Source organism: Caballeronia sp. GAFFF2, assembly GCF_023631485.1.
In the GTDB taxonomy this organism is placed as follows: domain Bacteria; phylum Pseudomonadota; class Gammaproteobacteria; order Burkholderiales; family Burkholderiaceae; genus Caballeronia.
On record NZ_JALQDA010000007.1, the window covers coordinates 57,158 to 153,962 of the forward strand.

The following is a 96,805-nucleotide window of genomic DNA, read 5'->3' on the forward strand; positions in this document are numbered from 1 at the left end:
TCATGCCCATGCCCGGCGCGACGAGCACCGGATTGCGCGCGTAAAGGCCCATCGCGCAACTGCCGAGAAAACTGACGATGACGGTGGCCGTGAGCGCCGCCGGAAACGGCACGCCCGCCTGCGAGAGAATGCCCGGATTGACGACGATGATGTACATCGCCGTTAGAAACGTCGTGATGCCCGCGACGACTTCGGTCTTGACGAGCGAGCCCGCCGCGCGCACGCCGAAGAAGCGTTCGAGCGCGGTGGCGTCGCGTTGAGTTGTTGCCGTGCTTTCCATTTCTTACTGCTTCCAGTGCGTGTCCAGGCGCGCGATCATCGCGGCGCGTTCTTCATCGGTGACGAACGAGGCTTCGAGGCTGTTGCGCAAGAGCGTGTAGACCTCGTGATCCGAGAGCTTCAGGGCATCGACGATGGCGAAATAGTTCGCGTTGACGTAGCCGCCGAAGTAGGCGGGATCGTCCGAATTCACCATGACCGCGACGCCCTGATCGAGCAGGTCCTTGAGCGTGTGCTTGGCCATGTCGTCGAACACGCAAAGCTTGATGTTCGAGAGCGGGCAGACCGTGAGCGCAATGCGCGAGTCGGCGAGACGCGCGACGAGCGCCGCGTCTTCGATGCTGCGCACGCCGTGATCGACGCGATCCACCTTGAGCAGATCCAGCGCTTCGTAGACATACGACGGCGGGCCTTCCTCGCCCGCGTGCGCGACGAGCTTGAGGCCGCGTTCGCGCGCTCTCGCGAACACGCGCTCGAACTTCGACGGCGGATGGCCGCGCTCCGACGAATCCAGCCCGACACCGATCAGCCGATGCGCGTACTGGTCGAACAGCGGCAACGCGGCATCGAAGGTGGCGAGCGCGTCTTCCTCGGAAAGATGGCGCAGGAAGCACAGGATGATTTTCGACGTGAGACCACGCTTTTCGCCTTCGGCGAGCGCGCGCTCGATACCGGCCACCGCCGTGTCGATGGAAACGCCGCGTTCGGTGTGCGTTTGCGGATCGAAGAAGATTTCCGTATGCGTGACGTGGTCCGCGAGCGCGCGCTCGACGTAGGCCATCGTCATGTCGTAGAAGTCTTCCTCGTGCAGCAGCACGCTCGCGCCGGCGTAGTAGATGTCGAGGAACGACTGCAGATCGGTGAAGGCGTAGGCCGCGCGCAAGGCGTCGATGGAATCGTAGGCGAGCGTCACGCCATTGCGTTTCGCCAGCGCGAAAATCAGCTCGGGTTCGAGCGATCCTTCGATATGGATATGCAACTCCGCCTTGGGCGCGCGCGCAATCTTGTCGGCGAGTGTGGGATTCATGGGCTTGTCTTTGTTGGGGCTGGGACTTCCGCCTGCGGCTAGTCAGGCGGTCTGCTGCGACGACGCAGAAGTGCTGGCGTTGGCTTCGACCGCTTGCAGCAGTTGGGCTGCCGCTGCAACGGCGATCACTTCGGGCGCTTTGTCGACGATGCCGTCGATACCGATCGGACACACCATCCGGCCGATACGCGCGGGGTCGATCCCGCGCGCCGCGAGCCGGTGCTCGAACTGCTTGCGCTTGGTATGCGAGCCGATCATGCCGAAGAACGCGAAATCGCCACGCGCGAGAATTCGTGCGGCGAGTTCGAGATCCACCGTATGGTTGTGCGTCATCACGATGAAGTACGTACCGGGCCGCGCCTGGTCGATGGCTTCGTCCGGCGCGTCGTTCGGCTCGATGCTTACGTTATCCGGCACGAACTGCGCGGCGGGGAAGGCCGCGTCGCGTTCGTCGACCCAGGTGACGTGACACGGCAAGGTCGCGAGCACGCGCACGAGCGCGGCCCCGACATGGCCCGCGCCGAACAGCACGACCTGGAAGTCGCGCGGCGCGATGGTCTCGGTGAGCAGCGCGCCGCTTTCGTCGAAGCCCGCGCCGTCCCACAGCAGACAGTCGGTGTCTTCGGCGCCCGGTTCGGGGTCGGAGAGCATGACGGCATCGGGCATCGGCGCGAACGAAACGCTGCGCACGGTCGAAAGACCCTGCGCCGTGCGCTTCGCGAGCGACGTCACCCAGTTGAGATCGCCGACATCGAGCCGCTCGAACGACAGAACGACCGCACCGCCGCAGCACTGGCCGAGGCTCGGACCGAGCGCGAAACGCTCGAGCCGCCGCATGTGCGGACGGCGCTGGCCGTCCTTCAGCACTTGCCGGGCGGTTTCGATCGCCTTCCATTCGAGATGGCCGCCGCCGATGGTATAGCGGGCTTCTTCGCGCGTGACGATCATTTTCGTGCCCGGCTCGCGCGGCGCGGAGCCTTCGACACGCGCGACCGTCACGAGCACGACGGCATCGCCGTGCGCGAGCAGGTGTTGCAGGTCGGTCAGCCAAACTTGCATCGAGGGGCTCCAGAGTCTTTTGCGTTGTCGCAGGCGTTAGTTTACCGGGGCGGCGGCCGCGCTTTGTGTTACGGATGCATCGAGCGCGTCGAGGATCGCTTCGGGCGTCGCGGGCGCGCGCAACGGCGGTGCGTGAGCGGCATCGGCCGTATTGGCGGCGATGGCCGCGCGGATTGCCAGCAGCACCGAAAACGCCAGCAGCAAGGGCGGTTCGCCGACCGCTTTCGACCGGAAAATCGTCGGCTCGGCGTTGTCGTTGCGATAAAGCGTGGTGTTGAACACGGGCGGCGTGTCGCTGATCGCCGGGATCTTGTAAGTGGAAGGCGCGTGCGTCATCAGGCGTCCGTCGCGGTTCCACCAGAGCTCCTCGGTCGTGAGCCAGCCCATGCCCTGAATGAAGCCGCCTTCCACCTGACCGACGTCGATAGCCGGATTGATCGAGCGCCCGGCGTCGTGCAGCAGATCGGCGCGCAGAAGCTTCCATTCGCCGGTGAGCGTATCGATGACGACTTCGGACACCGCCGCGCCATACGCGAAGTAATAGAACGGATGGCCTTGCAGCGTCCGCGCGTCCCAATGGACTTTGGGCGTGGCATAGAAGCCGTCCGACCACAACTGCACCCGTGCGAGATACGCGGCCGACACGAGTTGCTCGAACGGCATCTGCCCGCCGTTGACCTGCACCACGCCGCCATGAAAGCGCACGTCCGCGGCCGCGCCGCCGAGCTGCTTCACCACGAGTTCCGCCAGACGCGCGCGGATGATGAGCGCCGCCGCTTCCGCCGCCTTGCCGTTCAGATCGCTTCCCGTCGATGCCGCCGTCGCCGATGTATTCGCGATCTTCGATGTATCCGTCGCTGTCACGCGCACGCGCTGCAAGCCGATGCCGAGCACGCTCGCCACCACCTGCGCGACCTTGGTGTTGAGCCCCTGGCCCATTTCCGTGCCGCCGTGATTCACGAGCACGGAGCCGTCCTTGTAGACGTGCACGAGCGCGCCCGCCTGGTTCAGAAACGGCACGTTGAACGAGATGCCGAACTTGACCGGCGTGAACGCGATACCGCGCTTGAGCACCGCGCTTTTGGCGTTGAACGCGGCGATTTGCGCGCGGCGCGATTCGTATTCGCTCGTTGCGATGAGTTCGTCCGTGAGCGGCGCAATCACGTTATCCGCGACCGGCTGACCATACGGCGTGACATTGCGCTCGTCGATGCCGTAGTAATTCGCGCGCCGCACGTCGAGCGGATCGCGCTTCAACGCATATGCGACTTCGTCGAGCATGACTTCCATGACGAGCGCGCCTTGCGGGCCGCCGAAGCCGCGAAACGCCGTGTTCGACTGCGTATTGGTCTTGCAGCAGAAGGCGCGGATATCGACATCGCCGAGAAAGTAGGCGTTGTCGAAATGACAGACGGCGCGCGTCGCGACCGCGCCCGACAGGTCCGCCGAATAACCCGCCCGCAGCGCGATTTCCACGCGCGCGCCGGTGATGCGGCCGTCGTCGTCGAAGCCGCACTCATATTCGTAGACCGCGTCGTGGCGCTTGCCGGTGATCATGAAGTCGTCGTCGCGATCGGCGCGCAACTTCACCGGACGCTTGAGCAGATGCGCCGCGAGCGAGGCGACGCACGCGAAGAGGGCCGACTGCGATTCCTTCCCGCCGAAGCCGCCGCCCATGCGCCGGCATTCGCACAACACGGCGTTGGTCGGCCAGGCGAGCATGTGCGCGACGACTTGCTGCATCTCGCTCGGATGCTGCGTCGAACTATGCACGAGCATGCCGTGCTGTTCTTTCGGGATGGCGTAAGCGACTTGTCCTTCGAGATAGAACTGTTCCTGTCCGCCGACTTCGAATTCGCCAGACAACCGATGTTTGGCCGCGGCGATGCGTCCGTCCGGGTCGCCGCGCCGCAGATGCAGCGGCGGCAGCACGAACTCCTTGCGCGCTTTCGCTTCGCGCGGCGTGAGCACGGCTTCGAGCGGCTCATAGCGCACGACGTCTTCGCTTTTCGCGAGCGCGGCGGCGCGGCGCGCGAGATCGTGCGTCTCGGCAATGACGGCGAAGACCGGTTGGCCGAGATACTGCACTTCGTCGACCGCGAGGATTGGGTCGTCGTGCAGAACGGGGCCGCAATTGTTCTCGCCGGGAATGTCGGCGGCGGTGAGTACGGCGACGACGCCGGGCGCGGCGCGCACCGCGTCGAGATCGAGCGAGACGATGCGCGCGTGCGCATGACGCGACAAGCCGAGCGCCGCGTGCAGCGTGCCGCGCAATTCGGCGATGTCGTCGGTGTAAATGGCTTCGCCGCTCACATGCAGCGCCGCCGACTCGTGCGGCAGCGAGGCGCCGGCGGCGTCGAGCGCGGTATCGAGCTGGATAGGTTCGCTGGCCTTGTTCATCGCGGGTCCTTTTGGACGCTGACGCGCAGTGGCGTGATCGCGGCGATCGGGATCGGGATCGGGAAGGGCCGCGTCATGACGCCTCGATCCCGTGTGCGCCGAACGCAAACGCGTTGAGTTCCGCGAGCGCGAGCGGCGCGTCGCGGCGCGTTTCCAGATAGAAGCGCCACAGCACGTTGCGCGCCACCTTCGCCCGATACGCGCTCGACGCGCGCATGTCGCTGAGCGGCTGGAAGTCGGTATCGAGCGCGGCCATCGCGGCGCGGACGCTGGCTTCGGACCATTCGCGGCCGGTCAGCGCGGCTTCGGCGGCGGCCGCGCGCCTGGGCGTCGCGGCCATCCCGCCGAACGCGATGCGCGCGCTTGCAACGCGGTTGTCGTCGGCCAAACGAATGGCGAACGCCGCGCACACGGCGCAGATGTCCTGGTCGTAACGCTTGCTGACCTTGTACGTGCGAAACCGCAAGTCGGCCGATGCCCGCGGCACGCGAATCGCCGCGACGAATTCGCCCGCTTCGAGCGCGGTCTTTTGATAGCCGAGGTAGAAGGTATCGAGCGGCATCGTGCGCGTACGCTCGCCTTTTTGCAGCACGATTTCGGTATTCAGCGCGATGAGCGCGGGCATGGAATCGCCGATCGGCGAGCCGTTCGCGACGTTGCCGCCGAGCGTGCCCGCATTGCGGATAGGCCGCGAGGCGAAGCGCGTCCACAGTTCCGCGAGTTCGGGGTAATCGGCGGTTAGCGCGGCGTAAGCCTCTTCGAGCGATACGGCCGCGCCGATGGTCAGCGTCTCGGCGTCACGCTCGATGTGCTTCAGTTCATCGACGTTGCCGATAAACAGCACGTCGCCGAGATCGCGAAATTGCTTCGTGACCCACAAGCCGACATCCGTGCTGCCCGCAAGCAGACGTGCATTCGGATTCGCTGCACGCAGGCGCGCGAATTCAGCGCGCGTGACGGGCGCGGTGAACGCGGGCGTGCCAAAAGCCGCGCCGCGTGCGTCCGGCGCGCGATATTCGAACGTAGCCGAACGGCGCAGCGACGCCAGCGCGTCTTTGAGCGCGGCACGATCGAAGGCGGGACGCGGATAGTCGAACATGCGTTCGGCGGCATCCACGATCGGCCGATACCCCGTGCAGCGGCACAGATTGCCCGAGAGCGCGGCGTTGATCTCATCGCGCGAAGGCGGCCCGGCTTCGGGCGGATGCGCGTGATACAGCGCCCACAGCGACATGGCGAAGCCCGGCGTGCAGAAGCCGCACTGCGAGCCGTGGCAATCGACGAGCGCCTGCTGCACGGGATGCAGCGCGCCGTCTTCGGCGCGCAGGTTTTCGACGGTGAAGAGCGCGCGCGAATCGAGCGTCGGCAGGAATTGAATGCAGGCGTTGACCGCCTTGAGCGCGAGTTCGCCGCTGGCGTCCAGCTCGCCCACGACGACCGTGCAGGCGCCGCAATCGCCCTCGGCACAGCCTTCCTTGGTGCCGGTGCAAAGGTCTCCCTCGCGCAGATGCTGAAGCACCGTGCGCGTGGCGGGCGCGTCGCCGATTTCACGAACGGCGCCGTGGTGAAGGAAGCGGATGGTTTGCGTTGTCATGAGCGACTCGGGGACATTGCGGACCGGGCGCGCGTTACGCGGTTTCCGCCTGCTTCATGGGTTGCCGTCGAATTCGACGCTGGCTGCCTTTGAACAAACGGACTGCGCGCACGTAGATCGCCATCCAGTCACGACCTTAACATCCCAATATCTCAAAAAGATTGTCGGGACCGTATCCAGATTATGCGGATGTGCTGATGCGAGGAAGAGGCAAGACGCGCGGGCCGTGTAAAAGCCCGCGCCGGGGAAGGGGGATGAAACGTGGGGGAATCAGCGCGCGGCGGCGCGCAGCTTGCGTTTCAGACGCAGACTGCCGCCGACGAGCAGGAAAATCACCCCGAAGGCGATCAGCGACCATTGCGGCAGCGAGATCCCGAGAATGGGCGGATAAGGCGTCTCGCACAGGCCTGCGACCTTGAACACTTGCGGCAGCCAGCGTGCGGGCGGCAGGTTGTCGACGATGGGCTGAAGCGCGTCGAAACCGCAACTGAAGCCGGGATGCGACTGCACGTAGACATGGCGCAGCGCCGTCGCGACGCCGCCGAGCGCGGAGATCACCACAAGCAATTCGAGCAGCGCGACGCCGCGCCAGCCGCGCATTCCCGCGCCGAGAAAGGCGAACACGGCGATTAGCACGAAGAAGTAGCGCTGAATGATGCAAAGCGGGCAAGGGTCTTCGCCCTGGAAGAACTGCAGATACAACGCTCCGCCAACGAGCGCGAGACTCACGAACCCGAGCAACACGAGCAAGCGCTTCTCGCGGCCGAGGGAGCGGTCGTCCTGATGCATCGTAAAGTGATTTAGATGGTTGTTCATTTGTTTCGCAACGATTCGAGAAAGAAGCACCTGAGTTGCGGGAGATCGCGGAGGAATTCTAGCGCGAACGTCCGGCGCGAAACATTAGCGCGTCGTATCGAGCACCGCTTCGACTGCCCGGCCGATGGAGAGCAGCGTGTCGTCCGCGTGCGGCGCGCCCGCGAGCATGAGCCCCACGGGCGCCTCGCCACGCCGATGACAGGGCAGCGACAGCCCGCAGGCATCCAAAAAATTGAAGGTCGTGGGATTGCGCAGAATGAGCGCATTCGTGCGCGTGAAGAGATCGTCGTCCTGTTCCAGCTCGGCGATACGCGGCGGCAGAACCGGCACCGTCGGGCAAAGAATTGCGTCGAAACGCTGCCACAGTGTCGTGCGCGCTTCGTCGATCATCGTGGCGCGCGCTTCGCACAGGTCGATGTAATCCGCCGCGCTCGCCGACTCGGCGCGCAGCAGACGAGCGAGCACGCGCGGATCGTACTCGGCGGCGTGATCGGCGAGCAGCTTGCGATGCCACGCATATGCTTCGATGGCGACGAGACTGAAGCGGCTGATGTCCGGCAGACGATCGAGCGGCCCGAAGCGCACGTCTTCCACGAGCGCGCCCGCCGCCGACAGATGATTGATGGCCGCATCGACGGCGCTGGTAACGCCGGGATCGAGGCCGTCCGTCACGTAATTGGTGAGTACACCGAGGCGCACGCCTTCGAGCGGACGCGTGGCGGGCACATCGGGTTCGCGGCCAGCGAGAATGCGATCGACTAGCGCGCAACACGCGACCGAGACGCCTATCGGCCCGAACGAATCGAGCGATTTGGACAGCGGCACGCCGCCTTGCCTCGGAATGCGGCTGGCGGTGGGTTTGAAGCCGGTGAGGCCGCACATCGTGGCGGGGATGCGGATGGAGCCGCCGGTGTCGGTGCCGAGCGCGATGGCCGCCATGCCGTCCGCCACCGATGCCGCCGCGCCTGACGACGAGCCGCCCGCGATGCGTTCGTCGCCCGGCACGTTTGCGCGATACGGCGAGTGCGGCGTGCCGAAGTGCGGATTCAGGCCAAGCCCGGAGAACGCGAACTCGCTCATGTTGGTGCGCCCGACGATCACGCCGCCTGCGCGGCGCAGGCGCGCGACGCTCACGGCATCGGCTTGGGCGGGTGCGGTGCTGGCGAGCGCGCGGGAGCCGGCGCGCGTGACTTGCCCTTCGATATCGAAGAGATCTTTCACGGAAACGGGGATGCCCGCGAGCGGCGAAAGCACGGTGCCGGCGCGGCGCAGCGCGTCGAGGGCATCGGCGGCGGCGCGGGCGTGGGCGGCATCGACATGCGTGAAAACGATGGAACCTTGACCGGCCGGATTGGCGATACGTTCGAGCGCGGATTCGACGAGTGCGCGACTGGTGGTGCGACCGCTTTTCAGATCGGCGGCGAGATGGGCTAGCGGGGCAAACTGCGGCGAAGTGGTTGGCATGGCGTCGGGCAGTGGCATTGCCGAATGCGAAACGCGCGTGACGTGCGATGCGCGCTTGAGGCACTCGGGCGGCGCGATGATGGGCTTCTTGTGCGGAGGTCCATCGGCGAGTGAATGGATGGGCGGTGGGGGCCCGGGGTGGGTGTCATTCTAAGCCAGGGTGGGGGGAAATACTTGGGGGATGGTTTGTTGAGGCGCGGGCAGGTGGTTTGATGGTAGGTGCTCGATAGATGGATGTGGGCGTGGAAGTTGGAGATTTTGTGGAGGGTGTTTGAAATTCGAGGTGTCTTTTGATTGGCGCTTTGCGAGAGTCCCTTTGCGAGCCAACTCGCGCACTCAATGATTTCCTTGTCATTGTCTTAAATCGGGAGCATGAGACACTTGAGCTTTGATTCCTCGCTTCAGTCGGCAGCTACGAACGACAAAAGCACCATGATTTGGATCATGGTGGCGACAGTCAGCTATAAAAATATAATGACGATGGCGAGAAGTGTTCGCTGGGCCTAGCATCAGCGTTGCATTGACCTCGCTGCGCCAACGCGGTTCTGGCCTCCCGGCGTTGGACGGGGCCACATGACTCGGTTGGGGGGTGCCCTCAATCCGATATAATCGCCCTAATTTCGCCGCCTGTTCTATGAGCCTACCGCTAGTACTTGAACTGCAATGTCTCGCCCTTAACGAGGGCACCTCAGTCCTTCAACTGGTCCGGACAGCGAAGTTGGTCGCGGCCAAGCTCAAACTCCCAGACGCGATGGACTGGATCAACGGCGAGTTAAACGGGTACACCGACCTGAAGACGCTTCCGAGCTATCGAATACTCCGAGGGGAATGTCGCGCGATAAACCCTTTTCGAGGGTGGATACCGGTGCAGTTCCCCGATGCTCAACTCGATGAAATTTGCACCGAGGCGAGGATTGGACAGTCCCTCGGATCGATCCAGCCGTTGCTTAACGATGACCGTGACCATGCCCTTCTGCACTACCCGTTTGAGATCGAGCAGACGCTGCAACGCATGTTTCAAGAGCAGACACGCTTTGCCATACGTCTGTCGAAAGGGCACCTCGCCGGAATTTTTGACTCCGTCCGAAACCTGACGCTTAACTGGAGCCTTGAACTGGAACAGGCGGGCGTGCGTGGCGAGAACATGACGTTCACGCTCACCGAACAAAAGGAAGCGCGACCTGTGACTCAACAGTTTTTCATCCAGAATGCGGGGGTAGTTGGTCACGTGTCGGATGAGGCAAACGTGACCAACAATCAAAGCGTACACGGCTCGTTGTCCGTTGAGCGCGTCCGCGACCTAGTTGAACAAGCGAAAACATCCCTGCCCGCTTTGCCTTTGCCTCTTGCGGCCGCGGCAGGTGGCGTGCTCGACGAGCTTACAGTTGAGTCCCGCAAAGCCGCACCCGACCTCGGGAAGCTGCGGGGCGCGTTGTGTTCTTTGAGAACGATATGCGAAGGCGCCGCAGGGAACATCGTGGCATCCGGTATCACAGGGGCAGTTACCGCCCTTCTGACGCACGGTGCATAACCACGGCGCGGCCGTGTAGGAAGCTGCGTCCTGCCGGCTAGCGCGCTTCCAATATAGTTTGCATTTTCTATGTGGCTCGCGAAGTGACCTTCGCAGGTGTAGTGATGCGTTTGGTTGAGTGAATAGCGAGCACGTTGCACACAAACCGCGTGCCGGCGTGTTGTGCAGCCAGCGCAGTCAGAAGAAACTGTCCGGCAAAAACCGCACAGGCGATCCAGGCGGCCTTTCCGCCTGCGCCGTTCCACCAGAGCAAAAGCGGTACGGCAATGACAAGGGGCAGCGAGAGTGCCGACGCGTCGCGCCACAGTAGAAACATCTTGTGCGCGTCCACCACAGCAGTCTCCAATTCGACGCGCCGGTAGAGCTTGTACCAGAACGCGTTTTGCTCGCCCGGTTCCTCCGGCAACGCCCCGACATTTTTTCTCAACGCCGCCATGTCAACCCGCGGGTCCGCCGGGCCATATTTCGAAAAGGCTTCGTGGCCAGGGAGCACGTTTCTGCGTTTCCAATAGACCAGCATCGCTTTGACGTTGGAAGGAATCAGCCACGACAGCAGCAGGACGACAACTGGCAAGACCGTCATCAACGCCGCTCGCGCGGCCACCAACTGCGTCGGCGCCGCGTCGAGCACCGCCGGAAACGCAAAGACCAGTGGCAGCCCGGTATCAAGCAACCCAAGCGCCACCAGCCAAGTCATGTTTCCGGCCTTCGACGATCGTTGCGCATTTCTCATCCCTGGAACTCGGTATCGATATAGAAGTTGTCGTCATCGACGGTGAACTGAATCCAGCCGTCCCGGCGGGTAGTCAAGACATGCCTATCTTTCATGGTCGTGCGCACCCGCACGCCCTGAGCGCGAACGACGGCGCGATAGTCGGGCACTGTCTCTTGCGTTGCGTGCATTTTTGCCTTGTCTGACACCAGTACGCAACTCGGCGTGAAATACGCGAAGATATCTTCACAAAAACCGTTTTCCCGCCCATGGTGCGATGCTACGAGCACGTCAGTGCCGGTCAATTCGGCGCGAAAGGCCGCTTGCTGCAACAACGCGCGCCAACCTGCCTTCTCAAGATCACCAGGAAACAGCATTTTGATGTTCCGGTATTTTATAAAGACCGCCAAACTCAGATTGTTCGTATCCGTGAACAACGGATAGGGATTCCAGAAGGCCGACGCGGTGATGCCACCCATGTTCTGGTCGAAGGGCTCGCCGACCACCCCATTGAATCCTTCGCAAATGTGCGCAAACCGCTCAGCGTCGCGAGTCAACGGCCCGCACTCCTCTTTGATTGCGCGAATCGCGCCGGCGGAGGTGGTGGGATTGCGATACACGACCGGCACAACAATGCGCGCGTCCCACAACCCCTGCAGGTCGCTCATATGGTCTTGGTCGGCGTTGGTGATGAACAGATAGTCAAGCCTGTTGCGGCCGAGCGTTCTGGAAATATAGTTGCTGGGGCGGAAGCCGGAGCCGTGTCCCGAGTCGATCATCGCCAACCGGCCGCCATATGCCCCCAATCCGATCTGCATGACGTGCTGGACCATGGCGCAAGCGCCGTGCTCAACGTTCCAAATCCGAACGCGCATTTCTCCAGGCATGGCCTACCCCAATATCTTTTCACCTGATATTTTGTCATAAGGCACGGCCCGACCGCGAAGACGAGATGCACGGAATCATCGGCCGATCAAAGCAAGTTGGAAACCTGCTGACGATGCGTCACTGAATGCGGCAAGCACATGGAAGGTCAGTGATGAAAGAATTAAGATCAACGTGATCGAATCTCGACGCATCCCCTGACCGGCGATCGAGAAATCGACATTCGCCACCCGGACTTCCAATGTCAGAAGTCCGCCAAACAGGGCTGAGAACCAAACAACATCCAAACTGCACAAAACGCCGTGTTTTGGGAGTAGTGATTTGAAGTAGAGGTAATGCAGTGAGTCTGCGGCAGGACGAAGCTTTGCGTCCGATTCAGTGACGGGCGGGTAGGTTGGCGTCGGCTCCGAAGCTGTAGCTGTTGTTCGAGCAACCTCAACGTTCGACGGGTCAGTGGCCGCATCTGGCCGTTTGCTAAATCATCCAGTCGATCCCGCATAGTCAAACCGGGATTCAAACATGCGAGGTTCGCAAGAACACGGCCGTTTTCCTGAATTGCTTGTTCTGGATTCTCGTTTTCGATTGCCGACAATGCCCACTCAAACCATCCGCGAAAACCGCTTCACACTCGCCTGCCCGAGATAAGCATCAAACACAGAAGCCACGTTCCGCACCAGCATGCGTCCCGCAGGCAACACCCGAATCCCGTCGCGTCCAATCTCAACAAGCTCATCATCGACCATAGCCTCAAGCCGCGCGAGTTCATCGGCGAAAGTGCTCTCAAACGCAATGCCATGCACCCGCTCGATCTCATCGAACCACAGCCCACCACCGCACATCAACCGCATGATGACATCGCGCCGCAGAAGATCATCGGCCGACAATCGCACCCCACGCGCAATGGCAAGCCGTCCATCGTCGATAGCAGCCGCGTACTCACCCACATCACGCGCATTCTGTGCGTAGACATCGCCGATCTTTCCAATCGCCGAAGCCCCGATCCCAATCAAATCACAATCCCCACGCGTGCTGTATCCCTGAAAATTCCGCTGAAGCGTCCCGTCCGCGAGCGCGAGAGAAAGTTCATCACCGGGTAAGGCAAAATGATCCATGCCGATATAAACATACCCCGCGTCGCTCATGCGCTCGATCACGCGCCCGAGAATCGCAAGCCGCACGGCAGGCGAGGGCAGCGCGGATTCATCCATCTGCCGCTGCATCTTGAACAGCGCCGGCATATGCGCATAACCAAACACCGAGACACGATCCGGCGCGAGCGCGATCATCGCATCGAGCGTGCGCGTAAAACTCTCGACGCTCTGATGAGGCAAGCCATAAATCAAATCGACGCTAATCGACTTGAAGCCATTTCGCCGCGCCGCCTGCATGACGCCTTCGGTCATCGCATAAGGCTGCACGCGGTTGATCGCTTGCTGCACGCGTTCATCGAAATCCTGCACGCCCAGACTCAACCGATTAAAGCCAAGCTTACGCAACACGCCGATCGTTTCCGCCGATGCCTCGCGCGGATCGACTTCGATCGAATACTCGGCGCGATCGTCGGATACGAGGTTGAAGTGCTCGGCGGTCGCGGCCATCAACTCCGTCATCTCGGCGTGCGAGAGAAACGTGGGCGTGCCGCCGCCCCAATGCAGTTGCGTCACGGGACGGCGGGTATCGACGAGCGCGGCGTGCATCGCAAGTTCGCGCTTCATGCGGTCGAGATACGGCCGCGCGTGCGCGCGATTCTTCGTCGCGACCTTGTTGCAGCCGCAATAGAAGCAGACGGTGTCGCAAAACGGAATGTGGAAGTAGAGCGATAAATCGGCGGCCGGATCGGCTTTCATTGCCGCCTCGCAGTAATGCTTCGGGTCGAAGGAATCGATGAACTGGACGGCGGTCGGATAGGACGTGTAGCGCGGACCGTGCGCGTCGTAACGTTCGAGGAGATCGGGGCGGAAGAAGGTATTCGAGGATGTCATAACGGACCTTGGGCTTGCGCACGAGTGTAAAAGCGCGAGGCGCGCGGCAATTGCGAGATAAGGTCGCAGTACGGCTTCCCGGGTTTGACGGAACGCAAACTTCAGGCGTGGGACAATGCGGTTTTACGCTTTTGAGCCTAAGTCATGTCGACTGCTTCGAGCGCGCCGCATGCGTGCCGCGAAGGGTGCGGTGCGTGCTGCATCGCGCCTTCCATCACGAGTCCGATTCCGGGGATGCCAAACGGCAAGCCGGCCGGCGAACGCTGCGTGCAACTCGGCGATGATCTGCGTTGCGCGATTTTCGGCGATCCGCGCAGACCGGCTTGTTGCGGCGGGTTGCAAGCTTCGGCGGAGATGTGTGGGGAGACGCGGGAGTATGCGCTCGCGTGGATCGCCAAACTTGAGGTCGCCACGCAACCGCATTGAAGTTCAGTGGTCCAATGACCGGTTTTTAGCCTCACCGCATTTCACAGTTCAGCCCCCGGAGACTCCCGCATGTCCAACCCCGTCGCGCTAACCCGGCGCCGGTTTCTGCTTGCCACGCTCATCGCCTTGCCGGCGCTTGGCGCGTCATCGGTGACGCAAGCAGCTTCGAATTCCATCTTCCCGTTCATTCCGGATCACTACACGTTCTCTCAGCAGCAAGTCCAGGAAGCCGTCGCGCGCAAGTTTCCCTTGCAACGCACGATCTCGCAGATCGTCGATGTCGTGTTGAGCAATCCCGTCATCGGCATGGCGCCTGATCGTAATCGCGTAACCGTGCATGTCGATGCGCGCTTCACCACGCCCTTCATGCCCAACCCCGTCAACGGCGCATTCACGCTCTCGACGCAACTCGGCTATGACGCGCAAAGCCGCTCGGTGATCCTCGTCTCGCCAAGCGTCGATGATTCGCAGTTCTCAGGGGACGCCGCGCAATACAACCAGCAGATCGCTGCCGCCGGTGCCATGCTCGCGGCGCAATTGCTCGAACGGTATCCCATCCACACCTTCAAGCCCGAAGAATTGCAGTTCGCCGGCGTTTCTTACGAACCCGGTACAATCACAGTCCTTACAAACGGCATACGTGTTCAGATCGTCGAAAAATAAGTCGAAATCTTGGCGCGGGGTGCTCCACACGAACGGCGATAACAGCGAAAAAGGGCTGACGGATGGACTGGATATTGATGGTGAAGGCGCTCGTTCTGGGCGTCGTGGAAGGGTTGACCGAATTTCTGCCGGTCTCGAGCACCGGACATCTGATCGTCGCAGGCAGTCTCCTGAATTTCACCGACGCGCAGGCTAAAACCTTCGATGTCGTCATTCAGTTCGGCGCGATTCTCGCCATCTGCTGGGAATATCGCAAAAAAATCGGCTCCGTAGTCACCGGTTTGCCGTCACGGCCGGACGCGCGGCGCTTCACGCTCAACGTGATCATCGCGACCATTCCGGCCATCGCCCTCGGTCTTTTGTTCGAGAAAAGCATCAAGGCGGTGTTGTTCTCGCCGGTGCCGGTTTCGGTGGCGCTGATTGTGGGCGGCATCGTCATATTGTGGGCGGAAGCGCGTCAGCGTGACCGCGCCGCCGCGCCGCGCGTGACTTCCATCGACGACCTCTCTTACTCCGACGCCCTCAAGGTCGGATTAGCGCAATGTTTCGCGCTGATTCCGGGCACGTCGCGCTCGGGAGCGACGATCATCGGCGGCATGCTGTTCGGACTCGAACGCCGCGTGGCCACGGAGTTCTCATTCTTTCTGGCGATTCCGATCATCTTCGGCGCAACGCTCTACGAAATGGCGAAGTACTGGCGCACGCTGACCGTGAACGATCTCGGGCTCTTTGCAATCGGGCTCGTGGCGGCGTTCGTGAGCGCGTTCATTTGTATTCGGTGGCTGCTGCGTTACGTCGCCTCGCACGATTTCTCGGCGTTCGCGTGGTATCGCATCGGTTTTGGCTTGTTGATTCTGATTGTCGGTTATAGCGGCGGTTTGAGTTGGGCTGACTGAAAGTCACGCACGCTTTCTGGCGGGAGTTAAACCCCACGTCTTTTCGAAGCGTGGGGTTTTGTTTTTTGGACGTGACTAAATGTCCGCGTCTCGATTCAAAGGCAGATTGATCGTCTTCAAACACGGCGGAACAGCAAGTCCCAAACGCCATGACCGAGATTTAATCCGCGTTTCTCGAACTTGGTCACCGGACGATAATCCGGGCGCGGAGCATAACCATCGGCGGTATTTTGAAGCGCGGGTTCGGCGGACAGCACTTCGAGCATTTGTTCGGCATAGTTTTGCCAGTCGGTCGCAAGATGCACATAACCGCCCGGTTTCAAGCGCGACACGAGCAAAGCCACGAATTTCGGTTGAATCAGCCGCCGCTTGTGATGCCGCGCCTTGTGCCACGGATCGGGGAAATAAATGTGTACGCCATCCAGACTAGCCGGCGCGATCATGTGTTCGAGCACTTCCACGGCGTCGTGCTGAAGAATTCGCAGGTTGCCGAGCCCTTGTTCGCCAATCAGCTTCAGCAAGGCGCCCACGCCCGGCTCGTGCACTTCCACGCCGATGAAGTCGTCGCCCGGACGCTTGGCCGCGATTTCCGCTGTTGTCCCGCCCATGCCGAAGCCGATTTCCAGCACGCGCGGCGCTTCGCGTCCGAACACGGCTGACCAGTCGGCGACTTGCGCGTCATACGGCACGATGTAACGTGGTCCGAGTTGATCGATGGCGCGCTGCTGGCCCGGCGACACGCGGCCCGCGCGCGTCACGAAGCTGCGGATACGGCGATGGCGCAGCGTGGAGGTTTCGTCGGCGGGAGCGCTGGACGACGTGGCGTCGTCCTGGGAATCGTGATTCATGGCGAGAGCAGAGTGCGTGACTAACGCGGCGCGGCTGGCGAATCCGCACGCGTGCAGAGCGTGGAAACTAAAAAGCCGCCCGGACAACGACAGGCGGCTTTCTCGGCGATGCTGGAGCGGGCGATGGGAATCGAACCCACGTCTGTAGCTTGGGAAGCTACGGTAATGGCCATTATACGACGCCCGCGTGAGCCCGCTATTTTAAGCGGCGGCGCGGCGCAGCGCAATTGCTGCCCCGGCGCCGGCCACCATGCGCGCTTCGTTCAGATGCCGAACAAGGTCATCGAAACGGCGAGACGCGTGACCACCATCAACAATACCTGCACGATGACGAACAGCAGGATTGGTGACAAATCGATGCCGCCCAAGCGCGGCAAAATGCGTCGCAGTGGATCGAGAAACGGCGCGGTGATCTGAAACAAAAGCGGCATGGCCGGCGATTGCGGATTGAGCCACGAAAGCAGCGCCATCAGAATCGTCATCCAGATGATGAGGTTCAGCGCCCACTTCACGACGGTGAGGAGGGCGACGAGAAGGATCATCGGCATCATAAGCGTCGGATCGACGTTGGCCAGCACGACCATCAACGTCACGTAGACGAGCGAGGCGATGAACGCGGCGAGAATGCTCGCCCAGTCGATCTTGCCGCCGGGCAGGATCTTGCGCAGCGGCAACACGATCCAGTTGGTTGCCTGCATCACGCCGTTCGAGACCGGGTTATAGGGCGGCATGCGCACGACCTGCATCCATGCGCGCAGCAAAAGCGCCGCGCCGAACAGAGTGAAGACGGTATTAAGCAGAAAACGGGCGATCTCGCCGAACATCTCGGTTCCTCGATGAAGCCGCACAGGGTTCGAACCTGCGCTGGATAGGGTGAGCGAAGCTAAGGGAAGGCGACGGCCGGGCCACTCGCCGCGAAAAGATGCGCAGGTGCGTAATCGATAAGTCTTGCGCCGCGCGATAACCCGCCAACAAGCGAAGCTTCGATGCCGACCTTGATCGTCGTTCGTTCTCGACTGACTCGTCCTGCGGACACGGCGGCTTTTCTGCGCCTTGCTTCCCCGCCCACCGGATAAGCTCGGTGGGGCGCCGGACGTCACCTTAACATGGCTTGACGGCGGCTTGGGCGCGTTGTCGCACAAGGCGCGGCCGTTTGAGGTTCCGCGGCTTGAAAGGCGCATGCAAGGAGCGTTCACGAACCGGTAGGAAAGAGATTCTCGCGACGGAAAACCCTAGTGTTGTCAATTCGAGACGATCGCAAAAGGCGCGTTTTACGTAAAACTGGCAGGATAGGGAACGAAAAGCGAAACGGGTTATATAGAAAAGTTGGGGATTTATCTGGCAACGAGGCGTAAAGGTGGTCGAAAAAGCACAAGTAGCCGAGGCCTTCGGAACCATTTCCCGCTTTTGTCTGAAAGCCCGCGAGTCTTAACGCCGAATGTGGTTCAACACACACCGATCGAAAGGCTTGGGTTCTATCCCGCACATTGATGCACGGACAGGGCGCGAATACTAAAGAAAAGACGGATCAACAGGGAAAACGGTGGCGCGAAAAAGCGCACGGTTTTCCGTGAGGTTTAATCGCTACGTTCGGAGGTCGCTGTGAGCATATTCTCTTATCGAAAACATTTGCGATTCTTGAGCCAGGCCCAGCGGCGTCGCTGGTGGGATCAGAAAAAGCGTCTAACGCCTCGGGTGGTCATCAGCGGGGCATACGTGCCGCCGAATGTTTCGCGCGAATTCGCTTATGTGAAGGTGGGTTGAAGCGTCGTCGCGTTTCGAACTTTGTGTTTGCAAAGCCCCGCCTGATCGATTGCCCGGCGGGGCTTTTCTTTGCATTTGTAAATGTCGTTACTTGCTGGGCGGCGGAAGTCCGGTCGCAGAACTTTTGCTGATCGAAAGGCACGCCGGACGGCCGACTCGCGTGGGCGCACGCGTTCTAGCCTTTCCAGAAGCGTAAGAAAACTTGCAATTTGCAACATATGGTTCCAGCGGCGTTTGGCCTTTTTCGATAGATTGAAGCCATACCGTCGTTTGTCGTGCCGTACGGATCGGCAGCAGGCGGCGAGGAGAACGAAGGTGAATAGGCTCGCTTATTGGATGGTTGCAGGGGCGCTGGGTGTCGGCATTGTTGGCGCTGCACAGGCGCATGTTTCGGTGGGCATCGGGATCGGGGTTCCCGCTTATCCGGTTTATCAGGCGCCGCCGCCGCCGGTTTATGTCGCGCCGCCCGCGCCGGTGTACGTAGCGCCGCAGCAGCCGGTGTATGTTGCGCCGCCGCCGCCCGTGGTCTATGCGCCGCCGCCTCCGGTCGTCGTCGGAAGTTATGGTTACGGCTACTACGGTCGCCCTTACTATCATCACGGCTACTACCGGGGCGGTCCCGGCTACTATCGGGGCGGTCCGGGCTACTGGCACCGCTAATCGACAATTCGGCTGTCGAATCTTCTGGCGATGCATGTCCCCAAGCGGACCTGCATCGCTTTTTTCGTTGCGGCATCGCTTTTCAGAAGCGCGTCATAACTGGGACAATGACGGCTCTCCTCACCCCTCGTCCTCGTCCCATGTCCTCACTTCCCGCACCTACCTTCGAAGACGTCGCCGATGCCGCTCGCCGCATCGAAGGCGTCGCGCATCGCACGCCGGTTCTCACGTCCACCACGGCCGACGCCATGTCGGGCGCGTCGCTCTTCTTCAAATGCGAAAACTTCCAGCGCATGGGCGCGTTCAAGTTTCGCGGCGCCTATAACGCGTTGTCCCATTTCGACGATGCCCAGCGCAAAGCCGGCGTTATCACGTACTCGTCGGGCAATCATGCGCAGGCCATCGCGTTGTCGGCGAAGCTCGCGGGCATCCGCGCGACCATCGTCATGCCCGAAGACGCGCCTGCCGCGAAGATGGCCGCGACGCGCGGCTATGGCGGCGAAGTGATCACCTACGATCGCTATACGCAGAACCGCGAGGAAATCGGCCGCGCGCTCGCAGAGGAACGCGGCATGACCCTGATCCCGCCATACGATCATCCACATGTGATCGCGGGGCAGGGCACGGCGGCAAAGGAATTGATCGAAGAAACCGGACCGCTGGATTACCTGTTCGTCTGCCTCGGCGGCGGCGGGCTGATCGGCGGATGCGCTCTCGCCGCTGCCGCGCTCAGCCCGTCGTGCAAGGTGATCGGCGTTGAGCCGGAAGCGGGCAACGACGCGCAGCAGTCACTCGCGCGCGGCGAGATCGTGCATATCGAAGTGCCGCGCACGATCGCCGATGGCGCCGCTTCCACGCACGTTGGCGAATACAACTTCCCGATCATCCAGCGTCATGTGGACAGCATCGTCACCGTGAGCGACGCCCAGTTGATCGACACGCTGCGCTTTTTCGCGCAACGCATGAAGATGGTCGTCGAGCCGACCGGCTGTCTGGCCGCCGCGGCGGTGCTGCAGAAAGTGGTGCCGGTGGAAGGCAAGCGCGTGGGTGTGATCGTGAGCGGCGGCAACGTCGATCTGGCGCGTCTGGCGGAGTTCGTCGCCTGACGTGGGCTCGCTCATCGCGCGAAAGGCACGCGCCGCTCAAACCGGCGCGTGCACGATCAGATCGCGGTAACCATTGACGGTCACGCTGTACGCGAAATAAGCGAATAGCACGGCCGAAAGCACATGACACGCGCGCAGCAGGCTCGTGCCCGCGCGCTTGCGGCCGTGGCTCGCCAGCGTGCAGACGAAGAGCGTCCAGCCGAGCCCGCCGCAAAAGAAGCCGATCAGGAACACGGACGCGCTCATCGCGCTGGTCGCGCCGGCTTTGGCGATCAACGCGCCGCCCACGGCCGCGAACCAGAGAATCGCACTTGGCGACGACACCGCGAGCAAACAGCCACGCACGAAACTCTTCGCATGACTTTGGCGTGGCAGACGGTCGTCGGCTTCGCCTTCGACAGGCGGCGCGGATGCGGGATTCAGCGCCTCGCGTGCCATCTTCCACGTGAGGAACAGAAGCACGATCGCCCCGCCGATCCACACGACCCATCGCACGGCCGCGAATTGCAGAAGCGCCGACATGCCGGCCAGCGCGAGCGCCGCGTAGAAGAGATCGCCGAAACAGGTCCCGAGGCCGAGCACGAATCCTGGTTTGAAGCCGTGCGACAGCACGAGCGAAATGATCGCGACATTGGCAATGCCAATATCCAGACACAGCGACAACGACAAAAAGAAGCCGTCGGACAGCAGGGACCACGAGTGCATCGTCTTTTTTTTAGTGATCGCGTAGCGCGAAGTGGATGTCGAGGCGGCCGGTCGATACGCCGACCGTGTTGCGCATTGGCGGGTGGCGAAAGCGTGCGAGCGCGCCAAGCTGCTCGTCCGTGCCTATGCCAAGCCGTTCGAGTACATGCACGACGACCGCGTTGAGCACGCCGGTGTTGCCGTCTTCCACCTTCACCGCGATGCCGAGTGTGCCTTCGGGGCGCCGGACGCCAATGGCGTAGCACGCGTCCGCGCCGGTCTTGCCGACGAGCGTGCCGCCGAAGGTTTGCATCAGCAGCGTACAGAAGCGGCCTTCGCCGGCGACGAGTTCGGGATGCGCCGTCATCGCCTCGTAGATACGCGCGAGCGGCGTACCGTCCGGCGCATCGGCGATTTTTGCGAAGAGCCGCGCGAGGCGATCGAGCGGGAAGGCGGGCGTCGGCAGATTGCAGCCGTCGATGGCCCATTGCACTTCGTCGTCGGCGAGATCAACGACGCGCGCCATCGTCCGCTTGACCCACGCCTGCAGCGGATGCGCGGGCAGATGATAACCGTCGAGCGGCGCATTCATGGCGCGCGCGCCGGCCAGCATGCCGGCGTGCTTGCCGGAACAATTGCTGCACACGGGCGTCGGCATGAAATCGCGTTTGATCCAGTCGCGGAAGACGGCATCGGAAATGGGCGGATGGCCGCCGCAGCGAAGATCGGCTTCGTTTGCTTCGGCTTTCGCGAGCATCGCCCGCGCGCGCTCGATATGACGCGCTTCGCTGTTATGCGACGCGCACATCAGCGCCAGATCTTCTTCGCTGAAGCCGAAGCGTTCGAGCGCGCCGGTTTCGAGCACGGCCAACGCCTGCGCGGGTTTCGCCGCCGAGCGCGGCAAGGTCACGCGATATGGATCGCCGAACGAATGCAGCACGCGCCCGGATGCATCGACCACCGCGACATGCGCCGCATGCGTATTCTCGATGACATCGCCACGAAAAACCGTCGCCCCGATCATGCTTTTCTCGCCGATGGCGACGTGTCGAGGCCGAGTTCGCTCCACAACGTATCGACGCGGCGCTTGACGGCTTCGTCCATGACAATCGGGCGGCCCCATTCGCGCGTGGTCTCGCCGGGCCATTTGTTGGTCGCGTCGAGTCCCATCTTCGAGCCGAGCCCCGCCACGGGCGACGCGAAGTCGAGATAGTCGATCGGCGTGTTGTCCACGAGCACGGTATCGCGCACGGGGTCCACTCGCGTCGTGATCGCCCAGATGACTTCCTTCCAGTCGCGCACGTTCACGTCTTCGTCGACCACGACGATGAACTTCGTGTACATGAACTGCCGCAGGAAACTCCATACGCCGAACATCACGCGCTTGGCGTGGCCGGGATAGCTCTTCTTCATCTGCACGATGGCCATGCGATAACTGCAGCCTTCTGGCGGCAGATAGAAGTCCGTGATCTCGGTGAACTGCTTCTGGAGGAGCGGCACGAAGACTTCGTTGAGCGCGACGCCGAGCACGGCCGGTTCGTCGGGCGGCTTGCCGGTATAGGTCGAATGGAAGAGGGCGTCGCGCCGCATGGTGATCTTTTCGACGGTGAAGACCGGGAACCACTCCTGTTCGTTGTAGTAGCCGGTGTGATCGCCGTATGGACCTTCGAGCGCGTGTTCGTATTTCGCGGATGCCCCCGCGGACGGACGCGGCGGCGCGCCCGCGGGCGCAGGCGGCGGCACGCCGTCTTGCGGATGGATGAAGCCTTCGAGCACGATCTCCGCGCGCGCCGGTACTTGCAGCGTGTCGACGCCAGGCGTCAGGCACTTCGCCAGTTCAGTGCGCGAGCCGCGCAGCAGCCCCGCGAACTGATACTCGGACAACGAATCGGGCACCGGCGTGACGGCGCCGAGGATCGTCGCGGGATCGGCGCCGAGCACGACCGCCACGGGATACGGCTTGCCGGGATTGGCAAGCGCGAATTCGCGAAAGTCGAGCGCGCCGCCGCGATGAGCGAGCCATCGCATGATGAGTTTGTTGCGCCCGATCAGCTGTTGCCGATAAATGCCGAGATTCTGCCGCGACTTGTTGGGGCCGCGCGTGACGGTGAGGCCCCAGGTGAGCAGCGGGCCGGCGTCGCCGGGCCAGCAGGTTTGGATCGGCAAGCGCGCGAGATCGACATCGTTGCCTTCCCAAACTATTTCCTGGCAAGGCGGCGAATTCACCGATTTCGGCGCCATGTCCCAAACGGCCTTGGCAAGCGACAACAGCTTGCCCGCGTCCTTCAAACCCTTGGGCGGCTCGGGCTCCTTGAGCGCCGAGAGCAGCCGGCCGACATCGCGCAGCGAGCCGAGCGCGGCGGTGTCGCTGCCGAGGGCCGTATCGTTGCCGCTCTGCGCTTGCGTTTCGATACCCATGCCGAGCGCCACCCGGCGCGTCGTGCCGAAGAGGTTCGCAAGCACGGGCATGGAATGTCCCGTTGGCGTTTCGAACAACAGGGCGGGGCCGCCCGCGCGCAATACGCGATCGGAAATTTCGGTGATTTCGAGAACGGGGGAAACGGGCTGCCGAACACGGCGCAGTTCACCTAGCGCTTCGAGGCGGGCGGTGAAGTCGCGCAGATCTTTGTATTTCATCGATGATCAGAAAGGGACTCGAGGACGGCCCAGAAGGGCGGGACGGCTGCGCGCCAGACGATTGTCGATTTTACATGCGCTCGCGTCGGTGCGTTCGGAGACATTCAGCAAATTCCGCTTCCAATGCCCCAACTGGCGCGGTTTTCGGCAACTGAACACTGTTCGTTATTACTTTAAGTAATTGAAACGGAAGTCTATAGCATTGACGGATGATTAAAGCCTGCTAGAATCCTTTGCCATCCTTTGCGGGTTTTGAAACTTTTTACCGCTGCCTCAGGTCTTTCAGACGCACATGCGTCGCCTGCGCCGAACATGCCCGGCGATTCATGGCTGTTGGTTGTCACGGCCGGCGTTACCAGCGCCGGTTTTTCGCGTGGAAAGCCTCTGCGCATTCATGGCATGCAGTTCGTGCCGCGCACTCCGGTCAACTTTTTAACCGGCGGCTTTCCAGACGGCTCCATGCCGTTTCCCCGATGCCGTTTGTGCTTGCCGAGAGCGAGCGGTGTCTGATTTACGCATTGAATTCGCGTTTTATTCGTATTCATCTGCGTTAAATCAAGCAACATTGGGAGCATAGATGAACGCTTCGGTTTTCTGGGGTTCCGACACCCGCGCAGCGCAGATCGTGCGCATTGCGCTGCGTCGCGGACGCCGTTTGAGTCAGCATCTCTTCAGCCTCGTCGGCGGCGCCGCCGTCATCACGGCTTTCGCACTTTGGCTCCTGCCTTCCTGGCGTACGACCTTCGCCGCACGAATCATGCCGTTCGTTTCGGCGGCCGTGCAGGCCGGTCCGGCTCGCTTGCTCGCGGGGCAGCCGCTGCCGCCGTTCGCGGCGGTGCATCGGCCGCCGGTCGAGTCGAATCTGGCTGTCAATCTCGTGTCGAAAGCACGGGCCGCGGATGCGCGCGAAGTGCCCGCAACCGCCGCTCCGTCGCTCGGCGCCGCGACCTACGACGACGCCAGCGCCCGCCAGCTTACGGGCGGCATCAGCCTCGCCGTATCGCCTAACGGGCTCGATCCGCGCACCATGCCCTCCGTCGGCATGCTCGCGAGTCTGATTCCCGCCCAACGCGTCGTCGCCGATGCCCGCGACGACCGCGTCCTCATCTCGACGCGTGAGCAGCAACTCGTCGCCAGCTTCATTGCGCGGCGATATCGCGTGGCGCAGGACCCGGTCAGCGAGCTCGTGCGCGCGGCCTTCGATACCGGCCGCGAAGTGGGCCTCGATCCGTTGCTGTTGCTTTCGGTAATGGCGATCGAGTCCGGCTTCAATCCGTATGCCGAAAGCGGCGTGGGTGCGCAGGGTCTGATGCAGGTGATGTCGAAGGTTCATTCCGACAAGTTCCAGTACTTCGGCGGTTCGCACGCGGCGCTCGATCCGCTCGCGAATATCAAGGTCGGGGCGCTGGTGCTGAAGGACTGTATCGCGCGTGGTGGTTCGGTCGCGGGCGGTCTGCGTTATTACGTGGGTTCGTCGACGCAGGACGATGGCGGGTACGGCGCGAAGGTGCTGGCCGAGCGTTCGCGTCTGCGCGATGTCGCGCGTGGCCGCAATGTGCCGATCAACTCGCCCCAAGCGCCTGTGCAGGCGGCGCCGAAGCAGGTTCTCGCTTCTACGTCGGCCGCCACGGCGGATGGCAGCAAGCGCGTGCATGCGACCATCGACAATCAGAAGAAAGCGGAATCGCAGGACGAAACCGATAGTGAAGCGAAGCATGTTGCTTCGGCCGAGTTCGGCGCCTGAGTTTTTTTCGTCGAGTCGTAAAAAAGGGCACCCTCGGGTGCCCTTTTGCTTTTCTTCGCTGCAAATTTATCGGCTGAAAAGCGAGCCCAGGCGATGAACCGCTTCCTCCAGCTTTGCGTACGCCGTTGCGTATGAAACCCGGATATAGCGCTCGGGCGCATGAAAGCCGAAATCGGCGCCTGGTACGAGCACGACGCCTGCATCGTGAAGCATCGATTGCGTGAGCGCGCCGCTGTGGCCGGCTGCGGGGTGCGCGACGCTCATCGTGTCCGCATAGACGTAGAAGGCGCCGTCGGGCGTAACCGGCACGCCAAAGCCCAGCGAACGCAACGCCGGCACGATGTAATCGCGCCGGCGCTTGAATTCGAGGCGGCGCGCTTCGTAGATCGCGATTGTCTCCGGCTCGAAGCAGGCGAGCGCCGCGTGCTGCGCCAGCGCCGATGCGCAGATGAAAAGGTTCTGCGAGAGCTTCTCGACTGCCGGAACCATTGCGTGCGGCACGACCAGCCAGCCGAGCCGCCAGCCGGTCATGCTGAAATATTTCGAAAAGCTGTTTACGGTGACGACATCATCGCCGAAGGAGAGCGCCGAGATGGGCTTCGCGTCGTAGCTCAAGCCCTGATAGATCTCGTCGACGATCGTAAAGCCGCCGCGCGCACGCACCGCATTCACGATGCGCTTCAGTTCATCCGGCGCGATGGACGTGCCCGTCGGGTTCGACGGCGACGCCAGCAATACGCCGCGCGTTTGCGGCCGCCAGTATTCCTCGACGTGAGCCGCCGTCAACTGAAAGCGCTCGGCCGGGCCGCTTGGGATCAGCACGGGCTTGCCGTCCGCCGCCGACACGAAATGCCGGTTGCACGGATAGCACGGGTCGGGCATCAGCACTTCGTCGCCGTGATCGATGAGCGTCATGCACGCGAGCAACAGCGCCGCCGATGCACCCGCCGTCACCACGATGCGCTGCGGGTCGACCGTGAGGCCGAACGCATCGCGATAGTGCTGCGAGATCGCCTCGCGCAACGCGGTCACGCCGAGCGCATTCGTGTATTGCGTGACGCCGCGCTGCAAGGCATCCGCGGCGGCGCGCGTGACCGGTTCGGGCGCCGTGAAATCCGGCTCGCCGATACCCATATGGATGATGTCGCGCCCCGCGCGTTCCAGCGCCTGCGCGTCCTTCATCAACTCCATCACGTAGAACGGCTCGATCGCGTCGACCCGTGACGCAAGCCGCACCAGCGGCTCGGTGGCGGTATTCATCTGCGCGCCTGCGCCTCGGTCGGACGCAAGGCGACCGCGAGCTTGTCGAGCACGCCGTTCACGTACTTGTAGCCATCCGAACCGCCGAACGTCTTGGTCAGCTCGACCGCCTCGTTAATCACCACGCGATACGGAATGTCCAGGTGATGCTTGAATTCGAACGCGGCGACCAGCAGAACCGCGCGCTCCACCGGCGACAGTTGCTCGATCGGCCGGTCGAGACACGGCTGCAACTGCTCGGAGAGCACGTCGGCTTCCTTGATCACGCCGTGCAGAATGGCATCCAGATGCTCATGGTCGGCCTTGTCGAAGCCCTGCGCATTGCGCAACTGCGCGTCGATCTCGCCGCCGGGCGCACCCGACAGCAGCCATTGATAAAGCCCTTGCGTCGCGAGTTCACGCGAGCGGCGTCGAGCGCTCTTCATGCGCGGTCCTCGTCTTCGTCTTCTTCGTCGTCGCCGCCGAGCTGTTCCAGCGCGACGGAAAGATTCGCCATTTCAACTGCCACGCGTGCCGCATCGCGGCCTTTTTCCGTCATGCGCGCGACGGCTTGTTCGTCGTTTTCGGTCGTCAGCACGGCGTTCGCCACCGGCACGCCGAAGTCGAGCGCAATGCGCGAAATGCCCGAGCCGCTTTCGTTCGAAACCAGTTCGAAGTGATACGTCTCGCCGCGCACCACGGCGCCGAGCGCGATCAGCGCGTCGAACTGGCCGGATTCCGCGAGTTTTTGCAGCGCCAGCGGAATTTCGAGCGCGCCCGGCACGGTGACGAGCAGCACGTCTTCGCCGATCACGCCGAGGCGTTCCAGCTCTTCGATGCATGCATCGGCAAGGCCATTGCACACGGGTTCGTTGAAGCGCGACTGCACGATGCCGATGCGCAGACCGTCACCGTCGAGATTCGGCTGGTATTGTCCGATTTCCATGAATGAGTTCCGTTGGTTTGGAATGAGTTGATGCGTTCAGGCAGAGCGCAGATGCGAGACCGGCGTGTCCGCGGGCGCGGCGGTCGCGGGGCAGCCGGGCATGGCGATGAAGCCGGTCACTTCGAGCCCGTAGCCCGACATGCTGCCGAGCTTGCGCGGATTCGCGAGCACCTGCATCTTGCCGACGCCCAGGTCGCGCAAGATCTGCGCGCCGATGCCATAAGTCTTGAAGTCGATGGGACGGCGCTTCAGTTCGAGCGCCTTGTCCTTCTCGTCGAACGCGCGGAACACGTCCACGAGTTGTTCCTTGGTGTCGCCGCAATTGAGCATGACGATGGCGCCGAGATCGCGCGCGGCGATTTCCTTCATGGCCGCGTCGATGGTCCATGAATGCGTGGAAGAATCGATCTCGAGCAAGTCGAGCACCGAAAGCGGCTCGTGCACGCGCACCGGCGTTTCGCGGTCGGGCGAGGGCGTGCCGCGCACGAGCGCGATATGCGGCGAACGCGTCGGCTCGTCGCGATAGAGCACCGCGCGAAACGAACCGTGAGCGGTCTGCATGATGCGCTCGCCGACCTTTTCGATGATGGATTCCGTCCGGCTGCGGTAGTGGATCAGGTCGGCGATGGTGCCGATCTTGAGCCCGTGCTGATCCGCGAATTCCATGAGGTCGGGCAGCCGCGCCATCTCGCCGTCGTCCTTGATGATTTCGCAGATGACGGATGCGGGCGTGAGGCCCGCTAGCGCGGTGAGATCGCAGCCGGCTTCCGTGTGGCCGGCACGCACGAGCACGCCGCCTGGCTGCGCCATGATCGGGAACACGTGGCCCGGCTGCACGATGTGCTCGGCGCGCGCGTCGTGCGCGACCGCCGCCGCGACCGTGCGCGCGCGGTCGGAAGCCGAAATGCCGGTGGTCACGCCTTCGGCCGCCTCGATGCTGACCGTGAACGCGGTGCCGTACTGCGTGCCGTTGCGGTGGGTCATGAGCGGCAGATTCAGTTGCTTGCAGCGCTCTTGCGTGAGCGTCAGGCAGATCAGGCCGCGACCGTGCTTCGCCATGAAATTGATCGCTTCTGGCGTGACGAAATCGGCTGCGACGAGGAGGTCGCCTTCGTTTTCGCGGTCTTCCTCGTCGACGAGGATCACCATCCGCCCGGCTTTCAGTTCAGCGATGATCTCTGGAGTGGTGGCGATCGGCATGATGGCGTCCCGAAGGGGTCCGGATTGGGAAAGGGCGTATTTTACGCCACCGATGATGGACAGTCGGTGAAATCGCGGCGTCGCCTGCACAGGCGATTTTTCCTCTTCCTTCCGGACGACTGGCGCGGCTTCATGCGGCCTGAGATGATACGAATTCCTTATCCTTTGCGAGTGTGAATTCTGTACCATGTTGAGTACGTTAAATAGCACGGAGCCTAAAATGGCTTTTACCCCCAAAGACGTCATCTCCCTTTCGCAGGCGCGTGCGAATTTGTCGGAGCTCATCGACGAAGTGCAGAAGGGCACGGACAAGATCATCACGAAGAACGGCGAAGCTAGCGTCGCGTTGATCAGCACGGAGAAGCTGGAGCACTACTATCGCGCGGAGCGGGCGCGGATTCATTTGCTGTTGCTGGAAGACGCCAAGGAAGCGATCGCGGCGTGGAAGGCAGGGGAGCCGACGGAGGATGCGGGCGAGTATTTCGCACGCACTCGGGCGCGCTTGCGCGCGGAGCGCGAGGAACGCGAAAGAAAAGCGCAGGAAGGGGGCAATGCCGATGCCGAATGATGGACGCAGGCGTGCGACGGTCCGCATCTCGAGCAAATTCAAGACTCGAATCGCGGATATCGAACGCTACTGGATTCGTTTGGACCTGCCTGAGAGCTTCGAGCGAATGTTCGAAGCGCTGGAGACAAAGGCAAAACCTCTGCTCGAGCGCTTTCCGGCAATTGGCCGAGTCTTCCTCAACACCGACCCCGATACCTATCAGGCAATACTGGCCTGCGAAGAACTTATCGAAGAAACCGAGGAAGCCAAGAAGCGCGCCGAACTACGCGAACACGTGTTCGAAGACTACGTGCTTCTGTACCTTCTGATTGGCGACACGGTGCTGCTCACGTCCATTCGCCACACCAAGGAAGTCTCCTTCGACTTCGATCACATCTGGGGCCCCGAGCGCTGAGCCGCGCCGCGCCAAAGCGCCAAGACCGGAAAGCATCACGACGCGTTCATCATCCGCTCGACATAGCGCGCGATCAGGTCGATCTCCAGATTGACCTTCGCGCCCGGCTTGAGCGCCTTGAGCGTCGTGACTTCGACGGTATGCGGAATGAGGTTGATGGAGAATTCGCAGCCATCGGCGCGGTCGCTGACCGAGTTGACCGTGAGGCTCACGCCATTTACCGTAACCGAACCCTTGTAGGCCAGGTACTTGCCGATCTCCTTCGGCGCGACGACGCGCAATTCGTGCGATTCGCCCACGCGTTCGAAGCGCGACACTTCGCCAAGGCCATCCACATGGCCCGAAACCAAGTGACCGCCCAGCCGGTCATGCGCGCGCAACGCCTTTTCCAGATTCACTTCGTCGCCCGCGTGGCCGAGTCCGACCGTCTTGTTGAGGCTCTCGCGCGAAACATCGACATCGAAGGCATTCGCGGTCTTTTCGATGACCGTCATGCACGCGCCCTGAATGGCGATGCTGTCGCCCAGCTCGACATCCGCGAGATCGAGACCGCCTGCCGTGACCGTCAGGCGCACGCCCGCTTCCGGCTCCGCGCCAAGCGGCGTGACTTGGTCGATACGGCCTACCGCGCTGACAATTCCTGTGAACATCGACTGCTTCCTTTAACTTGACGAGCTGACTTGGCCGGACCCACGCTGATCAGCACGCGTCGGTAGTGACATTTGCCTCGGCGAAACGCGCAAGAATGCGCAAGTCGTCGCCGAGCCGGTCTATACGATGAAACTTGAGATGCGCGCGCGCATCCAGCGTGGCGGGCGGCGCGAAGTCGAACATGCCGGGCGCGCTGCCGAGAAGGCTTGGCGCGAGATACACCAGCAGTTCATCGACACAGCCTTCGCGCAATAGCGAGCCATTGAGCTTGTGCCCGGCTTCGACATGCAATTCGTTGATGCCGCGATCCGCAAGCGCGATGAGCACGGCGGGCAGATCGACCTTGCCCTGTTCGTTGGGCAGTTCGATCAGCTCCGCGCCCTTCGCACGCAACGCCGCGACGCGCGCGGGATCGGCGTTGGCCGAATGGAAGATCCACGCTGGCGGGCCTTCCAGCATGCGTGCATCGAGCGGCACGTCCAGACGGCTGTCGATCAGAACGCGCTGCGGCTGGCGCGGTGTTTCGACCGCGCGCACGGTCAGTTGCGGGTTGTCCTCGCGCACCGTGCCTATGCCCGTGAGGATGGCGCAGGCGCGTGCGCGCCATGCGTGGCCGTCGGCACGCGCGTCCTCACCCGTGATCCACTGGCTTTCGCCCGAGGGCAAACCCGTGCGGCCATCGAGCGTCGCGGCCACTTTCATGCGCACCCACGGCCGCCGCCGCGTCATGCGCGACACGAAGCCGATGTTCATCTCGTGCGCCTCGTGCGCGAGCAGACCGCAGCGCACGTCGATGCCCGCATCGCGCAACATCACGAGACCGCGCCCGGAGACGGTCGGGTTCGGATCTTCCATCGCGGCGATCACTTTTTCCACGCGCGCGTCGATGAGCGCCTGCGCGCACGGCGGCGTGCGCCCGAAATGGCTGCACGGTTCGAGCGTGACGTAAGCGGTTGCGCCACGCGGGTCCTTGCCGCGCGATCGCGCGTCCTTGAGCGCGCGGACTTCGGCGTGATCCAGACCGGCCGGCTGCGTGAAGCCCGTGCCGATTACTTCGCCGTTCTTGACCAGCACGCAGCCGACGCGCGGATTGGGCGTCGTCGTGTACATGCCGCGCGAGGCGAGCGCGAGCGCGCGCTCCATGTGCGTGAAGTCGGTTTGCGAAAACATCTCGGTCGCCGCGCCCGAGGTTTAAGCCGCGAGCGACGCGAATGCGCCGCGCGCCGCTTCGAGGGTTGCGTCGATCACGGCGTCGTCGTGCGCGCTGGAGACGAAACCGGCTTCGAATGCCGATGGCGCGAAGTACACGCCGGCATCGAGCATGGCGTGGAAGAACGTGTTGAAGCGCCGCGTGTCGCCCTGCGTGACTTCGGCAAAGCTCACCGGCACCTGCTCGGCGAAGTAAAGGCCGAACATGCCGCCGATGGAGTCGGCCGAGAAGGGCACCTTGGCATCGCGCGCGGCGGCGCTCAGGCCATCGACGAGCTTGCGCGTCTGCTTCGCGAGGTCGTCGTAGAAGCCGGGGCGCTGGATCAGTTGCAAGGTCATGAGCCCGGCCGCGACCGCGATAGGATTGCCGGACAGCGTGCCTGCCTGATACACACCGCCGAGCGGCGCGAGATGCGCCATGATGTCCCGGCGCCCGCCAAAGGCCGCGGCCGGCATGCCGCCGCCGATCACCTTGCCGAGGCAGGTCAGGTCGGGCTTGATGCCATAGACCTGCTGCGCGCCGCCGAGCGCGACGCGAAAGCCGCACATCACTTCGTCGAAAATCAGGACCGAGCCGTACTCGTCGCAACGCGCGCGCAGTGCGTTCAGGAACTCGGGCGTTGCGCGCACGAGATTCATGTTGCCCGCGACCGGCTCCACGATCACCGAGGCGATCTCCGCGCCGAACGCCGCGAAGGCTTCGTTCAGTTGCTCGACATTGTTGTACTCGAGCACGGTGGTGTGCTTCGCGATATCCGCGGGCACGCCCGCCGAAGTCGGATTGCCGAACGTGAGCAGGCCCGAACCCGCCTTCACGAGCAAACTGTCCGCGTGACCGTGATAGCAACCCTCGAACTTGACGATGCGGCTGCGGTCCGTGAAGCCGCGCGCGAGACGCAGCGCGCTCATGGTCGCTTCGGTGCCGCTCGACACCATGCGCACCTGTTCGATCGACGGCACGAGCTTGCAGATTTCCTCGGCGATCTCGATTTCCGCCTCGGTCGGCGCGCCGAAGGAGAAGCCGTGGGCGAGCACGCGCTGCACGGCGTCGAGCACTTCGGGATGCACGTGGCCGAGAATCATCGGGCCCCACGAGCCGATGTAGTCGATATAGCGCTTGCCCTCGGCGTCCCAGAAGTACGGGCCTTCCGCGCGCTCGATGAAGCGCGGCGTGCCGCCGACCGAGCGGAACGCGCGCACCGGCGAATTCACGCCGCCGGGAATGGTTTGCTGAGCGCGTTCGAAGAGGGCTTGATTCTTGGACATGGATGAGGCCTGCACGGTTGTGGATGCGAAATACGCAAGGGACTCGACGCTCCGTTCAAAGTAGCAAAAGCGCGGCGCGCGGTTGATGCCGACGCGCGGTCCGGTGCGAAAAACATGCTTCAAATTGTACCGGAGTCGTCATATTCGAGCGGGTTCGGCCGCCCGCGTCGCCCGGTGCGCGCAGCCCACAGCTTTTCGAGCGCGCCTTCCGCCATCGGCTTGATGATCGTGCCGGAACTCTGCGCGTCCCACGTCTGCACGGAAAGCGGATGCGCGCGCAGTTCGTCGCGCGTGACGACGACTTGCTCGTTCGCATCGACGAGCCAGTCGTACACGAAATCGATGCACAGCCGGTATCCGCGCTTCGAGTGCGCATCCGGCACTTCGTAAGGCGCGCGCGTCACATAGCCCGATGCGAACACGCCCTTCGGCTGCTGCGTCACGCGATGCACGAATACGCGGTCACCCGGCAAGAGGCCGCGCGCGGTGCCGCAGCCCCAGACGTCGGCGACGGCTTCGCCTGCGGCCACGCGTCGCGCACAGTCGGGCAGTTCGGGCCACGGCCATTTCTTCGGGCTCCAGATCAGGAGAAACGCGGTCATGGGTTTGACGAGAATAAGTGGATGGCTTAAAGCCGGAGCTTAGCGGATCGACGCGTACAATGGCCTCGCCCGGCGCCGATGCAGCACGCGCGCGGCATCCGCTCTGCACCTTCGTCTTTTCCGAGTCCAATGCCTGACACCACTGCCCGCCGGCCCGATGGCCGGCTGATTCTGTTGCTCGGCGCGCTCGCCGCCTGCGGTCCCTTGTCGATCGACATGTATCTGCCGAGTCTGCCGTCGCTCGCCGCCGCGTTCGGCACGACGCCTGCCGCCGCGCAAAGCACGCTCACGAGTTTCATGTTCGGCTTCTCGTTCGGCATGTTGCTCTATGGCCCGCTTTCCGACGCCTATGGACGCCGGCCGGTGCTGCTCGGCGGCATTGCGCTGTACGCGCTTGCGAGCGTCGCGTGCGCGGTGGCGTGGTCCATCGACGCCCTCGTTTTCGTGCGCTTCCTGCAGGCGCTCGGTGCGGGCGCGGCTTCCGTGCTCGCGCGCGCCATCGCCCGCGACGCCCACGCGCCCGCCGATGCCGCCCGCGTGCTGTCGATGCTGTCCATCGTTACGTCCATTGGTCCGCTGCTCGCGCCGTTGATCGGCGGGCAATTGCTGCTGTTGGGCGGTTGGCGCGTGGTCTTTGCCGCGCTCACGCTCTTCGGCGTGGCGTGCTCCATCACCGCTTTTCTGCGCGTACCCGAAACCTGGCCGAAGGAAAAGCGCGCGGGCTCCGCGCTCGGCGCTTCGTTCGCGGCTTACGGGCACTTGTTGCGCGACCCCGTCACCTGGGGCCACATGATGTGCGGCGGCATGGCGTTCGCGTCGATGTTCGCGTACATCACGGCGACGCCCTTCGTCTACATCGACTATTTCCATGTGAAGCCGCAGTATTACGGGCTGCTGTTCGGGCTGAATATCGTCGGCATCATTGGCGGAAACGTGTTGAATACGAAGCTCGTCGGCCGCCTCGGCGCGATGAAGATGATCTCCGGCGCGGCCTTCGTCAGCGTGATCGCGGCGCTTGCCGTCGCGCTCGTTTCGCTGACGGGTTGGGGCGGGCTGTGGTCGATCGTCGTGTGTCTGTTCTTCGTGGTCGGCGTGGTTGGCCTGCTCGCGGCGAACTGCACGACGGAACTGATGCACCGCTATCCGCGCAACGCGGGCGCGGCCGCCGCTGTCTTCGGTGCGATGCAGCTTGCGCTCGGCGCGCTATCGAGTCTTGCGGTCGGGTTGTTCCACGATGTGTCGCCGCATGGCATGGGCATCGTGATCGGGGTTTGCGGCGTGCTGACTTTTCTCGGACGTACGTTGGTGCTTCGTTCGCATGCCGCGCCGGTCAAGGTTTGAGGCGCATTGCGCAATGAAAAAACCTCGCCGCCTGGCGAGGTTTTTCGGACTTCGTTCGCGCGTCAACGGTTCGACCTGTCACCCGAGCGGCCCAAGCTTCACCGCCAGGAACGTAAATGCCGCCGCTTCCGCCTGCGCCACGGCTTCCGGCTCCACGCCCGCGCCGTGTCCGCCTTCGCCGGTTTCCTGATACCAGACGTTTTCGTGCCCTTGCGCCTGCATCTTCGCGGCCATCTTGCGCGCGTGACCGGGATGCACGCGGTCATCCGCCGTCGATGACGTGAACAACGACGCTGGATAATCGACATCCGCCTTCACGTTCTGATACGGCGAATACGCCAGCAGATGACGCAGGTCGTCGGCATCGTCGGGGTCGCCGTATTCGTCGATCCACGATGCGCCTTGCAGCAGCAAATGAAAACGCGCCATGTCGAGCAGCGGCACTTCCGACAGCACCGCGCCAAAAAGCTCGGGCCGCTGCACCATGCACGCGCCGGTGAGCAAACCGCCGTTACTGCCGCCGCGAATGCCGAGCTGCCTGGCAGTGGTCACGCCGCTCGCGATCAGCGCTTTAGCCACCGCGATGAAGTCGTCGAACGAGACTTGCCGCTTTTCGCGCAGCGCCGCCTGATGCCATTGCGGCCCGAACTCGCCGCCGCCGCGAATGTTCGCGATGGCCAACAGCCCGCCGCGCGCGAGCCACGCAATGCCAGTGGTCGAATCGTAATGCGGATCGAGCGCGACTTCGAAGCCGCCATAGCCGTAGAGCAGGCAAGGCCGCGCATCGGTCGACACATCCGCGCCACGGCCGATCAGCCAGTACGGAATGCGCTCGCCATCTTTCGCGATCGCGTGATGACGCACCGCCGACATGCCGCTCGCGTCGAACTGCGCGGGCAAACGTGCGAGCAGTTGCCAGGGCGCGTCGCTCGCAAGATCCGCGAAGTAGAGCGACGGCGGCATCAGAAAATGCTCGACGTGAATGAGCACCGTGTCGTCCCGTTCGCTGTCGATGGAATCGACGTAAGACTGGCTCGCTTCGGGCAGCGCGAAATCGCGCGCGTTCCACGCCGTCTTGTAATCGGCGGGCGGCGCGAGGAGCGTGACGCGCGGCGTGCCGTCGTCCATTTGGCTTGCGATCAGCCAATGTTTCGTGAAGTCGATGCCCGCGAGCACGCGCCTGTCCGACGGCTTGAACAGCACCGTGAAATCGCGCGCGCCTTCGAGAAACGCGTCACGGCGGATGACGAGCAAGGTCCCGCCTTCGTGACGCACGCCGCCCGTCTTCCACGCTTCGCGCGGCGTGACGAACAGCCAGCCGTTCCAGTGCTCGACTTCGACGTGCGTCGGCAGATCGTATTGACGCCACGCGTTGGCGGTTTCATCGAGCCAGAAGTGCAGCGTGTCGTAGAACGTGACCGCGCGCGAGGCGAGATGCAGCTTTTCGAGCGGATCGTAATCCGCGCCCGCCGAGACATCGCGACGCTGGCCCTCGAACACCACGGGTGCATCCGCGAGCGGCGTGCCGCGCTTCCAGCGACGCGCCTGGCGCGGAAAACCCGATGTCGTCAACGCGGGTTTCTTGTTGTGCTTGCTGTCGTCCCAGCCGACGTAGCAGGTATCGTGATCGATCCACGAAATGTCGTGCTTGCCGACATCCGGCAGCACGAAGCCATCGTCGATAAAGCTGCGTGCTTCGATATCGAACTCGCGGACCATGCACGCGTCCGAGCCGCCGGGCGACAAGCTGACGAGCGCGCGGTCGTAAGTCGGGTAGAGCATGTCGAAGTCGGCGAGCGCCCAGCGCGTGTCGTCGGTTTCGTCGGTATTGAGATCGAGCGCATCGACGTCGAGGATGATCTGCCACTCGGGCGTGCCCGCGAGCCACGCGCTCCACGGCGTGCGCCGCACGATGCCAAGCGGATGCGCTTCGTCCTGCCACGTGTTGTAGCCCCACTCGCCATAGCGCGAGCATGTGACGATGCGGTCCTTCGAGGTGTACGACTTTTCGAGCTGCGAGGCGAGGGCGCGCGCCTCGGGCGTGTTGCCGAATGCGGCTTCGGTGCGGCGGTTCTGGGCATCGACCCAGATTTGCACCTTGGGATCGTCGAGCGATTCGAGACCGATGAACGGATCGGATTGCTGACCCGAAGGCCAGGCGAGAGCGGGTTGCGACGAAAGCAGACTCATGTACGGTGCAGAGAGGTTTTCATATGCCGATTGTGCCTGCTTCTGGCATCGCCCATGGAAATCGGGCTGAAAAATCAGCAAAAACAAAAAAGCCGCGCATGTCGCGCGGCTCTCCACGAACGCAGACGAAGCCTGAAACTCAGGCCAGCCGGTCTTCCGTCTGCGGGTCGAACAACACAGCCTTCGACACATCGAACAGCAAAGTCATGTTCGAAGCCGGTTGCGGGTTCGACGCCGGGTGCACGCGCGCCACGATACGCTTGCCGTTCACTTGCGCGAAGAGCAGCGTGTCCGGACCGGTCGGCTCGATCACGTCCACCAGCACGTCGATGGGCTGCATGCGCGCGTCGTCCGCGTTGTGGGCGTTACGCGCGTCGGTGATACGCTCCGGGCGCAGCCCAAGAATCACGTCCTGGCCGACCTTGCCGCGCAAACGGCTCGCTTCGAACGGCAGGTTCAGCACCTTCTTCGTCACGCCCGTGTCGATCTGCAGGCCGACGCCCGAACCCGCTTCCACCAGTTTGCCGGTGATGAAGTTCATCGGAGGAGCGCCGATAAAGCCCGCGACGAACAGGTTCGAGGGCGAGTCGTAGATTTCCTGCGGCGCGCCGAACTGCTGCACGATGCCGTCCTTCATCACCGCGATACGGTCGCCAAGCGTCATCGCTTCGATCTGATCGTGCGTGACGTAGACGATGGTCGTGCCCAGACGCTGATGCAGCAGCTTGATTTCCGAGCGCATCTCGATACGCAGCTTCGCGTCGAGGTTGGACAGCGGCTCGTCGAACAGGAACATGACGGGATCGCGTGCGAGCGCACGGCCCATTGCCACGCGCTGACGCTGACCGCCCGACAACTGACCGGGCTTGCGGTCGAGCAGATGACCGATCTGCAGCGTCTCCGACACGCGGTCGACGATCTTCTTCTGCTCGTCCTTCGGCACCTTGCGGATATTGAGGCCGAACGAGATGTTCTCGCGCACGCTCATGGAAGGGTAGAGCGCGTAGGACTGGAACACCATCGCGATGTCGCGGTCCTTCGGCGAGAGATTGTTGACCGTCTTGCCGTCGATCATGATGTCGCCGCGCGTCACGGTTTCGAGACCCGCGATCATGTTGAGCAAGGTCGATTTGCCGCAACCCGAGCCGCCGACGAGAATCAGGAACTGTCCGTCCTCGATGTCGATGTTGACGCCCTTGAGAACCGGCACCCCGTTCGGGTAGGTCTTATACACGTCACGGATGGAAAGGCTTGCCATGTGAATCCTCTATGTTTGTCTTGGCCGGAAAGGGACCGCGAAAATGGCGATCAACCCTTCACCGCGCCGGCTGTCAGGCCGCGCACGAAATAGCGTCCCGCGATCATGTAGACGAGAATCGTCGGCAAGGCCGCGATGATCGCGCCCGCCATGTCGACGTTGTATTCCTTCACGCCCGTGGATGTGTTCACGAGGTTGTTGAGCGCCACCGTGATCGGCATCGAATCGACGCCCGAAAACACGATGCCGAACAGGAAGTCGTTCCAAATCTGCGTGAATTGCCAGATCAGGCACACCATGAAAATGGGCAACGACACCGGCAGCAGGATCTTCGTGAAGATGGTGAAGAAACCCGCGCCGTCGATGCGCGCCGCCTTCACCAGTTCAGCCGGAATGCTGACGTAGAAGTTGCGGAAGAACATGGTCGTGAACGCAATGCCGTAGATCACGTGCACGAGCACGAGGCCCGAGGTCGTGTTCGAGAGGCCGAGCATGCCTTGCAGCCGCGCCATCGGCAGAAGAATGGCCTGGAACGGGATGAAGCAGCCCACGAGCAGCATGGTGAAGAACGCATCCGCGCCACGGAAACGCCAGTGCGTGAGCACGTAGCCGTTGAACGCGCCGATGATCGACGAGAGCAGCACGGCCGGAATCACCATGCGCACCGAGTTCATGAAGAACGGCTGCATGCCGTCACAACGCACGCCGGTACAGGCTTCCTGCCACGCCTTGACCCACGGCGCGAACGTGAAGTGCGTGGGCGGCGTGAGCAGGTTGCCGGTACGAAGCTGATCGAGGTCCTTGAAGGACGTCGAGAGCATGACGTAGATCGGGAACAGGAAGTAAAGCGCAAACAGAATCAGCACCGCATAAATGACGGTGCGGCTGATCGTCATCTTAGGCTGCATTGCGGGTGCTCCTCGATTCCAGATACATGAGCGGCACGAGCACGGCGACGACGGTGGCGAGCATCATCATCGACGAAGCGGCGCCTACGCCGAGCTGGCCGCGATTGAACGAGAACGTGTACATGAAGATGGCGGGCAGCGACGACGACGTGCCAGGACCGCCCGCCGTCAACGCGACGACCAGGTCGAACGTCTTGATGGTGATGTGGCAGAGAATCAGCAGCACGGAGAAGAACACCGGGCGCATGCTCGGAATCACGATCTTGCGGTAGATGGTCGGCAAGCCCGCGCCGTCCATCTGCGCGGCCTTGAAGATTTCGCTGTCCACGCCGCGCAGGCCGGCGAGGAAAAGCGCCATCACGAAGCCGCTCGACTGCCACACCGCCGCGATGACGACGCAAAAGATCGCCTTGTCCGGATTGCCGAGCCAGTCGAACGAAAAGCTCGTCCAGCCCCAGTCGTGCAGCACTTTCTCGATGCCGAGGCTCGGATTGAGAATCCACTGCCACGCCGTGCCCGTCACGATGAACGAGAGCGCCATCGGATAGAGAAAGATCGCGCGCAGCGCGCCTTCGTTGCGGATTCTCTGGTCGAGCAGGATGGCCAGAAAGAGACCGAGTCCGACGCAGATTGCGATGAACGGAATGCCGAACCAGCCGAGATTGGCGGCGGACGTCCACCAGACGTCGTTGTCGAAGAGTTGCCGGTATCGGTCGAGGCCGGAGAACTCGTAGCGCGGCATGAGCCGCGAATTCGTGAGCGACAGATAGCCCGTGATGAGGATGAACCCGTACACGAAGATCAGCGCGATCAAGATGCTGGGAGCAAGCACCAGCTTCGGAATCCATCGATCGGCAAGCGCCGCCGTCGCGGACGCGCGGCGAGGCTGATGCGGACGTTTTTCCGCGGTACCGCTTAGGGAGGCAGTCACAACTCGACTCCTGGTAATGCGCCGGCGTTTGGATACGCTTGTTTGTGCGCGTGAGCCAATGGCTTTGCTTCGTATGGCGTTTGAGCGCGTTCGAATGCTTGAAGCGGCCCGCGCGCAGGTGCGCCACGGGCCGCCGTTACGGCTTGCTTACTTCGTCTTCGCTGCGTTCGAAAGCGCTTGCACCGCGCTCTTCGAGTCTTGCGACGAGTTCATGAACTTCGTGACGACGTCGGTGATGGCGCCGGCGGTGGCATCGCCCTGAGCCATGCCGTGAGCCAGCGACGGCACGTAGCCGCCACCCTTGATCGCCGCTTGTTCATCCGAGTACGACTTCTTCGCGCAGTCGTCGAACTTGTCCATGTTCACGCCGAGACGAACCGGAATGGAACCCTTGTTCAGGCTGAACTGCTCCTGGAACTCCGGCGTCATGATGGTCTTCGCGAGCGCGAGCTGGCCCGGCGTCGCGGTCTTCTGGCCCTTCTGCTGGAAGAACACGAACGAGTCGACGTTGAAGGTGTAGGCCTTCTCCGTGCCCGGCACCGCGGCGCAGATGTAGTCCGTACCCGACTTCTTGTTGGCGCCGGCGAATTCGCCCTTCGCCCAGTCGCCCATGAACTGCATGCCCGCCTTGCCGTTGATGACCATGGCCGTGGCGAGGTTCCAGTCGCGGCCGGTGCGGCCGTTATCGAAGTAACCCTGAATCTTGCGCACGGTGTCGAACACCTGAACCATCTTGTCCGAGGTCAGCGTCTTCTGATCCAGATCGACGATGGCCTTCTTGTAGAAGTCCGAGCCTTGCGACAGCACGACGTCTTCCCACAAGGTCAGGTCTTGCCACGGCTGACCGCCCATGGCGATCGGCATGATGCCCGCGGCCTTCATCTTGTCGGCGACCTGGAAGAACTCGGCCCAGGTGGTCGGCACCTTGCCGCCCGCCTTGTCCAGCGCAGCCTTGTTGATGTAGAGCCAGTTCACGCGGTGCACCGAGAAGGGCGCGGCGACATAGTGGCCGTCTGCGTGGATGATCTTGTCGATTTCAGGCGGCAGGTTCTTCTTCCAGTCGCCGGCGATGGAATCGATCGGCACGAGCACGCCTTGCTCCGACCATTCCTGGATCAACGGACCCTTGATCTGTGCCGCCGACGGCGCGTTGCCCGAGATCACCTGAGTCTTGAGCGCGGTCATCGCGGCAGCGCCCGCGCCGCCTGCGACGGCGAAGTCCTTCCAGGTGTAACCCTGCTTCGTCATGTCGTCCTTGAGCACGCCGACTGCCTTGGATTCGCCGCCCGACGTCCACCAGTGCAGCACGGAAACCGCTTCGGCAGCTTGAACCGCCGACGCCGTCGCGCCGCACAGAAGACCTGCGGCGCACAGCGCGCCCATGAGCTTACGGACTTTCATTGTTTATCTCCTCCAGACACCTAACAAGAAACGATTGGCTCCTGATGTCGCCAGGAAGCGCGGTTGGAAAAACGGGCAAAACGTGGATGACCGGGGAATCGGCGGTGTCGCAGAAGAACGCGCGTGCAGCGGTGAACGAGGACGCGCGAAAGCCGGCGGTACCGATTGACGGCCGCACGGCTCTCAAGAGACGAGTGGGTTGAATCGCAACGACAGTCTCCTCTTTTGATTTTTGCTGACAGACAAAACGCACTCGGGCCATTGAAAGCAGCGATGCGCGGAGTCCGTTAACATGCGCTCAGAGACGCCCTAGGGAAAACACTCATCTTCTGATTGACAAGCCATTTTTTTCCCGGATGACATTTCCTCTTGATTTGAATTGTAGTTAAACTACAATTCAGTGTCAAAAAAAATTTTATCGGACTACGGGCGCCTTCGTGCGCTTCCTCACCGACATCAGTGACCGGCCTGGAGACTCATGCAAAGCGACTCGAATTTCACTTTCGTTCTCTTCGGCGGGACCGGCGACTTGTCGATGCGCAAGATTCTCCCCGCGCTCTTCGAGGCGCATCGCGCGAACATGCTTGCGCCCGCCGGCAGAATCGTCGCGGTGGCGCGCGGCGCGCAGGAACCGGGCGAATATCTCGCCTGGGTCGAAGAGCACGTGAAGCCGCATGTATCGAAGAACGGTCTGGACGAAGCCGCGTGGCGCAGTTTTCTCGAGCGCATTCAATACGTGCAGCTCGACCTCGGGCGCGCGGAAGACTTCGTCGTATTGCGCGATGTCATGGCCCAGTACGAAGGCACGCGCGTGTTTTATCTGGCCACCGGACCGTCGCTGTTCGTGCCGATCTGCCGCGCGCTCGCGGACGTCGGCCTGAACCAGAACGCGCGCATCGTGCTCGAAAAGCCGCTTGGCTACGACCTCGAGTCGTCGAACGCGATCAACGACGCCGTCGGCGAAATCTTCCAGGAAGAGCAGATCTACCGGATCGACCATTACCTCGGCAAGGAACCGGTGCAGAATCTGCTCGCGCTGCGCTTCGGCAATGCGCTCTTCGAGCCGCTGTGGCGGCGCGAATGGGTCGAAAGCATTCAGATCACCATTGCGGAAGAACTAGGCGTGGAGGCGCGCGGCGACTTCTACGACAACACCGGCGCGCTGCGCGACATGGTGCAGAACCACTTGCTGCAACTGCTTTCCATCGTGACGATGGAACCGCCGCACTCGATGGATTCCGACTCCGTGCGCGACGAAAAGCTGCGTGTGCTGCGCGCACTCAAGCCCGTGGATGAACGCGACATCAGCCGCGTCGCGGTGCGCGGTCAGTATCACGCGGGCGTGATACGCGGTGCTGCCGTGCCGGCGTATGCAACGGAAAAGGGTGTGCGCCCGGACAGCACGACGGAGACCTTCGTCGCGCTGAAAGTTGAAATTGAGAACTGGCGCTGGGCAGGCGTGCCGTTCTTCCTGCGCACGGGCAAGCGGCTCGCGGACCGCGTCGCGGAGATCGTCGTCAACTTTCGCGCGGTGCCGCATTCGGCGCTCGGCACGAACGCCTTACGCGCGGGCGCGAACCGTCTCGTCATCCGCTTGCAGCCGAACGAAACCATCAGACTATATTGCCTTGCCAAGCAGCCCGGCGAAGGCATGAATCTCGCGAGCGTTCACCTCGACCTCGCCTTCGATCAGTTCTTCAAGGAAGGGCAGATGGAGGCGTATCAGCGTCTTTTGCTCGATGTGATCCACGGTCGCCTCGCGCTCTTCGTGCGGCGCGACGAGCAGGAAGCGGCCTGGCGCTGGGTCGAACCGATCCTGAACGCGTGGGCCCAGCCGATGAGCAAGCCAAAGCCTTACGCGGCTGGCACGTGGGGACCGGCGGCATCGAGCGCGATGCTAGCGCAACATGGCACGTGCTGGCTCGAAGAAGAGAATTGATGGCGTCGCGCGGTCGCCTGGCGGCAGCGCGAAACAACATAAGCAAGCTATAAGCAACCGCTCGGGGCATCGAAAAAGAGCGGGTCGACAAACCAGACAAGCAGGAGGAGCAGTGATCGAGCTTCGCACTTTCGACGATCCGCGCGCCCATTCGGACGCGCTGGCGAACGCCGTCAGCGACGCGCTGAAGGCAACGCTCGCGGCAACCGCGGCCACGCAAACCCCTCACGCAACGCTCGCCGTTTCCGGCGGTTCGAGCCCGCGCCCGTTTCTCGCGGCGCTTTCGCACGAGCCGCTCGACTGGGCGCATATCGACGTGACGCTCGTCGACGACCGCTGGGTGCCCGACACCGATCCCGACAGCAATTCGCGCTTCGCGCACGAAACAGTGCTGCAGAACGCGGCGGCGGCGGCGTATTTTCTGCCGCTCGTGGATGTTTCGAAGCCGCTCGAAGCGCATGTCGCCGAACTCAACGCCGACCCGCGCCGCCATCTGCCCGATGTCGTCGTGCTCGGCATGGGCGAGGACGGCCACACGGCATCCATCTTCGCCGACGCGCCCGAATGGGACTTCGCCATTTCGACGCAGGACCGCTTCGTCGCGGTGCATCCGGGCAAGGCGCCGCACGCGCGCGTGAGCCTGTCGATGTCCGCGCTCAAGCAGGTGAAGCAGTTGTATCTCTTCATCTCCGGCCAGAAAAAACTCGACGTCTTGAACGCGGCGCTTGCCGCGCCGCAAAAGAACGCCATCTCGACCCTGGCCAACGCAGAAGGAGTGAAGCTCGATGTCTACTGGTGTGCATAGCAAGGCCGCGCCCGCCGCGAACCAGCACGCCGACGGACCGAGATTGCTCGCCGACATCGGTGGCACCAACGCGCGCTTCGCGCTGGAGACGGGCCCCGGCGAGATCGGGCAGATTCGCGTGTATCCGGGCGCGGATTACCCGGGCATCGCGGAAGTGATGCAGCAGTATCTGAAGGACACGAAGGTCGCACGCGTGAATCACGCGGCGATTGCGATCGCCAATCCGGTCGACGGCGATCACGTGAAGATGACCAATCACGACTGGAGCTTTTCGATCGAAGCGACGCGCCGCGCGCTCGGTTTCGATACCTTGCTCGTCGTGAACGACTTCACCGCGCTGGCCATGGCGCTGCCCGGTCTCACCGATGCGCAGCGCGAACAGGTCGGCGGCGGTTCGCGCCGGCAAAACAGCGTGATCGGTCTGCTCGGGCCGGGCACGGGCTTGGGCGTGTCGGGCCTCATTCCCGCCGATGACCGCTGGATCGCGCTCGGCAGCGAAGGCGGTCACGCCACGTTTTCTCCGTTCGACGAGAACGAAGACCTCGTCATGCGCTATGCGCGCCGCAAGTTTGCGCATGTCTCGTTCGAGCGCGTGTCGGCGGGGCCGGGGCTGGAGCTGATTTACCGCGCGTTCGCGGAGCGCGATGAGATAGATGTCGCCGAGGATTTCACGAGCGCCGAAGTCACGAATCGCGCGCATGCCGGCGAAGCGCTCGCGCTCGAAGCGGTCAACTGCTTTTGCAGCATTCTCGGCACGTTCTCGGGCAATATCGCGGTGACGTTGGGCGCGCTCGGCGGCATCTACATTGGCGGCGGCGTGGTGCTCAAACTCGGCGAACTCTTTCACAAGTCGCCGTTTCGCGCGCGCTTCGAGTCGAAAGGGCGTTTCTCGCAGTATCTGTCGAGCATTCCGACTTACATCATCACGGCGGAATATCCGGCGTTTCTCGGCGTCTCGGCTATTTTGTCCGAGCAGTTGTCGAACCGTGCGAATAGCGGTTCGTCGGCGGTGTTCGAGCGCATCCGCCAGATGCGCGACGCGCTCACGCCGGCCGAGCGGCGCGTGGCGGATCTCGCGCTGAACCATCCGCGTTCGATCATCAGCGATCCGATCATCGATATCGCGCGCAAGGCGGACGTGAGCCAGCCCACGGTGATTCGTTTTTGCCGCTCGCTCGGCTGCCAGGGGCTGTCGGATTTCAAGCTCAAGCTTGCGACCGGGCTGACTGGCACCATTCCGATGAGCCACAGCCAGGTGCATCTCGGCGACACCGCCACCGATTTCGGCGCGAAGGTGCTCGACAACACCGTGTCGGCCATTTTGCAGCTGCGCGAGCATCTGAACTTCGAGAACGTGGAGCGCGCAATCGAGATTCTGAACGGCGCGCGGCGTATCGAGTTCTACGGGCTCGGCAATTCGAATATCGTCGCGCAGGACGCGCACTACAAGTTTTTCCGTTTCGGCATCCCGACTATCGCTTATGGCGATCTGTACATGCAGGCGGCGTCGGCTGCATTGCTCGGCAAGGGCGATGTGATCGTGGCCGTGTCGAAATCGGGCCGCGCGCCCGAACTGCTGCGCGTGCTGGAAGTGGCGATGCAGCAAGGCGCGACCGTCATTGCGATCACGTCGAGCAACACGCCGCTCGCCAAGCGCGCGACGGTGGCGCTGGAGACGGATCACATCGAGATACGCGAGTCGCAACTCTCGATGATCTCGCGCATTCTGCATCTCGTGATCATCGATATTCTCGCTGTCGGCGTGGCTATTCGCCGTGCCGCGCCGCAACCGGGCGCGACGCTGAGCGAGACGGTGGCGAAGGCGCGTGAATCGAGTGATGACGATGCGGCGGCCGTGCTGGATTGGTTGAGCCACGGGGCATCGGGCGCGGCGCGGGAGTAGGGTGCGTCTTGTTCGATTGAAAAAAGGTGCCGAAGAATGAACTGCACCCCAAAAGTTGGACATCGATCCAGCCTTTGGGGTGTTTTTCATGGAGGCGCTTCTTCGTATGCGGCTTTGTCGGCTTGACGCTGCGAACTCCGTTTTCAAAAGCGTCGCGAGGCTAGCCGAAGCGCTCGCAACGCGGTCTCACATACAAGACGATGCCAGGCTAGCTCGCCTCTTCAGGACGATGCGATGCTTTTTTACGGCACCGCATCTCAGCTTTTCACTCAGAACGAGTGCTGAATCCCCGCATACACGCCAGTTTGACTGCGCCCGGGCAGCGGGTTGTCCGTTCCAGGCGACGACCCGAAGTCGTTGGCATTCAAGCCGTAGTTCGCTGTCTTACTGTTGCGCACGGTGGCCACTTGCAGATCGAGCAACGTGCGTTTGGACAAGCTATACGAGCCGCCCAGCGAATACATGGTCGCATTGCCCGCACCGTTGTTGCCGTTCACGTGATACACCGCCGCGATCAACGCCGCGGCTGGCGTGGCTTGCCACGTCACACCGCCCCATTCGTGATCGAGCGTGGTCGGCTGACCGGGCAACTGGTCCGTCATGCCCGACGAACGGATTGCCTGATACGCGCCCTGAATCTTGAACTGGCCGAGGAACACGTTGACCATCGCCGTGTACTCGCGCGAGTAGGAGTAGACGCCGTTGCTGTCCGCGTAACTTCCGCCAAGCGTGCCGTTAGCCGGATTGCGGATTTCATCGTACAGACCGCGAATCTGGAAGAGGGGGGCCGTATAGGTGATCGCGGCACCGGCCTCACGTCCCTGCTTCGTCGAACCGTTGCCGTTCCAGCTAGTGGCGTTCGACAGCGCGTACTGGCCGTAAAAGTCGAACCCCGCGATCTTCGGCGACTGATACGAAACGTTGTTGCTCGATTGCGGCCAGTTGCGACTGCGCACCAACGATGCCGACGACCAGTTCGACTGGCCGAACGGATCGAAGTCCCACACGCTGTTCGAGATGAACAGTTCGCGGCCGAGCAGGAAGGTGCCGTATCGATCGTTCTCGACGCCGATCGTCGCCCAGCGATTGAAGATGCCGGCGGTCGAACCCGACCCGTTCATGGTGTTGAAGCTGCCTTCCAGATGGAACACGGCGCGATTGCCGCCGCCGAGATCCTCTGCGCCCTTCATACCCCACAGGCTCGTGCCCCAGTCGCCGCTTTCGGCCCTGAAGCGATCGGCCGATCCCGTTCCGGCGGCGTTTTGCACGCCGTTCATATATTCGAGGCCCGCGTCCAGACGGCCAAACAGCGTGACACTGCTCTGCGCGAAACTCACGGCGCTAAATGACAACAAGGCGGCAGCCGCGATCAAAGACTTCTTCATCATCCCCCAACACTCCTTTTTGAATTCAAACTACAAAACCGAGCAACCGATCCTCACCTGTTGCATGAAGATCAATCGTCAGATGTTTGAATTTTGAAGGAGAACTACTTTTTTCGAATCCAGCTTTTTGTCGTTTTGTTTGTCAATCTGATACTTAATGTCGCGAAGGCGAGCGCATTCATCGCCCAAATAAAAAACGGTGCGATACCCTTTCGGGCACCGCACCGATACGCGCCTCTCGCAGCAGCGTGAAAACTCGATAAAGCTTTTTTCTTTGTTCAGCCTCGTTGCTTAGAACGAGTGCTGGATGCCTGCATACACGCCAGTCTGGCTGTGTCCCGGCAGCGGATTGTCCGTTGCCGTTCCCGTGCCGTAGTTGTTGGCATTCAGACCGTAGTTCGCGGCCTTGCTGTTTTGCGCCGTTGCCACCTGGATGTCCAGCAAGGTGCGCTTGGACAGGTTGTACGAGCCGCCGATCGTGTAGATGTTCGCGTTGCCGGCGCCGTTGTTGCCGTTCACGTGATACACCGCCGCGATAAGGGCTGCAGCCGGCGTGGCTTGCCACGTCACGCCACCCCATTCGTGGTCGAGCGTGGTCGGCTGGCCGGGCAACTGACCCGTCATGCCGGACGAGCGGATAGCTTGGTAAGCGCCCTGGATCTTGAACTGACCGAGGAACACGTTGAACATCGCCGTGTACTCGCGCGAGTAAGCGTAGACGCCGTTGCCGTTGCTCTGATCCGCGTTTGCCGCGCCGCCGTTGACCGCGTTGTACGCACCGCCGAGCAGACCGTTGCCCGGGTTGCGGATTTCATCGTACATACCGCGAATCTGGAACAGAGGCGTCGTGTAGGTGATGTAAGCACCACCTTCGCGGCCTTGCGGCGTCGTGCCGTTACCGTTGAAGTTCGTCGCGTTCGACAGCGCGTACTGACCGTAGAAGTCAAAGCCCGCGAACTTCGGCGATTGGTACGAAATGTTGTTGCTCGATTGCGGCCAGTTACGACCACGCACCAGCGATGCCGACGACCAGTTCGACTGGCCGAACGGATCGAAGTCCCACACGCCGTTCGCGATGAACAGTTCGCGGCCCAGCAACAGCGTACCGAACTGGTTGTTGGCGACACCGACGGTTGCCCAGCGATTGAAGATGCCGTTGTTGCCCGGGCCCTGACCCGTCATGGTGTTGAAGCTGCCTTCCAACTGGAACACGGCGCGATAGCCGCCACCCAGATCTTCGACGCCCTTCATACCCCACAAGCTCGTGCCCCAGTCGCCGCTTTCCGCGCGGAAACGGTGGGTGGAACCGGTGGCCTGGCCTCCGGGACCTGTGCCTGTCGGCACGCCGTTCATATATTCAAGCCCTGCGTCCAGGCGACCATACAGCGTCACGCTGCTTTGAGCCTGAGCCACCGCGCTGAACGTCAGCAGTGCTGCTGCCGCGAGCAAAGCTTTCTTCATCATCTCCTCCAACCCTGTCAATAAATGGAACCCAAGTGCTGCCGTGTGGTTCGATGCGAGCGCATCCAACCGGAAATCGTTTTTGGAGGAAGGACACGCAAGGGCGATGATCCTCGTGGGCGAGTCGCGCTTCGTGTGCGCGATGCCGACGCCGATCCGTCGATGGGCGTCTGCCTCCGTTTTCTTATCTTTTGAAGTAAAACTACTTTTTTTGCGGTTCGTTTTGTTACTTTGAGTAGCAATCTATCAAAATACGTCATGAGCGCCAAAGAAAATTGACGTTTTGCAAAGGATTGTGTCAAAAACGCAATGCCAATGTGGTAGGTGTACTACCCATAGCTTGGGAAATCGCCCGCAAAGCCTTGTGGCATAAGGCTTCAGTTGCGGAGCGCGTCTGGAGTCGGGTTTCACGCCTATTGACGGACGTGCACGGCAGCGCTAGTGCGAGAAAAGCTTACCGATAAGGCATGACCCGCTTGGCGAGGGCGAAAAAAAAGCGCCTCACGGGCGCTTTTAGAAAGGAAGGGAAGGGGAAAGGACTTACTTGAGACTGCCAGATAGAAACTGCTTGAGCCGCTCGCTCTTCGGGCTGCCGAACACGATATCCGGCTGGCCTTCCTCCTCGATGCGCCCTTGATGCAGAAACACCACGTGATTCGACACATTGCGCGCGAAAGCCATTTCGTGCGTTACGACGACCATCGTGCGGCCTTCCTCGGCAAGCGTCTGCATCACCTTCAACACTTCGCCTACGAGTTCCGGATCGAGCGCGGAAGTGGGTTCGTCGAAGAGCATGACATCGGGATGCATGGCAAGCGCCCGCGCAATCGCCACACGCTGCTGCTGGCCGCCCGACAAATGCGACGGATACTGCTTCTCCACGCGCGGCGCGAGGCCGACCTTCTCCAGATAAGTCCGCGCGCGATCCTCCGCTTCCTTCTTCGTGAGCCCGAGCACGTGCACCGGCGCTTCCATGACGTTCTCGAGCACGTTCATGTGCGACCACAGGTTGAAGTGCTGAAACACCATCGACAGCTTGGAGCGCATTTCGCGCAATTGATTCTGGTCGGCTACCTTCAGCGCGCCGTGCTTGTCCTTCAGCGTGCGCAGCTCGGCCCCATCGACGAAAATGCGCCCTTGGTTTGGCTGTTCAAGGAAGTTGATACAGCGCAGCATCGTGCTCTTGCCGGAACCCGACGAGCCGATGATGCTGATGACATCGCCCGCATTCGCCTTGAGGGAAACGCCTTTGAGCACTTCATTGCTGCCGTACTGCTTGTGGATGTCGTCGACGAAAAGCTTGTGCATCTTGGAATTCATGAACGGGTCCTTGCGGCTCAACAGCCCACTTATTTGCCTTGAGGCCGCAGGTACGCGAGCCAGCGATACTCGGCGCGGCGAAAGAGCCACACGAGCGCGAACGAAATGACGAGGTAGAGCAGGGCCGCAATGCCGAACGCCTCGAACGACTGATACGTCGCCGAGTTCACATCGCGGGCAATCTTGAGAATGTCCGGCACGGTCGCCGTGAACGCGACGGTGGTCGCGTGCAGCATGAGGATCACCTCGTTGCTGTAGTACGGCAGCGCGCGGCGCAGCGCCGAAGGCAGAATCACTCGCCGATACAGCGTGAACGACGACATGCCATACGCGCGCGCGGCCTCGATCTCACCGTAGGGCGTCGCCTTGATCGCGCCGGCGAAGATTTCCGTGGTGTACGCGCAGGTATTGAGCGTGAAGGCGAGCAGCGTGCAGTTCATGCCGCTCTTGAAAAAGTCGGCGAGCAGCATGTGATCGCGCACGACCTGCAGGCTGTATAAGCCCGTGTAGCAGAGCAGCAACTGCACATAGAGCGGCGTGCCGCGAAACACGTACGTATACAGCCACACCGAACGCGAGAGCAATTTGTTCTTCGAGACGCGCGCAACCGACAGCGGTATCGAAAGACAAAAGCCGAGGCCGATGGAGATGACCAGCAGCCACATCGTGATCGCGAGACCGGTGATGCGGTAGCCGTCTGTGAAGAGGTAGTTCTTCCAGTATTCCTGGATGATTTGGATCATGGATTCCGCCGTTCTTTTTTAACCGACAGGCTCTATCAGAGGTCAGCCTTGCGCACGCCGATGGAATACCGCCGTTCGAGCCAGATCAGCACGAAATTGGAGATCGTGGTGATGGCCAAGTAGATCGCGCCGGCGAGCAGCGTGAAGAAGAAGAAACGCATCGTGCCCTTGCCGGCGTCCTGCGAGGCCTTGACGACATCCGCGAGACCGATGATCGACACGAGCGCAGTCGCCTTGACCATCACCTGCCAGTTATTGCCGATGCCGGGCAGGGCGAAGCGCATCATCTGCGGAAACATGATGCGCGTGAACGTCTGCCAGGGCGTCATGCCGTAAGCCGCACCCGCTTCGAGCTGGCCGCGCGGCACCGAGAGAAACGCGCCGCGAAACGTCTCCGTGAAATACGCGCCGTAGATGAACCCGAGCACGAGAATGCCGGCCAGGAATGGATCGATATCGATTTGATCCCAGCCGAGGGCATCCGTCAGCAGATTCAGCCAGATCTGGATGCTGTAGAAGAGCAGCAGCATGAGCACGAGATCGGGCACGCCACGAATCAAGGTCGTGTAGACGGTGCCGACGCCCGAGGCGATTCGATTCTTCGACAGCTTCGCCGCCGCGCCGATCAGCCCGATCACGAAGGCGAACGCGAGCGACAACACCGCCAGCTTGACGGTCTGCCAGGTGCCCGCGAGGATCAGCGGACCGTAGCCTTGCAACATGGTGGTTCCTTGTAAAGGTGCCCGACGTGCCGGAAACTGCGAACGTGACGCGCGCCGCGCGCGGGGTTCGGGCTCCGGGAGATGACGCCTTTGGTGCGCGTATTCTAGGTGGCCAAAATTGGCGGTCGCCGTTGGCGGACGCCGAAAGACGCGCCTTCACGGGCTTTCCCGACCGGCTCTGGCCACAGGGCCGCCTGAAAAGCGCGGTATTTTACCCGAAGCCGGAAGATGCGCGGGTGAGAAGCGGAGGCATCCGATTACCCTCATGCGCGAGACGGTGTAGTGCCCGCGTGCCCGTTGTTTGACGGGGTGGACACCCTTACATTCTGTCCATCGCATTTCAACGTATTCAACGGGAGCACACATCATGTTCGAGATTCGCCGCAGCAGCGAACGCGGTCACGCCAACCACGGCTGGCTCGACTCGTACCACAGCTTCTCCTTCGCCGACTACCACGATCCAGAGCACGTCCACTTCGGCGCGTTGCGCGTGATCAACGAAGATCGCGTCGCGGGCGGACAGGGTTTCGGGACGCACGGGCATCGGGATATGGAGATCGTGAGCTACGTGCTGGAAGGCGCGCTGGCGCACCGCGACAGCATGGGCAACGGTTCGACCATCCGCCCGGGCGACGTGCAACGCATGAGTGCGGGAACGGGCGTGCGGCATAGCGAGTACAACGGTTCGCCCAGCGAGACGGCCCACTTTCTGCAAATCTGGATCATTCCGGATGCACAAGGCAACGCACCGGGCTACGAAGAAAAGCGTTTCGGCGATGAGGAAAAGCGCGGCCGTCTGCGTGTGATCGCCTCGCCGCAAGGCGATGAAGGCTCGGTGAAAATCGGCGCCGACGCGCGCATCTTCGCGGGCCTTTTCGACGGCGCCGAGCGCGCGGACTTCGATGTTCCCGCTGGCCGGCGCGTGTACGTGCACGTGGCGCGCGGCGCGGTTTTGGTGAACGGCGAAGCGCTGAAAGCCGGCGATGCCGCGAAGATCGAGGATGTGTCGAAAGTCACGGTCGAAGGCGGTGAAGGCGCGGAAGTGCTGTTGTTCGATCTGGCTTGAGGTCGACGAAGGGTGATCGGGCGCTGCGGATGCTTCGCGCGGACGTTGAGTGCCGGAGAGCCGTAGATTAGAAGATCCATGCAACGCAAAGCCGCGAAGCGCCCAAAGCGCTTCGCGGTTTTTTTTGACGCGCAACATCGCGTCTCAAGCTAAGAGCAGCATGATGCTACCAGCTCGCGCGAACGCAGAGCTTGAACATAAACGCCCGCCGTCCGTATCACGACGGCGGGCATCGCTCCACGAAACTCAGGGCTTCGTCGTACCCGAAGCGCCAGCCGGCGCGCCGGCGCCCGGGCCGCCGTGCTGACCATCACGCTTGCCCCAGCGTTCGTGCATCTTGTGCTCGTGCTCGCGCATCTTCGCAAAGTGCTTCTTAAGCGCCGTGCTCACAGTGGTCTTCTGCTGATCGTTCAGCGAGTTATAGAAGTTGAGCCATGCGGTCGTGGTGCCTTCGCGCAACTGCTGGTTCTGCTGCTCGATCTTCTGATGCGCCGCGTTCATGGCGTTCAGGTCGAGAATCGGCTGCTGCTCCAGCGACTTCATCTGCTCGTGCATCTGACGGTGGCTCTCGCGCATCGCCTGACGGTTCTGCTTCATGGTGTCCTGCGCGGTCTGCCAGAGCTTTTCCTGATCTGCGTTGAGCTTGAGCTGGCTATGAAGCTGCTCCATCTGCTTCTTCATGCGCTCTTCCATGCGATGACCGCCAGGGCCACCAGGACCGCCGGGGCCACCCATCATGGCGGGACCGCCGGGCGGCGGCGCGGAAGGCGCGTCGCTGGTGGCGGCATAAGCCGTGGCGCCGAATGTCAGTGCAATTGCAGTGGCGGCGGCAGTAAGAATGCGATATTGCTTGCCCATTGTGAGACTCCCTGATTGATTGTCGATGCCGAAACGTCGAAGCCGCTTGCGACGGTATTTCCGAGAAGGTCGTCCAGGCTTTTGCGCTTGTCGGTGAGACACAGCGTAGAGGCTTGCGCCGCGTGGCGTGTTACGACACGGTCGCTGCTTATTACGCAGGTTTACGCGATGCTTTCGCGGTAACACCCCGTAACCCTTTACGGCATCCTTGCGGGCAAACGGTTACGTCTCACGCGCTAAACTTCAGCCATGACTACGCAAATACTTGTCGTCGACGACGACGCCGAACTGCGCGACCTTCTGCGCGACTATCTGGTCCGGCAGGGCATCGAGGTTTCGGTGCTGCACGACGCCGGTTCGCTGGAACGCCGGCTGGAGCGCGAGCGCCCCGATCTGATCGTGCTCGACCTGATGATGCCGGGCGTCGACGGCCTGACCGCGCTCAGAAAGCTGCGCGCATCGGGCGACGATATCCCCGTCATCATGCTGACCGCGCGCGCGGACGACGTGGACCGCATCGTCGGTCTCGAACTCGGCGCGGACGATTACCTCGGCAAGCCGTTCAATCCGCGCGAATTGCTTGCCCGCGTGCAAGCCGTGCTGCGCCGCCGCCGCACCATTCCATCGGCCGCGCCGGAACAGCGCGAGCCGTATTCGTTCGGGCGCTTCAGGCTCGACTTCCAGTCGCGCACGCTGCAACAGGACGACAGGCCGATCACCTTATCCGGCAGCGAATTCGCGCTTCTGAAGATTTTCGTCAACAACCCTATGCGCACGCTGACGCGCGAGCGTCTGCTCGAACTGCTGCACGGGCCGGAATACGACGGCACCGACCGTGGTATCGACGTGCAGGTGTGGCGTCTGCGGCGCATTCTGGAAAGCGATCCATCCGCGCCGCGTTTCATTCAGACGGTGCGCGGGCGCGGCTACGTGTTCGTGCCGGACGGCGAGCAAAATGCGCCGGGCAATTGACACGCTGTTCGGGCGGCTGGTCGTCATCGTCATCGGCATGCTGGTGCTGTCACATGTCGCTTGGTTCGCCATCATCCGCTTCGAGCGCGACAACGTGCAGATGCGTTTTGCCGTCGAGGAAACCGCATTTCTCGTCGATGCCGTGCGTCAGCACATGGCCAACACACCCGATCAACCCTTGCCGCCGCGCGTGCGCATCTTTCCGCTCAACAGCCCGGAAGTGCCCCGAACGCCCGACGAAGACACGCCGCCGCCGCTCGCTCATTTCATCGAAGACCTGAAAGACCGTCTGCCGGATGGCACCGACGTTCGCCTGAACGAACCCGGCGCGCCGCCCAGCGTGTGGGTGCATGGCGCGAAGGACGCCGGCTGGATCGTCGTGCCGGTGCAGCCGTTGCGGCCGCCGCGCTCGCGCGACCGCATGCTGCTGTGGCTCGCGCTTATTTTCTCGACCGCCGTGCTCGCCGCGCTCTTCGGCGCATGGCAGTTGCAATATCCGTTGCGCTCGCTGGCGCAAGCGGTCGGGCGTTTCGGTCGCGGTCAGCCGACGCCGCCCGTTCCCGAACGCGGCCCGCGTGAGTTGCGGCAACTGACGCACGGCTTCAATCAGATGGTGCGTGAAGTCTCGCAAACCGAGAACGATCGCGCGGTGATGCTCGCAGGCGTCGCGCACGATCTGAAGACACCGCTCGCGCGTTTGCGTCTACGCGCCGAGATGATGGACGACGCCAAGGTGCGTGATGGCGTAGTGCGCGATGTCGATTCCATGGCGCATATCGTCGATCAGTTCCTGGTGTTCGCGCACGACCGGCCAGATGGCAGCGAGCCCGTTTCGGTCGATCAGCAGTGCGAGAAGATCGCGCGGACGTATCGCGCGGTGTCGCCGACCGCGGAAGCGGTTCGGCTCGACCTGGAAGCCGGGCCGAATTTCGTGCTGCCCGCGGCAACGCTCGACCGGCTCTTGTCGAATCTCCTCGATAACGCGCATGCCTACGGCGCGGCGCCCATCGTCATTGCGACCCGGCGCGCGGCAAAGGGCTGGGTGCTAACCGTCTCGGATCACGGCAAGGGCATCGCGCCGGACGATCTCATCAAGGCGAGCCGGCCGTTCGTGCGGCTCGATCCGGCGCGCGGCGGCAGCGGACATAGCGGCCTTGGACTGGCTATCGTCGAACGGCTCGCACGGCGCGCGGGTGGGGAATGCGAGGTCGGCAATCAGCCTGCGGGCGGGTTGCAGGTGGTCATGACGTTCCCGTTCGATGTCGCCACGCAGCCGATGAGCGAAAGGCGCGTGGGAGCGCAGCATGAGGAGCGTGCTTCTCTTTGAACCGCGCGCGTCGGCTTTCGTCGCGCTGAAAGCAAAACGCCTCCGCATCGGAACGGAGGCGTTTTGTTTTGCGTCATGGTCAATGGAACGATGTTTCAGTGTCGGGCGTGTTCGTGTGTAACTCGAAGGAGGCCACACGGTGCTAACGTCCAAAATCGCCTCCGAATCAAAGTCCGGAGGCGTCTTTACTAAACCCGCGTCAATGGAACGACGTTTCAAGGCGAGGCAGCATTAATCCAAGCCCCGCGTCAATCAAACAACGTTTCCAGCGCCGAGGCCGCTTCACTATCCACCGTGTTGTAAGTCACCGTCGAAGCCTCGAAGATGTAATGCGTGGTGTATTTGCCAAGCCGCGCGAGAATTTCCTCCTGAATGACTTCCGGCGCAAGCGCGATCTTCAGAAACCACGTGGTCGAAGAAAGGCGCGTCTGGAACGAGCCGTACTCGGCCAGCAATTGGTCGAACGTTTCAGCGTCCTGATCGCGGCACACGATGACCAGATTTCCCTTCATGCATTTCTCCCGTGACGGCGGCGTCATTCGATATCGAACGTCGATGATACCTGCCCGCCGTCGAGCGCGACGAGATGCCTTCCCAAGCCATGCCGCGCTTACTTGCCCATCAGCGAGTTCTCGGGATAGCGCGCGGGCGGCGGGGGATCGGCCGGGCGCACTTCGCTGCGGTCGCGACCACGCGATTTCGCCTCGTAGAGCGCGAGATCGGCGCGAGAGAGAATCCATTCGAGCGCATCGTCGGCAGCGAGTTCGGTAATCCCGATGCTTACCGACAACACCGCCTCGTCGGGAAGATGCGCGCAATGCTCGTGATGAAAGCGCTTGCGCAGCCGCTCCAGCACGGCCTGCGCGTCCGCCAGCGCGGTCTGCGGCAGCAGGATGCCGAATTCCTCGCCGCCGAGCCGGCCGACTGCATCGCTCGGACGCAACTGCGCGCGGCACACTTCGGCGAAGTGTTCGAGCGCGCGGTCGCCGGACGCGTGTCCGTAACGGTCGTTGATCTGCTTGAAGTGGTCGAGGTCCGCGATGGCAAGCGACAACGGCGTGCCGACCGAGCGCGCGAGTTCCACTTCGTGGCGCAGCGTGTCGAGAAAGTAGCGGCGCGAGAGGGCGCCGGTGAGCGCGTCGTGGCGCGCTTCGGCCGACAAGAGCGTATTGGCCGATTGCAACTGCTCGGCGAGATCGCGCGTCGCGCGATGCAGACGGCGCTCGCGTGAATACGAGATGGCGATCACGATAGCGAGTGTCACGACGCCGAGCATCGTCAGGAACACCAGCACGCGGTCGCGGCTGTGATTGCGGCTGATCTCAGGCCAGCTCGTGAGCGGATGGACGATGTGCGCCGACAGCCCCGAATTCAGCCCGGTGCGCTCGTCGTAAAGCGCGGGCACGCTGCTGCCGTTGGTCGCATAAAAGGTTTCCGCGAGCGTCGGCGCGAGCCAGTGCTCGGCCGCGCGCATCTGATCGCCGACATGCGCGACGCGCAACGGCGGAAAGTCCTCGCGCCGGTAATGTTCGAGCCGCTCGCGCGGCGTCATTTGGGCGACGGGCGCATCGGGCATGGCCTGATACTCGAGCGCGCCGTCGTGCGCCATCACCACGACGCCGTTTTCATCGGTGACGAAGGTGCCGGCCCGCGACACCCAATGCCGCAACCGGTCGATGCTCACCTTGGCGATCACCGCGCCCACGAGGATGCCGTCGTCGTAGATCGGCGCGGCGATGTAGATGCCCGGATCGCCCGAAAGCCGCCCGACGCCGTACATCTCGACGAAGCCGCCGAGCAGCGCCCGCGCGACATAGCCGCGCGCGCTCATTTTGTAGCCGATGAAACTGTTGTCGTCCGCCGAATTGCTCGATGCAATGCAGTAGCCCTGGTCGTTGATGAGCCAGATGGAATCGAGGCCGGAGAAGCCCTGCGCGTCATGGAGGAACCGGTTGACCTTCGCGAGATTGGGACGCGCGGTCCATTCGGCGCGCCGTTCGCTTTCCGAGCCCGCGGGGTTCGAGGCATAATCCCGCGATTGCGCGAGCGCATGCTGCATGAGTTCGACCTGTGCGAGCGTGGCGGGAATGGCGCGCGACATCGCGAGATCGCTTGCGATGACCTGCGCCATGTTGTCGACGATGGATGCCGCCATTTGTCGTTCGGTGCGCACCGTGCCCGTCATTTCCTGCTGTACCATTCGGTCCGACAGCAAGCCGGCCGCGATCCAGCACGCAAGGCCGAGCAGCGCGAATCCGAGGAGCGCGATCAGTCGGTGCAGGAGGGTCTTGTTCATCGCGTTCTCGGCTACGCTGGCTCACGCCGCGCGCGGATTCAAGCGAGAACAGCCGGGCAGACGGGCGTTCGGCTTCGGGGCGGCGTAGTGCATTGCATCGGCGCTCATTATTGTTAGTGATAGCCACGATTGGACGATGTTTTTCGCCGCCCAGCAAGCGCCTTGTCTCCACAGGCGGCGTCTACCCAACACAGGGTAAGCACGGGCGGTTCGGTTCTTGCGTTATGTGTTGCCTTCGTCGCTGCTCGTACGCACTCCCGGCGTGGTTTTGGTCGGCCTGCTCGTCGGCTTGGGGCAGAGGTTAAGTCAAAAGAAAGCCAGACCATTCAAAATGCGGATGCGACGGCGGCCAAGCCTTTATTTTGCCTCCGTGGCGCCGAAGAGCAAATAGAAACATCACACGAATGACGTGCCTGAGCGCCGAAAGATTGTGACTGTCACGAAACTTGGTGTAGTGTCGCTCGGTTCCGCACAGCCGGTACGCACTGGTTAAAGAGTGACGGCTGCCTGACGTTATCCATTTGCTGGTTTTCTGTGTCGTCTGTCAGCTTTTGGACGGGCAGATACGTTGAGCATGCGGGTAGCGCGACGGATTCCACGAGAGTCGACGATCAGGCAGTCATCGATCACGAAGGCGTCTTGCCCGCGCGACGGCTTGCCGTCATGAGCACTATCCCGCGCCTTGCGCGGTTGGAACAAAGCCTTACGGGGAGGGCGTTGCATGGAATTTGGTTTCAATCTGAACCGCACGGCGAACGCGTCGGTATGGCGGATCTTGCCCAATCGCTGGGACTTCGTCGCGTTCCCGATGATCATCTGCATCATCGCGCTTGCCGCTGTCGGTTTCCACGAGACGCTCGCGCCTATTTCCACCCTGCAGACGCAGGCGATCTCGCTCGACCCCGGCAATCTCCCCGAATACGCGCTGCGCACGACCTTGCGCATGCTGCTCGCCATGGTCGCCTCGCTCATCTTCACGCTGGTTTATGGCACGCTCGCGGCGAAGAGCCGGCGCGCGTCGGTCGTGCTGGTGCCGGTGCTCGACATCCTGCAATCGGTGCCGGTGCTCGGCTACATCTCGTTTACCGTCACGTTCTTTCTCGCGCTTTTTCCCGGGCGCGTGATCGGCGCGGAGTGTGCCGCGATTTTCGCCATCTTCACGAGCCAGGCGTGGAACATGACCTTCAGCTTCTACCAGTCGCTGCGCACGGTGCCGCGCGATCTGGATGAGGTCTCGCGCGGCTTTCACCTCACCAACTGGCAGCGCTTCTGGAAGCTCGAAGTGCCGTTCTCCATGCCCGGCCTCATCTGGAACATGATGATGTCGATGTCGGGCGGCTGGTTCTTCGTCGTCGCCTCCGAGGCCATCACGGTGGGCAACCGGAGCATCGTGCTGCCGGGCATCGGCGCGTATCTGGCCGCGGCGATCGGCGAGCGCAATCTCTCCGCGATCGGTTGGGTGATTCTGGCGATGACCGTCGTTATCCTTGCCTACGATCAACTGATGTTCCGTCCGCTTGTCGCGTGGGCAGACAAATTCCGCATGGAGAACACGAGCTCGGGCAACGCGCCGGAATCGTGGCTGCTCGATCTGATTCGCCGCACGCGGCTGATCCACCGGTTGCTGGTGCCGGCCGGATGGCTGTTCGCGAAGGCCGCGCGCTTCCCGATTCGTCTGCCGTCGCTGCAAGGCGTGAAGCTGCCGTTGCGCGCCACCGTGCCGTCCACGCGCACCGGCGATATCGCCTGGGGCGCGGCGGTGCTGCTCGTCACGGCGTTCGTCACGTGGAAGGTGGTCTCGTTCGTGTCGACGGGCGTCGGCTGGAGCGATGTCGGTCACGTGTTCGTGCTCGGCTTCATCACGCTGATTCGCGTGGTCGTGCTGATCGGCATTGCGTCGGTGGTGTGGGTGCCGGTCGGCGTGCTGATCGGGTTGCGCCCCGCGCTCGCCGAGAAGATGCAGCCCGTCGCGCAGTTTCTCGCGGCGTTTCCGGCGAACCTGCTGTTTCCGGTGTTCGTCGTCGCCATCGTGCGCTGGCATCTGAACCCGGATATCTGGCTTTCGCCGTTGATCGTGCTCGGAACGCAGTGGTATATCCTCTTCAACGTGATTGCCGGGGCATCGGCGTATCCGAACGATTACCGCGAGGCCGCGGCCAACTTTCAGATTCGCGGTTGGCAATGGTGGAAAAAGGCCATGCTGCCGGGCATCTTCCCGTACTACATCACCGGCGCGATCACGGCATCGGGCGGCGCGTGGAACGCGAGCATCGTCGCGGAGGCGGTGTCGTGGGGCAAGACGAGCGTCGTCGCGCACGGGCTCGGCGCGTATATCGCGCAGACCACTGCGGATGGCGACTATCCGAAGATCATCCTGGGCATTGCCGTGATGTCGCTTTTCGTCACGCTGTTCAACCGATTGTTGTGGCGCCCGCTGTACGCCTACGCCGAAGCAAGACTTCGACTGGATTGAGGACGAGTTCCGATGCAGAACACCAAGAACACGCAAAACCCCAACACGCCGGGCGCATCGCGCACGACGGGCACGCCGGCGCCCAGCGTGCCCGGCACGCCGCCGCGCCTGGGCGCGGAAATCCTGCGCGTGCAGAACGTGAGCCGCGGATTCAACAAGACCCAGGGCGAACTGCTCGTGCTCGACGACGCCAACCTCTCGCTGCGCGAAGGCGAGATCGTCGGTCTGCTCGGACGTTCGGGCTCGGGTAAATCGACGCTGTTGCGCATCATCGCCGGACTGATCGAGCCGACTGCCGGCGACGTCACTTATCTGAACGAGCCCTTGCGCGGACCGGCGAAGGGCGTCGCGATGGTGTTCCAGACGTTCGCGCTGTTCCCGTGGCTGACCGTCATGCAAAACGTGGAAGCGGGTCTGGAAGCGCAGGGCGTGGCGGCGCGCGAGCGACGTGAACGGGCGTTGGCGGCCATCGACCTGATCGGGCTGGACGGTTTCGAGAATGCCTATCCGCGCGAATTGTCGGGCGGCATGCGGCAGCGCGTGGGTTTTGCGCGCGCGCTCGTCGTCGATCCGACCTTGCTGCTCATGGACGAGCCATTTTCCGCGCTCGACGTGCTGACCGCCGAGAACTTGCGTACCGACTTGCTCGACTTGTGGACGCAAGGGCGCATGCCGATCAAGTCGGTGCTGATCGTCACGCACAACATCGAAGAAGCGGTGTTCATGTGCGACCGCATTCTGGTGCTGTCGTCGAATCCGGGCCGCGTGATGGCCGAGATCAAGGTGCCGTTCAAGCATCCGCGCAATCGCCTGGACCCGGCGTTCCGGCGTCTCGTCGACGACATTTATGCGAAGATGACCGCGCGGCAGCTGGATGAATCGAAGAAGAAGGGACTCGAGCTCGGAAGCTGGCTGCCGTCGGTGTCGACCAATCTGATGGCGGGTCTCATCGAAACGCTCGCGGCGGAGCCGTATCACGGTCGCGCGGACATGCCGGAAATCGCGCGCACGCTGCATCTGGAGGTCGATGAACTCTTTCCGGTGGCCGAAGTGCTGCAGCATCTCGGTTTCGCCGACGTGCGCGAAGGCGATATTTTCCTGACGCCGCAGGCGCGCGTGTTTGCCGAATTCGGCACGCAGGAGCGCAAGATGATGTTTGCCGAGCATCTGCTGCGGCACGTGCCGCTGGCGGCGCGGATCAAGAAGGTGTTGAACGAGCGGCCGGGGCATCGCGCGCCGCGCGTGCGCTTCGAGCAGGAACTGGAAGACTTCCTCTCCGACAAGGCCGCGCAGGAAACGCTGGATGCGGTCATCGACTGGGGTCGTTATGGCGAGATCTTCTCTTACAACGATCAAACGGAGATGCTGAGTCTGGAAGACGTGGAGGCTTGAGGCGGTGGTTTTTGCGGGAAAGGCGCGGTGACCGGTCAGGACGCCGCGTTTTTCTTTGGGGCTTTGATCATGACGTCGTGCTGGAGGCAAGTGAGAACGCTGAAGGTCGAGGCAAGGAGAAGCGAGTACTCGTCACGCCGTTTTCGAAAGTAGCAGGCGCACGGCAACGGTCAACGAACGGCGCGGCAGGCTCGCACTGCACTGGCCCGCCAACATCAAGCCATCGCCAGAATGGAAGCCAACAAAAAAGCGCGGACTCGCCGCGCTTCTTGTTCGAAGCCTCTAAGCAAAAAAGCGGTTCGGCTGTCTCCCGCCTACTGTAGATTTCCCCACCGCTCGACCGCCGGTTCCGCCGAAGCCCACTTCCATCCCTCGGTTTGCTGACACGCCGTCGCGATGAACCAGTCTTCATGCGAACTCGGATCGTCGCCATCCGCCACGGAGAACGCGAATTCCTTGCAGCTCGCAAGCGCGCTCTTGACCTCGCGCAGCACTCGCACCTGGCCGTGGCCATTTTCCACCGGCAAGGTGTGCTTGACCTTCCAGGGTCGCGTCTCGCCGATGTCCGACATGCCCGCCGTCACCGCAATGGCAACCTGTTGATCCTGATGCAGAGACTTCGTCACGCGCTTCACGACTTCGTCGGTCGCGGCCTGCACCGCAATGCCGACGCCCAGGCCGATAGCCGGATTGGTCGTCACCGCGCCCGTCGCCACGCCCGCGAGCGCACCGCTTGCCGCGCCAATCGACGCGCAGCCGCTCATCGCGACGCACGCCGCCGCGAAAGCCGCGATGCAGCCAAGGCGCAGCGCCATGGATACCGCCACGCGCTCCGTCATTGCAGCGAGCCCCAACGCGGCGTCGCCGGTTCGGCCGATGCCCACTTCCACCTGTCGCCGTCGCGGCACACGGATGCCACGTAGAACGCGCTGTCGGCGGCACGGTCTTTGGTCGCGTCGCGATCGACGGAAAAGACGATTTCCTTGCAGTCGAGCGTACCGCTGCTGATCTGGCGGCTCACTGTCACGCGGCCTTTCTCGTCGTCTTCGATAGGCACCGAATGCACCGAGATCCACGGCGCCACCGAGCCGACGTCGAGCGGGCCGGCGACCGACGCGATCTTGTCCTGCGTGTCCGTATGCACGATGCGCTGCGAGTACTGCACGCCCGCGCGCGCCGCCGCCACCGCGCCAAGACCGATACCCGTGGCGACCGCGGCGTTGCTCGTCACCTTGCCCGCGATAGCCGCGCCGGCGATACCGGCGCCAGCCGTCGCGCCTTCGCTATAGAGGGAATTGCAGCCGCTGAGACTCACGCAGGCGATAGCGCCCGACACGATCGCGGCAAGCGCGGCGGCGGGCGGCCCGCGCCATTCAACCCTGATCTGCATGTTGCTGGTTTCCTTCGTCTGCCCAGGCGCCGTGAGCCAGGCTGCGAATCTCCTTGAGGAATCGCCGCCAAAGCCCCGCCACGTAAGAATGCGCGACACGTGCATGTCGCGAGCTTCGCGCATTTTGAAGCATGCTTCTAATTACCGGTTCGAGAAAATTGCAAGAAATTGCAAGCAGCGGGAACGCGTTGCTCAACGCCCCATAAAAAAGGCGAGAACGCTTTCACGCACTCGCCTTTTGTTCGTCCGTGACCAACGGACGCTCAACTTTCGTTGCTGCCGCCGGAAGGGGCTTCGCCTGATTCGGTGTCCTCGTTTTCATAGGCGCCAAGGCGGTTGTAGAGCGTCTTGAGACTCACGCCCAGCGCTTTCGCGGCACGACGCTTGTCGCCGCCGCAATGCTTGAGCGTGCCGAGGATGATCTGCTTCTGCGCATCCGCGAGCGGCGTGCCGACCCAGACGTTCATCGCATCGCCCTGAGTGACGGGCTTCTTCACGCGCGATGCCAGATGCGGATGCGCGATCTCCACGGTCTTCTCCGCGAGAATGAACGCGCGATACACCGTGTTCTTGAGTTCGCGCACGTTGCCCGGCCACGAGTACGTGCGCAGCACGTCGAGCGCGCGCTTGCTGAAGGCCTTGTTTGTGCCCTCCTGCGCGTTCATTTCGGACAGAAAATGCTGGGCGAGCAGTTCGCGGTCCGAATCGCGTTCGCGCAAAGGCGGCGCGCGCAGCGGAAACACGGCGAGCCGGTACATCAAGTCCTCGCGCAAGCCGTTTTCCTTCACGGCGGCAATCGGATCGCGGTTGGTCGCGGCGATCACTCGAACGTCGGAGCTGATGAGATCGTTGCCGCCGACCCGAAAGAACGTGCCGGTTTCGAGCGCGCGCAAGAGCTTCACCTGCCGCACGGGCGACATCTCCGTCACTTCGTCGAGAAAAAGCGTGCCGCCATTCGCGTGTTCGAAGTAGCCGATACGTCCCGATACCGCGCCCGTGAAACTGCCTTTTTCGTGACCGAAGAGTTCCGCTTCGATGAGGTTGTCGGGAATCGCGCCGCAATTCACGGCAATGAACGGTGCGTCCTTGCGCGCGCTTTTATCGTGGATGGTGCGCGCGACGAGCTCCTTGCCGGTGCCCGACTCGCCGATGATGAGCGCGGTCGCATCGGTGCCGGCGACGCGTTCGATCTGCGTGTACAACTCCTGCATCACGGGTGATGAGCCGTACAGCAGTCCGTACGATCTCAAGCCCGGCACTTCCCCCGCATTGCGCTTTTTCTGCGCGGCTGTATCGCCGACGGCGATGGGCGGGTCCAGATCGGTTGTCGCCATGTGTGCTGATATGTCCTGAGTTCTGCCAATATGGTTGAGCGGATGGCGGCCAGGCATCGGTCAAGCGTGGTGGCGCATGTCGATGCGCGAGAGCGGCGCCAAGCATGCGAACCGGCCGCGTTAGCTGAGTTTCGGCTCGATGCCGCCAGTTTCGGGCGTTTCCTGGCAGCAACACGTCGCTTGGTTTGACGGCAAGCAAGCTCGCGATCCATTCGTACGATCGCTCGTCAGGCGGGTCGATGTTTTCCGTAGACGGACAAGTCCATCTCATAAACGCTATTTAACCATTCGCAACGACTTTGCGGCAACGTGCGGCGTTCGGCATCGCCCAATTTGTCTGATTGGCACATGTGCGTCGCGTGACTTCCGGCAAGGTTCTCGCTTCTCTCGGGGAATTTACACGTCCACAGCGTAATACTTACCCGGTTTCGTGATGGCTTGCGCGGACCACTTCGGGCAGAACATTTCCTGGACGTCGTCACAGATGGCTGGCATGAAAGCTGCAAGGACGGAGTCATCCTTATTCGAACAAGCTCGCAACAAGCGGTCGGTGTGCATCGCAACTGCGAGCGGACGGCAGCGAGAGAGGTAACACGCATCATGGACGATACGCTCGACTTCGACACCGCCACGCGCGACGGGAATATGGTCGGCAACTTCGGTGGCAACGCCAGCAAGCCCGTGCGGCCGACGCGCGGCGGACAGGAACTCGCGGTGCGCGAGCCGATCGACATTTACCATTGGGCTCTGGTCGCGCTGGTGACCGCGCTCATGTGTGCCGTGCTCGGTTACGCGGCGGGCACGCCTGCACTTTCGCGTGCGGCGAACGTCACGAGCGCCGTGTTCGGCGTGCTTGGCGTCGCGTTGATGGCCGGCGGCGTCCTGCGCAATCTGCGCATGCGTTTCACGATGCACGGTGTGGCCAAGGCGCTCGCGGGCGCTGAAACGCATTGAGATACGCAAAGCTTCAGACTTCACCCCCACATTTCTAAGGCAAGGACCTGATTTCATGACTGAGACGACTGTCCAGCTTGCGTTGGGCAAGCAGAAAATTATCGAAGACATCAAGGTGCTGCTCAACGACTCGGAAGAGTTGTTGCGGCTCTCGGCGTCGCTGCCGGGCGAGGGCGTCGATGCCTTGCGCACGCGCCTTCGCGATCACGTCGATTCGGCGCGCTCCGCGCTCGAAGACGCGCAAGCAAGCGCGCAGACGCGTTACAAGACCAGCGTCGAGTGCACCGAAAACTATGTGCGCGAAAATCCGTGGCAATCGCTGGGTATCGCGGCGGGCGCGGGCTTTCTCATCGGGCTTCTGGTTGTCCGCTGATCGAAGCGCGCTGGGTAGTCAAGAGCGCGCATCGGCGAAATCAAGGCACAAACAGCGATTTAGATAACCAAGGGAGAAAACGAGATGGCACGTCCTTCAATCGGAATTTTCGGGGCGCTGTTCGCGGTGGGCAGCGTGCTTGCATGGAAATGGGCGCAATCGCGCGATGCCGCCACACGTCGCACGGCCCGCGATCTGCACCGTTGGGAAGACGAGGGCGGCAAGGTGCTGACGCCGTCGAGTCGCTTGCCCGCGCCGCATGAGGTGAATGGTCACGGCGTAGGCGGCACGGCAGACGCCTGGAATTTCCCGCGAAGCTGACGCGCAGTAGTTCACGACCGTCGTTCAATTGCGAGCGACGGAGTGCTGCCGGAAGGCGTTTTCATCACCGCCGCGTTTGAACGAACTCCACGCACGCCCGACCGGCGTGCGTTTTTATGTCGATAAACCTTTATAATCAACGAATATCCGCCATAAGTTGCCTAAATGGAAAAACTTACGGCTGAGAGACCCAAGCGTACAGCGCATCGGAAATTATTCTATTTCTCGCGCTTTTTGCGTCATGCACTTCAAGCTCGAGCCACAACGGGCGCATGACCGAAAGCCGCACCGGCCCGGGCAGTCCACCGTGTGATCGCCCGGAGAAGACCACGCCGCACTTGGCGTGTGACCCTGAAAACGCTTTGGAAATATCGAGACGCAATGCCACATGTATTGATTGTCGATGACGATCCCAGTACCCGCGAGGCGCTAGCCGCGATCATCGGCGAAGACGGACTGACGACAGCCACGGCAGGCGACTTGCGCGAGGCGCGCATCCAGCTCGTGCGGCAGACGCCGGACGTCGTGTTTACCGACCTCAAGCTGCCCGACGGCACCGGCGTCGATCTGTTCGAGGATCTGGACCCGCGCTCGGGCGTCGAGTTCATCGTCATTACCGGCCATGCGACCGTCGAGTCCGCGGTCAGCGCACTCAAGATGGGTGCGGCGGATTATCTGGTCAAACCCATCAACATGCAGCGCGTGAAGGCGATCCTTTCGCGCCTGCCGCGCGCCGGCGACCTGAAAGCGGAAATCGGCACCTTGCGTGGCGAGTTGCGCCGCATGGGCCGCTTCGGGCTGATGCTCGGCAATTCGCCGGCCATGCAAACGGTCTACGATCAGATCGGCCGCGTGGCACCGACGGCAGCGTCCGTGCTGTTGATCGGCGAGTCCGGCACCGGCAAGGAAGTCGCCGCGCAGACGCTGCACGAGCTGAGCCTGCGACGCAAGCACGCGTTCATCGCGGTGAATTGCGGCGCCATTTCGCCGAACCTGATCGAATCCGAAATGTTCGGCCATGAACGCGGCTCGTTCACAGGCGCGGACCGGCAGCACAAGGGTTATTTCGAGCGCGCGAACGGCGGCACGCTGTTCCTCGACGAAATCACCGAGATGCCTATCGAGCTTCAAGTGAAGCTGTTGCGCGTGCTCGAAACCGGCATGTTCATGCGCGTCGGGACCACGAAGGAACTCGAAACAGACGTGCGCCTGATTGCTGCGACCAATCGCGATCCCGAGCAGGCTGTGCTCGAAGGCAAACTGCGGCTCGACCTGTATCACCGCCTGAACGTGTTTCCGATCAACCTGCCGCCGCTGCGCGAACGCGGCACGGACGTCGAATTGCTCGGGCAGGCGTTCCTCGACGAACTCAACTCGCGTTACAACACGAAGAAGGTGTTTCCCGCCGCCGTGCGTGAAATGCTCGCGTCCTACAACTGGCCCGGCAACGTGCGCGAGTTGAAGAACTACGTGCAGCGCGCGTACATCATGTCGGGTACGGATTCGGATAGCACGGCCACCGTGCCGCTGCAGATTTCACTGTCGCGTCCTTCTGCGGGCACGGCGGTGACGATTCCCTTCGGCACGTCGCTCGCGCAGGCTGATCGGCAGCTCATTCTCGCTACGCTCGAACAATGCGGCGGCGTGAAGACGCGGGCGGCGGAAATTCTCGGCATCAGCCTGAAGACGCTGTATAACCGGCTCGTCGAATACGGCGAGGATGCTGCTGGCAAGGCAGCCGTCGGAGAAGGCGGAGACCTTTCTGACGCGGATAGCGAAAATACCTGAACGTCGTTTATCTTTAGACAAAACATTGCCCGCTGCTCGCAAAGCGCGGGCTTTTTTATTTGTCGCATGCGGATTCAGCGCCGATAATGAAGCGGAGTCCTGGCGTGAGGTAGGCGTAATTTGGAAGAAACAAGGGCATAGGCCTTGCTGACTTCTGACTGCCATCCACGCGCGGGAAACCGCAGGAAAAAGGAGCGTGGATGCGGCGATTACGATCACAAGACCGCAAGGAGCCTGACATGCCCGATTTCGCATCCGATAGCGCTCGAATCAGCGCGCAGACGCCCCAGCCGCCGGACCCGCCCGTGACGCCGCCCGATCAGCCGCCGCCCACGCCGATCCCGCCCGACACGAATCCCGATCCGACTCGCGAGCCGCCCGAACAACCGATGCAGCCCATTGGCGACCCGCCGCCCGGACCGAACGAAGCGCCGCACGTGCAATAAGGGAATTGGCGGACTTTCGACCATTCACTGAATCTGTGCAGACTTTGAATAAGTTTCCATCTCGAAGGTAGGGATTACAACGTAGCCAGCAACAATGACCGGCGCTGCAATCAGTGTCCGGTCGATTTTCAAACAAAGATGCATTGCGACAAGATCGGTCCGACGCCGCCGACGTCATTTTCGACGGCCTTCTTCTCTGGAGGCATTGATGAGGCATCCCGCACTCCGACGCTCCGCGCGTCACTCTTCCAAGCGCGAAGCACGCGCCGAGGCGGCTAAAACCGCTGGTGGCGAAGCCGCGCCGGCACCGCCGATCGAACACGATCCCGCCAGCCAGAACCGCCCCGCACCTGACGCTCCGCCCGACGGCGAGCACAATCAGGGCGGCGTGCGCCGCGAGGGAATCGATTATCAGCGCGACCTGGGTTCGGAGCAGGATTCCTGATTTCACCGCCTTTGTTTCCTTCGACGAAAGAGCAAAAACTTCTACGCGGCGGCGGCTTACCGCGTGTCCGATTTCGTTCGTAACACTTGGATACGAATTTTCATCCTGCCCGTGTCTTAAAAAGGCACGGCTCTTGCATATCTTCAGCCGCCAATTCGAGCAAGCAACGACAACTGAGAGGTGATGCTGTAATGAGCAGATTGATCGTGGTTTCGAATCGCGTCGCGCCGATCCAGGAAGGCAAGCCCAGCGCGGGCGGCCTTGCCATCGGCGTTCTGGATGCGCTCAAGGAGACGGGCGGCGTATGGTTCGGTTGGAGCGGCGAGATCGTCGGTGAAGCGGCTGACCCTGTCATCGAGAAAAACGGCAATGTGACGTATGCCACCGTCGGCCTGACGCGCCGCGATTACGACCAGTATTACCGTGGTTTTTCGAACGCCACGCTGTGGCCGACTTTCCACTATCGCAACGACCTGTCGCGTTTCGATCGCGAGGAATACGCGGGCTATATGCGCGTGAACGCGGGACTCGCCGCGAAGCTCAAGACGCTCATCAAGCCGGATGACATCATCTGGGTACACGACTATCACTTGCTGCCGTTCGCGCAGGAGTGCCGCAAGATCGGCATCCAGAATCCGATTGGCTTCTTTCTGCACATTCCGTTTCCGGTGCCGGAAGTAATGCGGACCGTGCCACCGCACGAGGAACTGATTGCCGGCATGTGTCAGTACGACGTCGTGGGCTTTCAGACCGATGCCGACAAGCAGTCCTTCACCGATTACGTCGAACGTAGCGGGCGTGGTCATCTGAGCGAAGACGGCATGTTGCAGGCGTTCGGCCGCATGCTGAAAGTGGGCGCGTATCCGATCGGCATCTATCCGGACGCCATCGCCAAGGCAGCGGATCAGTTCTCCAACCGCAAGCAGGTCAAGAGCCTGCGCGACAGCATGCGTGGCCGCAAGCTCATCATGAGCGTCGATCGGCTGGATTATTCGAAGGGCCTCGTCGAGCGCTTCCAGGCTTTCGAGCGCCTTTTGCTCAACGCGCCGGGCTGGCATGGCCGCGTTTCGCTCGTGCAGATCGCGCCGCCGACACGCTCGGACGTGCAGACATATCAGCGCATTCGCCAGAACCTGGAAGGCGAAGCGGGGCGTATCAATGGCCGTTTTGCGCAACTCGACTGGACGCCGATTCAATATCTCAACCGCAAATACGAACGCAATCTGCTGATGGCGCTTTTCAGGCTTTCGCAGGTTGGATATGTCACGCCGCTGCGTGACGGAATGAATCTCGTGGCGAAGGAATATGTCGCGTCGCAAGACCCGGCCGATCCGGGCGCGCTCGTGCTGTCTCAATTCGCCGGCGCGGCGGATCAACTGCCGGGCGCGCTCGTCGTCAATCCGTTCGATCTGTCGCAGATGTCCGAGGCGCTCGAACGTGCGTTGTCGATGCCGCTCGCCGAACGCCAGGCGCGTCACGCCGACATGATGGCGCCGCTGCGCGAGAACAATCTGTCCGTGTGGCGCGATTCGTTCCTGTCGGATCTGCGCAGCGTCGCAACCGCGACTTCCGTCACCGAGCAGACCGTCAAGACGGTGCGCCAGGGCGCGAGTACATCGACGCAGGCAAGACGGCCCTCCGCCAAGGCTTGAACGTGTAACCAGAAGACCCCGCGCCTCGACAAGGCGCGGGGTTTTTATTTGTGCGCGCCATTGGACGCCAAGAGGCTTTCGCGGAACGCTCCTTGCGCTTCAACCTTCGACACGAAACGAAGGAGGTCACGATGAGCGGAAGCACTCTGAATCCCAATGAAGAAGGCGAGATCGAAGTCGGTAAGGGGCACGGCACAGGCGCATTAGGTCCGAGCGATTCCTCGGATAGCGGTTCCGACGTGCAGGGCGAAATGCGTCATCCGGGCGACATCGAAGACGAACTCGATGCCCACGCGCTCGGCCAGTCCAAAGCCGAACTCGCGAGCGATACCGACCGCTACGGCACGGGCGAGGCAGCATCCGCCGATGGCGACCACAATCTCGAACCGGACGCGGACATTCTGCCGGACGACATCGAGGACGAAACGCGCGGCCTGCTCGACGAAGACGCCGACCCCGCGGACGACGAAGACAAGGTCTGAGCACGCATTTAACGATCGATACGGCGTGCCGCGATGCACTTGCGGCGCGCCGTTTTTACGCACGTCTTTCGAAGCGGCGTTAACATCGGCGATTGATAACCGCCAAGCTCACGCCGATGACCCGAGAAGTTCCGACCTCTTCCACGCCTGTCGCTGTCGGCCGCACGTCGCGTTTCGGCTGGGTTGTGTGGTTCGTCGATCCCGTCAGGCAATGGATTCAGGACCATTGCCTGATGTTCTCCGCATCGATTTCGTTTTTCGCGGCGTTCTCGCTGGCGCCGACGCTCGTCATCGTCATCGCGGTCGCGAGCGTTTTCTTCGGCGCGGATGCCGTGCAAGGCAGACTCTTCGATGAAATCAGCGGCGTGGTCGGCCCCGATGCGGCGCACGCGCTCGAAGCCATCGTCGCCAACGCGTGGCACGCCGATATCGCGCGCAGCACGGCGCTGCTTTCGGCGGGCGGCGTGCTGATCGGCGCGTCGGCGACGTTTTCATCGCTGCATAGCGCGCTGAACGTGATCTGGCCCACGCCTATTGTGAGCGCGAAGGAAAGCATCGTCTCGCTGCTGCGCGTTCGGCTGATGTCCTTCGGCCTGGTCGTCGGCTCCGGCTTGCTGGTGGTTGCGTTGCTCGTGCTCGATGCGCTCGTCGAAGTGCTCGGCCATTGGGCTTTCGGCGACGGCAATCCGTTCATCATTCTGTCGAGCGTCACGCAGCGCGCGATTTCACTCGGCATGCTCACGCTCGCGTTCACGCTTCTGCTCAAGTTCTTGCCGACCACGCGCATGATGTGGCGCGACGCCGCGTTAGGCGCAACCGCGGCGGCCATGTTGTTCGAGGCGGGCAAGCGACTGTTTGCGTTTTATCTCGCGCATGCGGGCACGGCGAACATGTTCGGCGCGGCGGGGTCGCTCGCGATCATCCTCATGTGGCTCTACTACTCGGCGGCGGTGTTTCTGCTCGGCGCGGAGCTGGCGGCAACGGCGGCACGCAGGCGCACGCATCGGGAAGCAGGCTGGCGTTAGCGCGTCGACTAAACGCGGCGATTCGGCCGCGCATAAAAAAACCGCCCGTTGAAAGGGCGGCTGCGTGCTGAGGCTACGAGGCGACTCTCTTGACCGGGTCGTCGCCCAATGCGTCAGCGCGTGAAATCTGCGTGCGTTCAGGCTTGGCGGCGCAACTCGGCGGGCGGCACCTTCATCAGATGACGATATTTCGCCACCGTGCGGCGCGCGACGATCACGCCCTGATCCGCGAGCATCTTGGCAAGGCTCACGTCCGATAGCGGGTCGCGCGAGTTTTCCTTCGAGATCATTTCCTTGAGCAGCGCGCGTACGGCGGCAGCCGAGCACGTACCGCCGCTTTCCGTGCTGAGTTCGCGCGGGAAGAAGTGTTTGAATTCGAAGATGCCGCGCGGCGTCGACATGTACTTGTTGCCCGTGGCGCGCGAGATGGTCGATTCGTGCAGGCCGAGTTCGTCGGCGACATCGCGCAGGACGAGCGGCTTGAGCGCGATTTCGCCGTAATCGAAGAACGCCTTCTGATGCGAGACGATACATTCGGCCACGCGTTGAATCGTAGTGAAGCGCTGCTGCGCGTTGCGGATCAGCCAGCGCGCTTCCTGCAACTGTTGCGCGAGCGGCGAACGGCTTGCGCCAGCGGACTGCGCGAACAATTCCGCGTACATGCGGTGGATGCGTGCGCGCGGCAGCACGGCCGGATTGATCGTGACGACCCAACTCTTCTTGACCTGACGCACGATGACGTCCGGCACCACGTAGTTGTCTTCGCTCGCGCCGTAGTTCTCGCCGGGCTTCGGGTCGAGACGACGCACCAGCGCACACGCTATACGCAGTTCTTCCGCGCTGCAGCCGATCTTCTTTTGCAGTTCGGCCTGCTCGCGGCGTGCAAGCCGTTCCAGATGATGTCCCACGATCTCGCGTGCGACGGCGCGGCCCGGCGTGCCTTCGGGCATCGCATCGAGCTGCAGGGTCAGGCATTCCGAGAGATTGCGCGCACCGACGCCCGGCTTGTCGAGCGACTGCACGAGCTTGAGTGCGATAGTGAGTTCGTCTTCGGTCAGCGCCGGTTCGATATCGACCACATCGGCGAGTTCGCTCAGTTCCTGACGCAGATAGCCGTCGTCATCCAATGCTTCAATGATGAGCTGGGCAATCGCGCGGTCGCGCTGGCTGAGTTGATAGAGGCGCAGCGTATCGTGCAAGGTCTCATGCAGCGACGGCTCGATGCGTACCCAGTCGGCGGGATCGGAACCTTCGCCGTCGCCGCTGTTGCGCGTCGAACTGCGGCCGAACGGATCGGACGAGTAGTCGCTCATGGAGTCGTCGCGCGAATTGTTGTCGCCGCCGGAGTCGCTGTCCATGCTGCTTTCTGAGGCCATCGGCGCTTCGGTCGCATTGTCGGACGAATTCGAGAGCGGCGAGTCGCTCATCGAATTGCCGTTGTCGGCGGAAAGGGCGTTGTCTTCGGTTTGCGACTCGTCGTATTCGAGAAACGGATTCGTGTCCAGCGCGTTACGCAACTCCTGTTGGAACTCCAGCGACGACAACTGCAGCAGGCGTACCGACTGCTGAAGGCGCGGGGTGAGTGCGAGGCTTTGCTTGGTGCGAAGTTCGAGTGTAGGCGGCATTGCTTGCTAATCCTCGTTATTCTGGACTGAGAGGTGTTCGTGACGAGGACTTAAGCAATGGTTATGCCAATGCGCATCGGATGCCTGCTGCATCTACGTTTCGATCTTTGTCCACGGCTTGTTTTCACTTGGCGAAGCGATGCTTTCGCGCACTTTTTACACGCACTCAGACAAAAGCGCCGCGCCCTCCCGGGCTTATGGATCGGACTTGAGCGGTCGATGCCGCGCTTGCCGAGGACGACTTCGAGAAGCGCCAAGCCCTTTGATTCGTCGGCCTTTTTTGCTGCGTGCGGAGACCCACTAAGCACTTTTGACGGGGCACGGCACGCAAGTTGCGGTAGGGGGACACGATTCGTGCAACACGCGGCGAACGTGATCGAGCATCACTAAAAGCAGCACCCACGGGGCGTTCCGCAAACAGGCTCAAAGCCGCGGACGCGCAGTATCGAAAATCGAAAAAATGGAGTATTGCCATGAAGACGACTCAATTTCTCAAAGCTGCTGGCGGTATCGCATGTGTGGTGTTCGCGCTGAACGTGAACGCGCAGACCACGACGACGAACTCGGGTTCGACGGACACGTCCGTTGGCCAAAAGGTCGATGACAGCGCAGTGACGACCAAGGTCAAGGCCGAACTGCTGCAAGCGAAGAACGTCAAGTCGACGCATATTCACGTCAAGACGCGCGCCGGCGTCGTCTCGCTGACCGGCACGGTGCCGTCGGCGGAAGACAAGACCGCCGCCGAAGAAACCGTTAAGCAGGTTTCCGGTGTTGCTTCCGTGAAAAACCATCTTAAAATCGCTGCCAACTAATGGCATAGTGCGTATGCCCGGCTCGCCACGGCGGGTCGCGGCGTAGCAGTCGCAGTACCGGAACCCGCGCGGAAGTTCGGCGAATCGCTCTTTTGAACGATGAAGCCAGGCTTCTAGCGCGGGTTCTTGCATGAGCAGCGTGGAGAACGTGCGCGCGGCCATGCGAAAGTCGCAGACAGGCATGACACGCAATACCCTCGCAGCATCTTTGCTACCTTAAAACGAAGTACGTCCGTTCGAGGACGTTACGCAAAGCCGGCCTGCGAATGCTTCCTTCGCGATGCATCCAAGGGCCACGGCAAATGGAGCTCTTATGAAGACGAAAAAGATGGCCTTGATTGGCGCGCTGGCACTCGCATTCTCGACGACGGCATTCGCGCAAGCGGCTTCCGACGCCGCTGCCGCTCCGGCGAAGAAGCAGAAAGGCACGTATCTGCATCAGCAAGACAAGGCGCACAAGCTGAAGGGCGCATCGGCGGCCGCTGCGGCTTCCGCGCTCGGGACGAACGACAAGGGTCAGCCGCACTAAGCCTTCGTCGTTGCCTGCTGCTTCACTGAAACGGCCGCGCAAGCGGCCGTTTCTCTTTGAGCTTTCGCTTCCATGCATGCGCGCCGCAATAAAAAATCGCCGCGCACTTGGCGCGGCGACTGTCGCATCACGAGCCGCCAACCTCGCGGCTTCGACGCTAAACCGAATCAGGACTTCGCTGCGGCGTACTGATCGCGCAGATCGCGGATACGGTCGTGGTTCTCGAGCACGCCCTGATACTGGCGTTCGACCACGGCACGCACATCGGCGGGCAGATCCTTGTCGAGTGCTTCGCGATAGTTCTTCTTGGCGGAATCTTCACCGCGCTCGCATTCGGCGAGAATCGCGTGATCGCCGTGACCGGTGACGGCCGATTTGACATCGACCCAGCCGCGATGCAGCGCGCCTGCAACCGAGCCGCCCGTTTCCGGCGTGCCGCCCAGACGCTGAACGATTTCCTGCAACTCGCGTGCGCCGGTCGTGCAGGCTTGCGCGCGGTCCTGGAATAGCAGCTTGAGGCTTGCGTCACGCGTCTCTTCGGCGGCCTTGAGGAAACCCTTTTCGCCGTCCTTCGACGTTTCGATGAGATCGTTGAGTACCGATACGACGTTCGTGCTCATATGACACCTCCTATTAGTTTGGATCTTGCCATCGTGCGACGTGCGGCACGTTGGCTCTGGTACGAGTAGACGCACGCGGCGTGCCCGGCAGACCGCTTTCCGCGGTCATTCGCTTCAGGCACGATGTTCCGCAAACTTTTCCACCGGCTTCGGCGGCTTGGACGGATCGAAGTCGCTCCACTTGCCTTGCTGCCAGCGGCCCGACGCGCGTTCGACATCGACGCCGCCTGCATCGCGCAAGATGGTGGCGGCATCGTTCGAATTCTCCGGCGACACATGCACCGCGACCAGCACGCCCGCATGACGCGGCGCCGCTTCGGTGTGAGCCGATTCCTTGGTCTTGGTATGCGACATCGCGCCCGCCAGCGAGCCAACGTAGGCGCCGACGCCTGCTGCGATGGCCGAGACGATCAGCGGCGCCTTGAAGATGGCGAAGAGCGCCGCGCCGACGATAGCGCCCACGACCGCACCGATGGTCACGCCCTTACCCGCGCCCTTGGGCGAGGAGCGCGCGCCGACGTCGGTGCCGACATCGCCGCCCAGCGGATGCCGCGCATGTTGACCGCCCGGATTCACGAAGAACAGGGTGACGTCTTCTTCGATGAAGCCGCGTTCGAAGAGGCGCTGTGCCGCGGCTTCGGCCGCGGGAAAAGTCTGGAAGCGACCCGCGATGATCAGGGACATATTCCCTCCTTCTTTTCAGTGTTGCGTGGTTCGGCCCGGGCGCGTGCGCTCGCGGGACAAAGGATTAACGATGTAAGTCCTGCTCAATCCGGTTCGAGTCCCGCGACGCGGAACAAGCCGCTGCGCAGCACGACGGGCACGCCGCCGTTGTCATCGAGCACTTCGGCGCATACCGCGCGAATGCGCGCCTCGCCGCGCTCGAATGCGGGAAGCAGATCGTCCTCGCGCGCGGATGGAGCGCCGAAATGATCTTCCAGCGCTTCGGCGCTGATAGAGCACACGACGGGTTCGGAGTCGACGAGCGCGGTGAAGTGAAGGGCGAGGTCGTCGCCATCGAACACGGGTTTTTCATCTGCAAAGGTGATATGCATGGTCGAATCCTCATAGGCCGGACGATGTCTTGCATGCGCGTCCGCTACGGCGCGGGTCAGCCGTGTTGCAGGGCTGTCGGATACATCGATGACTTCCATGAATTGAAAGACGCTCATGACGCCGCCTTTGCCTTCGCCAGTTGTTGCGCCATGGCGTAGTGATGGCCGATAACGGGCAACGCCTTCGCCGCGACTGCCTTCAACGCGGCGTCATTGCCTTGCTCGCTTTCTTGCTTGAACAACTCCATGGCCTTGCGATGCCCATCCACGGCTACCTTTTGGATATAGGCATCGTCGAATGCATCGCCCTGAAGATTTTGCAGGCTGCCGATCACCGACGAATCCGCGCTCGGTGGCTCGCTCATGCCGTGGCGTTTTGCGATTCCATCCAGGCTGTGCGCGAGCTTCGTATGATCCGCGATCATTCGCTGTGCAAAGTCCTTTACCTGCTTGCCGCTTGCATGCGTGAGCGCGAGCTTGCTGGCTGCGATTTCGGTCGCGCCCGCGGTGCCGGCGTCTTGCACGAACTGCTGGTCGACGCTCGACAGCTTGGCGCTTGCGGCGTCGCCGATCTGCGCGTAAGCAGCGCAGGCAACGGCCAGCGTTATCGCACTTGCACAGCCTGCGAACAACGATCGCGGCATCATCGGCTCGACTCCGTTTTGGTCGTTGATTCTTGTTGAATACGGTGGCCCCGTCGCTTCTTGTTTCAGGCGGCGCGCGTCTTGCCGAGCGCGTCGATCAGTGCCTTGTTGAAAGCGGGAATGTCGTCGGGCTTGCGGCTCGTGATGAGATTGCCGTCGATCTGCACTTCCTGATCGACCCAAGTGCCGCCCGCGTTGCGGATGTCGTCCTGCAAGCTCGGCCAGCTCGTCATCGTGCGGCCTGCAATGATGCCCGCCGAGATCGGCAGCCAGCCGCCATGACAGATCACGGCGATGGGCTTCTTCGCCTGATCCGCTTCCTTCACGAAGCTTTGCGCCTTGGCGTCCAGGCGGATGGCGTCGCCGTTGACCACGCCGCCCGGCAGCACGACGGCGTCGTAATCGGATGCGTTGGCGGCGTCGAAGGTTTGGTCCACATCGACCTTGTCACCTTTGTCGACGTGCTTGAAGCCCTGGATCTGTCCGGGCTTTTGAGAAATGACATCGACCTGCGCGCCAGCTTCCTTGAGCGCGCGCTGCGGCTCGATTAGTTCGGCTTGCTCGAAGCCGTCCAATGCAAGAATCGCGACCCTGTAACCGTCAAGGGAAATTGCCATTGCTTCACTCCTTCATTGCTCGAATATTGACGCACCGCAAGAGGCGGATACCTGATTCGAAAAGGAGCAAGGGGTGTGCCCAAGTGGGGGCTGGGGCGCGTCGGTGATCGGCCAAACCATGGCTAAAGCCGAACCATCAAACGGTCTCGACGCTACGCTTCCCCGTCAGCCGCAAAAGACTAACCAAAGCCGCGGTCGCCGCGAAACCAGCGCCTACGCCAAGCGCGATCAGCGGCCCGTGCTGCGGTTCGACGCCAAAGATCAACGCGACGATAGCCGCGCCGAGTGTCTGCCCCGTCAGCCGCGCCGTGCCGAGCATGCCGCTCGCGCCGCCGCTGCGATGCCGTGGCGCGGAAGAAATGATTTGTCGGTTGTTCGGAGACTGGAACAGCCCGAAGCCAAGCCCACAGACCGCCATGCGCCAGCCGATATCGAACGCATCCGGATGCGGGCCTGTCGTGGCGAGCAGCGCAAGACCCACGGTCAGAACCGCCAGCCCGATGCCGCCCAGCAGACCAGCGGGATAACGATCCGCGAGCACGCCCGCGAGCGGCGCGACGAACACGATCACGAGCGGCCACGGCGTCATCAGGAAGCCAGTTTCGACCTGACTCATGCCGAAGCCGTTCTGCAGCAGAAAAGGCAGCGACACGAACGCCAGCATCTGCGCGCAGAACGAACACACCGACGCGCCAATCGATAGCGCGAACACCGGAATGCGCAACAGATCGACGGGCAAAAGCGGCGCGCTTTGACGCAATTGCCGGCGCACGAAAAAGTAGCCGATGACCGCCGTCACGATGAACTCGCCGATCACATACGGCCGATGCTCGCCGTGCCCGAGCCCGTCGACCGCGACGATGGCCAGCCCGAAGAAAAGCGCGTTCATCAGCGCGCTGATGTAGTCGTAAGGCCGGCGATGCCCGTCCATGCGCGGCAGCGCCTTCGTGCCGATGGCAAGCGCTACGAGTCCTATCGGCACGTTGATGGCAAAGAGCCACGGCCAGGTGGCGACCGAGAGCACGCCCGAGGCGACCGTCGGACCGATCACCGATGAAATCGCCACCACGGTTGCATTGATGCTGATGCCGCGCCCCAGATGCTTTTGCGGATAGATCATGCGCACGATCGCGGTGTTCACGCTCATGATTCCCGCCGCGCCGAATCCCTGCACGATGCGCGCTAGCGTCAACGTGAGCAGCGAACCGGACATCGCGCAGGCCAGTGACGAGACAGTGAAGACCGCGAGGCCGGCCATATACACGCGACGGTAGCCGATGCGGTCGCCGAGCGAAGCCAGCGGCAAAAGCGAGATGGTGATGGTGAGCTGATACGCGTTGACGATCCAAATGGAATCCGCGGGCGAGGCCAGCAGATTGCGCGCGATGGTCGGCAACGCGACGTTGGCGATGGCGCCGTCGAGTACCGCGAGCGTAATGCCGAGCGCGACCACCGCGATGGCCCAATAACGCTGCGGCAGGGGAAGACCTTGTTCGGAATCCATCGGTAGGCGAGAGGTAGGAGCGGCGCGTTCAACGGCCGGACGATGCGCGCATCGTCCGGAGAAGAAGCGTGGTGCTTATTTCAGCTGATAGAGACCGGTGTACGTCGCCGAGTCGATCTCGTTGAGATGAGTCATGAAGCGCGCAACGGCATTGGTCGCGTTGGCGTCGAGCGGCAGTTGATCCGCCTTCAGCGCGTGAATACGGAAGATGTAGCGATGCGGCTTGTCGCCACGCGGCGGCGCGGCGCCACCGAAGCCAACCGTGCCGTAGTCGTTGCGCATTTGCAGCGCGCCCGCTGGCAAGAGGCTGCCATCCGCCTTGCCCGCGTTGCGCGGCAGCGAGCGGACATCGGCGGGAATGTTGACCACGACCCAGTGCCAGAAGCCGCTGCCGGTGGGCGCGTCGGGATCGTAGACGGTAAGCGCGAGGCTTCGCGTGTCGGCGGGCGGGTCTTCCCATTGCAGTGCCGGGGAAAGGTTGTCGCCCGAGACGCCGAAAGCCTGCTGATCGAACTCGTGCTCGCGCGTCAAGTAACCGTTGGCGGGAAATTCGTCGGACCAGATGCGGAAATCAGCCATGAGAGTCATGCCTCCTTGTCGCGTGTTGGGAGTTGGCGGACTGAAAGGGTCCGCGGACGTGTGTCGATGCACGCTTGAATATGGCAGCACGCAACCGATTGCAGCAAGCATGCCTACGATCGAGAGTTGAACTTGCGGCGCTTTATTCGATCGAGTGTAGCATCCGCCCCTCAATTGAGTCAGGCGTCGCTCTTGATTCGGGAAAATCGCCCGGAATCTGCTTGCTTATCAGCGGATGGGACGTAAAAGCGGCGCGCTACAATATTGAGACAAATCGTGCGATGAATAGCGCTCCGACGCGAGCCGAAGGGATTTTTATGCCAAACGATCCGCGCCCAATCATTGGACAGTTCACACCCGCGAGCGTGCCGGAAGACGATGCCGACATGTTCGACCTCGCTCCGGTCTCGCTCTGGCTCGAAGACTTCAGCGCCGTGCGCGAGCAGTTCGAGCGCTGGCGCGCGGCGGGCGTCACCGACTTGCGCGCGTTCCTCGAAGAAGACCCGGCGCGCATCGTCGAATGCTCTTCACGCATTCGGGTGGTGAAGGTGAATCGGCGCACGCTCGGCTTGTTCGGCGCGAAAGACCTCGATCATCTCGTGCAAAACCTCGAACGCGTGTTTCGCGACGACATGCTGACCACGCACATCGACGAACTGGAGCAACTCTGGTCCGGCGAACCGCGTTTCGTAAGCCAGACGGTCAACTACACGCTCGACGGCAAGCGTCTCGACGTGCTTCTCAAGGCCGCGATCTTGCCAGGGCACGAGAATACGTGGAGCCGTGTGCTCGTCACCATCGAGGACATCACGGAACTCGAAACCATGCGCCGCCAGACCGCGGCGAGCGGCCTTTATGCGCGCGGCCTTTTCGAGCATTCGCCGGTTTCGCTGTGGGTGGAAGACTTCAGTTCCGTGAAAGACTTGCTCGACGATGTACGCGAACGGGGTATCGTCGACTTCCGTACCTTTACGAGCGTGCACCCCGAATTCGTCGAACGATGCATGCAAGAGATTCACGTCCTAGACGTGAATCAGCACACCTTGCGCATGTTCGCCGCGCCCGACAAGGCGACCTTGCTCGCGCGTCTGCCGGAAGTGTTCCGCGACGACATGCAGCAGCACTTTCAGGAGCAGTTGATCGAGCTATGGGAGCACAAGCTCTTTCATCAGCGCGAGGTGCTGAACTATTCGCTCGATGGCAACGAGGTGCACGTGCACCTGCAATTTTCGGTGTTTCCGGGGCACGAGAAGCGCTGGGATCTCGTGCTCGTCGCGCTCACGGACATCACCGCGCGCAAGAAGGCCGAGGCGTATCTGGAGTTTCTCGGCAAGCACGACGTGCTCACCAAGCTCAAGAATCGCTCGTTCTATGCCGATGAAATCAATCGGCTGGAGCGCAAGGGTCCGTTCCCCGTGACGGCCATCGCGGTCGATGTGAATGGCCTCAAGACCGTCAACGATCAGCTCGGCCACGCGGCCGGCGACGCCTTGCTGCGCCGCGCGGGCGAAGTGCTCTCGAAGGCGGTGGAGAAGCCGTTCCAGGCGGCGCGGATAGGCGGCGACGAATTCATGGTGCTGCTGCCCGGCACGGACGAACGCGGCGGCGAGGCGCTGATGGACGGCATTCGCCAGTTGCTCGAAGTGAACAATCAGTTCTACTCGGGCATGCCGCTCAGCTTCGCGATGGGCGCCGCGACCGCGCACGAAGGCGAGCGCATCGAGCCGATGCTGCAACGCGCCGATGCCGCGATGTATGTCGAGAAGCGCCTGCACTACGCCAACGCGCAACGCAAATAGGGCGCTTCGGACGACGGCTTATTGAGCCTGTGCCGTCGCTTCATCGATACCCTTGTTCAGCGCCGGGCAGGCTTCGTCGATCTGCTTTTGGTATTGCGCCGGATTGCTCGTCTGCAGCTTGTTGATGCGATCCACCGTCGGTTGCGCCTGCGCGAGTCCGAGCTTCCACTCGGCGTCGAAGTCGGGCGCATCGGGGAAGTTCTTGCGTGCCATGTCCTTGAAACGCGCCACCTTGGCAGCGTCGATATGACACACGTCGGCCGCGCCGCGCGCGATGTTCGCGCTCGTCATCACGCCTTCGGCGGCAAGCAGTTGCGGCGTGGCGGGATGACCGGGAGGCAGTTGCGTCTGCGCCGCCGCGTGCAGGGCGCCAAGACCCAGCAAGGATGCGGCAAGTACCTGAAGGTGCTTCATTCGATTCTCGTTTGATTGATGCGGACCACGCATTGGGGACCGAAAAATTATAGGTTAAGCCTTTGAAAACAAATGCCGCGCATAGGGATGAAGCGCATAAGACGCTTGGAAACCCCATGCTAGAATCGATTTTCGATGCCGTTCTCAGACAGAAAAATGAAGAAAGGAAGCAAGGCCGCCAGTGCTGCGCCCTCGTCGTCCTCGGAAGGGCGGCGCAAGTACGATCCTGAGGAGACCAAGCGGAACATCCTTGACATCGCGACGCAGGAATTCTCGGCAATGGGTCTGACCGGCGCGCGCGTCGACGCAATCGCGGAGCGCACCAACACCACGAAGCGCATGCTGTATTACTACTTCGGCAGCAAGGACGGTCTCTATGAAGCCGTGCTGGAGCAGGTGTATGGCGACATCCGCGCGCTCGAACAAGAGCTCAGGCTGGAAGAGCTGGACCCGGAAGAGGCCATGCGCGAGTTCATCGGCTTCACGTTCGACTATCACGACAAGCATCGCGATTTCGTGCGTCTCGTGACTATCGAGAACGTGCATGGCGCGAAGTACATCGAGCAGTCGAAGACCTTCAAGGCGCGTAACTCGACCGTCATCAAGACCATCGAAGACCTGATTGCGCGCGGTGTCGCGGCGGGGCGTTTTCGCGAGGACATCGACCCGATCGATCTACATCTGATGATCAGCTCGTTCTGTTTTCATCGCGTGGCGAATCGGCATACGTGGGGCGCGGCGTTCGGGCGCGATCCATCCGGGCCGCGTTCACGGGCGCGGCATCGCGAGATGATCATCGAAGCGGTGCTGCGCTTCGTGCGCCGCGAAGACTGAAGCTAAGACGAGCCAAGACAAAACGGCGGCACTTCTGCGAGTGCCGCCGTTTTGGTTTCGAGGGCGCCGAAGGGCTCAGCGTTCCAGCAAACTCTGGAAATGCGCGAACATGCGCTCGGCATCCGGTTCGAGGCCGGTAAAGATGCGCAACGCATCCACGGCCTGACACACCGCCATGCCGCCGCCGCTCACCGTGCGGCAGCCGAGCGCGCGGGCTGCTTTCAGCAACTCCGTTTCGAGCGGGAAATAGACGATTTCCGCCACCCACAAGTCCTTGTGCAGAAACTCGGCGGGCAAGGGCAGGCCGGGCAGTTTCGCCATCCCGGTGGGCGTCGCATGAATCAGGCCGTTCGCCTTCTGCAATACGTCGCGTAGATCGCCGCCGCTCTTGACTTCGCGATCGGGAAAACGCGCGGCGAGTTCGCTTGCGAGCGCGGCCGCGCGAGTGTCGTCCGAATCGAATAGCGTGAGCGATCGCGCACCCATGGTCAGCGCGGCATGGGCCACCGCCGCGCCCGCGCCGCCCGCGCCGAGTTGCACCACGCGATCCATCGGCACACCCGGCAGACCGCGTTCGAACGCCCGCGCGAAACCCGACCAATCGGTGTTGTAGCCGATCCGCTTGCCATCCCTGAAGACAACCGTATTGACCGCGCCGAGCGCGCGGGCGTCGGGGTCGAGGTCGTCGAGCAAGGGGATCACGCTCTGCTTGCACGGATACGTGATATTGAGCCCGTCGAAGCCCATGCGTTCGGCGGCATCGAGCAGATCGGGCAGCGCGGACGGTTCGAGCGCGAGCGCCTGCAAGTCGATCCGTCGATACACATAGTTGAGCCCGAGCTTGCCGCCTTCTTCCTCGTGCATCGCGGGCGTGAGCGAGCCGCCAATACCCGAGCCGATCAGCCCGACGAGATAGGAGCGGGGAGACGCTTTGCTGGTCATGCGCAATACTCCAGTGCAAATAATGTAAGCGCAGTGTGACGGGCGCTCGGTGCCGTGTCCTTCGGTGTTTTCACGTATTTGTACGGTCTAGTTAGTTTGTTATGCTTGCGCACAATGACGTGGATTGCGTGCGCGCCGCTCCGTTTCCCGCAAGCGCCGCGAACGTCCTACACTGACGGGACTGCACCGATCCACCCGCATCATCTGAATGCAACGAGGAGGCAGCGATGCTGCGTTCAATCCGGACATCCATTGCGACGGTATCCATCAGCGGCACCTTGCCCGAGAAGCTGAAGGCAATCCGCGCGGCAGGGTTCGATGGCGTCGAGATTTTCGAGAACGATCTGCTGTACTTCGACGGCACGCCCGCCGACGTGCGCCGCATGTGCGCGGATCTTGGCCTCGCCATCTATCTGTTCCAGCCGTTTCGCGACTTCGAGGGCGTGAGCGCCGAGCGTCTCGCGAAGAACGCCGAGCGCGCAAAGCGCAAGTTCGAGCTAATGCACGAGCTCGGCGCGGATCGCATGCTGGCGTGCAGCAATGTGTCGCCGGACACCATCGGCGACGACGCGCTGATCGTCGATCAACTCGGCAAGCTCGCGCGCCTCGCGGAAGAAGCGGGCGTGATCGTCGGATACGAAGCGCTTGCGTGGGGGCGTCACGTCAACTCGTACAAGCACGCGTGGAAACTCGTCGATGCCGTGAATCACGCAAGTCTCGGTATCGTGCTCGACAGCTTCCATACGCTTTCCATCCGCGATTCGGTGGAGGAGATCGCGCGGATTCCGGGCGACCGCATCACCTTCGTGCAAATCGCCGATGCGCCCGTGCTCGCCATGGACGTGCTCGAATGGAGCCGTCACTATCGCTGCTTTCCGGGGCAAGGCGCGTTCGATGTCGCGGGCTTCACGGCGCGCGTGTTCGAAGCGGGTTACACCGGCCCGCTCTCGCTCGAAATCTTCAACGATGGTTTTCGCGCCGCGCCCACGGCCATCACCGCCGCGGACGGGCATCGCTCGCTGCGCTTTCTGGAAGAGCAGACGCGCGCATTGATGGGCGACCAGGCGCCAGCCGAACTCTTCGATCCGCCCGCGCCGCCCGCGCATATCGGCTTCCAGTTCCTCGAATTCGCCGTCGATGCCGCCACGCGCGAACATGTCGCCGGCTGGCTCGGCAGGTTGGGCTTTCGGCTGGCGGGCAAGCATCGCTCGAAGGATGTCTCGCTGTACCGGCATGGCGCGGGGTCGATCGTGCTCAACGCGGAAGCCGATTCCTTCGCGAGCGCGTTCTTCGAGCAGCACGGCTTGTCGCTGTGCGCGTCCGCATTTCATGTCGATGACGCGAAGCTCGCGTTCGAACGCGCGGCCGCTTATGGGTCGAAGCCGTTTTCGGGGCAGGTCGGACCAAACGAGCGCGTGGTGCCGGGCGTGCAGTCGCCGGACGGCAGCCTCGATTATTTCGTCGATGAGGAACCGGGCGGTCCCACGCTGTGGGAATCCGATTTCATTTTGACGGACATCGACGGGCCTTACGAAGTGGGTCCGCTCGAACGTATCGACCACGTGTGTCTGTCGCTGCCCGCGGACGCGCTCGACACCTGGGTGCTGTTTTTCCGCAGCGCGTTCGGCTTCGAGGTCGAAGCGAGCGTGACCGTGCCGGACCCGTACGGTCTCGTGCGCAGTCGTGCGGTACGCAGCCGCGACGGGTCGGTGCGCATTGCGCTGAATGCGTCGATGGACCGGCATACGGCGGTGGTGGAGTCGCTGACGACTTATCGCGGTTCGGGTTTGAATCACGTGGCGTTCAGCACGTCCGATATCTTCGATGCCATTCCTCGACTCGAAGCCGATGGCGTCAAATTCCTGCGCATTCCGCGCAACTACTACGACGATCTGGTTGCGCGCTACGGCCTGGCCGACGAACTGATCGACGCCATGCACGAACACAACATTCTTTACGATCGCGACGAGCGTGGCGGCGAGTTTTTCCATGCGTACACCGAGCAGCTCGATCAGCGCTTCTTCCTGGAAGTGATCGAACGACGCGGCGGTTACGATGGTTACGGCGCGGCGAATGCGGCCGTGCGGCTCGCGGCGCATGCGCAGCAGCAGCGGGCGCGGCAGGGGGCTTCAACTTCGGCTTCGGCGGGCGGATGATTGGCTGGCCGTGCGTGACTGCACGTCCTATCATGAAGACATGGCGGCAATTCAAAGGAGGGCGCCATGTTCGACTTACCGATGTTTCTAGTGGGCCTCGCGGCGCTTGCCGCCATTAGCATCGTCTTGCTGGCCGACGATTGGCGCGATGCGCGGCGCGAGCGCATGGCGCGACGTGAGCTCGAACAAGCGGCGCATCATCCGCTGCGGGAGTGGTGGCTCAGGCATCGGCACTGACCGGCGCGCCGGGTTCGATATCGGCAGCATCGGCCAGGCGCTTGGCTTCGCGTGCCTCTGCGGCGGCTTCGAACCGGTCGACATACAAATACAACCGATGCACCGTCTGCAACTGCGTGTGAGACAGATGCGCCTGCCGCGTGATGGCCGCGAGACGCTCGCGCCAATACGCTGGTGGCAGCGCGTACCCGCCCGCGTCGCGCGACAATGACTGCCGCAACACCCGCTCGAGATGAGTCAGGTCCTGGTCTGCCAGCAATGCCGAGAACGCGCCTTGTGGCTTGGTATCGGGGATAGGGTCCATTATTGCGATGGCGGCCGTTTCTGATCCAGCTTGATAGGGATAAACCCTGAACGTACGCCGTTGGCGTCAGCGTGATGAATTTTCCGCGCGACCTCCCGATTAGCGCGAGTGGCGTTTGCTATACTCTGCGCTCGCTTGGCCGTCTCGCAACGGCGAGCCGTGCGCCTCGATGCTGGCGCGCTCCCCGTAGTTCACGGGGTGGAATGATCCCGGGGAGCATGGCTGTATGGTATTTTTGGTCTTTGCTGTAGCAAAAATGTAGCAGTTAAGATTACTCGTCAGCAGGCCACTTTCTTATGAGGCTGCACTGCGCCTCCGGCAGTGAACTTCACGGCGCTAAGCAACGTTTTACGCTGCCTGATCATCGCTGTCTGGGGCATTGCGGCGCCATGCAGCATTGTCGCTTGCGTCCACCGGCAGTTTGAAAGGCTCGGCTTCCTTGTTCACGCTGTCCCAATGCTTGACGTTGAACGGCAATTGAGTCACAGCAAGATTTGCGCGATAGGTCTTGCCTGTGACCTCGTCTCTTCGAATTCCTTTCGGGCCGCCCTGAGAACTCCGGTTTGGAAGGCCTGCATGACTGTTTCATTTACGTGATGAGTCACTGCGCGCTATCTCGAACATGGCATCTGATATGCGGCCATGCCATTGTAAGCAGCAAACCGTTTTGCGCCGCCGGTGTTAGTCAACGTTGACAACGTCGCGCCACTGACTTAATTGCTCACGAAGCGTTATGACATCGCGAGTAGGTCAGCTATCGTAGTCGCCAAGAGCAAAGGGGCATTCGGATAATGTTGAAAGTCGGCCGCATTCACCGAGCGGATGTAAGCGGCCATGAGCGGTCCTTCATTGCGGTGTCCGCATAGCAGCCATCCGGTAGGTACCGTAGCACCCCGATAGGGGCGAGGGTATGATCGCACTTAAAATCCGCTCGAATTCGGCATGCTCGCGCTCAAACCAACGCTAGTCCCGCTGTTCCTGCTTGTCGTTTCGATGTCGGCTAAATGGTGGGGGCATCTATTGCTGGCTGGTTGGCTGGTCTACCCGTGGTTGCAGGTCCGAATCTGTTTATTCTTGTGCTCGCGCATGGCCCGATCTTCGGCGCGCGCGCTGCCACGCTGCCTCTTTCCGCAATTCTCGCGTCAGAAGCATTCAATCTCGCATATGCATGGACCCGCCGCTCGCGTTCGTGGCGCGTGGCACTAGTTGTAGGGGCTTATTACGCGGTCTATTTCCGCGTTTGGCTTATCAATGTTGCCAACGTCACCTATCTGGACCGCGACCGCCGCCTTCGCCGCCGTGTGCTTCTGCCAGTCGTTCTTGCCGCGCAGCCTGCGATCGCAGCAGCCGCACCGCTTACGCGGTCCGACCTGATAAGCAGGATGGTTGCTGGCGCAGTCCTGACGCTCCTGGTTACCTCGTTATCCGGTTGGGCCGGCCCCCCCGCGTGGAGCGGTCTGCTTGCGGTCTTCCCACTGCTCGGAATCGTCTTATCGGTGTCGTCACACCGGGCACATGGGGCGGCCTTTGTGATTTCGCTGCTTCGGGGCATGGTGCTAGACAGGTTTTCGTTTGCAGCATTTTGTTTTTTGCTTTCCTTTTCACTACCTTATCAGCGTCCAATCGTGGCCTTTTCCATCCACTGCGACCGATGCCCACCAGGCTGCGCTTTCGCCGCTCGCATTTGGATCAATGGCGTCCCGATAAATTCTTTTGATCTGCTCTAACGTTATTTACACGCCTTCTAGTTATGGTGGAAGCGCCGCGTTAAGACGTTCGGATTAGGAGGCGTGGTTTCTGACTGCGATCCCGGAGCACCTCGTCGTCCCATCGACAAGCCAAGAAGAACGATGCTATACGAGCGCGCCGTCATCATGCCGGCGCTAATAAACGAGAGCCGTTAGGGCGCGGCGCTGATCTGGTCCTACGGCAATTTTCATCTACGTACTGCATGCGCCATCTCTATCGACTCCTATGTCCCTGCCCAAGCCTTGGCGCTCAATACAGGTTGTTGCGGACTGACTGGTAGTACGCATCGTCGATCGTGCGTACGATGTTCGCATCCTGTTCAGCCATTGCCGCTTTCATTTCTCCAGGCGACGGAACGCTCGAACGATCAAGTCGCGATGCGTCGCTCCAGAGCTTTGCTCGATTAATTGCTTTGCCGCAGTGAAACAGTACCTCATCAATCGTCACGACAATTGCCGTCTTGGGTGTTTTTGTGCCTTCGGCAAAACGACCCAGCAGTGCCGGGTCATCTGTGATTGTGGCGCGTCCGTTAATGCGCATGAATACTTCGAGACCGGGAAACAGGAACAACATGCCAACGCGATCGTCTTCCGTCAAATTTCGCAACGACGCTATGCGGTTATTGCCCGGCCAGTCCGCAAAGGCGACGTGCTTTTCGTCGAGCGCGTGCACGAATCCGGGTTGGCCTCCGCGAGGTGACGCATCTAGCCCTGTAGCATTGCCTGTGGCGAAACAGAAAAAACTCGCAACACGCAAGTAGGCACGGTGGAAGGGTAGCAGGCGCGGCAATACGCCCTTTGTAATGAATTCGGATGGTTGGTCATACAAGCGGTCGAGGTCGCTCGTGTCGAGTGCAGCAGATGACATGGTTCGGCTCCGGCAAGAGGATGCTCGAAGCATAATCCGATAAGCGTTGGCAGCGGTAGACTATAGGTGCCAACCGATAGCGCGAAGCCGCCATGCCTTCACTCAATCATCTGCAGAGCAAATTCGACCTCGTCCATACGTTAACGGGTGTGGATCCACCATTGATCGCGCTAGCGGGGAAGCAGAGCGCTCCGCGCGAGTCAGGGGCCCATCAGCACCCTACGGGTCAATTGCTGGGCCTCTTTCAAGGCCTGCTGAGCGTTCGGACTCATAGCGGCGCTTGGGTATTTCCGACGACACGGGCCGCGTGGATCCCGCCATCAACCGTCCACGCCGCACGTTCGCACGGTCCGTTCTCGGGTTGGGCGGCATACGTGTCTGCGCACGCGTGCGCTGCGCTGCCCAAAGAGCCGCGCGTTATCGAGATGACGGGCTTGCTGAAAGAGGCGATCGTGCGTGCGGCCGAGTGGGAGTACGCGCCTTTAGACGACCGACAGCGGCACATCGCCGCCGTGATCCTCGACGAGATCGCCGGCAGCCACGCCGATGCTTTTAGCTTGCCGATGCCTAGCGACGCTCGGCTATTACGCATCGCGACCGCACTTGCCGATTCGCCCGCTGACACGCGATCGCTCGAAGACTGGTCCATCTGGGCGCATGCAGCACCACGTACGGTAAGTCGCCGCTTCGTTTCAGAGACTGGCATGACGTTCACCGCGTGGCGACAGCGAGCTAGGCTTGTGCGCGCACTCGAGTTGCTAGCGGCAGGAGAGCCAGTTACCAGTATTGCCCTGCAGCTCGGGTACGACAATGCGAGCGCATTTATCGCGTTATTCCGGCGGACGTTCGGCACGACGCCGGGCCGTTACTTCGGGGCCGAGCCCACTACGCTCGGGTGTGCGCCTGACTCTCTTGCAACTCTATCAAAGCCAGCGCCGAAATTAACACATCTATAGCTCTTGGCGGAAGGCGGCAACACGCCTTTCCTGCTGCGGAACCTATAGAAGATGGCGGATGTGCCGTTATACCTTTCGTGCTGTCGCGCCGTTCCGTGCATAGAGCAGAAAGCGCGGTGTCTCACGCTTGACCCATAGCATTTTGCAAATGAAGCGCCTTACAAATTTCTTGATAGTAGTGTCGACGTATGGCGCGCTTGCATGTTTAGGCATAGCCCTGACCCGGACGACATGGGGCGTCAGCAGTATATGGCCTGCAAATGGTCTGATTGTCGGCCTGTTTTATAACGGCCGTAATACCCGCTGGAGCGACCTTGTCAGCGCTGTCGCCATCGGCGGCTTTATCGCCAATGCGGCGTTCCTGACTGATCGCACGGCCGTGCCGCTTTTCACATTCGGAAATGTTATTGAACTCGTGGTCCTTTGGATTTCGTTCACCGTTTCTCATGCCTCCGTATCAGCAGTCAAGAATCCGCGCAGTTTGTTTTGGTTTTTGACCTGCGCGGTGCTTTTTCCGGTAACAGTGTCGGCGGTCACGGTCGGGGTGGCCTCGCATCTCGCACTAGGATGGCCTCCGCTGTCTGTCAGCCGCAGTTGGTTCGTCAGCGATGCGCTCGGTCTATTGCTTTTCATGCCGCTCGGCTATGTTTTCCGACGTGCGCAGCGTCAATTGTCCGTTGCAAGAAGCCGCCAAAGATCGTTAGAGAAGATCCTGCGGAAGTGCCGACAAGGCGTGTTTGCGCACGCAATCGTCTTGGTCGTGACCATCGCAGCATTTCAACAATCGCACTGGTTACCGGCCTATTGGGTGTTGCCATCGGTGGTGCTCGCCGTTCTTTGGGCGGGCAGCTATGTAGCGGTCACGGGAACTTGCATTGCCACTGCGCTTGCAGTGATCTGCACCGTCGGACAACCGCTTACTAGTCCTCTCGGCAGATATGCAGGTCCCGAGCAGGCCATTCTCGCGGTCCAGGGTTTTGCGCTTGCATGCGCACTCGCTTCATACTTGATGGCGTCCGTACTTTCAGACCGTCGGCAATATCTGACGCAAGTCCAAACAATTTGCCGTACACAGCTTGATCTAGCAGCTAGACTGCGTGCCGCAAACGACGAACTCGCAACCTTGGCGTGGCGAGATCCACTGACCGGGCTCGCAAATCGACGCCGATTCGATGCAGCGTTGATGGATGTGTCGCGTGTCAAAGATCTAGATGACGGGCAAATCGCGATCCTGTTCATCGACGTCGATTGGTTTAAATGTTTCAACGATCGCTATGGCCACGCATTCGGCGACGGCGTTTTGAGAGCGGTCGCGCTTGCCATCAGCGACGTCCTGCCGGTCGGATCGACTTTTGCTCGCATTGGCGGCGAGGAGTTTGCAATTTTATGTTTAGTGCTTGACGCGGCTGCAGCGGGCGAGCTTGCCGAATCGGTCGTGCAGCAGGTCCGCAAGCTCGCCATAAAGCATGCCGACAGCGCGTACGGTGTCGTAACTGTGAGCCTGGGTCTAATGCTTTGCGATTCCACGCACGTGGCGGATGGAGCTCGCATGCTCGACCTTGCTGACGCTGCAATGTATCGCGCCAAACATGAGGGGCGCAATCGATGGGTAAGTCTGTCTCACGACGAATCGACGCAATATAGTGTGGATGCTGTTGCGAGAAAGTTATAAGGTTTCCTGTGCAACACGAAGACTTTATGGGCGATGCTTGTCCTCAACACTTAATTTGTTGAAGAAAAATCCGTTACCCATGAAGCAGCGGACGCATTGTTCGATACAGTCACTTTGAGCAATGGGGCGACGCACATACTGTTTGCAACTCCCTCTATACCTCGCAGCGAAAAAAATGAAGTTTCTCAATCGTCTATCGGTCCGTCAAAAACTTCTTGTCGCAATGGGCTTTGCGATTCTTTGTTTTGTGTTTGTCTCGACGGGGCTAAGCGTCGCCTTGACAGGTAACAGCCTTAAGCAGCGGGCGGTTGCTGTCGAATTACCTGCTGCCTTAGGCGAAATTCGCAATGACGTGTTGCGACAGATTGGCGCGCCGCTTGCGCTTGCAGAAGGAATGGCTTCGAACACCTATCTTTTGGATTGGGAGGCCAAAGGCTTGCCCGACGATGGTATTGACGCGTGGAAGCACTACGCGCAAGCGTTAAAAGGGCAAGCGAACGCGTCCACGATTTCTTGGGTATCTGCGGAAACAGGAAAGTATCTGAACGAGACGGGTCTGTCGCGGACAGTGTCGCGCAGCGACGCTGGAGATCAGTGGCTATACAAATTTCTTTCAAGCGGCAAGCCGTATGAATTGGATCTCGACAAAGACAAGGCCTCGTCGCAGTACAACCTCTTCATTAACTCTCGCTTTGATGCTGGCGGGAAGGTCGGCGTCGCATCGCTCGGGTTGTCTATAAGCCAACTCGCGGATGCGATCCGCAGTTATAGAATCGGTGAACACGGCTTTGTTTATCTCGTGCGCCCGGACGGAGCGTACGTTATTCATCGCAACACCATGCTTGCGGATGGGCATCATTTCCTGAAAGACCAACCGGGTTTCGACGGACAATCCGTGGCGACGCTGCTGTCCAACCAGAAGTTCGCAATAACGAGCGTGGATGGAGCGAATGGGAAGAACTTCGTCGCGGCCTCGTACATGCCTGAGCTCAACCTGTATGTACTTGCCGAAGTGCCTGAAGCGGACGTCCTTGGCAAGATCACACAAACTTCGACAATTGCTGCGATCGTCGCTTCTTTAGTTGGTGGCGGCATCGGCTTGCTTATCATCATCGTTGTATGTCAAACCATTGTCGGGCCGCTCGGGCGGGCGGCGTTGATGCTGCGCGACATCGCAAATGGCAACGGAGATCTTACGCGACGCATGAAAGTGGAAAGCAGTGACGAGGTAGGGGTGCTTGCACAGTCCTTCAATCGTTTCGTGGAGTCGTTGAATCGAATCATCGCGGAGGTGCGCACTAGCACGCAGACCATCACTACAGTTTCTGGCGAGATAGCGTCTGGAAACTTGGACCTTTCGGCCCGCACCGAATCCCAAGCGTCCAGCCTCCAAGAGACTGCCGCGGCAATGGAAGAACTCACGACTACCGTGCAGCAAAATGCCACGAATGCGCGGGCAGCTAATGACCTGGTCGCCGCCGCCGTGGGATGTGCCCAACGCGGGGGGGATGTGGTCGCTAATGTAGTGACCTCAATGGCTGCGATCAGTGAGTCTTCGCGGCGAATCACGGAGATCATTGCAGTTATCGATGGCATTGCCTTTCAGACTAATATCCTTTCGCTTAATGCTGCCGTGGAAGCTGCCCGCGCGGGCGAACAAGGACGCGGTTTCGCCGTTGTCGCGTCGGAAGTCCGTTCTCTGGCACAGCGCAGCGCCAGCGCTGCAAAGGAGATTAAGAATTTGATCGATGGATCGGCCTTAAATGTCGATGAGGGTAGCCGACAGGTCGCGATCGCGAAGACGTCAATGACAGAAATCGTGGCGTCAGTTGAACGCGTGACCCACATAATCAGTGAAATCGCCAATGCGAGTGCGGAGCAGAGTGTCGGTATCGGGCAGGTCAACCAGGCGGTTGTGCTAATTGATCAGAATACGCAGCGCAATGCAGCGCAGGTTGAGGAAGCGGCTGCGGCGGCTGGCGCGATGCAGGATCAGGCCACCGCACTGGCGCGCATTGTTGCAATGTTCAAGCTTGACGAGCACATGTCCTGATCCACAAGGTAAAGCCTACCAACTAGTTGGTCAGCGGAACCGCGATTTACGGATATACTGTATGGATGTACAGTACGTCTTGGGCGCATTCCGCTGTGAAGCTGCTTATGGTGAAGGCGATGCCCAACCTGCGAAGCGAACGAGGCGCACTCCCGGCAATCATGTACAACGCAACTGGGCAAATCAAAGTCTGTCCTCACACTCATGACCGACGAAAAGCGCGAAAGTCGTCGACGGGCGATTCATAACATCGTAAAGCAGCGCTTCAATGGCGTTGTGTTGGACCCTCGGACGTTGGCTGATCTCGAGACGGCGGCAAGAGAAGAGATTTCCGCGATTGAGATAGGCGAGCTACTGCCTTCGCGCGAGGGGAACCGCGCCCATTCCAGCATCGACATGCAAATTGAGATCCAAGTGATGCCGCATCCTGATGCAGGATGGCAGGTAATAGTGCCACGCATCGAGATGGACCAATCGCCGTTTGTGTTTGTCGTAGCCTCTCAGCTGGAGGCAATTCGCTTCGCCCGAACGTTTTTAGTTGACGGCGTGGATATACGAGTATTTCCGGACTAGCAAAGGCTATTTCGATATCCCTGGCATGGCCCAAGTGTTCAGTGCGCCATGCCGGCCGTTTCGGCAACTGCTGCTGGGACGAGCGCGCGGCGTTTTTGTACGCAGTCTGGCTAATTGATCAAAATTGCGACAACATCGAGCTAGCCCTCTCGGATGCCGAACTGGTGAGTGAACTTGAAGCCTCTCACCGATGTAGAGCATAGTCCCCATCTTCGAGCAACTGATCTATTTGTAAGAGTAAATCAGTAAGCGCCGTGAAGTGATGCGGTGTAAGCGAATCGCTTTCGAGTAAGTCCGAAATCCGGCGGCGCCAATAGGCCGAGCAAGGAAAATGTGAGGCCTGCGCAGAACTGCCGCGACAGCGACTCGCAGGTGCGCCAGTTTCGCGTCGGTCGTCAAGATGGTGCGCGCGTCGAAGCGGAGATCTGACCCATTCCTCATGTGTCGGTATCGCCAGACCAATCTTAAAGCGTCGCTTACAACAAAAAAATCCCGCACCAAGGAGTGTGGGTGCGGGATTGACCTCAAGTCGCGTGGACGACTGAAGTTGAGCTAGGACCGGTTAGAGTATAGATGCCGCATCACATAGGTCAAGGGACAACCGATGAAACGGTATGGGTTTGCAATTTGTCCCATTACTCGATTTTTTTTGGATATCTCACGTGGGACCGCTCATCGCTCATGTGAAAAAATCAACCGGAGGTCGCTATGTACAGAATCGGCGGTTACATCGTTGGGGGCGACAATCACGACGTGCCGTGCTGCTTGATGCTCTCTAGGCGAGCATTCGGTTCTACGCCGGACCGCTATTGTCGGTTGAGCTAGCTACACTTGGACCCACACACGAGTCTTTGGGTTCGCGGACAAAAGCGTCACCATCATCACGGGTGAAGCAGCGACTCGAACTTCGGGCCGCTAGCCGCGTCATCGCGATTTTTGAATGGACCATCGCCATTCGGCGCTGGCCGTAAGGAGAAGCACCAAACTGCTCCAGTTCGAGCCAATGCAGCATGCAGAGAAATTCTTCGGGAAGGAGGCTCGCGTTGCCCTTGCAATGGTTCAGTTAATTAGGCCCGCGAGTTGCTTGTATGAAGAATCTCGGACGGAGGTCGCCATGCACAAGATCGGCGGTTACATCGTGGAATGCTCGGTAGAAGAATATCGGGACGGATGGAGAGCTATTCTGCGGCTATTCCGCCATTGGCCGACATCACACCGTCGCGAGGCGGCAGTGCAATATTCTGTCCCTGCGTTATTCCCGGCTAAGTCAGCTGCCGAACGTGCTGCGTTTCTATGGGCTCGCCGGCTAATCGATACTAACCGAGACAACATTGAGTTCGCGCTGGCGGACGCGGAGTTGGATGGCGAGTTAGCAACTCACCGGTAACTTGCATAGACGCCTCATCTGCCCTCAGATCCGGTGAGGCGGAGAAGTAACTCGTTTAGCACGGCGACTTGGCTTTGTAGAAGCGAACCTCGGGCAAGCAAGTCTACGATGCGACGCCGCCAGTACGCGGGCGGCAAAACTTGATTTGGCGAGCGCAGGACAATGGCCACGGCGACCTGAAGGTGTGCTAGCTCGCCATCATTCATGTTAATGACACGCGCGTCGAAGCGAGGGCCGGAATGTGAAGTCACACCATGATATCGGCATGGGTGTGCTTTTCTTAAAGATTCGCTTACAAATAAATTCGTCTTGTAAGCGTATTGCCTAACCGACGAGCCGGTCAGCCGATGGCGAACCTTACAGCGTCGTTCAACCTTCGAGTGGCGTCGTCATCGCGGCTGCGATAGCCTAAGTGTTCCTAGCTGCTCGCGACGGTCGGCTGCGACTGAAAGCGACGGCCGCGGACGATTTCGTTTCAATCTCAGCGCGATACATCACGGAGAGCACTTATCGGTCGAGCACTTCAGCCACCTCAACTGTGGTGCTGACGACTAAACCTGCGATCTGATCAAGAAACATGCGTATTTCCGGAGTGAGTCCGGCCTCTTTCAGTTGCTCGGAAAAATCGTCCGCACGTGCCGAAATATCGTAAGCGCGCAGAAATGGACGTCTGGAACTCTTTGATCTGAGCGTGCAGGCTATGTCCACTGTTTCGAATCAGTGG

88 protein-coding genes, 1 tRNA gene and 1 pseudogene (1 of these 90 only partly in view) are annotated in these 96,805 nt (G+C 61.6%); 38 read left to right on the plus strand and 52 right to left on the minus strand.

Annotated elements, in window-relative coordinates:
• The 7 genes from NCT04_RS04335 to NCT04_RS04365 all read right to left on the minus strand — a co-directional run.
• Window positions 1–280, minus strand: the start of a protein-coding gene (locus tag NCT04_RS04335; RefSeq protein ID WP_244827394.1) for an NCS2 family permease. It extends 1,091 nt beyond the left edge of the window; only the first 280 of its 1,371 coding nucleotides appear in the window; its start codon is at window positions 278–280; its stop codon lies beyond the left edge, outside the window.
• Between the two features lie 3 nt (window positions 281–283).
• Window positions 284–1,306: an adenosine deaminase gene (locus NCT04_RS04340; RefSeq protein ID WP_244827395.1), complete on the minus strand. Its 1,023-nt coding sequence runs from the start codon at window positions 1,304–1,306 to the stop codon at window positions 284–286.
• Window positions 1,307–1,348: 42 nt separating this feature from the next.
• Window positions 1,349–2,365, minus strand: a complete 1,017-nt coding sequence (gene xdhC, locus NCT04_RS04345) for a xanthine dehydrogenase accessory protein XdhC (protein ID WP_244827396.1) — start codon at window positions 2,363–2,365, stop codon at window positions 1,349–1,351.
• A gap of 36 nt (window positions 2,366–2,401) precedes the next feature.
• Window positions 2,402–4,765, minus strand: coding sequence for a xanthine dehydrogenase molybdopterin binding subunit (gene xdhB, locus NCT04_RS04350; RefSeq protein WP_250463916.1), 2,364 nt, complete (start codon window positions 4,763–4,765; stop codon window positions 2,402–2,404).
• Between the two features lie 73 nt (window positions 4,766–4,838).
• On the minus strand, window positions 4,839–6,359 hold the full coding sequence (gene xdhA, locus NCT04_RS04355) for a xanthine dehydrogenase small subunit (protein WP_250463918.1): 1,521 nt from the start codon (window positions 6,357–6,359) through the stop codon (window positions 4,839–4,841).
• Window positions 6,360–6,629: 270 nt separating this feature from the next.
• Entirely contained in the window at window positions 6,630–7,148 is a 519-nt protein-coding gene (locus tag NCT04_RS04360; RefSeq protein ID WP_244827988.1) for a disulfide bond formation protein B, read from the minus strand.
• 111 nt (window positions 7,149–7,259) lie between these two features.
• Entirely contained in the window at window positions 7,260–8,639 is a 1,380-nt protein-coding gene (locus NCT04_RS04365; RefSeq protein WP_250464020.1) for an amidase, read from the minus strand.
• Between the two features lie 634 nt (window positions 8,640–9,273).
• Here NCT04_RS04365 and NCT04_RS04370 point away from each other — a divergent pair.
• Complete coding sequence (locus NCT04_RS04370; RefSeq protein ID WP_250463920.1) at window positions 9,274–10,170, plus strand: AbiTii domain-containing protein; 897 nt, start codon at window positions 9,274–9,276, stop codon at window positions 10,168–10,170.
• A 67-nt stretch (window positions 10,171–10,237) separates the two neighbouring features.
• On the opposite strand, the gene NCT04_RS04375 is transcribed toward NCT04_RS04370, so the two are convergent.
• From NCT04_RS04375 to hemN, 3 genes are all read right to left on the minus strand, one after another.
• Window positions 10,238–10,867, minus strand: a complete 630-nt coding sequence (locus tag NCT04_RS04375; protein WP_250463922.1) for a hypothetical protein — start codon at window positions 10,865–10,867, stop codon at window positions 10,238–10,240.
• A 32-nt stretch (window positions 10,868–10,899) separates the two neighbouring features.
• A complete protein-coding gene (locus tag NCT04_RS04380) occupies window positions 10,900–11,715 on the minus strand; it encodes a ComEC/Rec2 family competence protein (RefSeq protein WP_250463924.1) in 816 nt (271 codons plus the stop codon).
• 651 nt (window positions 11,716–12,366) lie between these two features.
• On the minus strand, window positions 12,367–13,749 hold the full coding sequence (gene hemN, locus NCT04_RS04385; RefSeq protein WP_250463926.1) for an oxygen-independent coproporphyrinogen III oxidase: 1,383 nt from the start codon (window positions 13,747–13,749) through the stop codon (window positions 12,367–12,369).
• Between the two features lie 144 nt (window positions 13,750–13,893).
• Here hemN and NCT04_RS04390 point away from each other — a divergent pair, with 144 nt between their 5' ends.
• The 3 genes from NCT04_RS04390 to NCT04_RS04400 all read left to right on the plus strand — a co-directional run bounded on the left by NCT04_RS04390 (window position 13,894) and on the right by NCT04_RS04400 (window position 15,734).
• On the plus strand, window positions 13,894–14,175 hold the full coding sequence (locus NCT04_RS04390) for a YkgJ family cysteine cluster protein (RefSeq protein ID WP_250463929.1): 282 nt from the start codon (window positions 13,894–13,896) through the stop codon (window positions 14,173–14,175).
• A 69-nt stretch (window positions 14,176–14,244) separates the two neighbouring features.
• Window positions 14,245–14,838 (plus strand): DUF1439 domain-containing protein, encoded by a 594-nt coding sequence (locus tag NCT04_RS04395; RefSeq protein WP_250463932.1) that lies wholly within the window; start codon window positions 14,245–14,247, stop codon window positions 14,836–14,838.
• A gap of 62 nt (window positions 14,839–14,900) precedes the next feature.
• Complete coding sequence (locus NCT04_RS04400; RefSeq protein ID WP_244827409.1) at window positions 14,901–15,734, plus strand: undecaprenyl-diphosphate phosphatase; 834 nt, start codon at window positions 14,901–14,903, stop codon at window positions 15,732–15,734.
• A 116-nt stretch (window positions 15,735–15,850) separates the two neighbouring features.
• Here the strand turns inward: NCT04_RS04400 and trmB are convergent, their stop codons facing one another.
• The 3 genes from trmB to NCT04_RS04415 form a co-directional block, all read right to left on the minus strand.
• A complete protein-coding gene (trmB, locus tag NCT04_RS04405; RefSeq protein WP_250463935.1) occupies window positions 15,851–16,582 on the minus strand; it encodes a tRNA (guanosine(46)-N7)-methyltransferase TrmB in 732 nt (243 codons plus the stop codon).
• 112 nt (window positions 16,583–16,694) lie between these two features.
• Window positions 16,695–16,769 (minus strand) — tRNA-Gly (locus NCT04_RS04410).
• A gap of 76 nt (window positions 16,770–16,845) precedes the next feature.
• The gene (locus tag NCT04_RS04415) at window positions 16,846–17,406 is read right to left on the minus strand and encodes a YggT family protein (protein WP_244827411.1); all 561 of its coding nucleotides are present in this window, start codon (window positions 17,404–17,406) and stop codon (window positions 16,846–16,848) included.
• A 1,276-nt stretch (window positions 17,407–18,682) separates the two neighbouring features.
• On the opposite strand from NCT04_RS04415, the gene NCT04_RS04420 reads away from it, so the two are divergent.
• Both NCT04_RS04420 and NCT04_RS04425 read left to right on the plus strand, forming a co-directional pair.
• Window positions 18,683–19,006, plus strand: a complete 324-nt coding sequence (locus tag NCT04_RS04420; RefSeq protein WP_284507700.1) for a hypothetical protein — start codon at window positions 18,683–18,685, stop codon at window positions 19,004–19,006.
• Window positions 19,007–19,146: 140 nt separating this feature from the next.
• On the plus strand, window positions 19,147–20,112 hold the full coding sequence (locus tag NCT04_RS04425; RefSeq protein ID WP_250463940.1) for a threo-3-hydroxy-L-aspartate ammonia-lyase: 966 nt from the start codon (window positions 19,147–19,149) through the stop codon (window positions 20,110–20,112).
• 36 nt (window positions 20,113–20,148) lie between these two features.
• On the opposite strand, the gene NCT04_RS04430 is transcribed toward NCT04_RS04425, so the two are convergent.
• Genes NCT04_RS04430 through NCT04_RS04440 form a run of 3 tightly spaced genes read right to left on the minus strand, consistent with a single transcriptional unit; the run spans window position 20,149 to window position 23,433 of the window.
• Window positions 20,149–20,817 carry a LysE family translocator gene (locus tag NCT04_RS04430; protein WP_250463942.1) on the minus strand — a complete coding sequence of 223 codons (669 nt, stop codon included), beginning with the start codon at window positions 20,815–20,817 and terminating at the stop codon, window positions 20,149–20,151.
• 10 nt (window positions 20,818–20,827) lie between these two features.
• Window positions 20,828–21,820, minus strand: a complete 993-nt coding sequence (locus NCT04_RS04435) for an asparaginase (RefSeq protein ID WP_250463945.1) — start codon at window positions 21,818–21,820, stop codon at window positions 20,828–20,830.
• Window positions 21,817–23,433, minus strand: coding sequence for a UbiD family decarboxylase (locus NCT04_RS04440; RefSeq protein WP_250463947.1), 1,617 nt, complete (start codon window positions 23,431–23,433; stop codon window positions 21,817–21,819). Before NCT04_RS04440 ends, NCT04_RS04435 begins: the two co-directional genes overlap by 4 nt.
• Before the next feature lie 577 nt (window positions 23,434–24,010).
• Here NCT04_RS04440 and NCT04_RS04445 point away from each other — a divergent pair.
• On the plus strand, window positions 24,011–25,177 hold the full coding sequence (locus tag NCT04_RS04445) for a lytic transglycosylase domain-containing protein (protein WP_250463949.1): 1,167 nt from the start codon (window positions 24,011–24,013) through the stop codon (window positions 25,175–25,177).
• 66 nt (window positions 25,178–25,243) lie between these two features.
• Here the strand turns inward: NCT04_RS04445 and NCT04_RS04450 are convergent, their stop codons facing one another.
• Genes NCT04_RS04450 through ribBA form a run of 4 tightly spaced genes read right to left on the minus strand, consistent with a single transcriptional unit; the run spans window position 25,244 to window position 28,562 of the window.
• The gene (locus NCT04_RS04450; RefSeq protein WP_250463951.1) at window positions 25,244–26,437 is read right to left on the minus strand and encodes a pyridoxal phosphate-dependent aminotransferase; all 1,194 of its coding nucleotides are present in this window, start codon (window positions 26,435–26,437) and stop codon (window positions 25,244–25,246) included.
• Entirely contained in the window at window positions 26,434–26,862 is a 429-nt protein-coding gene (nusB, locus tag NCT04_RS04455) for a transcription antitermination factor NusB (RefSeq protein WP_244827419.1), read from the minus strand. The genes NCT04_RS04450 and nusB overlap by 4 nt, the downstream gene beginning before the upstream one ends.
• On the minus strand, window positions 26,859–27,362 hold the full coding sequence (gene ribH, locus NCT04_RS04460) for a 6,7-dimethyl-8-ribityllumazine synthase (protein ID WP_244827420.1): 504 nt from the start codon (window positions 27,360–27,362) through the stop codon (window positions 26,859–26,861). The genes nusB and ribH overlap by 4 nt, the downstream gene beginning before the upstream one ends.
• 36 nt (window positions 27,363–27,398) lie before the next feature.
• A complete protein-coding gene (gene ribBA / locus NCT04_RS04465) occupies window positions 27,399–28,562 on the minus strand; it encodes a bifunctional 3,4-dihydroxy-2-butanone-4-phosphate synthase/GTP cyclohydrolase II (protein WP_244827421.1) in 1,164 nt (387 codons plus the stop codon).
• A 220-nt stretch (window positions 28,563–28,782) separates the two neighbouring features.
• Between ribBA and NCT04_RS04470 the strand changes: the two genes are divergently transcribed.
• Both NCT04_RS04470 and NCT04_RS04475 read left to right on the plus strand, forming a co-directional pair.
• Window positions 28,783–29,130 carry a type II toxin-antitoxin system Phd/YefM family antitoxin gene (locus tag NCT04_RS04470; protein ID WP_244827422.1) on the plus strand — a complete coding sequence of 116 codons (348 nt, stop codon included), beginning with the start codon at window positions 28,783–28,785 and terminating at the stop codon, window positions 29,128–29,130.
• Window positions 29,114–29,524 (plus strand): hypothetical protein, encoded by a 411-nt coding sequence (locus NCT04_RS04475; protein ID WP_244827423.1) that lies wholly within the window; start codon window positions 29,114–29,116, stop codon window positions 29,522–29,524. The genes NCT04_RS04470 and NCT04_RS04475 overlap by 17 nt, the downstream gene beginning before the upstream one ends.
• Window positions 29,525–29,559: 35 nt before the next feature.
• Here NCT04_RS04475 and NCT04_RS04480 read toward each other — a convergent pair whose 3' ends face one another.
• From NCT04_RS04480 to NCT04_RS04495, 4 genes are all read right to left on the minus strand, one after another.
• Complete coding sequence (locus NCT04_RS04480; RefSeq protein WP_250463953.1) at window positions 29,560–30,174, minus strand: riboflavin synthase; 615 nt, start codon at window positions 30,172–30,174, stop codon at window positions 29,560–29,562.
• Window positions 30,175–30,223: 49 nt separating this feature from the next.
• Entirely contained in the window at window positions 30,224–31,345 is a 1,122-nt protein-coding gene (gene ribD / locus NCT04_RS04485) for a bifunctional diaminohydroxyphosphoribosylaminopyrimidine deaminase/5-amino-6-(5-phosphoribosylamino)uracil reductase RibD (protein ID WP_244827425.1), read from the minus strand.
• 21 nt (window positions 31,346–31,366) lie between these two features.
• Complete coding sequence (hemL, locus tag NCT04_RS04490) at window positions 31,367–32,650, minus strand: glutamate-1-semialdehyde 2,1-aminomutase (RefSeq protein WP_250463956.1); 1,284 nt, start codon at window positions 32,648–32,650, stop codon at window positions 31,367–31,369.
• 119 nt (window positions 32,651–32,769) lie between these two features.
• Window positions 32,770–33,252, minus strand: a complete 483-nt coding sequence (locus NCT04_RS04495; RefSeq protein ID WP_250463958.1) for a hypothetical protein — start codon at window positions 33,250–33,252, stop codon at window positions 32,770–32,772.
• Between the two features lie 129 nt (window positions 33,253–33,381).
• Between NCT04_RS04495 and NCT04_RS04500 the strand changes: the two genes are divergently transcribed.
• Window positions 33,382–34,593 carry a Bcr/CflA family multidrug efflux MFS transporter gene (locus NCT04_RS04500; protein ID WP_250463959.1) on the plus strand — a complete coding sequence of 404 codons (1,212 nt, stop codon included), beginning with the start codon at window positions 33,382–33,384 and terminating at the stop codon, window positions 34,591–34,593.
• A gap of 78 nt (window positions 34,594–34,671) precedes the next feature.
• Here the strand turns inward: NCT04_RS04500 and NCT04_RS04505 are convergent, their stop codons facing one another.
• From NCT04_RS04505 to NCT04_RS04525, 5 genes are all read right to left on the minus strand, one after another.
• Window positions 34,672–36,783 (minus strand): prolyl oligopeptidase family serine peptidase, encoded by a 2,112-nt coding sequence (locus NCT04_RS04505; RefSeq protein WP_250463961.1) that lies wholly within the window; start codon window positions 36,781–36,783, stop codon window positions 34,672–34,674.
• A 139-nt stretch (window positions 36,784–36,922) separates the two neighbouring features.
• Complete coding sequence (locus NCT04_RS04510) at window positions 36,923–38,041, minus strand: ABC transporter ATP-binding protein (protein WP_244827430.1); 1,119 nt, start codon at window positions 38,039–38,041, stop codon at window positions 36,923–36,925.
• 50 nt (window positions 38,042–38,091) lie between these two features.
• Window positions 38,092–38,949 carry a carbohydrate ABC transporter permease gene (locus NCT04_RS04515; RefSeq protein ID WP_244827431.1) on the minus strand — a complete coding sequence of 286 codons (858 nt, stop codon included), beginning with the start codon at window positions 38,947–38,949 and terminating at the stop codon, window positions 38,092–38,094.
• Window positions 38,939–39,880 (minus strand): carbohydrate ABC transporter permease, encoded by a 942-nt coding sequence (locus NCT04_RS04520; RefSeq protein WP_370652092.1) that lies wholly within the window; start codon window positions 39,878–39,880, stop codon window positions 38,939–38,941. The genes NCT04_RS04515 and NCT04_RS04520 overlap by 11 nt, the downstream gene beginning before the upstream one ends.
• A gap of 147 nt (window positions 39,881–40,027) precedes the next feature.
• Complete coding sequence (locus tag NCT04_RS04525; RefSeq protein ID WP_250463964.1) at window positions 40,028–41,281, minus strand: ABC transporter substrate-binding protein; 1,254 nt, start codon at window positions 41,279–41,281, stop codon at window positions 40,028–40,030.
• A 478-nt stretch (window positions 41,282–41,759) separates the two neighbouring features.
• Here NCT04_RS04525 and zwf point away from each other — a divergent pair, with 478 nt between their 5' ends.
• The 3 genes from zwf (at window position 41,760) to NCT04_RS04540 (ending at window position 45,928) form a co-directional block, all read left to right on the plus strand.
• Window positions 41,760–43,220 (plus strand): glucose-6-phosphate dehydrogenase, encoded by a 1,461-nt coding sequence (gene zwf / locus NCT04_RS04530; protein WP_244827433.1) that lies wholly within the window; start codon window positions 41,760–41,762, stop codon window positions 43,218–43,220.
• 112 nt (window positions 43,221–43,332) lie between these two features.
• Window positions 43,333–44,025 (plus strand): 6-phosphogluconolactonase, encoded by a 693-nt coding sequence (pgl, locus tag NCT04_RS04535; RefSeq protein WP_250463966.1) that lies wholly within the window; start codon window positions 43,333–43,335, stop codon window positions 44,023–44,025.
• Window positions 44,006–45,928 carry a bifunctional transcriptional regulator/glucokinase gene (locus NCT04_RS04540; RefSeq protein WP_244827435.1) on the plus strand — a complete coding sequence of 641 codons (1,923 nt, stop codon included), beginning with the start codon at window positions 44,006–44,008 and terminating at the stop codon, window positions 45,926–45,928. Before pgl ends, NCT04_RS04540 begins: the two co-directional genes overlap by 20 nt.
• 269 nt (window positions 45,929–46,197) lie before the next feature.
• On the opposite strand, the gene NCT04_RS04545 is transcribed toward NCT04_RS04540, so the two are convergent.
• The 5 genes from NCT04_RS04545 to NCT04_RS04565 form a co-directional block, all read right to left on the minus strand.
• Entirely contained in the window at window positions 46,198–47,313 is a 1,116-nt protein-coding gene (locus NCT04_RS04545; RefSeq protein ID WP_250464022.1) for a porin, read from the minus strand.
• 291 nt (window positions 47,314–47,604) lie between these two features.
• Entirely contained in the window at window positions 47,605–48,774 is a 1,170-nt protein-coding gene (locus NCT04_RS04550; protein WP_244827992.1) for a porin, read from the minus strand.
• A 540-nt stretch (window positions 48,775–49,314) separates the two neighbouring features.
• Window positions 49,315–50,094, minus strand: a complete 780-nt coding sequence (locus NCT04_RS04555) for an ABC transporter ATP-binding protein (protein WP_284503036.1) — start codon at window positions 50,092–50,094, stop codon at window positions 49,315–49,317.
• A 29-nt stretch (window positions 50,095–50,123) separates the two neighbouring features.
• Window positions 50,124–50,837: an ABC transporter permease gene (locus tag NCT04_RS04560; protein ID WP_244827436.1), complete on the minus strand. Its 714-nt coding sequence runs from the start codon at window positions 50,835–50,837 to the stop codon at window positions 50,124–50,126.
• A gap of 35 nt (window positions 50,838–50,872) precedes the next feature.
• Entirely contained in the window at window positions 50,873–51,559 is a 687-nt protein-coding gene (locus tag NCT04_RS04565; RefSeq protein ID WP_244827437.1) for an ABC transporter permease, read from the minus strand.
• A 367-nt stretch (window positions 51,560–51,926) separates the two neighbouring features.
• On the opposite strand from NCT04_RS04565, the gene NCT04_RS04570 reads away from it, so the two are divergent.
• Window positions 51,927–52,625 carry a pirin family protein gene (locus NCT04_RS04570; protein ID WP_250463968.1) on the plus strand — a complete coding sequence of 233 codons (699 nt, stop codon included), beginning with the start codon at window positions 51,927–51,929 and terminating at the stop codon, window positions 52,623–52,625.
• A gap of 246 nt (window positions 52,626–52,871) precedes the next feature.
• Here NCT04_RS04570 and NCT04_RS04575 read toward each other — a convergent pair whose 3' ends face one another.
• Entirely contained in the window at window positions 52,872–53,483 is a 612-nt protein-coding gene (locus NCT04_RS04575; protein WP_250463970.1) for a Spy/CpxP family protein refolding chaperone, read from the minus strand.
• 249 nt (window positions 53,484–53,732) lie between these two features.
• On the opposite strand from NCT04_RS04575, the gene NCT04_RS04580 reads away from it, so the two are divergent.
• Complete coding sequence (locus NCT04_RS04580; protein ID WP_244827440.1) at window positions 53,733–54,455, plus strand: response regulator; 723 nt, start codon at window positions 53,733–53,735, stop codon at window positions 54,453–54,455.
• Window positions 54,439–55,782 (plus strand): ATP-binding protein, encoded by a 1,344-nt coding sequence (locus NCT04_RS04585; RefSeq protein ID WP_250463973.1) that lies wholly within the window; start codon window positions 54,439–54,441, stop codon window positions 55,780–55,782. Before NCT04_RS04580 ends, NCT04_RS04585 begins: the two co-directional genes overlap by 17 nt.
• 248 nt (window positions 55,783–56,030) lie before the next feature.
• Here NCT04_RS04585 and NCT04_RS04590 read toward each other — a convergent pair whose 3' ends face one another.
• Both NCT04_RS04590 and NCT04_RS04595 read right to left on the minus strand, forming a co-directional pair.
• Window positions 56,031–56,294, minus strand: coding sequence for a double-stranded DNA-specific endonuclease (locus tag NCT04_RS04590; RefSeq protein WP_244827442.1), 264 nt, complete (start codon window positions 56,292–56,294; stop codon window positions 56,031–56,033).
• 98 nt (window positions 56,295–56,392) lie between these two features.
• Window positions 56,393–58,078, minus strand: coding sequence for a sensor domain-containing diguanylate cyclase (locus tag NCT04_RS04595; RefSeq protein WP_244827443.1), 1,686 nt, complete (start codon window positions 58,076–58,078; stop codon window positions 56,393–56,395).
• Window positions 58,079–58,799: 721 nt separating this feature from the next.
• Between NCT04_RS04595 and NCT04_RS04600 the strand changes: the two genes are divergently transcribed.
• Both NCT04_RS04600 and NCT04_RS04605 read left to right on the plus strand, forming a co-directional pair.
• On the plus strand, window positions 58,800–60,551 hold the full coding sequence (locus NCT04_RS04600) for an ABC transporter permease (protein ID WP_244827444.1): 1,752 nt from the start codon (window positions 58,800–58,802) through the stop codon (window positions 60,549–60,551).
• A 12-nt stretch (window positions 60,552–60,563) separates the two neighbouring features.
• On the plus strand, window positions 60,564–61,943 hold the full coding sequence (locus tag NCT04_RS04605; protein WP_244827445.1) for an ABC transporter ATP-binding protein: 1,380 nt from the start codon (window positions 60,564–60,566) through the stop codon (window positions 61,941–61,943).
• A gap of 314 nt (window positions 61,944–62,257) precedes the next feature.
• On the opposite strand, the gene NCT04_RS04610 is transcribed toward NCT04_RS04605, so the two are convergent.
• The 3 genes from NCT04_RS04610 to NCT04_RS04620 form a co-directional block, all read right to left on the minus strand.
• A complete protein-coding gene (locus NCT04_RS04610; protein ID WP_250463975.1) occupies window positions 62,258–62,782 on the minus strand; it encodes a hypothetical protein in 525 nt (174 codons plus the stop codon).
• On the minus strand, window positions 62,779–63,333 hold the full coding sequence (locus NCT04_RS04615) for a hypothetical protein (RefSeq protein WP_250463977.1): 555 nt from the start codon (window positions 63,331–63,333) through the stop codon (window positions 62,779–62,781). The genes NCT04_RS04610 and NCT04_RS04615 overlap by 4 nt, the downstream gene beginning before the upstream one ends.
• A gap of 263 nt (window positions 63,334–63,596) precedes the next feature.
• Window positions 63,597–64,667 (minus strand): sigma-54 interaction domain-containing protein, encoded by a 1,071-nt coding sequence (locus NCT04_RS04620; RefSeq protein ID WP_250463979.1) that lies wholly within the window; start codon window positions 64,665–64,667, stop codon window positions 63,597–63,599.
• A 600-nt stretch (window positions 64,668–65,267) separates the two neighbouring features.
• Between NCT04_RS04620 and NCT04_RS04625 the strand changes: the two genes are divergently transcribed.
• From NCT04_RS04625 to NCT04_RS04665, 9 genes are all read left to right on the plus strand, one after another.
• The gene (locus NCT04_RS04625) at window positions 65,268–65,621 is read left to right on the plus strand and encodes a hypothetical protein (protein ID WP_250463982.1); all 354 of its coding nucleotides are present in this window, start codon (window positions 65,268–65,270) and stop codon (window positions 65,619–65,621) included.
• 55 nt (window positions 65,622–65,676) lie between these two features.
• A complete protein-coding gene (locus NCT04_RS04630; RefSeq protein WP_250463984.1) occupies window positions 65,677–65,994 on the plus strand; it encodes an ElaB/YgaM/YqjD family protein in 318 nt (105 codons plus the stop codon).
• An 84-nt stretch (window positions 65,995–66,078) separates the two neighbouring features.
• On the plus strand, window positions 66,079–66,315 hold the full coding sequence (locus tag NCT04_RS04635) for a hypothetical protein (RefSeq protein WP_244827451.1): 237 nt from the start codon (window positions 66,079–66,081) through the stop codon (window positions 66,313–66,315).
• A 381-nt stretch (window positions 66,316–66,696) separates the two neighbouring features.
• On the plus strand, window positions 66,697–68,103 hold the full coding sequence (locus NCT04_RS04640) for a sigma-54-dependent transcriptional regulator (protein ID WP_244827452.1): 1,407 nt from the start codon (window positions 66,697–66,699) through the stop codon (window positions 68,101–68,103).
• A gap of 239 nt (window positions 68,104–68,342) precedes the next feature.
• Window positions 68,343–68,549, plus strand: coding sequence for a hypothetical protein (locus NCT04_RS04645; RefSeq protein ID WP_244827453.1), 207 nt, complete (start codon window positions 68,343–68,345; stop codon window positions 68,547–68,549).
• A gap of 208 nt (window positions 68,550–68,757) precedes the next feature.
• The gene (locus tag NCT04_RS04650; protein WP_244827455.1) at window positions 68,758–68,994 is read left to right on the plus strand and encodes a hypothetical protein; all 237 of its coding nucleotides are present in this window, start codon (window positions 68,758–68,760) and stop codon (window positions 68,992–68,994) included.
• A gap of 191 nt (window positions 68,995–69,185) precedes the next feature.
• Entirely contained in the window at window positions 69,186–70,646 is a 1,461-nt protein-coding gene (gene otsA, locus NCT04_RS04655) for an alpha,alpha-trehalose-phosphate synthase (UDP-forming) (protein WP_244827456.1), read from the plus strand.
• Between the two features lie 131 nt (window positions 70,647–70,777).
• Window positions 70,778–71,128 (plus strand): chemotaxis protein, encoded by a 351-nt coding sequence (locus tag NCT04_RS04660; protein ID WP_244827457.1) that lies wholly within the window; start codon window positions 70,778–70,780, stop codon window positions 71,126–71,128.
• Between the two features lie 116 nt (window positions 71,129–71,244).
• Window positions 71,245–72,153: a YihY/virulence factor BrkB family protein gene (locus tag NCT04_RS04665; RefSeq protein WP_250463986.1), complete on the plus strand. Its 909-nt coding sequence runs from the start codon at window positions 71,245–71,247 to the stop codon at window positions 72,151–72,153.
• A gap of 137 nt (window positions 72,154–72,290) precedes the next feature.
• On the opposite strand, the gene NCT04_RS04670 is transcribed toward NCT04_RS04665, so the two are convergent.
• Window positions 72,291–73,778, minus strand: coding sequence for an RNA polymerase factor sigma-54 (locus NCT04_RS04670; RefSeq protein WP_244827459.1), 1,488 nt, complete (start codon window positions 73,776–73,778; stop codon window positions 72,291–72,293).
• Window positions 73,779–74,251: 473 nt separating this feature from the next.
• Between NCT04_RS04670 and NCT04_RS04675 the strand changes: the two genes are divergently transcribed.
• Window positions 74,252–74,590: a BON domain-containing protein gene (locus tag NCT04_RS04675; protein ID WP_244827460.1), complete on the plus strand. Its 339-nt coding sequence runs from the start codon at window positions 74,252–74,254 to the stop codon at window positions 74,588–74,590.
• 313 nt (window positions 74,591–74,903) lie between these two features.
• Window positions 74,904–75,119: a hypothetical protein gene (locus NCT04_RS04680; RefSeq protein WP_250463988.1), complete on the plus strand. Its 216-nt coding sequence runs from the start codon at window positions 74,904–74,906 to the stop codon at window positions 75,117–75,119.
• Between the two features lie 167 nt (window positions 75,120–75,286).
• On the opposite strand, the gene NCT04_RS04685 is transcribed toward NCT04_RS04680, so the two are convergent.
• The 7 genes from NCT04_RS04685 to NCT04_RS04715 form a co-directional block, all read right to left on the minus strand.
• Window positions 75,287–75,739 carry a PA2169 family four-helix-bundle protein gene (locus tag NCT04_RS04685; RefSeq protein WP_250463990.1) on the minus strand — a complete coding sequence of 151 codons (453 nt, stop codon included), beginning with the start codon at window positions 75,737–75,739 and terminating at the stop codon, window positions 75,287–75,289.
• A 114-nt stretch (window positions 75,740–75,853) separates the two neighbouring features.
• On the minus strand, window positions 75,854–76,423 hold the full coding sequence (locus NCT04_RS04690; protein WP_244827463.1) for a glycine zipper 2TM domain-containing protein: 570 nt from the start codon (window positions 76,421–76,423) through the stop codon (window positions 75,854–75,856).
• Window positions 76,424–76,506: 83 nt separating this feature from the next.
• A complete protein-coding gene (locus tag NCT04_RS04695; protein WP_244827994.1) occupies window positions 76,507–76,794 on the minus strand; it encodes a DUF1488 family protein in 288 nt (95 codons plus the stop codon).
• A 113-nt stretch (window positions 76,795–76,907) separates the two neighbouring features.
• Window positions 76,908–77,441 (minus strand): DUF4142 domain-containing protein, encoded by a 534-nt coding sequence (locus NCT04_RS04700; RefSeq protein ID WP_250463992.1) that lies wholly within the window; start codon window positions 77,439–77,441, stop codon window positions 76,908–76,910.
• 62 nt (window positions 77,442–77,503) lie between these two features.
• The gene (locus tag NCT04_RS04705; protein WP_250463994.1) at window positions 77,504–78,055 is read right to left on the minus strand and encodes a type 1 glutamine amidotransferase domain-containing protein; all 552 of its coding nucleotides are present in this window, start codon (window positions 78,053–78,055) and stop codon (window positions 77,504–77,506) included.
• 136 nt (window positions 78,056–78,191) lie between these two features.
• On the minus strand, window positions 78,192–79,559 hold the full coding sequence (locus tag NCT04_RS04710) for an MFS transporter (RefSeq protein WP_250463996.1): 1,368 nt from the start codon (window positions 79,557–79,559) through the stop codon (window positions 78,192–78,194).
• Window positions 79,560–79,634: 75 nt separating this feature from the next.
• On the minus strand, window positions 79,635–80,138 hold the full coding sequence (locus tag NCT04_RS04715; protein WP_250463998.1) for a YbhB/YbcL family Raf kinase inhibitor-like protein: 504 nt from the start codon (window positions 80,136–80,138) through the stop codon (window positions 79,635–79,637).
• 317 nt (window positions 80,139–80,455) lie between these two features.
• Between NCT04_RS04715 and NCT04_RS04720 the strand changes: the two genes are divergently transcribed.
• Window positions 80,456–81,937 (plus strand): sensor domain-containing diguanylate cyclase, encoded by a 1,482-nt coding sequence (locus tag NCT04_RS04720; protein WP_250463999.1) that lies wholly within the window; start codon window positions 80,456–80,458, stop codon window positions 81,935–81,937.
• Window positions 81,938–81,955: 18 nt separating this feature from the next.
• On the opposite strand, the gene NCT04_RS04725 is transcribed toward NCT04_RS04720, so the two are convergent.
• Entirely contained in the window at window positions 81,956–82,351 is a 396-nt protein-coding gene (locus tag NCT04_RS04725; RefSeq protein WP_244827469.1) for a hypothetical protein, read from the minus strand.
• Window positions 82,352–82,507: 156 nt separating this feature from the next.
• Here NCT04_RS04725 and NCT04_RS04730 point away from each other — a divergent pair, with 156 nt between their 5' ends.
• Window positions 82,508–83,185 (plus strand): TetR/AcrR family transcriptional regulator, encoded by a 678-nt coding sequence (locus NCT04_RS04730; RefSeq protein WP_244827470.1) that lies wholly within the window; start codon window positions 82,508–82,510, stop codon window positions 83,183–83,185.
• A gap of 75 nt (window positions 83,186–83,260) precedes the next feature.
• Here the strand turns inward: NCT04_RS04730 and NCT04_RS04735 are convergent, their stop codons facing one another.
• Entirely contained in the window at window positions 83,261–84,127 is an 867-nt protein-coding gene (locus tag NCT04_RS04735; protein WP_250464001.1) for a shikimate dehydrogenase, read from the minus strand.
• A gap of 239 nt (window positions 84,128–84,366) precedes the next feature.
• Here NCT04_RS04735 and NCT04_RS04740 point away from each other — a divergent pair, with 239 nt between their 5' ends.
• Entirely contained in the window at window positions 84,367–86,283 is a 1,917-nt protein-coding gene (locus NCT04_RS04740) for a bifunctional sugar phosphate isomerase/epimerase/4-hydroxyphenylpyruvate dioxygenase family protein (protein ID WP_250464024.1), read from the plus strand.
• A gap of 66 nt (window positions 86,284–86,349) precedes the next feature.
• Complete coding sequence (locus NCT04_RS04745; RefSeq protein WP_250464003.1) at window positions 86,350–86,520, plus strand: hypothetical protein; 171 nt, start codon at window positions 86,350–86,352, stop codon at window positions 86,518–86,520.
• On the opposite strand, the gene NCT04_RS04750 is transcribed toward NCT04_RS04745, so the two are convergent.
• A complete protein-coding gene (locus NCT04_RS04750; RefSeq protein WP_250464005.1) occupies window positions 86,504–86,824 on the minus strand; it encodes a hypothetical protein in 321 nt (106 codons plus the stop codon). The two genes, NCT04_RS04745 and NCT04_RS04750, sit on opposite strands and share 17 nt — an antisense overlap.
• A 942-nt stretch (window positions 86,825–87,766) precedes the next feature.
• Between NCT04_RS04750 and NCT04_RS04755 the strand changes: the two are divergent.
• Window positions 87,767–88,551 (plus strand): annotated as a pseudogene (locus tag NCT04_RS04755) (hypothetical protein).
• A gap of 271 nt (window positions 88,552–88,822) precedes the next feature.
• Here NCT04_RS04755 and NCT04_RS04760 read toward each other — a convergent pair.
• Window positions 88,823–89,440 carry an MSMEG_1061 family FMN-dependent PPOX-type flavoprotein gene (locus NCT04_RS04760; RefSeq protein WP_250464006.1) on the minus strand — a complete coding sequence of 206 codons (618 nt, stop codon included), beginning with the start codon at window positions 89,438–89,440 and terminating at the stop codon, window positions 88,823–88,825.
• Between the two features lie 563 nt (window positions 89,441–90,003).
• Here NCT04_RS04760 and NCT04_RS34415 point away from each other — a divergent pair.
• The 4 genes from NCT04_RS34415 (at window position 90,004) to NCT04_RS04780 (ending at window position 94,694) form a co-directional block, all read left to right on the plus strand.
• Entirely contained in the window at window positions 90,004–90,396 is a 393-nt protein-coding gene (locus NCT04_RS34415; RefSeq protein WP_284503055.1) for a helix-turn-helix transcriptional regulator, read from the plus strand.
• 127 nt (window positions 90,397–90,523) lie between these two features.
• A complete protein-coding gene (locus NCT04_RS04770) occupies window positions 90,524–92,068 on the plus strand; it encodes a GGDEF domain-containing protein (RefSeq protein WP_250464008.1) in 1,545 nt (514 codons plus the stop codon).
• 175 nt (window positions 92,069–92,243) lie between these two features.
• The gene (locus NCT04_RS04775) at window positions 92,244–94,121 is read left to right on the plus strand and encodes a methyl-accepting chemotaxis protein (protein WP_250464010.1); all 1,878 of its coding nucleotides are present in this window, start codon (window positions 92,244–92,246) and stop codon (window positions 94,119–94,121) included.
• A gap of 204 nt (window positions 94,122–94,325) precedes the next feature.
• Window positions 94,326–94,694 (plus strand): hypothetical protein, encoded by a 369-nt coding sequence (locus NCT04_RS04780; RefSeq protein ID WP_250464012.1) that lies wholly within the window; start codon window positions 94,326–94,328, stop codon window positions 94,692–94,694.
• Window positions 94,695–96,805 lie beyond the last annotated feature (2,111 nt).

What these genes read in the sequence shown, in the direction of transcription:
- NCT04_RS04365 (WP_250464020.1), bottom strand. Translation starts at nt 8,639, where the DNA reads ATGCCAACCACTTCGCCGCAGTTTGCCCCGCTAGCCCATCTCGCCGCC.
- xdhB (WP_250463916.1), bottom strand. Translation starts at nt 4,765, where the DNA reads ATGAACAAGGCCAGCGAACCTATCCAGCTCGATACCGCGCTCGACGCC.
- NCT04_RS04540 (WP_244827435.1), top strand. Translation starts at nt 44,006, where the DNA reads ATGTCTACTGGTGTGCATAGCAAGGCCGCGCCCGCCGCGAACCAGCAC.
- NCT04_RS04780 (WP_250464012.1), top strand. Translation starts at nt 94,326, where the DNA reads ATGACCGACGAAAAGCGCGAAAGTCGTCGACGGGCGATTCATAACATC.
- NCT04_RS04650 (WP_244827455.1), top strand. Translation starts at nt 68,758, where the DNA reads ATGAGGCATCCCGCACTCCGACGCTCCGCGCGTCACTCTTCCAAGCGC.
- NCT04_RS04665 (WP_250463986.1), top strand. Translation starts at nt 71,245, where the DNA reads ATGACCCGAGAAGTTCCGACCTCTTCCACGCCTGTCGCTGTCGGCCGC.
- xdhC (WP_244827396.1), bottom strand. Translation starts at nt 2,365, where the DNA reads ATGCAAGTTTGGCTGACCGACCTGCAACACCTGCTCGCGCACGGCGAT.
- NCT04_RS04480 (WP_250463953.1), bottom strand. Translation starts at nt 30,174, where the DNA reads ATGTTCACAGGAATTGTCAGCGCGGTAGGCCGTATCGACCAAGTCACG.
- NCT04_RS04425 (WP_250463940.1), top strand. Translation starts at nt 19,147, where the DNA reads ATGTCCTCACTTCCCGCACCTACCTTCGAAGACGTCGCCGATGCCGCT.
- NCT04_RS04505 (WP_250463961.1), bottom strand. Translation starts at nt 36,783, where the DNA reads ATGAGTCTGCTTTCGTCGCAACCCGCTCTCGCCTGGCCTTCGGGTCAG.
- NCT04_RS04560 (WP_244827436.1), bottom strand. Translation starts at nt 50,837, where the DNA reads ATGATCCAAATCATCCAGGAATACTGGAAGAACTACCTCTTCACAGAC.
- NCT04_RS04340 (WP_244827395.1), bottom strand. Translation starts at nt 1,306, where the DNA reads ATGAATCCCACACTCGCCGACAAGATTGCGCGCGCGCCCAAGGCGGAG.
- NCT04_RS04555 (WP_284503036.1), bottom strand. Translation starts at nt 50,094, where the DNA reads ATGAATTCCAAGATGCACAAGCTTTTCGTCGACGACATCCACAAGCAG.
- NCT04_RS04495 (WP_250463958.1), bottom strand. Translation starts at nt 33,252, where the DNA reads ATGACCGCGTTTCTCCTGATCTGGAGCCCGAAGAAATGGCCGTGGCCC.
- nusB (WP_244827419.1), bottom strand. Translation starts at nt 26,862, where the DNA reads ATGAAGAGCGCTCGACGCCGCTCGCGTGAACTCGCGACGCAAGGGCTT.
- NCT04_RS04375 (WP_250463922.1), bottom strand. Translation starts at nt 10,867, where the DNA reads ATGACTTGGCTGGTGGCGCTTGGGTTGCTTGATACCGGGCTGCCACTG.
- NCT04_RS04645 (WP_244827453.1), top strand. Translation starts at nt 68,343, where the DNA reads ATGCCCGATTTCGCATCCGATAGCGCTCGAATCAGCGCGCAGACGCCC.
- NCT04_RS04575 (WP_250463970.1), bottom strand. Translation starts at nt 53,483, where the DNA reads ATGGGCAAGCAATATCGCATTCTTACTGCCGCCGCCACTGCAATTGCA.
- trmB (WP_250463935.1), bottom strand. Translation starts at nt 16,582, where the DNA reads ATGAATCACGATTCCCAGGACGACGCCACGTCGTCCAGCGCTCCCGCC.
- NCT04_RS04725 (WP_244827469.1), bottom strand. Translation starts at nt 82,351, where the DNA reads ATGAAGCACCTTCAGGTACTTGCCGCATCCTTGCTGGGTCTTGGCGCC.
- NCT04_RS04565 (WP_244827437.1), bottom strand. Translation starts at nt 51,559, where the DNA reads ATGTTGCAAGGCTACGGTCCGCTGATCCTCGCGGGCACCTGGCAGACC.
- NCT04_RS04390 (WP_250463929.1), top strand. Translation starts at nt 13,894, where the DNA reads ATGTCGACTGCTTCGAGCGCGCCGCATGCGTGCCGCGAAGGGTGCGGT.
- NCT04_RS04670 (WP_244827459.1), bottom strand. Translation starts at nt 73,778, where the DNA reads ATGCCGCCTACACTCGAACTTCGCACCAAGCAAAGCCTCGCACTCACC.
- NCT04_RS04600 (WP_244827444.1), top strand. Translation starts at nt 58,800, where the DNA reads ATGGAATTTGGTTTCAATCTGAACCGCACGGCGAACGCGTCGGTATGG.
- NCT04_RS04735 (WP_250464001.1), bottom strand. Translation starts at nt 84,127, where the DNA reads ATGACCAGCAAAGCGTCTCCCCGCTCCTATCTCGTCGGGCTGATCGGC.
- NCT04_RS04475 (WP_244827423.1), top strand. Translation starts at nt 29,114, where the DNA reads ATGCCGATGCCGAATGATGGACGCAGGCGTGCGACGGTCCGCATCTCG.
- hemN (WP_250463926.1), bottom strand. Translation starts at nt 13,749, where the DNA reads ATGACATCCTCGAATACCTTCTTCCGCCCCGATCTCCTCGAACGTTAC.
- NCT04_RS04610 (WP_250463975.1), bottom strand. Translation starts at nt 62,782, where the DNA reads ATGACGGAGCGCGTGGCGGTATCCATGGCGCTGCGCCTTGGCTGCATC.
- NCT04_RS04630 (WP_250463984.1), top strand. Translation starts at nt 65,677, where the DNA reads ATGACTGAGACGACTGTCCAGCTTGCGTTGGGCAAGCAGAAAATTATC.
- ribBA (WP_244827421.1), bottom strand. Translation starts at nt 28,562, where the DNA reads ATGCCGATCGCCACCACTCCAGAGATCATCGCTGAACTGAAAGCCGGG.
- NCT04_RS04685 (WP_250463990.1), bottom strand. Translation starts at nt 75,739, where the DNA reads ATGAGCACGAACGTCGTATCGGTACTCAACGATCTCATCGAAACGTCG.
- NCT04_RS04710 (WP_250463996.1), bottom strand. Translation starts at nt 79,559, where the DNA reads ATGGATTCCGAACAAGGTCTTCCCCTGCCGCAGCGTTATTGGGCCATC.
- ribH (WP_244827420.1), bottom strand. Translation starts at nt 27,362, where the DNA reads ATGGAAATCGGACAATACCAGCCGAATCTCGACGGTGACGGTCTGCGC.
- hemL (WP_250463956.1), bottom strand. Translation starts at nt 32,650, where the DNA reads ATGTCCAAGAATCAAGCCCTCTTCGAACGCGCTCAGCAAACCATTCCC.
- NCT04_RS04705 (WP_250463994.1), bottom strand. Translation starts at nt 78,055, where the DNA reads ATGGCAATTTCCCTTGACGGTTACAGGGTCGCGATTCTTGCATTGGAC.
- NCT04_RS04430 (WP_250463942.1), bottom strand. Translation starts at nt 20,817, where the DNA reads ATGCACTCGTGGTCCCTGCTGTCCGACGGCTTCTTTTTGTCGTTGTCG.
- NCT04_RS04700 (WP_250463992.1), bottom strand. Translation starts at nt 77,441, where the DNA reads ATGATGCCGCGATCGTTGTTCGCAGGCTGTGCAAGTGCGATAACGCTG.
- NCT04_RS04510 (WP_244827430.1), bottom strand. Translation starts at nt 38,041, where the DNA reads ATGGCAAGCCTTTCCATCCGTGACGTGTATAAGACCTACCCGAACGGG.
- NCT04_RS04420 (WP_284507700.1), top strand. Translation starts at nt 18,683, where the DNA reads ATGGTTGCAGGGGCGCTGGGTGTCGGCATTGTTGGCGCTGCACAGGCG.
- otsA (WP_244827456.1), top strand. Translation starts at nt 69,186, where the DNA reads ATGAGCAGATTGATCGTGGTTTCGAATCGCGTCGCGCCGATCCAGGAA.
- NCT04_RS04680 (WP_250463988.1), top strand. Translation starts at nt 74,904, where the DNA reads ATGAAGACGAAAAAGATGGCCTTGATTGGCGCGCTGGCACTCGCATTC.
- NCT04_RS04395 (WP_250463932.1), top strand. Translation starts at nt 14,245, where the DNA reads ATGTCCAACCCCGTCGCGCTAACCCGGCGCCGGTTTCTGCTTGCCACG.
- NCT04_RS04760 (WP_250464006.1), bottom strand. Translation starts at nt 89,440, where the DNA reads ATGTCATCTGCTGCACTCGACACGAGCGACCTCGACCGCTTGTATGAC.
- NCT04_RS04545 (WP_250464022.1), bottom strand. Translation starts at nt 47,313, where the DNA reads ATGAAGAAGTCTTTGATCGCGGCTGCCGCCTTGTTGTCATTTAGCGCC.
- NCT04_RS04660 (WP_244827457.1), top strand. Translation starts at nt 70,778, where the DNA reads ATGAGCGGAAGCACTCTGAATCCCAATGAAGAAGGCGAGATCGAAGTC.
- zwf (WP_244827433.1), top strand. Translation starts at nt 41,760, where the DNA reads ATGCAAAGCGACTCGAATTTCACTTTCGTTCTCTTCGGCGGGACCGGC.
- NCT04_RS04605 (WP_244827445.1), top strand. Translation starts at nt 60,564, where the DNA reads ATGCAGAACACCAAGAACACGCAAAACCCCAACACGCCGGGCGCATCG.
- NCT04_RS04525 (WP_250463964.1), bottom strand. Translation starts at nt 41,281, where the DNA reads ATGAAAGTCCGTAAGCTCATGGGCGCGCTGTGCGCCGCAGGTCTTCTG.
- NCT04_RS04360 (WP_244827988.1), bottom strand. Translation starts at nt 7,148, where the DNA reads ATGCATCAGGACGACCGCTCCCTCGGCCGCGAGAAGCGCTTGCTCGTG.
- NCT04_RS04715 (WP_250463998.1), bottom strand. Translation starts at nt 80,138, where the DNA reads ATGGCTGATTTCCGCATCTGGTCCGACGAATTTCCCGCCAACGGTTAC.
- NCT04_RS04615 (WP_250463977.1), bottom strand. Translation starts at nt 63,333, where the DNA reads ATGCAGATCAGGGTTGAATGGCGCGGGCCGCCCGCCGCCGCGCTTGCC.
- NCT04_RS04750 (WP_250464005.1), bottom strand. Translation starts at nt 86,824, where the DNA reads ATGGACCCTATCCCCGATACCAAGCCACAAGGCGCGTTCTCGGCATTG.
- NCT04_RS04470 (WP_244827422.1), top strand. Translation starts at nt 28,783, where the DNA reads ATGGCTTTTACCCCCAAAGACGTCATCTCCCTTTCGCAGGCGCGTGCG.
- NCT04_RS04570 (WP_250463968.1), top strand. Translation starts at nt 51,927, where the DNA reads ATGTTCGAGATTCGCCGCAGCAGCGAACGCGGTCACGCCAACCACGGC.
- NCT04_RS34415 (WP_284503055.1), top strand. Translation starts at nt 90,004, where the DNA reads ATGCCTAGCGACGCTCGGCTATTACGCATCGCGACCGCACTTGCCGAT.
- NCT04_RS04515 (WP_244827431.1), bottom strand. Translation starts at nt 38,949, where the DNA reads ATGCAGCCTAAGATGACGATCAGCCGCACCGTCATTTATGCGGTGCTG.
- NCT04_RS04440 (WP_250463947.1), bottom strand. Translation starts at nt 23,433, where the DNA reads ATGAAATACAAAGATCTGCGCGACTTCACCGCCCGCCTCGAAGCGCTA.
- NCT04_RS04500 (WP_250463959.1), top strand. Translation starts at nt 33,382, where the DNA reads ATGCCTGACACCACTGCCCGCCGGCCCGATGGCCGGCTGATTCTGTTG.
- NCT04_RS04585 (WP_250463973.1), top strand. Translation starts at nt 54,439, where the DNA reads ATGCGCCGGGCAATTGACACGCTGTTCGGGCGGCTGGTCGTCATCGTC.
- xdhA (WP_250463918.1), bottom strand. Translation starts at nt 6,359, where the DNA reads ATGACAACGCAAACCATCCGCTTCCTTCACCACGGCGCCGTTCGTGAA.
- NCT04_RS04675 (WP_244827460.1), top strand. Translation starts at nt 74,252, where the DNA reads ATGAAGACGACTCAATTTCTCAAAGCTGCTGGCGGTATCGCATGTGTG.
- ribD (WP_244827425.1), bottom strand. Translation starts at nt 31,345, where the DNA reads ATGTTTTCGCAAACCGACTTCACGCACATGGAGCGCGCGCTCGCGCTC.
- NCT04_RS04775 (WP_250464010.1), top strand. Translation starts at nt 92,244, where the DNA reads ATGAAGTTTCTCAATCGTCTATCGGTCCGTCAAAAACTTCTTGTCGCA.
- NCT04_RS04730 (WP_244827470.1), top strand. Translation starts at nt 82,508, where the DNA reads ATGAAGAAAGGAAGCAAGGCCGCCAGTGCTGCGCCCTCGTCGTCCTCG.
- NCT04_RS04590 (WP_244827442.1), bottom strand. Translation starts at nt 56,294, where the DNA reads ATGAAGGGAAATCTGGTCATCGTGTGCCGCGATCAGGACGCTGAAACG.
- NCT04_RS04640 (WP_244827452.1), top strand. Translation starts at nt 66,697, where the DNA reads ATGCCACATGTATTGATTGTCGATGACGATCCCAGTACCCGCGAGGCG.
- NCT04_RS04445 (WP_250463949.1), top strand. Translation starts at nt 24,011, where the DNA reads ATGAACGCTTCGGTTTTCTGGGGTTCCGACACCCGCGCAGCGCAGATC.
- NCT04_RS04620 (WP_250463979.1), bottom strand. Translation starts at nt 64,667, where the DNA reads ATGGCGACAACCGATCTGGACCCGCCCATCGCCGTCGGCGATACAGCC.
- NCT04_RS04745 (WP_250464003.1), top strand. Translation starts at nt 86,350, where the DNA reads ATGTTCGACTTACCGATGTTTCTAGTGGGCCTCGCGGCGCTTGCCGCC.
- NCT04_RS04370 (WP_250463920.1), top strand. Translation starts at nt 9,274, where the DNA reads ATGAGCCTACCGCTAGTACTTGAACTGCAATGTCTCGCCCTTAACGAG.
- NCT04_RS04450 (WP_250463951.1), bottom strand. Translation starts at nt 26,437, where the DNA reads ATGAATACCGCCACCGAGCCGCTGGTGCGGCTTGCGTCACGGGTCGAC.
- NCT04_RS04690 (WP_244827463.1), bottom strand. Translation starts at nt 76,423, where the DNA reads ATGTCCCTGATCATCGCGGGTCGCTTCCAGACTTTTCCCGCGGCCGAA.
- NCT04_RS04625 (WP_250463982.1), top strand. Translation starts at nt 65,268, where the DNA reads ATGGACGATACGCTCGACTTCGACACCGCCACGCGCGACGGGAATATG.
- NCT04_RS04595 (WP_244827443.1), bottom strand. Translation starts at nt 58,078, where the DNA reads ATGAACAAGACCCTCCTGCACCGACTGATCGCGCTCCTCGGATTCGCG.
- NCT04_RS04580 (WP_244827440.1), top strand. Translation starts at nt 53,733, where the DNA reads ATGACTACGCAAATACTTGTCGTCGACGACGACGCCGAACTGCGCGAC.
- NCT04_RS04695 (WP_244827994.1), bottom strand. Translation starts at nt 76,794, where the DNA reads ATGCATATCACCTTTGCAGATGAAAAACCCGTGTTCGATGGCGACGAC.
- NCT04_RS04635 (WP_244827451.1), top strand. Translation starts at nt 66,079, where the DNA reads ATGGCACGTCCTTCAATCGGAATTTTCGGGGCGCTGTTCGCGGTGGGC.
- NCT04_RS04380 (WP_250463924.1), bottom strand. Translation starts at nt 11,715, where the DNA reads ATGGTCCAGCACGTCATGCAGATCGGATTGGGGGCATATGGCGGCCGG.
- NCT04_RS04400 (WP_244827409.1), top strand. Translation starts at nt 14,901, where the DNA reads ATGGACTGGATATTGATGGTGAAGGCGCTCGTTCTGGGCGTCGTGGAA.
- NCT04_RS04415 (WP_244827411.1), bottom strand. Translation starts at nt 17,406, where the DNA reads ATGTTCGGCGAGATCGCCCGTTTTCTGCTTAATACCGTCTTCACTCTG.
- NCT04_RS04550 (WP_244827992.1), bottom strand. Translation starts at nt 48,774, where the DNA reads ATGAAGAAAGCTTTGCTCGCGGCAGCAGCACTGCTGACGTTCAGCGCG.
- NCT04_RS04720 (WP_250463999.1), top strand. Translation starts at nt 80,456, where the DNA reads ATGCCAAACGATCCGCGCCCAATCATTGGACAGTTCACACCCGCGAGC.
- NCT04_RS04435 (WP_250463945.1), bottom strand. Translation starts at nt 21,820, where the DNA reads ATGATCGGGGCGACGGTTTTTCGTGGCGATGTCATCGAGAATACGCAT.